Origin of the sequence: Legionella sp. 39-23 (assembly GCF_001897665.1) — a bacterium.
Lineage (GTDB): Bacteria > Pseudomonadota > Gammaproteobacteria > Legionellales > Legionellaceae > Legionella > Legionella steelei.
Genome location: NZ_MKTO01000047.1, coordinates 57,672 through 173,014, shown reverse-complemented (window position 1 = coordinate 173,014; position 115,343 = coordinate 57,672). Strand labels below are relative to the sequence as shown.

Sequence of the window (115,343 nt, the reverse complement as noted above, 5' to 3'; positions counted from 1 at the left end):
CGAAATGCTGCAACGTGTTTATGGTACTGCCTGGGCTGATAAAAAATCTTTAGCAGAGTATTTATTCCGTATTGAAGAAGCTGAAAAACGTGATCATCGTAAATTAGGTAAAAGCTTAGAGCTATTCCATTTTCAAGATATTGCACCTGGGATGGTATTTTGGCATCCCAAAGGCTGGACAATTTATCAAGAGCTTGAGCGTTACATGCGCAATCGATTGGTTGATTTTGGTTATCAAGAAATTAGAACACCACAATTGGTTGATAAAGTATTGTGGGAAAAATCAGGACACTGGGCTAATTTTAGAGATGAGATGTTTGTTACTGAAACAGAAAATCGTCACTATGCAGTGAAACCCATGAATTGCCCATGCCATGTGCAAGTATTCAATCAAGGGTTAAAAAGCTACAGAGATTTGCCATTGAGATTTTCTGAGTTTGGTAATTGTCATCGCTGTGAACCCTCTGGTGCGTTACATGGTTTGATGCGTGTTCGTAACATGGTCCAAGACGATGCACACATCTTTTGTACAGAGGATCAAATTCAGTCTGAAGTAGCGATGATGCTGGAGCTGGTGCAGTCAGTATATACTGATTTTGGTTTTAATGAGATTAAATACCGTTTGGCATTACGTCCTGAAAAGCGCGTTGGTAGCGATGAGGTATGGGATAAGGCTGAGGATGCTTTAAAACAAGCAATGAAAGATAGACATATTGAATGGGTTGATGCGCCAGGTGAGGGTGCTTTTTACGGACCCAAAATCGAATGTTCGTTAGCTGATTGCTTGGGACGGATTTGGCAATGCGGGACGATACAAGTTGATTTTTCGATGCCAGGACGTTTGGATGCTGCGTATGTTGCTGAAGATGGCAGTAAGCAAGTTCCAGTGATGCTGCATCGTGCAATTTTGGGATCTTTTGAGCGTTTTATGGGTATTTTGATAGAGCACTATGCAGGGAAACTGCCTTTATGGCTATCTCCAGTGCAAGCAATGATCCTGACAATTAGTGAAAAACAAAATGAGTATGCGAAGAAAATAACACAAATTTTGCAAAAAAGAGGTGTTCGCGCTAACTATGACTTGAGAAATGAGAAAATTGGTTTTAAAATTCGCGAACATACTTTACAAAAAGTACCTTATCTTTTAGTAATAGGAGATAAGGAAGTGGAATCAAACCAAGTTGCTGTGCGTTCTCGTGAAGGCGCTGACTTAGGTGTGATGACAATAGATACAATTTGTGATACCTTGATGCAAGAAATTGCTCGTAAAGGTTCAATTGTTAATTAACAAGCAGGGGAGATTAAACCATTAGTGCACCAACTAAGCGTGAAAGCGATCGCGCACGAATTAATGAACAGATCAATGTACCTGAGGTACGCTTAATTGATGTCGATGGTAATCAGGCAGGAATAGTCTCAACACGTGAAGCCCTGCGTGCAGCGGAAGAAGGTGGATTGGATCTCGTGGAGATATCTCCATCAGCCAAACCTCCTGTATGCCGTATCATGGATTACGGCAAGTTTCTCTTTGAATTGAGTAAAAAACAAGCTGAAGCGAAGAAAAAGCAGAAGCAAATTCAAGTCAAAGAATTGAAATTCCGTCCTACGACGGAAGATGGGGATTATCAGGTCAAGCTACGCAACCTGATCCGTTTCCTAAATCACGGTGATAAGGTCAAAATTACGCTACGTTTTCGTGGTCGTGAGATGGCTCATCAAGAGCTCGGTATGAAGATTCTTGAGCGGTTGCAGCAAGATACAGCTGAATTTGCAGTTGTTGAACAGCATGCGAAACGCGAAGGAAGACAATTACTGATGGTCTTGGCACCTAAAAAAACTAAGTAGCTGAATAAATGCGGAGTATATTGTTATGCCGAAGTTGAAGTCACATCGCGGAGCGTCTAAACGTTTCCGTAAGACAGCAAGTGGCGCGATTAAACGTCGCGGTGCTTATAGAAATCATATCCTCACTAAAAAGTCTACCAAGGCGAAGCGTCATTTGCGCGTGGAAGCTGGTACTTTGAAGCCATGCGATGCACGTTTAGCAGCACGCATGTTGCACGGTAGTTAAGGGGAGAATGAGAAATGCCAAGAGTTAAACGTGGGGTGACTGCGAAAGCACGTCACAAGAAAGTTTTAGACCAAGCAAAAGGTTATTACGGCGCCCGTAGTCGAACCTATCGCATGGCGAAACAAGCAGTAATTAAAGCTGGCCAATACGCATATCGTGACAGACGTCAGAAAAAACGTCAGTTCCGTGCATTGTGGATTACACGTATTAATGCACAAGCCCGCGAGTGCGGTTTATCATATAGCCGTTTGATTGATGGATTGAAAAAAGCAGCAATCGAATTGGATAGAAAGGTATTGGCTGATATGGCTGTTCATGACAAAGTAGCCTTTGCTGCAATTGCTGAACAAGCTAAGGCTGCATTGGCAAAATAATCTTTGTGAGTGTTTTTATTGTAGTCTGAGTGAAAGTATCGTTGTAATCCGCAGCATTGTCAGAAATTCTCGGGCTTCGTGATGCTTAATCCAGACTGCAAGTGATCAAGAACATTAAAATAAAGATGAAATTTATTTAAGGAGGCTGCGGCCTCCTTTTTACTTGTGGGTATAATTATGCAGGATATCATCACCATACAAGAGCAAGCTTCTGAAGCAATTAAGAACGCGCAAGATGTATCTGGATTAGAATCAATTCGTGTTGATTTTTTAGGTAAAAAAGGGAAGTTAACCGAAATTTTAAAAAGTCTTGCTCATCTATCTGCCGAAGAAAAACCTAAAGTAGGCCAATTAGTGAATCTGGCAAAACGTGAAATCAGCGAATTGATTGAAACGAAAATGCTTGAACTCAAAGAAAAACAATTATTAGAAAAACTCTCAGCGGAGCGTATCGATGTCACTCTTCCAGGACGTAAAAAGGAGAGTGGTTCATTGCATCCAGTAACGCAAGTGAAGCACAGGATTAACGAGTTTTTTAGCCGTATGGGCTTTGACATTATTGATGGTCCTGAAATAGAAACAGAATTTTATAATTTCGAAGCGTTAAATATTCCCGGGCATCACCCCGCACGTGCAATGCATGATACATTTTATTTTGGTGATGGCCGCTTACTGAGGACGCACACGTCACCAGTACAAATCCGCTCAATGGAGCAACGCAAACCTCCATTTCGTTTAATTGCCCCAGGACGAGTTTATCGTTGTGATTCAGATTTGACACACACACCCATGTTCCATCAAGTGGAAGGATTATTGATTGATAAACAAGCTACTTTAGCTGGTTTAAAAGGATTGCTCGAAGATCTTTTTGCGGATTTCTTTGGTCGTAAATTAGCATTACGGTTTAGGCCCTCTTATTTTCCTTTTACTGAACCCTCTGCAGAAGTTGATATTGAATGTACGCAATGCAGTGGTAAAGGCTGTCGTTCTTGTAAATTTACTGGATGGCTCGAGGTTTTAGGTTGCGGAATGGTGCATCCTAACGTGCTAAAAGCAGTGAATATCTCTCCTGATGAGTATCAGGGATGGGCATTTGGCATGGGTATGGATAGACTGGCGATGCTGTATTATGGAATCGATGACTTACGTATGATGTTTGAAAATGATCTTACCTTTTTAAGTCAATTTTAAGAACGCGCACAATTGAAGCCCAATAAAGAGACAGTAATCAATATGCCTATTGGGTACTACAAAGTTTAATCAGGTGGTAAGGACTATAAATGAAATTAAGTAAATTATGGTTACGTGAATGGGTGAATTTCTCATTAACTGAACAAGAATTAGCACATCAACTGACTATGGCGGGTCTAGAAGTGGATGCAGTGAGCCCCGTAGCAGGAGAGTTTACCCAGGTGATTGTAGCCGAAGTTCTTAGTACCAAGCCTCATCCTAATGCGGATAAGTTGACTGTGTGTGAAGTGAATGCAAATACAGACAAACCTTTACAAATCGTTTGTGGTGCTTCTAACGTTAGAGCAGGATTAAAAGTGGCATTAGCGATGGTTGGAGCGCGTTTGCCAGGTGGTTTTAATATTAAAGAATCTAAACTACGGGGTGAGCTGTCACAAGGAATGCTTTGTTCGGTGAGTGAACTGGGCATGGCAGAGCAATCTGAAGGGATTATGGAATTAGAAAGTGATGCCCCAGTAGGGATGAATTTACGTGAATATCTAATGCTTGATGATCATGTCTTCGATATTGATTTAACACCTAATCGTGCCGATTGTTTTAGTGTGTTAGGGATTGCTCGCGAAGTCGCAGTGTTGAACAAATTACCTTTATTGACACGACCTATTCCTGAGATAACCCCCAGTATTGATGATGTATTGTCAATACAACTACAGGATCCTGAGGCCTGCTCGCGTTATTGTGGGCGAGTGATTCGTAATATCAATCCTAAAGCAACAACTCCTTTATGGATGAGCGAACGCTTACGTCGTGGTGGTATTCGTTCTTTGCATCCTATTGTAGATATCATGAATTACGTGATGCTCGAACTGGGTCAACCCATGCATGCTTTTGACTTAGAAACAGTCAAAGGCGAAATTAACGTACGATTTAGCAGAGCAGATGAACAATTAGAATTGCTTGATGGGCAAAAATTAACCCTCAATGAAAAAGTATTGGTTATTGCTGACGAAGAAACACCTTTGGCAATGGCCGGCATTATGGGGGGAGAGGCAAGTGCCGTACAAGCACATACACAAAATGTATTTTTGGAAAGCGCCTACTTTAATCCTATCGTTATCGCGGGCGTTGCAAGAAAGTTCGGTTTATTCAGTGATTCGTCACAACGTTTTGAGCGTGGAGTCGATCCTGGGTTGCAGATGAAAGCGCTTGAGCGAGCTACTGCATTAATCTTAGAAATAGCAGGTGGCGAAGTTGGACCGGTTATTGAAGCGCATGATAAAAAATATCTACCCGAAATAAGAAGCTTTGCTTTTGATACCGATAAGGTTAAAAAATTAACTGGGCTAAGTATTTCACAAAACGAAATGAAAAGTTTATTAGAAGGCCTGGGCATTACAGTTGCAAAAGAACGGGCTAATTTTTTTGATGTGACTATTCCTTCGCATCGTTTTGATATTCAACAGGATGTAGATTTAGTTGAAGAAATCATTCGCCTGTATGGCTATGATAATTTGCATGCGCAACCTGCCTATACATTTGTGCAAGCAGGGAAAACGTGCGGGAATGAAGAAATAGCGACCAAGCTTGCACGATGGTTTAGCGGTAGAGGGTATCACGAGACGATTAGCTATAGCTTTGTTGACCCTGAGCTTCAGCATGAACTTTATCCACATAAAGAATTTATGCAGTTACTGAATCCCATTTCTTCTGAATTATCGCAAATGCGTGCAGGAATGTGGCCAGGCTTAATTGCATCAATGATTTATAATGTACATCGTCAACAAAATGCGGTTAAATTTTTTGAAATTGGTGTAGTCTTTGATGTGAATAAAGAGCAACTCATTGAGCGACCTTGTGTTGCAGGCTTGTTGATGGGCGAACATGGCGGAGTTAATTGGAGTGAGTCTACGCGTTGTTTTGACTTCTTTGATCTGAAAGGCGATCTGCAATCTTTGTTCGCCACACTCAAATTAAAGCAGGTCGAATTTATTGCAGCCACACATGATGCATTACATCCTGGCCAATCAGCCCAGATAAATATTAATGGAGCTCCTGCAGGATGGATAGGTATGTTACATCCACGTTTAGCGGATGCCTTGGATTTACAACATGATGTCTTGCTTTTTGAAATCAATTTAGCGGCATTAATAGGGCATGAGGCCCCACGCTACAAAACAATTTCCAAATATCCACAAATTCGCCGAGATTTGTCATTTTTGGTTGATACCGATATTAGTGTCATGCAGATTGAATCAGTTGTCCGTAGAACGATTAATGAAAATTGGCTAAAATCCTTTGATATATTTGATGTCTATACTGGTGAAGGTGTGCCTAAGGGAAAGAAAAGTCTCGCGGTTGCTATGACCTTACAGGACGAAAGTCGGACTTTGGTTGATGCCGAGATTAATTCTTTAATTAGTGCTATAATCAATACGTTAGAAAATGAATTTTCAATCATATTGAGGGAATAATCGTGAATGCACTAAGCAAAGCAATAATGGCAGAAACCTTGAGTGATGAATTAAAACTGTCCAAACCCGCATCAAAAGAAATGGTCGAGAATTTTTTTGAAGAATTGCGGCATGCACTTGAACATGGTCATCATGTAAAATTATCTGGTTTTGGTAATTTCACCTTAAGAGATAAGCCGCAACGACCAGGAAGAAATCCTAAAACAGGAGAAGAAATTCCTGTAGTAGCTAGAAGAGTGGTAACCTTTAAACCAGGTTTAAAGTTAAAAACAAAAATTGAGTCTATAGGAAAGTAAGTCATTGATGTATTACAACAAACATGTTCTTTTATGCACCAACCAAAAGGCTGCAGGCAAGCAATGCTGCGCCAATACTGGTGGTGAAGCTTTTTTTGATTATATGAAGACACGGCTTCTGGAATTAGAGATGCATGGTCCAGGTAAAGTGCGCGTCAGTAAATCAGGCTGTCTTGGACGTTGTAGTTCAGGTCCTTGTATTGTGATTTATCCTGAAGGGGTATGGTACTCTTATTCCTCTTTTTCTGATATTGACGAAATTATAGAAAAACATTTAATTGCTGGTGGTGTTGTTGAGCAGTTATTAATTGATCAAGAATGAGTGTAGGTTGGACCTAGGCCCACCTGTATCAAATTGAGCAAAGCATATCAATGAGGGAAAACGTCTAATACGGATGAGTTTAGATTATTTTCTAGACATGCTGATACAACGTAGTATCCCTCGTACGATTACCCAGGCTACAATTAGAACAAAAATCATTATGATTCTTGTATGAAATTTGTTATATTTACACGGATTTAATTAATTGCTTATAAATTTTTATCCTTTTTTACTTGTAGGATGTTTCTGTTTTGGTTAAAATCGCCCGTCCATGATAGAAGATTACCAATTTAGGCGGTTCGGAGTTCATTTAATGAAGACATTTAGTGCCAAAAGCCATGAAGTCAAACGTGACTGGTTAGTGGTTGATGCCAGCGATAAAGTTTTGGGTCGCTTAGCAACTGAGATTGCCCGTCGTTTACGTGGCAAACATAAAGCTGAGTATACCCCCCATGTTGATACAGGCGATTACATCGTTGTTACAAATGCGGAAAAGGTTATTGTGACCGGCCGTAAGTTTACTAATAAGATGTACTATCGTCACACTGGATATCCAGGTGGAATAAAATCAGATAGTTTTGAAAAATTACAGGCTAGAAATCCTGTTAGAATTATCGAACTTGCTGTTAAAGGCATGTTACCTAAAAATCCTTTAGGTAGAGAGATGTATCGTAAGCTAAAAGTATATGTTGGTAGCGAGCATCCACATACTGCACAGCAACCCAAGCAACTTGATATTGAGGAATAAGTATTATGGCTGAAATGAAGCAATACTACGGTACCGGCCGTAGAAAAAGTTCAACAGCTCGTGTGTTTTTGCGTCCAGGCAAAGGCGACATCAAAGTAAACGGTCGTACTTTACAAGAATATTTCTGTCGTGAAACCTCTTGCATGGTTGTTATGCAGCCATTAGAAACAGTTGATCTTGTTAATAAGTTTGATATTTACATCACAGTAGCTGGTGGTGGAATTTCTGGTCAAGCAGGTGCTGTACGCTTAGGTATCGCAAGAGCCTTAGTTGCTTATGATGAAAAAGGATTAGCAGAAGATGCTGAGCCAAATCCAAATTCTGTTCGCAGAAAGCTTCGTGCACGTGGTTTGTTAACTCGTGATTCACGTCGTGTTGAAAGAAAGAAAGTGGGTTTGCACAAAGCACGTCGTGCAACTCAATACTCAAAACGTTAATCGTTTTTTGGTTCAAAGGCCCCGCATTTGCGGGGTTTTTTGTTTACGTAGCCTGGATGCAGCAGGCTTTACAAATCGTAATCCCCGGGTTCTGCTTCGCTGCCCCCAGGCTACTACATACAAACAAATGCTATGGTGAATATAATTGCTGATCCTGAGCAGGAGAAAAACGATCTTGTAGATGAAGATCGTCGCCGATTTTTGTTAACTACAGGCTGTGTGCTCGGAGGTATAGGGGCTTTATGTGCTTTAACACCCTTTGTTGCTTCCTGGTTACCAAGTGCCAAAGCGCAAGCAGAAGGTGCTCCAGTGCAGGTGGATTTAAGTAAACTGGAACCAGGTGAGCAGGCCGTTGTTGAATGGCGTGGCAGGCCCGTATGGATAATCAGACGAACTCAAGAAATGCTGCAACGGTTATCCACATATTCTTCAAAATTACGTGACCCCCATTCTTTAACCCAACAGCAACCCTCCTATGCAAAAAATGAATATCGATCCATTAACCCAGAATATTTAGTACTTATAGGAATTTGTACGCATTTAGGTTGCTCTCCTAAATACAAACCTAATCTTGGTGATTTAGGCCCCGAGTGGCCAGGTGGTTTTTTCTGTCCCTGTCATGGTTCCACTTTTGATCTTTCTGGCAGAGTTTTTAAAGATGTTCCTGCGCCAATTAATCTAGAGGTTCCTCCCTATTATTTTATTGATAAGCATACTCTTGTTATTGGCGAGGATAAGGCATAAATTTTATGCCTATATAATTAGTAGCTTGGGTGCAGCGAAGCAAAACCCGGGAAAACTATGTTTACAGTCCCGGGTTCTCCTTCGCTGCACCTAGGCTACAACAAATACAATGAGTAATAAAACAAGGCTAGATTAAATGAATAGATTCCTTAATTGGATCGATGAGCGTTTTCCGCTGATGAGCACGTGGAAAAATTATTTTAGTGCTTATTATCTTCCTAAAAATTTAAATTTTTTTTACTTTTTTGGTTCTTTAGCACTTGTGGTTTTGGCCAACCAATTTATTACTGGTTTGTGGCTTACCATGTTTTATACTCCAAGTGCGGAACAGGCCTTTTCTTCTGTAGAATATATAATGCGCGATGTTAATTTTGGTTGGTTATTGCGTTACATGCATTCTACTGGCGCCTCAGCATTTTTTATTGTTATCTATTTACATATGTTTCGTGGTTTATTGTATGGCTCGTACCAAAGACCAAGGGAGTTGGTTTGGCTCTTAGGGATGTTTTTATATCTCTTGCTTTTAGCCGGTGCCTTTTTTGGTTATTTATTGCCTTGGGGGCAAATGTCCTATTGGGGGGCTGAGGTAATCACTTCCTTGTTAAGTGCAATACCTTATATCGGTAAAAGCCTCGTGGTGTGGTTAAGAGGTGATTACACGGTTGGTAACGCGACATTACAACGTTTTTTTGCTTTACATGTTATCGCTATTCCTCTGCTACTCTTTATGCTGGTGTTCTTGCATGTTGTTGCATTACATAAGGTAGGTTCTAATAATCCAGATGGGATCGACATCAAAAAACAGCGGGATGCACAAGGTGAGCCTTTAGATAAAATCCCTTTTCATCCTTATTACGTGATTAAAGATTTAGTGATGACACTTGCTTTTCTCATTCTGTTTTTTGCGGTAGTGTTTTTCACTCCCGAAATGGGCGGCTATTTTTTAGAGCATAATAATTTTACCCCGGCTAATCCTTTAGTTACGCCAGATCACATTGCACCAATGTGGTATATGTCACCATTTTATGCCATGCTACGGGCTATCCCAGATAAGTTATTGGGTGTAATGTGTATGGGATTCGCTTTATTATTTCTTTTTTTGTTACCCTGGCTTGATCGCAGCTCAGTACGTTCAATGCGTTATAAAGGAAACTACTCACGAATTATGTTGTTTCTTGGTGTCATTGCTTTTGTGTTATTGGGTTATTTAGGAACAACCTCAGTCACACCGGTGCGCTTATTTTTGGCTCGTGTCAGTACTGGATTATACTTCGCTTATTTTTTATTAATGCCTTTTTATACTCGTTTAGAAGCAACGCGTCCATTGCCTGCTCGCATAGGAGGGCGATAATGCATAAGACAGCAGGCGTTTTTTACTTGTTGGCATGTTCAGGTTTATTTGTGAATCCAGTTGTATACGCAGATCCAGTTGAGTTTAATGTACAAGACAAGGCAAGTTTGCAAAGAGGTGCTCGGCTATTTATGAATTATTGTTCTGGCTGTCACTCTTTGAAGTATTTACGTTATAATCATATGGCCAAAGGATTGGGCTTAACTCGGTTTGATGGCCAAATAAATGAAGATTTATTAAAGAATAATCTAATTTTTACTCAAGCAACAATTAATGATCCTATTCGTATTGCTTTGCCTCCAGAGGATGCAAAACAATGGTTTGGAGTTGTACCTCCGGATTTATCTTTAGTTGCTCGAGAAAAAGGTACGCGATGGCTCTATAGCTATCTCAATGGTTTTTATAAGGATGAAGCACGACCTTTTGGAACCAATAACCGACTTGTTCCTGACGTTGCTATGCCAAATATTCTAGACACATTAAATCATGAATTGCCTTCTGGGCAATTTAATATGAATTTACAAGATTTGGTTACTTTTCTTGCATATGTGGGGGAGCCAATACAACCGCTGCGTTATCGCATGGGATTCTTTGTTGTTGGCTTTTTATTTGTTTTATTCCTTGTTGCAGTGGGTTTAAAAACAGTTTATTGGCGAAAAATCGGCATAAAGTAACCCAAAAAGGCAAAAATGTGGTAAAGTGCGGGTTTTGTGTGTGAACTTTACCTTTATATAGGTTTAATGAATTAAATAGGAGTTGCTCATGGCAATTGTTGCGAAGCGCACTATAATGTCTTTATTTTCCGATACAGATGATGTTTACAGTCATCAGGTGCGGATTGTGTTGGCTGAAAAAGGGGTGAATGTAGAAATTCTTGTTGCGAGACAGTCGGATCCCAGCGCTGATCTTTTATCAGTTAATCCATATGGAACTGTTCCTACTTTAATTGATAGAGAACTTGTACTTTATGAGCCACGTATTATTATGGAATATTTAGATGAGCGTTTTCCTCATCCACCTTTATTACCAGTATACCCAGTTGCTCGTGCTGAAACTCGAAAAATGATGCACAGAATAGAACATGATTGGTATTATTTAATGAATCGTATTTTAAGGGATGATAATGTGGAGCAGGCTAGGGCAAACTTATTTGAAAGTTTAACTGCTCTTGATCCTGTATTTGCAGATAAGCCCTATTTTTTAAGTGATGAATTTTCCCTGTTGGATTGTGCATTAGCACCTTTATTGTGGCGTTTGCCTCGATTGGGGATAGAGATTACACCGGAGTTTAAAGGAATAATTGCTTACATGCAGCGCTTGTTCAAACGGGAATCGTTTCAAGCAAGCTTGACTGATGCTGAGCGGCAACTAAGAGCGGCATAAATCTATGACAATGACATCAAATAAACCTTATTTAATTCGTGCTGCCTACGATTGGATCGTGGATAACGAGTTAACACCTTATATCATGGTTAATGCTGCATATACAGGGGTGCAAGTGCCTAAAGAGCATGTGAACAATGATCGTATTGTGTTAAATATTTCTCCTGCAGCAACTCGTGGTCTTTTATTAGAAAACGATCGAATTATTTTTACTGCACGATTTTCAGGAAAGACAGAACAAATTTTTGTTCCGCCTGCAGCTGTGTTGGAAATTTACGCTAAGGAAAATGGCAGAGGCATCGCTTTTGCCATAGAAGATGAAGAAGAACCGCCACCAGCATCTTCTGGAACCTCTGGTGCAGAATCTGAGGGCGCATCAGCTTCTAAAAGTAAGCCTTCATTAAAATTAGTCAAGTAAAAGGAAGTAGCCTGGGTGAAGGCGAACCCAAAACCTGGACGTTCTGAAGTCAGGGTTTTGATTCATTGCATCCTAGACTACATAAGAAACGTGTTCGAACTAAGGCCTGAAAACAGGCCTTAATAGATTTGGAGCACAAGGTGAGCATCCCAGCAAACTCCCTTTATCGTTGTGAACAAATTAGGGCTTGTGAACAACAAGCAATATCTTTGTATCAATTAGACGAAAATGAATTAATGTCACGAGCAGGAAGCGAAGCATTTTTTCTTATAACAAAACTATACCCACAGGTTCGGCATCTTGCAGTATATTGTGGTGCAGGAAATAATGCCGGCGATGGGTATGTTGTTGCACGTTTAGCACATGAACACGGATTATTCGTCACGATTTACCAGTGCAAGGCTGTAGCCGATCTTCCTTTTGCAGCACAGCATGCAGCGTTAATGGCGATAAATGCTGGGGTTGACTGCCAAGCAGCGGATGAGCCTATAGATAGTGACGCTGAGTTAATTATTGATGCGCTTTTAGGGATTGGCTTGAAAGGGCCTGTGCATGGAGTTATTGCTTCGGCAATTCATCAGATCAATGCCAGCGGTCTGCCGGTTGTGGCTTTAGATATTCCCTCTGGCCTTAATACAGATACAGGAAAGGTTGAAAATTTTTGTGTCAAAGCCAATACGACGCTAACGTTCATAGCGCCGAAAGCGGGTATGTATACAGCAGATGGTCCCGATTATTGTGGGGCGATTCATTGCTGTTCGTTACAGCTTGATGCATGTGTTTCAAAACTAGCCCCTGCTGCACATCTTTTAAATTCAGCGACTTTACCGTTGCCGCTTGCTGAGCGTAAAAAAAATTCGCATAAGGGAAGTTATGGTCATGTGTTAATAATTGGCGGTGGGCCAGGCATGCCGGGAGCTATTAGCTTGGCTGCGAAAGCTGCAATGCGCACGGGCGCAGGTGCTGTAACTGTTGCAACTTGGCCTGAACATGCAAAGAGTGCGTTACCATTAATTCCAGAGGCTATGATAAGCGCAGTAAAAACAGCTAACGATTTAATGTCACTCTTAGCTCGCGCTACAGTCTGTGTGATTGGTCCCGGTTTAGGGGAAAGTGAATGGGCGCTTAACCTCTTTTTGACTGCTATTACGTCACAATTACCTATGGTGATTGATGCATCCGCATTAAGATTGTTATCCGAGCATGCTCAACTGGATGATAATTGGATTTTGACCCCACATCCTGGTGAGGCGGCCTGTCTGTTATCCTCTTCTACCGATTTGATTCAGAAAGATAGGTACCAAGCCGCGGCAAACATTCAACAGCAATATGGTGGGGTGGTGGTGTTGAAAGGTGCTGGTACTGTGATTCAAACTGCAGAAAAAGATACTTTTGTTTGTCCTCGGGGTAATCCTGCTATGGCAAGTGCTGGCATGGGTGATGTATTAAGCGGTATTATTGCCGGCCTCTGTGCGCAAGGGTTTTCTTTAGCTGATGCAGCACAATGCGGTGTTTGGGCGCATGCGGTTGCTGGAGACCAGGTAGCCAAAAAACTGGGGGGAACTGGCTTATTAGCCAGTGATTTATTTGATGTTTTACCTCATATATTGAATTACTCTGAATGATGATAAACAGTGAATCGGATACAGTAAGCATATTAGATTTGCCTGATGAAACGGCAAGTGAGCGTTTCGCCGCTCAATTGGCAGCTTGTCTTTGTCCCTCGCTAATTATGACCTTTAGTGGGGAGTTGGGGGCAGGTAAAACCACCATTATTCGTGCTATGTTGCGACATCTGGGAGTCGAATCGGCGATTAAAAGCCCTACTTTTTCACTAGTAGAAAGCTATACATGCAAGCATTTAACTGTTCATCATTTTGATCTTTATCGAATACATCATGAAGACGAGCTGGAATATTTGGGATTCAGAGATTATTTTACGCCAGAGAGTATATGTTGTATTGAATGGGCTGAAAATGCCGGAAAAACATTGCCTAATGTAGATATTCGTTTTAAGTTAAGTATTAAAGGGGCTGGACGTGAAATGCAAATAATGGCATTGAGCACAGTGGGTAAAAGAATTTTGGCTCGCCTGGTAGGTGAAAGATGATATTTCGCTCATGGTGTTTTATTGTAATGTGTCTTTGCTCCATTGCAACATTTAGTGCGCAACTTAAATCTGTGGCACTAAAACAACAAGGGAATCAAACCTCTCTTTTTCTAACAATCAATGGGCCGTTCACCCATAAAGTGTTTTTTTTAAGTAATCCTGAGCGTGTTGTAGTGGATTTAAAGGAAACGCAATTGGCTGTGAATTTAAACCAGCTGGGTCTAATCAATGGGTTGGTAAGACAAGTTCGTAGTGGACATTCTGATCCACGAACCTTAAGATTAGTGTTCGACCTCAATCAAAAAGTACAGCTCAGATCATCTCCTTGGAAACCTAATGGCGCTTTTGGGGGCGTGCGGGTTGATTTAGTACATAGTGGTCGTCCTGTGAGTCCAATTGTGGCACATATTCCCTCAAAAATTGCTCCTGCAGTGCCTCAAAAATTCCCTATCAAGATAAAGACGGCACAACAGACAAAATTGCCTGCGCCAATTGAACCGAAACAGCCAGCTCATCCGATTTTAGCCAATCAACAGCCGATTAAGGTAAGTGGTAGGCCTTCTAATTTGCGTGATGTGATTGTTGTTTTAGATGCAGGTCATGGAGGCAAAGATCCTGGCGCTCGCGGCCCTCATCACAGCCGGGAAAAAGACGTTGTATTGGCGATTACATTAAAGTTAAAACAATTAATTGATAAGCAGCCAGGAATGCGTGCAGTATTAACGCGTTCGGGAGATTATTATGTCGGTTTGCGACAACGCTTGGATATTGCCAGAAAATATAATGGTGATATTTTTGTAGCCATTCATGCGGATGCATTTAATAACCCTCATTCAAATGGGGCCTCTGTATTTGCTTTATCACAACGAGGTGCAACGAGTGAAGCGGCTCGCTGGCTTGCAGAAAAAGAAAACTATTCTGAATTGGGTGGTGTGAATTTAGGTGATTTAGACGACCAGAATGGTGTAGTACGTTCGGTTCTTATTGATTTATCACAAACTGCTACGATTAACTCTGGGTTGCAAATGGGGGGACGGGTTTTAAATCAACTGGGCAACTTTACTAATTTACATAATAATAAAGTGGAACAAGCCGGATTTATGGTGTTGAAGTCTGCTGACATCCCTTCAATTTTGGTGGAAACAGGATTTATTTCAAATCCCGTAGAAGAACGTAATTTAACAAACCCTCGTTATCAAGCACGTTTGAGTCAGGCAATTTTTCAAGGTATTAAAGGTTATTTCTGGGAAAATCCTCCGCATGGATCGCGCCTTGAAGCCATGACAACGAACAATGTGCATTTAGTACGTGCAGGCGAAACTTTACCTGCTATCGCTGCTCGTTATCGTGTCTCGGTTGCTGCCCTCCAATCCACAAATCATTTACGTGGTATTACTCGACTTAAGCCAGGGCAGAAATTGGTGATTCCTCCAGCATGGGCATAAGAATTCAGCAATTACCGCCACTTATAGCAAATCAAATTGCTGCGGGTGAAGTAATAGAGCGACCGGCATCAGTAGTAAAAGAATTATTGGAAAATTCTTTGGATGCAGGGGCTGATGCGATTACTATTGAAATAGGTTACGGTGGTCTGAATCAAATCAAAATCAGTGATAATGGCATAGGAATCGTTGCTGAGGATTTACCTTTAGCTATTGCTGCACATGCGACCAGTAAAATCAACTCACTCGATGACTTATATGCGATTGATAGCATGGGCTTTCGCGGTGAGGCCTTGGCCAGCATTGCCTCGGTTGCAAAAGTTACAATTAGTTCTAAACCGGAATATCAAGAAACGGCGGCAATGTTACGCGTACAGGGCACAGAACGCTCTTTTTCTCCTTGTGCTCGTGGTGTAGGAACTACAGTCGATGTGGTTGATTTATTTTTTAATGCACCGGTTCGAAAACGATTTTTAAAAAGTGAAAAACTGGAGTTTTTAGCAATAGAAACTGTAGTGAAGCGTTTTGCTTTAAGTGCGCCGGGAATTGCGCTCACATTAAAACATAATGGAAAACAGATTTTATCTTTGCCTGCCGCCACCAATGAACGAACTCGCCTAACACGTATAACTCGTATTTTAGGAGGTCCTTTTGTTAAAGAAGCAATTTATCTTGATGTAGAACATGGGGCAATGAAACTTTGTGGCTGGATAAGCGGCCCTAATTTTCAGCGTAGCCAGAATGATCGTTTGTGGGTTTACATTAATCAGCGCATGGTAAAAGACAAGTTGATTAATCAAGCGCTAAAGCAAGCTTATGATGGTTTGTTACATCCTGGACGGTTTCCTGCATGTGTGCTGTACTTTACAATGAACCACGCAGAGGTAGATGTGAATGTGCATCCTACCAAGCATGAGGTACGCTTTCAGCAACCGCGCTTGGTATTTGATTTTTTTACCTCACAACTGCTTGCAGCATTGATGTCACAAAATGTACCTCAAGAAGAAGTATCATATGCGTTATACACACAGCCGAGTCAGGAGCAAAGGCCAGAGATTTATGAACCCTATCCCAAATTGACGGGTTTAAGCAGAAGTATTTATCATTCGAAAACTGAATTATCTTGGGTTGTTTTAAATAGTAGATATATTTTAACAGTAATACAGCAGCAACCGTATGTTGTTGATGTCGTGGCGTTACATCAATATAGGTTGCAACAGCAAATTTCCCAGTTGAATTTTCCTTTAGCAAGCAGGCCTTTGTTGGTGCCGATTCGTTATGTCCTACCAGCAAAACTTCAGAGCAGCGCGGTGGAGTGGGAACTGTGTCTCAAACAGTTAGGCATGAGTCTTGAGTGGGCGGGAGAACATGAGGTGTTTATCCGTAGTATTCCTCTTTGTATGCCTTATTTGGATTTGCGTTTGTTTTTAGATTCTATTGTTGAATGCGATGTCATGCATCAAAGTACATTGTTGGAATTAATGAATCGCACACAAGAATTTGATCCCAGACTTTTAAGTTTCGAGGAAAAAATGGAATTAAATGAGTTGCTGTTGGCTATTTATAAAGAGGGAAATCAGCAGCCAGGATTATTTAAAGAATTAACACATGAAGATTGTAGAAAATTAGTAGATGTTTGAAGGGATTCTTTCTTAACTTAAGTTAAATCCCTTTTCCTTGCAAGGGAGGTGCCCGTAGGGCGGATGAGGGTGTGATTACGGTGTTTGATTGAGATGATGAATGGTTAAATTAGTTTTTTGTTTGATGGGACCTACTGCTTCAGGGAAAACGGCTTTGGCGTGTGAGTTAGTAACACATTATCCTTTTGAAGTGATTAGTGTTGATTCCGCAATGATTTATCGAGATATGAATATTGGAACTGCTAAACCAACTCCTCAAGAACTACACGTTGCGCCACATCATTTAATTGATATCAAAGATCCAATTGAGTCTTATTCTGCTGCTCAATTTTGTACTGACGCTTTATCCTTATGTGACGCGATCATTAAGAAAGGCAAAATTCCTCTACTCGTGGGAGGGACGATGATGTATTTTAATGCATTACAAAAAGGCCTATCTACATTACCAGAAGCCGATCCTGTTGTGCGCCAGCAATTAGAGGATGAGGCTGCTTTAGCTGGATGGCCTGCACTTCATCAAAAATTAAGACAGATTGATCCTGAAGCTGCTGCACGTATTCATGCTCATGATACACAACGAATTCAACGTGCATTAGAGGTATATTATGTGACGGGTAAAACATTGTCTTCTTTCCTTGCGCAGCACAATGAGAAACCGGATTATCATTTTGTGAATTTTATTCTTTTTCCTGAGCAAAGAGCATGGTTGCACGAACGTATTGCACAACGTTTTGATCATATGCTCGCGGAAGGCTTTCTTGAGGAAGTAAAACAGTTACAGCAAAAATGGAGTTTAACCATGAATTTGCCTGCAATGCGTTGTGTAGGGTATAGACAAGCACTTGAATATTTGCAGGATGATTTTGATTATTCTCTAATGCGTGATAAAGGGATTGCTGCTACCCGGCAACTGGCGAAACGTCAGTTAACCTGGCTTAGGAGTTGGGGGGAGGCTTTTTATTATGATCCACAAAATGAGGCTTTTCGCGATGAGATTATAGCGAAAATTGGGGAAATATTAGATAATCCTACCAAATAAGTTTAAAGGAACATCATGAAAGACGCTAAAAAAGAACCAGCGAGTACGAAAAAAAATTATGTAGTACATCGTAATGAATTACCTTTGAGTTGCCCGACAAAGGATATGGTGTTATGGAATGCCCATCCTAAGGTTTATTTACCTATTGAAAAAACTGGTGTGGAAGTTTGTCCTTATTGTGGTTCGAGGTTTGTTTTGCAGAATGATTAAATCCATTTGTATTGTACGTTTATCTGCATTAGGTGATGTTTTAATGGCGGTTCCGCTCATTAGAACCTTACAAGCCAGTCTTCCCCAAGCCAAATTGACTTGGATCATTTCCAAGCCTGCTTTTGATTTGGTGGAAGGGATGGACGGTGTTGAGTTTATTCTAATTGACAAACCGAACACGGTTGTAGACTATTGGCGCTTTAAAAAGCAAATGAAAGGGCGTACCTTTGATGTTTTATTAGCGCCACAAGCCAGTCTCAGGACCAACTTCCTCTATCCTTTGATCAAAGCAAAACGCAAAATAGGGTATGATGAACATCGAGCAAACGATGCACATGGTTTATTTGTTAATGAGCGCATTACCCCAGGCTTGGAGCATACTTTAGATGGTTTTTTGAAATTTGCTCAGGCTTTAGGAATAAAGGAACGTGTTATTCGCTGGGATTTACCTATTTCTTCTGCGGATTATGAGTGGGCAGAACAGCATTTACCAAAACAGGGCCCAATTTTGGTAATTAATCCCGCAGCAAGCAAGCCCGAACGGAGTTGGCCTGTTGCGCGTTATATCGAAGTATTGCAACGAGCGCAGGAACAATGGAATGTGCAAGTGCTTATTACTGGGGGGCCGATTGATTTTGATAAACATTTGGCAGAACAAATAACCCAAGTTATCCCTGCCGTCAATCTCGTTGGCAAAACCAAACCCAAACAATTATTGGCACTTATCAGTAAAGCGACGGTTGTTCTTTGTCCTGATACAGGTCCTTCGCATATGTCTACTGCGGTAAACACTCCGGTTATTGCCTTGCATGCGGTGACTAACCCGCTTATTTCAGGTCCTTATCTTTTTCAGCATTTAGTTGTAAATCGTTATCCCGAAGCGGCAGAAAAAATTCTAGGTAGTAAGCGCATTGAAGATGTCTGGGGCCAGCATGTACATGGTGAAGAGCCCATGCAATTAATTTCTGTTGATGAGGTGATGGAGAAGCTCTCGATCGTTTTAGAAGGATATCAATCACTAGATTGAACGGCCTAAGCTACTTTGTTGTTGTATCTCCTCAGATGATGGTTCAAATGACACAACACGTTGATGGAATTTCATTACCGTAGAGCGATGTGCAATACTGATTACAGTTGTGTGGGGTAGTTTTTCTTTTAAAAGGCGATAGAGATGGGCCTCACTTTCCTCATCCAGTGACGCAGTGGCTTCGTCTAAAAAGAGCCAATCGGGCTTCTTTAATAAGGCTCTAGCAAAAGAAATTCGTTGTTGCTGGCCAAGAGATAATCTTGTTGACCAGGCATCTTCTTGATCTAACTCTGCAATAAATTGCTCCATTTTCCCACCAACAGCACACAATACTGCTTTATATTGATCATCAACATAGGTGCTAACTGGGTCGGGGTAGGCAAGTATGGCTTTTAATGTGTCATGAGGAATTAATGGTTTTTGAGGTAAGAAATAAGTTTTTTGATGTTGGGGAATACTAATTTCACCAGTTCCATAGCCCCAAGTTCTGCGAGCTGCTTTGAAAAAGGTGCTCTTACCAAAACCTGAAGGTGCTTTGATTAAGGTATTTTCTCCGGGTTTAAATTCCAAATTTAAATTACGCATCATGTGGCCAGGCTTTGAAGCACGTGGATATGCAAGTGTTAAATTTTTTACCGCTAAAGTCGTTGTTTGCGATTCATGAATATGAATATTTTTGGGGTTTATTTCACGTCGTTCATTATCCAGCTCTTCTTCGAGTTGGGCAATTCGCTCAATACTCGATTGATACTTCTGCAATTCAGTATAGGAGTCAACAAACCAATTAAAGGCTTTATTGACCTCATTAAACGACATGCCGATTTGGGCTATCTGTCCAAAATCGATTAATCCTGAGAAATAAGCAGGAGCTGCGAAAAGATAGGGTAATATATCAGCAAGGTAGCTGTTGCACATTTGAAAGGCAGATACCTTTAAATTGACCCACATTTTCTGGAATGCATTTTGTGATACTTGCTCTATATCATTCTCTAGTATTTTTTGGTGGTAATGTTCTCCACCTTCAAGAGCAATATTTTCAGATTCGTTATGAATAAATTCCAAATCTTTCCTAAGCTTTGCTTCCAAAAGATCTTCTTTTTGATTAATCGCGGTTAATGATTTGCCTAACATATGGGTAATCACACTGTTGATTAATGCAACACCTAACGAAGCCCACACAAGATACCCGGGAATAACGAGATTAGCCCCGAAAACTACTATGGTAAGCGTGCCGCCAATAACCCAAAGCGTGCCAATAAAGATCGCTAAGCTTAATGTGGATCTAAAAAATTCAGTGCTTAACGACAGAGTATGATCAACAAAGCCTTTAATGTTTTTTTGAATGCGTTGTTCCGGGTTGTCAATATGTGGTGCAACACGGGCTAAGTCCAGATAGTTTTTTTTCCCAAAGAGGTATTTATTAATGTATTTTGATGTTAACCATGACCGCCATTTGATGGATAAGGTATCAGTTAAATAATCCATTAAGCTACTCATGCCAATAATGACGGCACTGGTTAGGGCGATGGCGCCACTATAAAACAGAAACCCCGTTAATTCTTTTGCTGTAAGTGCTGCCCAAAATCCTAAAAACCCCCAAGGCAGAAAGGCCGTTATCGCAACAATGGCGATAATGCTTAAAAAAATCCCTCCAAGTAAGAGCCATGCAGTTAATTTCTGATCGGAATTAATAAAATAATCACTAAATAATTGAAATGCTTTTTTTCTAGAGGAAAGGTCCATTTATTTTTATTCCATTTTTATTCATGTGAGTGCGGGAATGATCCGTTTGTTTCCCATATTCACATTAATTTAACTCAAATTGTCGATCCTTGAAACAGAGATGACGTTAATTTATCGAGAAAAAAATTATTTTTTGGACATCCCATATTTTTATAAATTTACTTGTGGCCAGGGTGACATGAAGTGAAACCTGTTGCGGCTTTTTGAGTTTTTATTGAGGTTGCTTCTAAGTTGATCTTATTGTTTCCAATAAGAAACAGAATATTAGGCTCGAATCAAATCATAGAGTAATGTTCTGACAATCCTTCTTCTGGGTGGCGCAGTTTTGGGGTGGCACTCGTTTTAGGAAATCTATCAAGAAAAAAACCAAAGTGTTCTGTCTCTCGATCAACGTCAGGTGTTGTAGGCGGTTCATGTGTGCTAGATTGCTGTTGATGCACATTTAAATTCACCTCATCAGTTGGTGAAGTTGTAAATCGTTCGGACAATAATGAGGTCGTTAGCAATGTCGTAAAGGCACTGAATAAGCCCATTGCGGACAAGGAGCAAATACTGCTAAAGGCTGCGGCAGCCCCTGCTGTAAAAGTGATGACGGGTAATGCGAGACCGCCTGTCGCAATTGTTGCAATCAACACGCTGCAAATGAGTAAGGCGCTTGCTCCCAATAATAAGCCGATGGATAGATTCGATGCCAAAAGAGCTTTAGGCCAGGGGGTACTCTTCTCAAGGGCAGTATCAATAGAAAGCTGTACTCGATAAGAATTAAATAAAACAAAAAGAGTCGTTGACAGCATTATCGCCATAGGAATTAGCGGTGAAACTGGGATACCGGCGATGCAGAAGCTGATAATAAAAGCTAAGAAAGCGATGGTGCTATAGGTTAAAATCAACTTGTTTTGTGTGGCGTCTTGATGTGCAAAACGATTTAATTTGTTGTGTTGAAATAAATAATCTAATGAGCCGTTTAAACAAATATCAGTAAAAAATGCTGATTTATCACTAGAATTCATAGCACAACTGACTCCCCCCTTTTCAGAAACAACGCGACAGCAAGGAGCATCATTTAAACCATCGCCTACGAACCAGACTCCTTTAGGATTGATCCCCGAAGTAGCCATGAGTGTTGTTAGAAAACTTTCTTTATTTCGTGGTGTTTGTTCCGTGTGGATATCTTCCTCTGCAAAAATAGAACCGATTTGATGATTAAATCCTTTAGCTGATGCACGATTATCGCCAGTGATCATGATAATTTTCTTCCCTTCTTCCTTTAAGCGGGATAGGGCCTTTACAATACCTTTTCTTGCCTCATGCTTAATATAGATAACTCCTTGGTAAATACCGTTTTCTGCAACATAAACAGCGGAGAAGCCTTGTTCAATTTTTGCTTGATCGATTTGCGGGAGAATTACTTTGTTGCTTCTTAAATATTCAGCGCTACCTATTTGAATCAATTTTCCTTGTATCATCGCAGCTAACCCACGGCTCTGCGGATCTATGTTGCAATCCTTGATCTCATCAAAACGAATATGAGGGTTTCTGCGCGTTTCATAGTGCTTCATGATTGCTTTAGCCAGGGGGTGCTCGCCACCGTAAATTTTTTCTAATAAATAAATTCTTTGCCATAATGGTGAACTGATATTAATATCAGATGATTCTACTTTAGAGTTCCCTGTAGTCAGAGTCCCTGTTTTATCGAAGACAATGGTGTGTATTTCATCATCCTGTCCGCCCATTAGTGTCTCATCGCGTAATTGAATTCCTTTTTTATTCCGATGGTGGATGCTGATTAAGCTGGGTAGCTGGTGGGCAATGGCAATAGTACAAGGACATACTGAAAATAGGATGCCAATTATATTTTGCATGATCAAAGAAAAGGTTGCGATCCCGAAGGCAATTGGAGCAATGATAGCCGCTGCGATGCCAATAACAACTAAGGCTGTGTAGAGGTATGCAAATGGAGGTATTGACTCAGAGGTAGGAGTCGATGTTTTTCGCGCACGGTTTGCACGAAATAGCAGACTATTGACAGTACTATTGTATGAGTTTTTGGTAGCATAAACTGATACCAATTGACCACGGTTAATTGCTCCTGCAGGAATATGCTGCCAAAGTTGTTTGCTTTGCTGCGACTCCCCTGTGAGAAGTGACGCATCGATAATGGTATTACCCTCAACTAAAATGCAATCAACGGGAAAACATTCTCCAGGTTTAACCTTAATCAGCATACCTTCTCTCAGTAAACCTTTCTTTACCCCACGTATTTCTCTATTTTTTAAATCTTTAATTAACAATAAAGTACTATCCTCTGCATCGCTTGCTAAAGAACGACTTTCAGAAAGAGGCTGGACTTTGTTTTTGAGGTAAATAGTCATATTGTTGATTAAAACCTCTGACTCGCCCTGTGATAAATGATAGCAATCGTATTGTTCAGACATTTGTGGGAATATAGTTTTCATCCCCTTTAATTGCATTTTTTTTGACTTGTCTAAAACAAGACGTTTAATTTCATCCATGCTGTTGATACAAGTTATCAGCATAATTGGCATGATAAAATTCATAAAGGCCATGGAAAAACTACTGGCTAACGGCATAGTAATTGTATGAAAAAGTGTGTGTGCTAGAGATAAAAACCAACCCAGACTAATCGTGGTAGCCATGTTGGTCAGGGAGCCGGTGCGCAAGTTACGGAAAAAATTAATCAAATATTCACGAGCTGTAAAAGCGGTAGCGAGAAAAGAGATTGAAGTCAAACCCACAGTCAACAAAATTGAGGGCGGAAATATGAGCGCTAACGTGGTAACTAAACCCATTGCAATGAGATTAATTAATATATTTATCCAATTGGTTTTAGAGTGTTTATGCTCTTGCTCTTCCTCAGGGTTGTCTATGAACTCGAAGGGTATGTCCTCTTTAATCTTAGCTAAAAGAGTTGCATGAAAATTTTTCGCGGGAATAAAATCACTCGTTTCACTTTCAATGGAGATATTTAGGCGATGAATACCAAGTCCATTTGGTTCCGCATCTATGATGGGGTGTGCATCTGCAGGAAGAAGTTTGTCTTTAATACAATCATCAATACATGAACTCAGTAAGTTTTGGATTGCATTGCCGCAACCATCAAAACACATGATGCCAGAAACGAGAAGGGACTCTTGAAAAAGGATGTTTTTCATACCAAGCAACGGATGGAAAAATGATGGCTAATTTTAAAATACCAAGTATTAAATTTCTACATTAAGGGCGGGTTTATTTAATGATATTACGAAGTATTGATGTAATCGTTTACTTATTAACCATTTGTTCTTTGCCTTGTTTGTTCTTTCTGGATAATAGTGCTCAGTTTGTCACAGTGTATTCATTTAGTCTTTTGTAAGCGTATCTTGTTTCGCTTTGTAAATGACGTATATAAAATGATATCGGCGTGTAAAAGTCTGAGTAACATGCATATGCAAATTACCCAGACTAAAACGAATACAGAATGAATAGGGTTATTATTGTGATGTAGTGAGATCAGCATTTGGTGCGCCACTACGAACGCTTTGTAATAACAAGATGCTATTGGTCATTAATAGACGTTCATGGATTTGTCGATCTAAGTACAGTTGATAATTAATCTCTGCAAGTAAGATGGCAATTTCTTTTTCTACAGTAGCTGGTGCTGCAGTGTTAAGTTGAGTAATCCACTGAGTGTTTTCTTGTTGACCACCAGTACCACCAGCTCCTCCGGTACTCGGAGTATTGGTAGCACCTGCAGCAGTAGCACCATTAGGAAATAATCGCCAAGTTGCCATATTATATTCACTTAGGGCTTGGCTCATTGGTGTTAGATTTTGCCCCCCCGTTCCTGTTGTTCCTGCGCCCTGCGCTGGAGTTTGAGGCATTCTTTTAGACATAATATAGTATAGGTTACTTACTCCTACTGAGTTTTGGGCAGCATAGGTACGCAAGCTTGTCAGGTATTTGGTAATTAATTGTGTCGCCTGAATTTGTTTCGTACCGACAGAACCGTCAGTGTTAGGCGTAGTCGCCAAAGAAAGTTGGTCGAAATCATACCATTTGGGCAATTTTATAGGCACAAGGCTGCCTGAAACATAACGAATAAAATTATTGGCAAGTTGCTGTTGATTTTGTGCGTTTAATCCGCCGTTTGTACTGCCAGCATTATCAAGACTATCAGTTGAATACATTAATGGCCCAGTTAGTGCGTTGCTATTAAGCTGATTTAAAAATTGTGAAATGTAACTGCCGGTAAAAAATGTTGTTGCAGTGGGTATGGAGGTTCCTATTACATTTTGGGAGACTAATCCTCCATATAGATACTTACAATTTGTTGTAAAGATAGTTGGATTTTGTTGATTTCCATTTTCCATACAGTAAGTGGCATCAGGTGTTCCTAAAATATTGAGTATGGCTTGGCTTACTGGCTCTTGTTGAAACGCTCCTTGGCCAGCTCCCCCAGTAGCTCCTGATGATTGATTTTGTTGCACTGATTGATCGAACAATGGGTTCGCAGTAACTGTTGACAAGGTGCTAGAAGACCCCGAGCCATTAAAGCCATTAAACGTATTATTAACTTGGTTATTAGCTATTTGAGCTATAGGAATATTATTAAGGTTACTCGGTACTAATTCAGAGAAAGGAGTTGCTGCATTTCCAGTAGATCCACTCGAATTCGCAGTACTACCACTTGTATAAGTGTTTACCGGGATCGAACCTAAATAAGTATAAAACGCATAGGTTTGAGCCAGTTGTGCTACAGGTGTGTTGATCAATGTGTAGTTTAGCACAAAGTTCTGGGGTTTTTGGGGAGGGTTAGTTACATCAAAACCCAAGTAATTACCAAAATTTTGGAAATACTTGACCATTTGTTGCATATTAGTAGACATTTGTTGCTGTTGACTATATAACATAGTTGCATTATCTGCTCCAGCAGGAAAAACAGTAAAACAAAGCAGATTAAGCAATACAAATTTAGACGACGATAATTTCATTTATTCTTCCCCTTCAAGTGCACGTAAAACAAGTTTTAGACGGTACTGACAAAAAACTCGCGACAACAATCTTAAACGTTCAAATACAATGTTTCTTTTGAGAAAAACCCCCGCTGGATCATGGCTTCCTGTACTTGTTTCTTCTGCATGGATTAAAACACGAGAAGCACTACCTGGATGGACTGTATCAATTGCCTGCAGCAGACGCAGTCCGCGACCTGATTTAATATTTCCTACGATGCGAATAAATTTCTCCTCTTCGGCCAGGAGCCCCATATCTATTTTTTCTATGTCGTCAAGTTCTCTACCTAACTGCTCCATAGCCTGCTCAAACTCTGGATTTCCATCAAGGGTCCAATCTTCCACACTTTCCATAAAAGTGATCACTCTATAGATCATTGGATCAATATATTCAAACCAGTATTGTGCGGATGCTTCATGACTAAGATCTGGCATTTTTTACTCTTTCTTTACTTATAATTAGCGGATGGACGAAACCATTACTTACTACTATAGTATATTATGAAAGGTAAAAGAAAGAAGTAAAATATATGAAAAAGCAGTCAAGAATAATTAAACTAATTTCAACGATCCTTAATGTTCGTAGATGGTTCGATTGGGAGCGAATGAGGGCATTTACCTTATATTTAGGAAATGGCTGTAAACGCTTGTTTGTGCCACAGAAAAAAACGGATGGTGAATCATTTAAAGAAGCGGTGAAGTTACTTAATCTGAGCGATGAAAATATACTTACGAAACAAAAATCATTGCTTCGTTTAAGCATTATCATGGTCATCGCTGCTGTTTTGATTTTTGGGTATGCTGGTTATCAGCTTTTTTACGGTTCAATCAAAGCGTTTCTTATTAGTCTTATTGTCACTATGATTGCGCTTGTTTTAGCCTTCCGTTACCACTTTTGGTACTTCCAGATGAAAGAGCGCAAGCTTGGTTGTACCTTTAATGAATGGTATAGGCAGGGGTTGTTGGGAGAGAAGAAATGAATAAGTTGTTGGTTACTCTACTCCTGCTTTTATGTCCTGGTTTAGTTTTAGCCGATAGTTCTGGATCGTTGAGTTTTGCACCTCCTGCTAGTGATTTCTCTGTAGTCTTTCTTAGTAATTTATTTGGTGTTGTTGATGGTGTTTTAAGTGGCACCGGCAGCCAAATTATGGGTAGTATGTTTGCGGTATTTAATGCCGCGGTTTTGGCATTAGGCGGTATCATTATTATGTATACCCTTTTGGTCGCTACCATGAACACTGCTCACGAAGGGCAGATGCTGGGACAAAAATGGTCTTCCATTTGGATTCCAATTCGCTCCACTGTAGGTTTGGCTTTATTGATCCCTAAGGCCTCTGGTTATTGCTTAATGCAAATTTTTGTTATGTGGGTGGTTGTGCAAGGGGTTGGTGCAGCAGATAAAGTGTGGAATGCTGCTTTAAGTTATTTAAACCGTGGCGGCGTTATTATTCAGGCCCAACAGATAAATCCAGCCTCTCAACTTACAAATACCTCTGGCTCTACCACTGGGGTTGGCAGCATTGCAACCGGGGTGGTAAATATACTTTCTGGTCAAGTGTGCATGCTGGGCTTGCAGACGCAATTGACCGCTCAAAGACAATATCTTCTTAATGCAGCATCGCAACAAAAAGGATCGTGCTATACAGCCAAAGATTCTAAGGACCCCATGTATAAATTTTGTAATACTGCGGTTCCTGACTTTTTAGGTTCGGTCAATGCAGTTGCTGTGCAAAATAATGCGCCAAGTAACCCGTCTTGGAGTGTTGACATGCCCAATTTTGATTCCACTAGCGATTATGCATTTTTAAATGGGATTTGCGGCACCATTACGTGGAACAACATTAGTAATGGAGACTCTAATTTTGCTGATTTACTGGATAAAAGTAAGAGTCCTAAACTGGATCAAAACGGAAATGTTGTGAAAGATAAAAATGGTAACATCGTTTATAACTATTATACTGCAGGAAATAACGTAACCGTTGGCAATAACACGTTAACTCCTTCAGAGATTGCCGCAACGCAGATGTCGCGAGCTATTGCAGTCCAACAAATGTATTCGGATTTGGCTCCCGTGGCTCGCTCTATAATCTCTAATGATCCAGCAATCCCCTTTACTCAAAAACCTAATCCTAGCGCTTTTACTGCGAATGCGACGCAGCAATTTGGTGTGCCATATCAACAAAATGGAACGATTTGTCCAGATAATTCTCATAATTGCGTTATTTGGGGACCTACGCAAGGCTCTGCAGCGGGTGGAGTTTTGTTTACTGGTGTCGAGTTAATCAATGCGATTAATGATTATAACGGTATTATGATGCCCACAGTAAATCTAAGCCGCCTGATTAGTTCCTCAGCAACTGGTGAAAAAGTCACTGACTTTATCAATAAGGCTGAGACGCAGGGATGGATTATGGCTGGAGCCTATTTCTTTAACTTGGTAGCAATCCAGGGAACATCTGGAACCATAGATAATGCAGGTCAAGTCGATTCAAACACCGGCTTGGGAGGAAGTAAATTTAGTCCTGATGCAATAACGAGTGCGTTTGAAGTCAGCAATGATAATAAAATTAAATGCGTTCCAGGAAAGATTGAGGGTAAGGATTCTGCTAATTTAACTAATTTATGTAAGTGGTTTAACCAAGATAATGGTCCAGTAAAAGCGGTACAAGCTTTAATTACTCCCGACACTCAAACTAAAAAACCGTCATGGTCATCCAAAATGAATGCGGTGGGTGGCACCGACTCATCGACAGTATATGGTTTTATTAACAATGCACTGATGATGCAAACTCCTGGGCAACCTGGAGTACAACCAATGACCTTTGCGAACACCATTAATTTCAGTGTCAGTACATCGCTGTATCGATTACAGCGCCAAAATTTTTCTTGCGGCGAAGTAAAACCGTTCTTCTCAATTTGTTTAGGACAAATACTTGGAAATATATTTTACAATATTATCTTAGTTACCGTATATAACCTGTTTCTTGATATCTTTGGCGAGATTATCAATAGCGTGGTTTTAGCATTTTTGATGATCCCCTTACAAGGGATGGCAGCAATCTTTCAACAGGGACTGGCGATTATCTCGCAGCCTGGGGTAAACCCAGTTGTTGCATTAGCAAATATGGGAAATGAGTACATCAATTTCGCTGGTAACTTATGGATGCTCTTATTGAATTTGGCAATATCCAGTGCGTTAATTCCCGTATTTGGGGTCTTTATTTTCGCGATGATGTCTTTAGCGATGCCACTGGTGATCGCTTGGGTAGGTGTCATGGTCAGCGTAGGCTTTACCACAGCGTATTACATCCCGATATTGCCTTATATGATTTTCACCTTTGGGGCTTTGGGCTGGATAATCTCAGTTATTGAAGCGATGGTTGCTGCACCGATTGTTGCATTAGGGGTGACACATCCTGAGGGACATGACGCCTTTGGTAAAGGTGAAGCGGCGATCATGATCTTGGTTAATGTGTTCCTAAGACCTTCCATGATGATTATTGGCTACATTGCGGCCATCGCGTTATCTTATGTGGGGGTATGGGTTCTCAATGCCGGGTATGATCAGGCTATCGCATTTATCCAACAGGAAAATACTAATGCCGCTCACCTCGCTAGGGGGATCTGGTCGCAAGGTGGTGCGGACTCGCCTTCTGGTACAGGCGGATATACTGATTGGGCCGGAATCTATGCCTTCTTCTTCTCAATATTAACTTATACCACTATGTACTTAGTGATAATCCAAAAATCATTTACATTGATATCCTATTTACCCGATAAAATCTTACGATGGATTGGTGGTTCTCCTGAAAGTTTGGGTCAAGAAACTGCGCAATGGGGTGAGGAAGTAAAAGGTAAGACTCAGGAAGCTGGTAAGGAAACCCAAACCGCACAAGGACAAATTGATAAGACATTGGGCGGATACGGTACGAAAGCTGTTGGTGCGGTTAAAGGTTTTATGGGCAAAGGTGGTGGCGGTGGAGATGTTTCTGCTCAAGGTAATTCGACTCCGAGTAGCGATAAAGATGATGGTGGTGGTAAAAAAAAGGGTAAGAGTGGTGGTGATCTAGGAGGGGCAGGGAAGTAACAACTAATAAAAATGGAGGTCATTTTTCTGCTGAATGTAGGAGGTTTCACGAACCATTCTTACTAGGTGGCGGCATACTGTGATTCGATATGCCTATTTTTTTAAACCAAAGTGCTTCTCATTATGACAGACTTATCTGCGCCTAAAAGTACTACGATGAGCCAGACAGATATGGCTCAAGATAAACTTAAAGGCTTACAAAAAGCAAAAATCGATGAAGACCGCTTCATTCAAGAATTATTTCTGTTTTTTCAAAAGATGCTCGCTTCAATTCTCAAAGGTTTAGTGGATCCCAAAGCGGAATTAACTGATCTTGCTAAAGATTGTGGCTATCAAGACCTGCCTACGGCGTTAAATTCTGCAAAAAACTCGAGCGGACAGTCACCATTAACTCAAGCCCTGCAAGGGCAAGATTTCTCTCTGGCGCAAACGTTACTTAATTCAGGCGCAAAATATGATGTTCAATCCATGGATGAATATGATCTTGCAATTCATAGCCAGCGTGGACAGCAGGCGCTTCAACAAAAGACCATCACTCCTCCTGAGGACTATGCTGCATCACGCCCAGATAAATTGCATGTAGTTAAAGAATTTGGGCTTGTACTGGGTATAGTAATGCAAAGTGTCGATAACACATCCTCTCAACGTGCGCATGTGGGCCCCACTTATCAATTGATGACTGATGCTGTAAAGGGATATAACCAGGAGTGTACGAAACAACCGGCTAAAAAAGATTTCGCGCAAATTGCAGATGCGTTCGACTTTGCAAATAAAAAAGCAGATTTTCAATTCAGTACTCCTGAAGGGAGTCCTGAAGCAGGGCGTGCGCTTTCTGAGCGAGTACAAACAGGAAAGGTCACCTCGGTACCTATTAATTGTAAGGGACATGCTATGGGTTTATCTTTTGTGCCAGTTGAAGGAAACCCTGACAAAGTTTATTTAGTATTCACCAATCGAGGTGAGGGAGCAAAGGGAAAGTATGGGACGCAAATTTACGAGGTAGACAAAAAGGATGTTAACGCGGATTTTATAAACGGTGTGATGAGCGGCCACGATAAGGGGCTATCACATGGACAAGTGATGGATAAAATTCATCAGGTTACTAAAGACCAACCTCCAATATCTACTATCGAGCAACGTGCACAGAAAGTTGATAATTGTACTATAGCAAATACACGTTCTAATATTCATGGTGTTCTTCTATGCCAAGAGGCCAATCGCAGAGGTGGCTTTGCGAATATGACTCAAGAGGTGAGAGATGACGTCAAAGGACGCTATAAAGAATTTACGAGTGATATGAAAGATAAGTGCGTCCAAAAATTGGAAAAATTGATAAAAGCCGATCCAGGAAATATAGATCTAAAAGGTCTGGCTAAAGGGGTTATGGACAAACCCAATCATAAGCATTCGGATATATTGCAAGCAGCGGTTTCTGATCATCAAGAACCAGTTGCCATGCGCTCGATGTAAGATGACAATTTGATTAAGCTATCACTGCTCTATGAACAAGTGCTTATCGTTCTGAAGAAAGCAATATCTTGGCGTTTTGTTAGGCGCTCGACTTAGCATCAGTCTATTATTAAGTTAGAGGTTTCGGGATGACGTATTGTTGTTCTGAGGGGTATTGCTCTTCAGTGTTGCCGCTTGCACCTTTCAATGATAAGGGACTCGGTGGGTGTTATATTAAAAGCTAGGTCTAGTTTACTAAAGATTCTCTGTTTGTTGATAATCTTTAGCGCCAGCAATAATTAATTTGTATACCCGCTCACTGATAATGCCTTGTTCAAATTTCATTTTTGCATCCCAGGTCATCAGCTGACCTTTTTGGCGTACTAATTTACGAGTAGCAGAGGTTACGTCATTAGGATCGCTTTCAAGTAAAATATCTCGGACTTCTTCATCAAATACGAGATACTCTCTTAATGCAACCCTTTTGTCGTCTACGGTAGGCACAAGTTTTTGCCAAATACATAATCTTATTGTTTCCAAAATATCAATAGTTCGTCCTAAACGCTCTTCACCAGAGAATGAAGTGACAAGACGACGCATGGTTTCGGCCACGCCGGAAGTATGTAACGTTGTATATACTGGGTGTCCAGTAAGTGCTGCCTCTAAAGCCGCGCTGATTGTTTCTGCATCTCGACACTCACCCACCATAATTAAACGTGGTTTACGCCGTAAAGCGTTTCTTACTCCATCTGCAAAGCTTGGTAAGTGACGTGGAATTTCTGATTGGCTCACGACGGCAGAGATGGTTTCAATTTCATCATAGACAAATTCGATTGGAGATTCATAGGTTAACACTTTACGGTTTGAATCCTCTGTTTCGATTAAGTCTCGAATGATGGACGCTAATAATGTTGATTTACCTGAACCAGTTGCCCCGGTGATAAATACAATTCCTTCTTGTGGGGCAACAGCTTCCAGCACGTTATCGGGTAGATTCATCGTCGCCAGTCTGGGGGGGGTGGTAGGAATCGTTCTTAAAGTAATCTGGATTGCATCATGACCTTCGACAAGACAAGCAGTACCATTGACACGGTAACGGTATCTGACTCCACGATTAGGACGAAACTCATAGTGCGTATCAATATCCTTACCTGAAAGGAGCTGGGTTGTGGCATTAGGGCCATATATCGCATTAATTAAATCACCGAGCTCTGTATTAGATAAACGACGATTTGTGATGCGTAAAAGCTTTCCATAAACCTCAGCGTAAATGGGTTCGCCGGTTTGAATTGTAATATCAGAAGCGTTTAAACGCTCAGTATGTTCCAACATTTTATCCATAAATAAAGGAGTAAAACGTGTTGGCTCATCAGGCATTAAATAAGTTTTATTATTCATACTTATTATCAGTGAATACTATTGTTGTCGTTAACCGGGGCAATTGTAGGCTGCCAGGATTTATCTGTTATTATAATTTTAGAACGATTTGCTAATTTTTCCATGTTTTTGAACTGTTCTAGCGCATTTTCATCTTTGGAAACTGCTGCTCGCCATTGGTCGCTGTTCACATTCAAGGCTGGCAATGCCGTAATTCTCAGAACTCTATCGTCAATATGAATTTCAGACGCATCACCGGTGATTCCCAAGTCTGTATGAGAGACATAAGGGGGGGTGACCATATTCATTGCTAATAATTTTCTGTAAAGGATCATTCCACTAAAATCTTCTTTGATACGGGCTATGTTTTCCTCAAGAATGGTATTAGCTTGATCAATACCGTTTTTCCAGCCTCTTGCTACGTACAGGCACCATATCTTCTTCTCTACCTTATTCTTAGGCAACAGAGTATAGTGAGGGTATTCTGGTTTTACATAATCTAGCCATAAATATTGCCGCCAAGTTGGTGGCGTGGTAACAAAATGAGCTTGCTTTGCTACTCTATAAGTACGATCAGAAATACGGATGGTTTGCGCATCGGCAAGATTAAGGGTATTTCTGCCTTCTAAGAGTACTGGGGGCAAAATGTTATGTTCTAGAATCAAAGAATTAAAATCATAAATGGCATCGAGTCGGCGCGTTTGTTTGATAAGTTGCTCATCAATAGCTTTGGCACGATTTGCCAGACCTGCTTGAGCGCCAAGACTTAAAGCAGTTTCTCGTAGTGCTGTTTGGCGTATTCTACCGTTTTGTTTTTTATTTCTTTCCTTTTGGGTTACATTGGCCATAGCCTGTAGCCCTGCTAATGAGTTCGTATCGCCCATATATTTTGATGAGTGACATGCAATTAATAAAGCAGACAATACAACTATTAAACTATGAATAAATTTTGGCATAGCGCAATTCAACAACTTGACTGTTAGGGTATACGTGAATACTGGCTTTCAACCCAGCTTGGTAATCAATATCACGCAGGAGTTCAGCTAAACTTTCATCTTTAGTATTAAGACTAATTAAAATTGGAATTGAAGGGGCTTTTCCTAAAACACGAAGCCTGAAATGTGCGGACTTGGCAATGCGGGCAGTTAACTCTTCAATAGGACCAGACCAGTCTACACTTGCTCTGGCTTGTAAGTTATACGCATTAGGTATGGTCAGTGTGTTGTCTACAGGCGGCGGTTGAATGACTTTTTGGACTCGTGCCATTTCATGCATGGAATCGCTTACAGATACTGCTGCTTCTGCTAGTTTAATTGTAGCATCATCACTAGGATTGTTCATTGGTGGTTTTTTAAAGAGCACAGCACCATGTTTACAACCTACAAGCAGGATTGAGGCAAGAAACAGCGTGACAAGCTTGTTGTTCATTCAATGTTCTTTAATGTCTGGAATTATTCGTTTGATTGAAACAGGAGCTAGGCTGCTTGTCAAGCCTATAAATAAGGAATTGTATGAATTTAAATGAAAATAAGCTCAGAAAAATTTTGACTTTAATTGTTTTGTAGCCTGGTTGTAGGTATGCGAACCAGAGGGTATCGCATGCAGCTTTAGCGCTCAAATTAGTTTCTCAAATAATGCATATACAACTTGTCCTGCTTGTTTGAGTTTTATTTGTCTCCATATTTTTTCATCCAAATGCAGCATAGAAGGGGACTCCACATAAACAAGGCCTCCACGCTTGAGAATATTGCTTTGTGCTATATGAGCAATACATTGGGGGAGATAGGTTTGCGCAAAAGGAGGGTCCAAGAAAATAATATCAAACTCTTCTTGAACACGCTGCAGATACTGTACCGCATCGGTCTGTAGTAGTTTAAGTTTTGGACTGTTAAATGCAGCGATTATCTTCTGTAAGCTGGCATGTGCTTTGGGTGATTGTTCAAGAAAAACAACGCGCGCAGCCCCTCGGGAGAATGCCTCCAGACCTAAAGCACCACTCCCTGAAAAAGCGTCTAGGCAGTGGGCTTCTCTGATGTCATGCATCAGCCAATTAAATAAAGTCTCGCGTACACGATCCGGGGTAGGGCGTAGGCCTTCTACATCTGGAAAATGTAGTTTTTTCCCTCGATACATCCCACCAATAATGCGAATGACTTGTTTCACGATTTACCCACAGTGACGAGTAACAATTTATCGGGATTGACTTGTTGTTGGAATGCTTGTTTTACTTGTTCACTGGTTATTGCATTAATGCGAGCAGTATAGGTATCAAGGAAATCTTCCGGCAAATGATAAAAAGTCATTCGCAATAAGAGCGTTGCAATACTGCGATTACCGGATAACGAAAGTGGAAAACTACCAATAAGGTATTGCTTCGCAGCATTCATCTCTGCATCAGTAGGACCTTTATCAATGTAGGTTCGCAAAACATTCTGAATCACATTCAAGGCTTCTTTAGTTTGTTTATTTTTAGTTGATAAGCTAATAAGGAAAGGGCCATTTCCTGACATAGGAGCAAACTGACTTTCTATCCCATACGTTAAGCCACGTTTTTCCCTGACTTCGACTGCAAGTCGGGAAACTAAAGCTCCTCCTCCTAAAATATAATTTCCTACTAGGAGAGGAAAATAGTTGGGATTATGGTGATCAATACCGATCTGACCAAGGCGTATCATCGTTTGTGATGATGGAAATGGAATGTTTATTGTTTTTGCTTGGGGCAGTTGGGGGGCTTTAGGGATAGCAGGGGCTGCTTGTCCTTCTGGAAGTTCTTGAGTCAATTGATCGGCAAGTTGGTGTGCCGTCTTGCTATTCATTGCTCCGACCATAACTAAAATGGCATTTTTTGCAACGTAATAACGTTTATTAAATTCAATCACTTGGCTTTTATTTAGTGCATTGACCGTCGCAGCTGTCCCACGAACTGGATGTGCATAGGGATGCTGTTGATATAAAGCCTGGAAAAAATTGAGCTGTGCTACGTCATCGGGAGCATCTTGAGACTGTTCGATTGCCATAAGCTGTTGTTTTTTTTCTCTGGAAAATGCGGGGTCAGGAAAGTCGGGATGATTAATAATTTGAGTAAAGGTATAACCTGCTTTGGACAGAGCTTCTTGGGTAACTAAGGTTCTAAGACTAAATACCACCATATCTCTGTTGATTTCGACTTTATATTGAGCGCCTACATCAGCTAGAGATTCAGCTACGGCTGTTGCATTTTGGCCAGCATTTCCCTGATTCATCATGCTGCTGGTTAAGGCACTGAGCCCATATTGGTTTTCGTCATAGGCGGATCCTGCTGCAAAAGCGATGCTTATATCCAGCATAGGCACTTCCATCGCCGGATAAAAAACAACTTGCACGCCATTTTTAGTTAACCATTTTTCGGTTTTAAATGTACTTGCAGCTACTGAATGTGACAGTCCAATTGTTATTGCCAAAATACATGCGCTAAAAATTCTCATGGTGCCACCTTTTGTGTTTGAGGTTCTAATATTGCAGTAGTCATATTCTTTTCTTGAAAATAACGTTGGGCGGTTTGTTGAATTTGCTGTGGCGTAATCGCATTGATTGCTTGCGTATACTCCTCGCTTTTTTTCCAACCAATCCCGATTGTTTCTAAAAGACCTAATTCCGAGGCTTGCCCGTAAATGGAATCTTTTTCAAAAGTTTTTTGTGCAATGATTTGATTTTTTATGCGTTGTAATTCAGTTTCACTAACCAGATTTTTTTTCAAATCATCTAATTCAGTAAGAAGTCCGCTTTGTAAATCGCCAATCGTATGATTTTGGTTGGGAGAACCATATACGATAAACTGCGTTTGATATCTTGTGTAGGGGTTATAATAGCTATTTGCATCATTAGCAATGTGTTTGATGCGAACTAAATTTTTAGAAAAACGCGCGCTTTCACCTGCGTTTAAAATTCCCGTGATAATTTCTAAAGCGTAAGGTTCATATACTTTTTTTGCAGTATTTACACTCGGAACTGAGTAGCCCATCATGAGTAGAGGTAATTTTGCTGCAGTTGTTTGAATATGAACAATTTTCAGGCCTAACTCAGGTGGCTCTTTTTTTAATTTTCTTTCAGGAATAGGTTGTTTTGGCAACGCCCCAAAATACTGTTCTGCTAAAGTGCGAACTTGTTCTGGGTTAACGTCTCCCACAACAACTAAAGTCGCATTATTCGGCGCATAATATTTTTTATACCACGCTCTTAGATCCTCAACATTCATCTGTCTCAAATCACTCATCCAGCCAATCACTGGATGATGATAAGGAGCACTTAAGTGCGCAGTAGCTAAAAAGCGTTCAAAGGCTAGTGCTTGTGGATTGTCATCTGTGCGCAGGCGCCGCTCTTCCTGGATTACTTTAATTTCTTTAGCAAATTCATTAGTATCAAGAAGCAAATGATTCATACGATCTGCTTCTAGCTCAAAACTGGTAGCGAGTTTTGATGCATCTGTTTTTTCAAAAAAAGCGGTATAATCATTACTAGTGAATGCATTAGCTTGAGCACCAATTTCGGCTATGGTTTTGGAAAAAACACCTAAAGGAAATTTTTCAGTGCCTTTAAACATCATATGTTCCATTGCATGGGATAAGCCTGTAATCCCACCAGGCTCATCAGCGGAACCTACGTTATACCAAATCATTGATACTGCGATAGGAGCACGGTGATCTTCTTTCACTAATATTTTTAATCCATTATTCAAGATAAACTCTTGAACTTGGCTAAAGGTCTGGCAAGATAGTACCATGAGTAAAGTAAACAGTATTTTGCGCACAACTTAACCTCAAAGTAAAAAAGATGATAGAATTTCATATTTTTCAGGATTTGTATACTATATGATTAAATGGTTTAAGCGAAGTCATGATTCCACCTCTGCAGAGCCCGATAATTCACAAAGTGCTGCTGACTCGTTGCCTCAAGTTTCTGTGGAAGTAACGGAACCGGAACAAGAGCTTGTAAAAGAGGGGATTTTTGCACGGTTCAGAAAGGGATTAAGTAAAACACGTCACCAGCTAGGTGATGGAATTGGGCGATTGTTGTTAGGTAAAAAGGAAATCAGCCAAGATTTGTTGGATGAGCTAGAAACGCTTTTAATCAGTGCTGATTTGGGTATGGAGACTACTCAAACTGTATTAAATCAATTGGCTGAACGCTTGGCTCGTAAGCAGTTATCAGATGGCAATGCTGTTTATGATGCGTTGAAATCTCATTTACAATCCATTCTAGGTGAAAGCAACCAAACGCTAACTTTAGAAACTGCTGACCATTCGCCATTTGTTATCTTAATGGTGGGCGTGAACGGTGCTGGGAAAACGACGACTATAGGGAAATTAGCGAAACAATTTCAGCGCCAAGGTAAAAAAGTCATGTTAGCGGCGGGAGATACTTTTAGAGCTGCTGCAGTGGAGCAATTGCATGTTTGGGGGGAGCGAAATGATATCCCCGTGATTGCCCAGCATACAGGCGCAGATAGTGCCTCAGTGATTTTTGATGCGTTGCAAGCAGCAAAAGCGCGTAAAGTAGATATCTTAATTGCTGATACTGCTGGTCGGTTGCATACGCAAGGTAATCTCATGGACGAATTAAAGAAAGTAAAACGGGTATTACAGAAGCTTTGTCCCGAGGCTCCTCATGAAACAATGTTGGTATTGGATGCAAGCATAGGGCAAAATGCTCTAGTTCAAGCGCGGCAATTTAATGAAGCAGTTGGGTTGACTGGGATTACCATGACTAAATTGGATGGAACAGCTAAAGGTGGAATTTTGTTTGCTATTGCGAATGAACTAGGAATACCCTTTCGTTATATAGGGATTGGTGAAGGGATTGAGGATTTAAGACCCTTTGATGCAGCGCAATTTGTTGGTGCACTATTCAATGATCACATTTGACCAAGTAACTAAACGTTATCCAGGTGGTTTTGAAGCATTAAGTCAAGTGAATTTTTCCTTGCAGAAGGGAGAAATGGTTTTTCTTACTGGACATTCAGGAGCAGGGAAAAGCACCTTACTGAAATTGATTGCTCTTTTAGAATGGCCTACTTCGGGCCAACTCACAGTAAATGGTTTACGTTTGAATCAAGTAAAAAAACGTGATGTTGCTGCGCATCGCAGCCAACTGGGTATTACTTTTCAATCACCTTACTTACTTAATGATCGTACCATATTTGATAATGTTGCCCTACCTTTACAAATTCAGGGTATGGCACATCCCATGATTGCCAAAAGAGTGCACGCAGCCTTGGATATGGTGGGTTTACTAAGCAAGGAAAAAATGCTTCCCGCCCATTTATCAGGAGGTGAGCAGCAACGGGTGGGCATTGCACGTGCAGTTGTGCATAAGCCTTCATTATTATTGGCAGATGAGCCAACAGGAAATCTTGACCCCAAACTTTCTACAGAAATCATGGCTATTTTTGAACAGTTTAATCAAGTAGGCGTAAGTATCTTAATCGCCACACATGATTTGGCATTGATTGCCGGAATGAAACACCGTATTGTCATGTTAAAAGGAGGCCGAATGTGTTAAAGCGAGCACAAGCAATCCTCTCTTATCACCTGCAGGCGGCAATACAAAGTTTAAATTCATTATGCCGCAAACCTTTGGCAACGATGATGACTTCTATAGTGATCGCGATCGCCTTAGCATTGCCGGCTCTTTTTTGGGTATTTTCTGATAATGTAGCCAAATTAACTGCAAACTGGCAGCGCGGCGGACATATATCTCTTTATTTAAAACCTGGTTTATCTGAAGCGGAGCAGCAGCTTGTTCTTCAAAAAGTGCGCGCAACAGATGGTGTCGCTCAAGTAACCTTAAAATCATCCGCTGATGGTTTGTCGGAGTTAACTCAGCAAGAGGGCATGCAGGATATTATGCGCTATCTTCCTGAGAATCCTTTGCCTGCGCTAATAGATGTTGTACCGGCGTTGATTATAGATTCACCTGCAAAACTGGATATGTTAGCGCGGCAATTACAATCTGTATCGCATGTTGAAAATGCAAAAGTCGATATGGAGTGGATAAGTCGCTTGCATGCTTTGTTAGGGTTTGCTGCTAAGTTTGCAGATGCATTATTGGCTTTATTAGCAATGGCTGTAATTATGATTGTAGGTACTACCTTGCGTTTGGCACTACATAGCCGACAAGAAGAAATTCAAGTCTTAAAATTAATTGGAGCAAAAGATCCTTTTATTCTCAGACCATTTTTGTATTCAGGAGTGTGGTACGGTGCGTTAGGGGCTATTTTTGCTATTTTTATGGTTAATATTTTTATTTTCAGCCTGGGAGCGGCTGTAAACCAGCTAGCAGTTGCCTACCAAATGCACTATCCGTTAACCGGATTGTCAATGCGGCAGATCTTGCTACTTGTTTTATTTGCAATTATACTAGGATGGATGGGAGCGCGTTTATCTGTAAAACGTCAATTAGCCTCCATAGAACCTCAATTATGAGTTTTGTCTTATTTTCACCTAATTTGTACAGAGAAATTTTAGAGGAAGAAGCATGAGTCAATATTTGCAACTTGCCGAAATGAATTTACCTGTGGGCAGTCTTGATTCGTACATTCACAGGGTCAATCAAATTCCTATGTTAACTTTAGAGGAAGAGATTGCCTATGCCGAACGTTTTCATTCTGAAGGGGATCTTGAGGCCGCACGCCATTTGGTTCTTGCACATTTGCGTTATGTTGTTCGCGTAGCCCGTGGTTACTTAGGCTATGGTTTGCCTCTGAATGATTTAATTCAGGAAGGGAATATTGGCTTGATGAAGGCAGTAAAACGTTTCGACCCTAAGATGGGCGTACGCCTTGTCTCTTTTGCAGTGCACTGGATAAAAGCAGAAATTCATGAATTTGTTTTACGCAATTGGCGTATTGTTAAAATTGCGACAACCAAAGCACAACGCAAGTTATTTTTTAATCTTCGCCAAATGAAAAATCGTTTGGGCTGGATGAGTCGCGAAGAAGTGAGCGCTGTAGCACAAGATCTGGGTGTAACCTGTGAAGATGTGTTGCTCATGGAACAACGTTTAAATGCGATGGATACACCTTACGATGCTCCTGATGCTGATGAGCATGATGAATTCTATACGGCACCTGAGCGGTATTTGTTTAATGCGAATGATGATCCTTCAGTCATGTTGGAAAAAGAAAGTGCGGGGGAACAAGGCCGTGAGAAGTTAATGCTTGCTCTAGAGCAATTAGATGAGCGTAGCCAGGATATTTTACAACAACGCTGGTTAGCTGAAGAAAAACTGACATTACATGATTTGGCTAAAAAATATGGCGTATCTGCTGAGCGAGTCCGACAGCTTGAAAAAAATGCAATGAAAAAATTGCGACAATATATAGAAAGTGTTTAAAATCATGTGGTGTTGGCCCAACACCACAGAGTCATTCCAGAAAATCACAAACCAACCGTTCTACTCGTTCATCCAATAAGACGCTCACATGATTTGCATCAGGAAGCAGACACAGTTTGGAGTCAGGGTATTTTTTACAGAATTCTATCGATTCTTTAGTACTTATCGTTTCATCAAGCTCCCCATGGATGCATAAAAAAGGGATATGGGGGTATTGAGAGATGAAATTGTGTAAGCGCACCAGCGTAATGTCAAAGCGTGCTTGCTGCTTCATTACCTGGCGTAGATGCAGATATCCATGTCCACTTAATTTAAATTTTTTGGCAATTTGGTTAACGGGGCTACGCATTTGAGTTGGTGATGCAATTAAAATCGCCCGTTCGGGCTTATGCTTTAGCTGCCATTCGGGAAGTTGGCCAGCGACATTCAAGGTATTGAGTAACATAGAGCCGCCAAAAGAATGCCCGATAACTGCATAGAAAGGACCATATTGATTGATTGTATTCTTTAAAATCGCAACCGCATCAGTCCATGGTAGTTGAAGTCCTTTGGCTTCGCCATGTGCTGGAAAATCAAGAGCATATACTTCATAGCCTTGTTGATGTAGCGTATGGATTAAGCGTGCCATATAAGCTGCGCGAGATATCCATCCATGGGTAATCAGTATTTTTTTCCCTTTTGCATTTTTTTGTGCCGCAAAACGATGCAATACATGATGGCGTGGAAATTCATTATGTATTACCTCGGTACGTCTTCCCTCCACAAACTCACAAGCCAATTTTGCAAAATCTCTATATTGTTTTTCCACCGGGAAAAAAATAGGTGTAATAAAAGCCTGATAACACAACTGTGCATGTAAAATATCGCGTACATGAAGTAATGATGAAGTTATCATGATTATATTCCCTTCAGAGTTTACTTTAAGTTTAGTCCAAAAAAGAATAAATTATCTTTGTTTTTTCTATGCATTGTCCACGATGAGTTCATACCAAGCAAGATACACAGAAGATGATGTTTTTTCTCAAAAAAATAAATCAAGAGAATCTGTAATCAGCAGATATAAAATAATCTGCCTAAATAATAATTAATGTATTTCATAACTTTATCTCTTGGGCTCAATTTAATAAACTAGGGCACATTAAGCGTTTAATTTTGGTTTATTTTAGGGAGCTTGGAATGCACACTTCAAATTATATTTATCATGATCATGGGTTGGAATGTCATGGTTTTGCAGCTTATGATAAGGCTTTTTCTGGTCCTCGCCCTACGGTATTGGTCGCTCATGACTGGTCCGGTCGTAATGAGTTTGCATGTGAGAAAGCCAAATTACTCGCTCAGATGGGGTATGTTGGCTTTGCGATAGATTTGTATGGTCATGGTCAACTTGGTTCCACTACTGAGGAAAAACAAGCACTCATGAATCCATTAGTTTCTGAGCAAAATTTATTACGTCGTCGTATTCAAGCGGGATTAACCGCTGCATGTTCTATGCCTGAAGTGGATAGTAAGCGAGTTGCAATTATTGGATTTTGTTTTGGTGGCTTGTGTGCTCTTGAGTTAGCACGTTCTGGTGCTGATCTTAAGGGAGTGGTAAGTTTTCATGGTTTGTTGCATAAACCTGGTAGTCTAAAGTCTGAACCTATTAAAGCCAAAATTTTAGCTCTGCATGGCTACGACGATCCTATGGTTCCGCCTGAAACAGTGCACGCATTTTGTAAAGAGATGACTGATGCCAATGTGGATTGGCAAATGCATATGTATGGGCATGTACAACATGCTTTTTCGAATCCGCTGGCGCATGATATGCAATTGGGCACCATTTATAATGAGGTTGCTGCACACCGTTCTTGGCAAGCCATGACCCATTTTCTGCAGGAAATTTTTAGGTAATGAGTTGTTCTTCTTAGTCGAGAGAGGACTAGATTAGGGTCTGTAAACAGGCCCTAGTAGCATTGAAAATAAATATTGAAAAAAATTATTTCAATAGGCTCGATTGTAATTCGACAAACAATTATAATCCCCAAAATTATAGTCTTACTTCTGTGTTTTTTTCCATAAGCCTTTTACTATTGATGCTAAATATAATATATTGAGAATAAACGCTCTTGCTCGCTTTTTTTGTTAAAAATAAGCAATTAAATCAATTAAACTGTGGAAAAATAGCGCAATTAGTAGGAGTCAACCAATTTGAGTTTTTCACCCGGTTATAACACTATGCAATTGCATCATTTTTTTGAAAAAACAGTTGATAATTACTCAAGCAACATCGCATTGATTTGTGATAACGCTTTTATTTCTTATCAAGAATTAGAACATCGCGCAAATCAATTAGCTCATTTCCTTTCCGAGAACAAAATATCCAAAGGAAGTATTGTTGGTATTCTATTAGAACGCTCTGTAGAATGCTATGTTGCAATACTCGCTACTTTGAAAACAGGTGCTGCTTATGTACCTATTGAAGTGGATTATCCTGATGAGCGTATTAACCACATTTTTTCTGATTTGCCTTTCAATGCAGTTTTAACGTCTTCCGTGCAAGCCCAAAAAAATCTGACATGGCCTACTACTTATAGAGTTGATGCGCTTGCTGACGAAATTTCTAAACGCCCTGCACAAAGGTTGATTCAAGATGATTTGAATCCCGATGATTTGTGTTACATCATCTACACTTCAGGTTCAACAGGAAAACCTAAGGGAGTGGAAATTACTCATCGTAGCATTTGTCACTATGTAGACGTTGCGAGCACACTTTACGATATAACCAGTAATGATAGAGTATATCAAGGATTTTCTTTAGCATTTGATGCTTCTTTAGAAGAGTTTTGGATGGCTTTTGCTAATGGTGCTGCTCTTATTGCGTGTACGACAAAAGAAATCCGTTCAGGCTTAGGTTTAATTTCTTTTTTACAACAACACCGTGTTAGTGTTTTTTCAACAGTGCCTACTCTATTGTCTACGTTAGAGGGACAATTGCCTGATTTGCGTCTTTTAATTTTGGGCGGAGAAACCTGCCCGGCTACGTTAGTTGCACGTTGGAGTAGAGACGGTCTAAGGATTGTCAACACGTATGGTCCTACTGAAGCAACGATTATCGCGACTTATGCAGAATGTCATTCCGACAAAGAAATCACTATTGGACAACCTTTACCAGGTTATGAAGTACTGATTGTGGATGAACAATTGCGAGAAGTAGCGGATGGTGAGGAAGGTGAGTTGTGTATTGCAGGGATTGCTTTGGCGCGTGGTTACGTCAATCGTCCCGAGAGTACGGCGGAAAAATTTGTTCTCAATCCAGCAAACAACAATCAACGTTTATATCGCACCGGTGATTTGGTTTCCAAAGCGCCTAATGGGAACCTGCGTTTTGCAGGGCGCGTGGATGATCAAATAAAATTACGTGGATTTCGTATTGAACTAAACGAAATTGAAACCGTGATTATGCAATATGCTGGAATTAAGCAAGCGGTAGTTTCTTTACAAGAATTGGAACAACCTACCCTCGTTGCTTATGTGCTCCTTGATAACAATCATGTGCTGGATGCAAATGAACTTAAAATCTTTTTAAGAGCGCGCCTACCTGATTATATGCTCCCTGCATTAATTGAAGTTTTAGACAGTTTTCCTGTGTTAGCGAGCGGCAAAGTAAACCGAAAAGAGTTGCCCAAACCGGCACAGCAAAAAATAGACAGTATTTATAAAGCACCTGAGTCTGAACTTGCTCGAGAAATTGCTCATGTCTGGGAAAAGGTGTTTGATTGTATCAATATTTCTGTAACTGCAGACTTTTTTTATGATTTAGGCGGGCACTCGTTACATGCGGCTAAAGTGATTTCTAACTTACGCAAAATACCTGCGTTAAAGAATATCTCAATTCTTGATTTGTATAAAAATCCAACAATTGGCCAGTTAGAGCAGAAATTTAATGACCCTAATGCCAATCCACAAGTAAGCGAAGAACAAGCGGCCAAGAAAAAATATAGAGCACCGCAGTGGAAGTATTATTTGTGTGGTGTTGGTCAATTTTTTGGATGCTTGTTGCAATATGCAGTAGGTACCTTACAACTATTGGCCGTTATTTTGTGTTATAGCTGGGTGAGCTCTGAGTATTCAATTATTTCCAGAGAGTCACAGCTTGCATTTTTAGCCTTGTTTTTATCTATGCCCATCATTTCGTTATTTATTACGATCTGTTTGAAGTGGATATTACTTGGGCGAGTGAAACCAGGTGAATACCCGCTTTGGGGGTGGTTTTATTTTCGCTGGTGGCTAGTACAAAGGCTGCTTAAGAATTTGTTTTTAGGTAAATTTTTGGTTGGTTCCCCATTAGCAGCTATATATTATCGATTATTAGGAGCCAAAATAGGGAAGAACTGCCATTTGGGCTCTATGCAGGTTTCTGCTCATGATTTGTTAGCTATAGGAGATAATACTTCTATAGGGGCCGACTGTAGACTTAACGGCTATATAGTTGAAGATGGCTGGTTAAAAATAGGTACTATCAACATAGGCAATAATTGTTTTGTAGGCTCACGTGCGGTTGTGGGTTTAAATACACAGATCGAAGATAATGGGATTTTGGATGACATGTCCATGCTTCACGATCAAGGTTTAATTCCTCAAGGGGCTTATTTTTCTGGTTCTCCTGCATTGCCTGGTATGGCTCCGGTTGACCACATAACCCGGAAAAAGATTGCGGTAGAAGAGTCTACTATGTTGGAAAATACTCTTTTCGGTATTTTGCATTATTTAGGCGTCGTTTTTGTGATGGTAGTGTATTACCTATGCTTAATTCCTTCCATCTCTTTGATCAGTTATTACTACGATCAAAGCCATTATTTTACTACGATGTTTTTTGCAATACCTTTAGGGGCAATACTCTTCTTAGTACTATACTATTTATGCATAGTGATCTGTAAAAAGATCATTATGGATAAGATAAAACCTGGCGAATATCCCTTAAAGAGCTTTTATTATTTCCGCCACTGGATCATGGTGAAATTATTGGATGGTGATGAAATTTCAGTAATGGCGGACACCTTGTATTTACCTATGTTCTTACGCTTACTTGGTGCAAAGCTAGGCAAAGGGGTCGAGATGGGAGAAACCCCCCATATTATTCCTGACCTAGTAACTATTGAAGAAGGTGGATTTACCGCCAGTTCCGTCGCTTTAGCTTGGCCTAGCGTTTGCAATGGTTTTATTTCTTTTGCTCCAGTAACTGTTGGACGAAGAGCTTTCGTAGGTAATGTAAGTTTATTGTCTTCAGGTAAGTCGATGGGAGAAGGTGCCTTATTAGGATGTTTATCTGTGACGCCACCAGGAGACAAAGCAAAGGAGCCTCATTCTGCTTGGTTGGGTTCGCCGGCAGTCTTTCTGCCAAAGCGAGAGTTATTTGTTGGTTTTTCTGATAAGGATACGTTTTATCCCTCTAAAAAACTCTATCGTATGCGTCTAGCAATTGAGTTTATACGAATTATTTTACCGTCAACATTCTCATTGATTGCGTTATTCAATATGCTTTATGTTTTAGATTATATGTTAAGCGAATACTCTTGGCTTACTACAGCTCTGGTTTTACCTCCAGCTGAAATGTTCTTTACAGTCTGCCTTGTTGGTGTATTGGTCGCGCTTAAATGGCTTATGCTCGGTAAATTAAAACCTTTAACCAAGGCTATTTGGGATCCTTTTATTTGGAAAAATGATGTTATTGAGTATTCATATAACTATTATACGAACCCGCATTTAACGAACAAAGTTTTAGGAACTCCTTTTGCACTTTGGATACATCGTTGTTTAGGAACTAAAGCCGGTAAAAGGATTTTCACAGACAGTGCTGAGTTTTCAGAGTTTGATTTAATTACGATAGGCAATGATGTGTGCATTAACGCGGAGACAATCATTCAAACTCACCTTTATGAAGATAGAATATTTAAAGTCTCTAATGTGACTATTGGTTCGGGTTGTAATGTAGGGGTTGGTTCAATTGTTCTCTACAATACGCTAATGGAAGAAAACTCTTCTCTCGGAAGCCTTTCTTTATTGATGAAAGGTGAGCGTTTACCTGAAAATACCCATTGGTCGGGAATTCCCGCTCAATCGACTGCTCTTGGAACCCAACATCAGCAAGTTGCTCGACAACCTGCGGTTACGGAAGGCGTTTCAGGCGAAGCAATTCCCGAGTTGTTGTAACCTGATTGCAGGCAACCAGGATTTCAAGAAATGCATTTATTGGATCCTGGCTGCAAACAGCCAGAATACGTTGCATTAAGATAAGTTCAATTTTCAGCTAATCCCTTACCCTAATAAGTAATTATCAATAAGTCTTATGTTGCCAATTCGTATTGCCGCAAAACGGCGATTTAGGTACTCTTCAACATATTCTACAACAATCTCTCTTGCTGTTAATTGGTTGATGATTTGCGCACATGTTAGTTCTTTTTGTTGAAATAAGGCGGCAAACTCTTCAGCTAACGCTTTTTGCGCGCCATCAAGGCGGTTGTTGCGTGAGCTGTAAGCCAAGCCACTTGATTCACGAATGGTTGGGCAGGCCTTAATTTCGATGTCCATAAACAAGGCCTTAACCATGCCTTGAATTAAGAGGTATTGCTGATAATCCTTTTCCCCAAAATAAGCTCGATGCGGTTTGACCAAGTTGAGCAATTTCATTACTACAGTTAATACTCCATTAAAGTGTCCTGGTCTATGCGTCCCCTCCATCAGTTGGCAAAGTTGCTTTTCCTGAATCTGGTAATTGTATTTATCAGCATACATTGATTGTTCATTAGGAAGGATGCAAAAATCAACGCCAGAATCTTCCATAATCTTAAGATCGGCTTCTAAAGTGCGAGGATAATTATTAAAGTCGTCAGCTTGATTAAATTGCGTTGGATTGACAAATAAGCTTGAAACAGTATGGTTGTTTTCTTTGCTGCTGGTTAAAAACAATGACGCATGTCCTGCGTGTAAATTACCCATTGTTGGTGCAAAGCCAAGTGTTAATTGGGGAGATAAAGTTTTACGAAAGCTTATCCATTCGTCAAGATTGTGGAAAATTTGCATGGTAACTCCTATGAAATTATGGACGCATTCACACAATAGAGTCGTCATCGGCATTGTAGCCTGGGTGAAGGCGTCTGCTGTAACCCGAGAAGTCAGGACTAAACCCGGGTTACGCTACAATTAAGACACTTTTATGTGAATAGTTACAATTTCTAATTAAAATGAATGCTCGGCTGTTGGGAAGCTCAGTTGTTGAACTTGTTGCACATAAGTATTTAACGCATTCAGCAGAATGTCTTTACCTTGAATGTAGCGTTTAACAAACTTTGGATTAAAATCAGTTTGTAAACCTAACATGTCATGCCAAACAAGTACTTGACCATCAGTATTAGAGCCTGCTCCAATTCCAATAGTAGGTATATCCAAAGACTGGGTGATTGCTTGTGCCAATTGTTGGGGGACACATTCGATGACAAGAGCAAAACAACCCGCCGCCTCTAAATCAAGTGCTTGCTGTATTAGTTTTTCTGCTTGTTCTTGATTTTTCCCTTGGACTTTATAGCCACCTAATTGATGAATGGATTGCGGTGTTAAACCAATATGACCAATAACGGGAACTCCTGCATTGACTAAATAAGAAATAGTGTGACACGTATCGGTATCACCTCCTTCAATTTTCACTGCATGTGCACCTGCCTGCAAAAGACTTTTTACATGTTCTACAGTTTGGGGTAATGAGGTCTTATGACCTAAAAAAGGGAGGTCACTGATTAAAAATTGCTGTTTTATCCCACGTGCTACGGCCTGTGTATGAAGTATCATCATCTCCATAGTTGCCGTAACTGTTGTTTCATGGCCGTGGACAGCCATAGCTACAGAATCACCCACCAGAACACAATCAATGTTCGATTCAGCTACAATGCAGGCAGATGGATAATCGTAGCAGGTAATCATGGAAATTTTTTGTTGTTCTTCTTTTTTACGTTTGAAATCATGGATTTTCATATTGCCTTACCCCTTAATAAAATGAAGCAAGCATTATGAACAGCGAGAAACACTACTCTAGGTACCTGTCGCATGGATCAAGTCCTCCAAAAAAAGTTAAAAAAGTCACTGCCAACGTGGGTCAATGCATTTGACCTTATTCTAAAGCTTCTGATGAGATGAATTGCTTCGTTGATGCGGTGCTCGAATCTTCATGTACTTATGTACACTTCAGCTCTCTGCTTCGCGGCTTCTTGCACTTCACTCTCCTCAGCGAGTTAGGAAGGAGGTCGTTATGTGCAGCCATTATACTGGCTCACACGGGTTATCATATTTCAAATTCAGATAATTGAGAAGTAGTAGCTTTTTTGGATGGGGGTTTAAGTAAAAACAAAAGAGGGAACGCACATAATACCAACCACATCATGAAGCGAAAATCTTGTAAGTAAGCCAGTAACACAGCTTGCTTGTTCACTGTTGCATCAAGAATAGCGAGCCCCTGTGTTGATTGTAGATTAAAAACTCCTGATTCATTTGCATGATTTAAGCTGATGTTAAATGGAGTAATAAAATGGGAAAACGCTGAATGATTTGCTTGTGTATTTTGCGCTAACTTGGTCATGACAATGGAAATACCAATACTGCTCCCGATATTTCTGAGTAGGCTAAATAAAGAAGTACCGTCGTTACGATACTGTGATGGCAGCGTGGCAAAGGAGAGTGTAGATAAGGGAACAAAAATGAAGCCCAAACCTAGTCCTTGAATGATTCCTGAGGAAATGATGTCGCTGCTGCTGATGTCCGTATTGAATAAGGTCATTAGCCATAAGGAGTAATCAGTTAAAATTAATCCCAAACCAATTTGATAGCGTGCATCAATTTTTCCAGATAATCGGCCCACAATCATCATCGCGGTCATAGTGCCTACTCCTCTAGGAGCTAAGAGTAGTCCAACGTCAATGACTGGATAATTCATTAAACCTTGCATGTATGGCGGGAGTAGCGCCATCGTTGCCAGCAAAATAATCCCAATAATAAAAATAAATGTAAGCCCGACACTAAAATTACGATCTTTAAACATGATTGGATCGATAAAAGGGGTCTTAGAAGTGAGGATATGAACAATAAACAAATACAAGCAGATAAGCGCAACGAATCCTTCAATGATGATTTCATTGCTATTAAGCCAATCCAGTGACTCTCCACGGTCAAGAAAAAGCTGTAATGACCCTATTGCGATACTTAAAAATGCAAATCCCATTAAGTCAAAATGTTTTTCGGTTTTTAATTTATTTTCCTGAAGAAACATGGTTAAACCGATCCAGGCAAGTATTCCAAAGGGTAGGTTAATATAAAAAACCCAACGCCAGTTGTAATATTCAGTAAGCCATCCACCAAGAGACGGACCAAGAATTGGGCCAACCATGACTCCCATACCCCAAATCGCCATAGCCGAGCCTTGCTTTTCTGGCGGGTTAGAGTCTAAAAGTATGGATTGGGATATGGGAACCAGACTGGCACCACAAATGCCTTGGAGCAGGCGAAATAATACAATTTCCGACAAATTTTGAGCAGCGCCACAAAGCATGGAAGCAATAGTAAAGCCAATTACTGACCAAATAAAAATTCGTTTTCTTCCAAAGCGGTCTCCCAAAAAGCCAGTTAAAGGGGTGAATATGGCTGCTGCAACAATGTACGAGGTAAGAACCCAAGAAATTTGCTCTTGAGTTGCTCCCATCCCACCTTGCATATGAGGTAAGGCCACATTAGCAATGGTTGTATCCAATGATTGCATTACGGTTGCAAGCATGACGGATAATGTAATAAATACTCTTTGTGACCCTGGGGGCGCTTGATATGTTTCTGCCATAGAACTCATCAGTTTATCGATAAAATGTAGCTTGGGTGTAGCGCAGCGTAACTCGGGTTTCTACATGTAAATGAGTTTTATAATCCCGGGTTACGCTGCGCTACACCCAGGCTACAAAGGTTCTAACCTTGCCCTACTTTAGGAAGAGGAGCGTTTTTAAACGAATATCTTTTATGTCCTGTATCAATTTCCACCCAGGAGCTGAGTCCAGAACGAAGTGGCGGACTGTTAGGATCTGCCTCCAATTGGATGCGTACTGCAATACGCTGAGCAATTTTAACCCAGTTTCCTGTCGCATTTTGAGCTGGGATAATTGAAAACTCTGAACCGGTTGCTGGGCTTAAACTTTGGACCGTACCTTTCCATTTTTTGCCAGGATAAATATCAATGGTCGTAATGACTTTTTGCCCTGGATACACATAGGTTAACTCTTTTTCAGTAAAGTTTGCTTCAATCCAAGGATGTTCATTAGCGACTAAAGTCATACTGATGGAACCTTTAGTGACGAATTGTCCTAGTTTGGGAGGCGTGCTAATGGTTCCAGAGACTGGGGCTTTAATTTCAGTACGCTGCAAATCCAGTTTGGCTTGCTCGTATTCTGCCTTTGCTATTAAATAAGATGGATGGTTCTCTACAGGCTCATCAATACTACCCGCAAGAGATGCTGCCAGGCCCTGCAGATTATGCTCTGAAGTAACTATCTGTTGCGCCGCAAGTTCGGCGCCTTCATTCGCCTCATCTAAACTAGATAAGGAGGCGAAATGTTTTGCTGCGAGATCCGTCTGGCGCTTTTTAGTGCGTAGAGAAAAATTATATTTAGTACGAGCGAGATCCAATTCAGCCTGTTTTTCAAGATAATTGGCTTTCATCGCCAAAATATCAATGCGGACTTGGGCTAACTTAGATTCGGCCTTGGTCAACGCGACTTTAAACGGTTCTGGATCAATGCGATAAAGGAGCTGATCTTTGTTTACATTTTGGTTTTCGATGACAAAGACTTCTTGAACTGCCCCTGATACTTGCGGACTTAAAGGAACCATATCCGCTTTGACGTAGGCATTATCTGTTGCAACATAACGGCCCCCAAGCAGATAAAGAATACTTCCGGTGAATACAAACACCGCTGGAATTACAATTAAAAAAACAAAACGTTTAGAAAAGGGGAGGTATTTTGTTATTGGCATTGTTTCTTTTTGCTCTTTATGCATTTTGTTCATCTATAATTCGAGTTATCATTCATGCTTCAAGCAGTGTCCGCTTCTGTGAAACACTTAGTCGCGAAGACTGAAATAGCTGCGTGAAATGTGTACTTATAATAACAGGTTTTTTATGCAAATCACTGAAAAATTAGCGAGCCCTGGTGAACATGCTTTATTTTTGCAGGGGACCGTTGGGAAATTAGAAGCTGTTTTAACTGTTCCAGAAGAAAATCATTCTGCTTTTATCGCTTTTCTGGGGCATCCTCATTCACTGCAAGGCGGTACAATGAGTAATAAAGTTGTTACCACCTTGGCGCGTACCTTTAGAGAATTAGGTATTCCTTCATTGCGCTTTAATTTTCGAGGAGTAGGTCAGTCTGAAGGAGAATATGATGCAGGACTTGGTGAAAGTGAGGATATGCTGGTTTTAGTTCGTGAATGGCAAAAGGAACAGCCGGAGAAGAAACTTATTTTTGCTGGCTTTTCTTTCGGTTCTTATGTGGCTTATCGGGCCGCATCGCAAGTCGACTCAAAATTGTTAATTACAGTGGCTCCTGCAGTACATCATTATAATTATCATGAGTTTAACCCGGCACCTTATCCCTGGCTTGTGCTACAAGGAGATGCCGACGAGGTTGTTCCTTCCAATATGGTTTTTGAGTTTGCTACTCAGGCTAATCCCGAGATCCCGGTGATTCGTTTTGTCGATACGGGCCATTTTTTTCATGGCAAACTAATCGAACTGAAAGCAAAACTCACGGAGTATATTCATTCTCAGGTTGTTTTATGACGAATGTGCTTACCCAATATGAGGCTGCAATTCATCGTGGCGAAATTGATGATGATATGTTGCAACGAGAGATATTGGCGCGGATGCAATATTTAGCTGATGAAGTAAAAAAGTCGAATTCATCTTGGTTTTATCCATTCATGAAAACCCGAGTTAAGGGTGTGTATCTTTATGGTCCTGTTGGGGTGGGAAAAACCTATTTAATTGATTTATTTTATGATTGTCTTGAGGAAAAAAAGAAAGCACGCTTTCATTTTCATCATTTTATGCAACAAATTGATTCTCAGTTAAGACGATTACAAGGACAAAAAAATCCACTTCGCAAAATCGCCAAAGAGTTGGCAAAAACAACACGACTACTTTGTTTTGATGAATTTATGGTTCATGACGTTGCCTATGCCATGATTTTAGCGGAACTGCTACAAGCTTTGATTGCGCATGGGGTTATTTTAGTTATTTCTTCGAATATACCTCCGGATGATTTGTATCGAAATGGGGTTCATAGAAAACGATTCTTACCAGCTATTGCTGCCATTAAAGAAAATTGCGAAGTATTGCATTTAAATGAGCAACGAGATTATCGCGTTGGGCGAGCTCCTTTACTCGATGCTTATTTATTTCCTTTAAATGAGCAAACGTCGTTGATCATGGAGAAACAATTTGCGCTTTTAGCCAGCGAATTTAGAGAAAATGGTTTTATCACAATACAAAATCGTGATATTCCCTATCTTAAGTGTGCCGAAAAGTCGATTTGGTTTGCTTTTGATATTTTGTGTAATTTACCTCGTAGCCAATTGGATTATTTAGAGCTTGCAGATAAATTCGACACAATTTTTTTAAGCAACATACCGTCTTTAACGGTAAATCATACGTTGCAAGCCATTATGTTCATTCACTTTATCGATGTGATGTATGACCGTGGTATCAATATTATTATTTCTGCAGAAGTTGCGCTAGACGAGTTGTATGTTGAAGGGGAAATGAAAGAAACCTACATGCGCACATTAAGTCGTTTACAGGAAATGCAGTCAGTAGATTATTTGGCACGCCATCCGAAAAGAGAACTTAAAGAGTTACTTGCTGATAATTCTTGATTATGGCAAGTACCGTAACCTGAGCCAGCAGAATCCGGGAACGCAGCAGTTTATCAATCTCGTAACCCCGGGTTTCGCTGCGCTGCACCCAGGCTACAGGTTTTTTCTGACAGGAAAAATGTATAATTTTTTTCTTAATTGAGAATGATTCTCGATTTCATTTGTGCTAAGATCAAATTTATTTCACTATTTGCTGTTAGGACATGATTAAAATTACAGAGTTAGTACCTGGTGATAGAGTACGGTTAACCGATTTTGGTACAACTGATATGCAATATAGACGCAGGCTTTTGTCTTTGGGCGTGACCTGCGGTACGGAACTTTTAGTGGTCCGCATTGCACCTTTAGGATGTCCTATACAAATTGAAGTCAGAGGAACTGCTTTAACCCTGCGTAAGGAAGAAGCGAGTCAATTGATTTTGGAGCGTATATGACTCAAGTGCTGTTAGTAGGAAACCCTAATTGTGGCAAAACCACCTTATTTAATGCATTAACCGGTGACAATCAGCGAATAGGAAATTGGCCCGGCGTTACGGTTGAGAAGAAAACCGGAGAATTCTTTGTAGGGCAACAGCGAATTGAAGTGACTGATTTGCCGGGGGTTTATTCTTTAGTAGCCAATGCCAATGGCATCAGTCAGGATGAGCACATTGCTGCTCATTCAGTTGTAACTATGGAGGCAGACTGTATTGTTAATGTGATCGACGCCTGTCATCTGGAACGTCACTTATATTTAACGACGCAAATTTTGGAGCTAGGCAAACCCGTAGTGCTGGCTCTAAATATGATGGATATTGCTCAGCAGCGTGGGATCTCTATAGATATTAATCTGTTGTCCCAACAATTGGGTTGTCCTGTTATTCCCATTCAAGCCCATAAAAAGATTGGTCTCTCGCACTTAATGCAGGCATTAACTCACCTGCCTCAAGAGCATACCCTCTGGGCACTGCCTGTGCCCAAAACGGTGCAACACACCTTAATGGCTTTGGAAGATACGTTAAGTCAAGCAGGATATAGCCAACCCCTCGCTTATTATTATGCACGCAGGCTGGCAGAGGGAGATGAGTTGTTATTAGATAAGGCACTTACCAAAGATATAACTTTACTGAGCGAAGCAGAGCCTAATCTCGATGTCTTATTAGCTGATGCCCGATATCAGAAAATACATGACATGGTAACAACCGTACAGAAAAAGCGAAGCGATGCCAGCGAGGATTTTACTGCAAAGCTTGATAAGATTATGTTGCATCGCTTTTTTGCTCTCCCTATATTTTTTGCCATGATGTATTTGATGTTTTTATTCGCGATCAACATAGGTGGCGCGTTTCAGGATTTTTTCGATATCAGCACGGATACGATATTCGTTCAAGGGACCGCTTGGTTATTGCAGCAGATTCATGCGCCCAATTGGTTGATTGCTTTATTGGCAAACGGAGTTGGTAAAGGCATAAATACTACGTTAACCTTTATCCCAGTGATTGCGGCGATGTTCTTCTTTTTGTCCTTATTGGAGACATCAGGATACATGGCCAGAGCAGCTTTTGTCGTCGATAAAGCAATGCGTATGATGGGGTTGCCCGGAAAGTCTTTTGTGCCAATGATTGTTGGTTTTGGTTGTAATGTTCCGGCAATTATGGCGGCACGAACTCTGGATTCAGAGCGTGACCGCTTACTTACGGTAATGATGAGTCCTTTTATGTCCTGTAGTGCTCGTTTGGCGATTTATGCCGTATTTGTCGCTGCTTTTTTCCCATCGGGTGGACAAAACGTAGTGTTTTCATTATACCTCGTAGGGATTTTGATGGCTGTATTAACAGGATTCCTTTTGCGCAAATCCGCTTTAAAAGGACATGCGTCCCCATTAATTTTGGAACTGCCTGCTTATCATAAGCCAACATTCAAGCGCTTATTTAAAGAAACTTTGATGCGACTGCGTTTTTTTGTGGTGCGGGCAGGAAAATTAATTGTGCCTATTTGTGTTATTTTAGGTGGTTTGAATGCCATTACTTTGGGTGGTGGGATTAACTCAGGTGAAGCCAGTACTCAATCATTGCTTTCTTTAATGGGACAATGGATTACCCCTTTATTTGCACCCATGGGAATTCATCAAGACAATTGGCCAGCAACAGTGGGCTTGTTAACGGGGATGTTGGCTAAAGAGGTAGTGGTGGGTTCGTTAAATTCACTTTATGCTCAGGTAGGGCATGTGGGAGAAATCGCTGCCGTTCATTTTGATTTTTGGGCAGGAATCAAAGCCGCTTTTTGGTCTGTGCCGCAGAATTTGGCGCAATTGGGCTCTGCTTTAGCAAATCCTGTATTGGCTAGTGCTGCGGATAGTCCAGTATCTCAATCTGTATATGGCATTATGGCACAACGTTTTGACGGTAAAATAGGTGCCTATGCTTATCTGTTGTTTGTACTTCTTTATATCCCATGTGTGTCGACAATGGCAGTAATTCGACAAGAAGCCAATAGAAAGTATATGTGGATTTCGGTGGCTTGGTCTTTTGCTGTTGCTTATGGTATAGCCGTTTTGTTTTATCAATCTGCTAAGTGGATTCAGAGTTCAGAACAAGGTGCTCTTGAAATCATTGTGTTCTTATTGGTTCTGTTTTTTGTAATTGGATTACGCCAATACAGCAAACGAAATATGCGGAGGAATAATGCTGTTGCAAATACGTGATTACATTTGCCGTCAAGGAGTCGTGAGTACTCAGCAATTGACTCGAGAGTTTCATTTGGATCTCCCTGCACTACAACCTATGCTTGATTTATGGATTGGCAAGGGAGTAATCCGAAAATGCCAGGAAAAAGCAAACTGCCAAAGTACATGCTTTAAGTGTCGTACTAACGCCCCTGAATATTATCAATACCTAGGTCTATTGAGCTAAATCAGATCCTTATGCGCATGTAGTCACATTTTTTTCGGATTTTTTACCGAAGCGCATTTAACTTTCGTGCTCATTCATTAAATTTGGGCTAATATAGACGTATAGGCTTGATTTATATGTGGTATGCAAATGGCTGATGAACCAGATTTCCCTACTACTGACGAAAATGCAGAATATCTAGAAAGTTTTGATGAGAACGCTGAGAACAGTATTGATTTGCGTAAACTGCAAATGCAAGAGGATTTAAATGATCCTATAACCTTAGTTGAGCGGGTTTATCAAATTTGGTGGCGTTGGGCTGATTTTCAACTTTATATTGTGTCTCCATATGTAGATCTTATTTCACCTCCAATCGTTATCAAGCCAGAACTAATTCAAGGAACAAATGAGTACGAATTCGTATATCCTATTCTTGATTCAGGATCAAAATTGTCGACTTCCAAAAGTGAAGAGATGTTGTCTGCTGGGATGTCCATGTATAAGCTCTATATGACCATAGAAAAAATGATTTATATCTTGGTTGAGCGTTTAAAAGACGGGGGTACTGATAAAGAAACTGAAGTGCAAGTATCTTTTGGTGGACATTTACTTCCTCAAAGAAAAGCCTTTGAATCGATTATCAATTTACCCTATAACGTTGTAGTAACTAACTTTGATCCGGGCGCATGGGGTGAACGCTATTTACAAATTGTTAAACAGAACGCAGACAAATACGGGTATCCGCTTGAAGCGCCACGTGACACTTATAAGCAACCAAGAGGCTCTTCTATGCGGCCTACTAAATAAAAGCCCTATTGAAATGAGGGCTTTCAGTTCAGAATATTAAGCAATCAAAGTTCAGCTTTTAGAGAAGGAGATTCTTCAGGCTTATCACTGTGTGCTTTAATGTAATCAACATACCCGCGTAATTCTTTATTATCACCCACAACTTTTTGTAATAATTGAACACTATCGAGTACGGCTTGATTTCTTGAGGTGTCATCATGTTCTTGTGCGGCTGCACGTTTTACTTGTGACAGGATATTTTTCACCGCTTTTACTTGAGTACTGAATAAACTACTTCCTACAAATGAATGCGCCACATAATCTTGAAGTAGGGCTTGTGTCAGTACTAAAGGATCTTTTTCTAAATTACTCTGATGTATGAGTTCACAAGATAGATAACTGGCAATTTCATGATGCCCTTCTTTTTTTGCTTCTTTCAATGCGCGTTTAATGCCATTCACATTGGGCATATTCTCTTGAGACAAATCACAAAGCTGCTTCGCCACATCAAGTTGTCCCGCTTTTACTGCCATAAAGAGTAACTCACCTGCCATTCTCCAATCAGGCTCTCGATGGCTTAATAGGGGTTTAACGTTATCCCATTGCCCGTTGGCTCCTGCCACGCGTAATAAATACCCTATGGATGCCTGAGAAGGTTGCATCTTATGTTTTTGAATATACGCAAAGACAGCAGCCCAATCGCTCTCTTTTACCTTCCCATTGGGAATTAAATTTGTCAGTTCCTCATCTAGTTGATTCTGTCGATATTCAGCATATTTTGCCAATGCAGTTGCTGCAATCTTAGGGTTGGGTTGAGGAACATTTTTTGGTAGGTTGCATAGTAAGGTAAGAATTTCTCCTTGTTTATTGATTTGTTCAATAGTTAAGTGCCCAGATTTTGTTGCATCTAATATATTTTTTATTGCTTGCTCAATGACTTTTGGTTGAATTCTCTGAATTCGCTTTATATCATTATCATTTACAATATTGTGTACGGTTTTAACAAGCCCTTTGGAGACGCAATAGATAAGTCGTGCATTTGGATCGTCAGATATTGCCATAAGTGATGCCTAAACGTAATAAATGTATGTTAATTATACAACCAAAATCACATTGATTCATTTTTTATCTTCAATTTACTAAATATTTTTTCGCGTAAAAAGATTTTTTAAAAAATAGCAGCAGTGAACGAATTTATTTGGATTAGATAGCGGTAAGTTAAGAATCCGTATCGACTTAATCTTGCGTGATAAAAACAGAGTGCTATACTTCGCATTTGTGCTTTATTTAATTAACTTTTCTCATTAAGGAAGAAACTCACAGTGAACAAAAAAAGACCCGTTAATCTGGATTTGGGTAGTTTAAAATATCCCCCTATGGCGATATCGTCTATTTTACATAGGATTTCAGGGGTGGTTTTATTTTTACTGTTACCCATAATGCTTTATATCTTTGGCCAATCAGTGCAATCAGAAGAGGCCTTTACCCAAGTGAAAAGTTTGTTGTCGCATCCTGCTTATAAGATGATAATGTGGGCATTTGGTGCAGCAATGATTTATCACTTACTTGCAGGGATTAGGCATCTTGTGATGGATATGGGGTTTGGTGAGCATCTTGATGCCGGTCGGCGTTCCGCTGTTTTAGTCATTATTCTTGCCATTATTTTGTCAATTTTTCTAGGAATCTGGATATGGTAAATAATGTCACCAGCTTAACAGGTAATGGGCTAAAAGATTGGTTGATTCAACGAGTCACCGCAGTTTATTTTGCTGTTTATTCTTTTTTTATTATTGGATTCTTGTTAACGCATCCGGAACTAGGTTTTGCACAATGGCATGCCCTTTTTTCTAATGTATTAGTTCGGATCGCGTCACTGATTGCATTGTTTGCTCTTTCATTGCATGCATGGATAGGTATTTGGACAGTGACTACAGATTATATGAAGTGTACTGCTCTGCGTTTATCAGTACAAATGTTAGTCGTTTTATGGCTCCTTAGTCAATTTGTCTGGGGCTTAATGATCCTTTGGGGGCAGTAGCATGGCAATTGCACGTAACACATTTGATGCAGTAATTATTGGTGCAGGCGGAGCGGGAATGCGTGCTGCACTGCAGATGGCAAATTCTGGTTTAAAAGTCGCACTCTTATCCAAAGTATTTCCAACGCGTTCACATACAGTATCAGCTCAAGGCGGGATTACTTGTGCATTGGGAAATGCTCATGAAGATGATTGGCGTTGGCATATGTATGATACAGTGAAAGGTGCTGATTACATTGGTGATCAGGACTCAATTGAGTATCTCTGTAAAACAGGTCCAGAAGCGGTATATGAACTCGAACACATGGGTTTACCTTTTTCGCGTATGGATAATGGAAGAATCTATCAACGTCAGTTTGGTGGCCAATCAAAAAATTTTGGTGGTGAGCAAGCAGCGCGTACTTGTGCTGCAGCAGATAGAACAGGACATGCCTTGCTGCATACACTGTATCAACAAAATTTAAAAGCAAAAACGCACGTATTTAGCGAATGGTATGCTCTTGATCTCGTTAAAGATGCTCATGGTCACATATCCGGTGTTACTGCGATGTGTATTGAAACTGGTGAAGTAGTATTTTTCCAATCCAGGGTATGTATTTTGGCAACTGGGGGCGCAGGCCGTATTTACCAATCTACAACCAATGCCTTTATTAATACTGGTGATGGTTTTGGGATGGCACTCAGAGCAGGCATTCCATTACAAGACATGGAAATGTGGCAGTTTCATCCTACCGGTATTGCTGGAGCAGGCGTTTTAGTGACTGAGGGTTGTCGCGGTGAGGGTGGTTATTTAATTAATAAAGACGGTGAACGCTTTATGGAGCGTTATGCACCGCGAGTTAAGGATCTCGCTTCTCGTGATGTGGTTGCGCGTTCCATGGCTCTTGAGATACGTGCAGGTAAAGGTTTTGATCCTAAAGGAGTTGATTACGTTAAGTTAAAACTGGATCATCTGGGAGCCGATCTCATTATGTCGCGTTTGCCAGGAATTCGTGAATTATCTATGAAATTTGCTGGAGTTGACCCAATTGTTGAGCCGATTCCAGTAGTTCCTACATGCCACTACAGTATGGGTGGAATACCAACAAATATGTATGGTCAAGTGCTTACGAAAACTAATGGTGCGGAACATATCGTAGAAGGCTTATATGCGGTAGGAGAATGTGCTTGTGTTTCTGTACATGGTGCGAACCGTTTGGGTGGTAATTCGTTACTGGACTTGGTTGTTTTTGGTCGTGCGGCGGGAATACATGTTGAAGAGTTATGGCAGTCAAATCAATTACCGGAAATGACTTATATCAGTGATGATGATATTGCTTCATCTTTGCAACGATATAATCGATGGAATAATTCAACAGATGGCGAAAGCCCTGCGGTGATTCATGATGAAATGCAACGTGTGATGCAAGAAGATTTTGGTGTATTCCGCACCGGTGAAGTGATGGCCTCTGGCTTAAAACGTTTACAGGCTTTACGTGAGCGCTTGGCCCATGCCAAATTAGAAGATAAAAGCAATGTATTTAATACAGAACGAGTCAGCGCGTTAGAGCTGGATAATTTAATGGCAACTGCATACGCTACAGCGCAGTCCGCGATTGTGCGTACTGAGAGTCGTGGCGCTCATAGCCGTGAAGATTATCCAAAACGCGATGATGAAAACTGGATTAAACACACGCTATATTTTGAGGAAGGTGAGAAGATTGATTTTCGTCCAGTTAATGCATCACCTAAGCATGTCGAGCCTTTTGCGCCGAAAGAACGCGTTTACTAACGAGGATAGATTACATGGCAGATAGTAGAAAATTGACCCTATCAATATATCGCTATAATCCTGAGGTGGATGCTAAGCCTTATATGAAAGATTATGAGTTGGAGATCCCAGCTAAAAGTGATCCTATGTTGCTCACATTACTTGAGCGTTTGAAAGCAGAGCAGGATCCCTCCATAACCTATAGACGTTCATGCCGCGAGGGGGTATGTGGTTCAGATGGTATGAATATTAATGGGACTAATGCCTTGGCGTGCATTACGCATGTGTCCCAGCTGAACACAGACAAAATAGTTGTTCGTCCTTTGCCCGCGTTTCCAGTCATTCGTGATTTGGTTGTTGATATGTCTCAATTTTATCAACAGTACGAGCGTATAGAGCCTTATTTACAAAATAATGACGTGGCACCAGCTCAAGAGCGTTTACAATCTCCGGAAGAGCGTGCGCAGCTTGATGGCTTGTATGAGTGTATTTTATGTGCGTGTTGTACCAGCTCATGTCCTTCATACTGGTGGAATCCAGAAAAATATGTCGGCCCAGCTGGATTATTACAGGCACGACGATTTTTAGCAGACAGTCGTGATACTGCAACAGCGCACCGCCTGGATAAATTACAAGATCCGTTTAGTGTGTTCCGTTGCCGAAGCATTATGAATTGTACGAGCGTTTGTCCGAAAGGTCTCAATCCAATGAAAGCAATTGCTGATATTCGCTTGCAGATGCTGACACAAGAAACCTAATGGTACTTTTGAGGTACTTGGTAAGAGCCGTTAAAATGGGCAATTCATTTTCATAAAATGAGAATTACCTTGAAAATGAGCTCGAAACCAGAATAAGGATGGATCCCCGCTTTTGCGGGGATAGCTGTTTTATCCACGGGGATGAGTGGAATAGCCAATTTAAGTAGTAACTCAGGTCCTCTATGTTAATGTTTGGGTGAATGTTTGGATTTGAGCGCAGGTTGTGAGAAAATTTTTCTAAGCAAGTGCCACATACACCAAAATGTAAGCATTGATTAGGAAAACTTTCCCGCAAGATGCGTCAAATACAATCGCTACCTGATAGGGGCTGAGTACTTACCAATTTAATGGTGGTAGTGATTAATACCCTTTGGAGAGAAAGAAAATGAGCAGTTCCGATCTGCAAAAAGAATGGGCTTCTTCCTATTTATCTGGTGGAAGTATGGCATATGTTGATAGCCTGTATGAAGATTATCTTGCTGATCCTAGTTCGGTTTCATCCGATTGGCGAGCAGTATTTAGTGCTTTACCCAAGGTTAATGGTGCTGAAAAGGAACGTTCACACAGAGAAATTCGCGATTATTTTTTGCAGAATGCAGATAAAAAAGCAATACCGGTTGTCCAATCTTCAGATAGCCAACAATTTAGAATTGCAGATTTAATTAACGCATACCGTTCATTAGGACATCATGCGGCGAAACTTGATCCTCTTGAAATGGCGGAGCGTACTCCAGTACCCGCATTGGAATTGGATTATCATCACTTATCTGATGTAGATAGAAAGCGTAAGTTTTTTGCAGGTACAACATTTAATGGCCCAGAAATGACTCTGGATGATATATACCAAGCCTTGCGCCAAACGTACTGTGGCAGTATTGGTATTGAGTACATGCACATCTCTAATACGGAAGAAGTCGAATGGCTACAAGAACGAATGGAGTCTGTTCGTGGTCGCCTTAATCTAGATGCAACAAAAAAGCTCAACCTTTTAAAGGACTTAATTGCTGCAGACGGTTTAGAACGCTATTTAGGTACCCGTTATGTGGGGCAAAAACGTTTCTCTCTTGAAGGGGGCGATTCTTTAATTCCCATGATGAAAGAAATCATTGCCTGTTCTGGACGAGATAATGTTAAGGAAGTGGTCATCGGTATGGCTCATAGAGGCCGCTTAAATGTGCTGGTTAATGTATTAGGTAAAGAGCCTAATCAGCTGTTCCAAGAGTTCGAAGGAAAAATAAAATACGAACGTACTGGTGATGTGAAATATCATTTAGGGTTTTCTTCAGATATAAAAACAGGTTCGGGTTCAGTAGTTCATTTGGCTTTGGCCTTTAATCCCTCACACTTAGAAATTATTGGGCCAGTGGTAGAAGGCTCTGTACGCTCACGTTTAGGTCGACGTAATGATCTCATTAAAAAGGAAAAAGTTGTTCCTGTGGTGATTCATGGAGATGCTGCTTTTGCGGGACAAGGCGTTGTCATGGAAACGTTTAACTTTTCTCAGGCACGCGGTTATTCTACTGGCGGTACAGTTCACATTGTGGTTAACAACCAAATAGGTTTCACTACCAGCAATCCTTTGGATGCACGTTCTACTTTATATTGTACCGATGTTGCGAAAATGGTACAGGCACCTGTTATTCACGTGAATGGTGATGATCCTGAAGCAGTTGTATTTGCGACTAACCTGGCTTTTGACTTCAGAATGAAATTTAAGCGAGATGTAGTCATTGATCTTGTTTGCTATCGACGCCATGGTCACAATGAGGCAGATGAGCCTGCAGTAACTCAACCGTCCATGTATCGAAAAATTAAATCCATGCGTCCATTACGCGAAATTTATGCCGATCAGCTGATCCAAGAAGGCATACTAAGCAGTCAGGATTCTGAAAAACTAGTTGATGCTTATCGTGATTCTTTGGATCAGGGTAAAGCAGTCGTTGATTTAGTTCATGGGGATTATGAAGGCAAATATGCTGTGGATTGGACTCCTTATGTCAATGCAAAATGGACCGATAAGGTAGATACCACAATTTCTAAAGAGAATTTAAAAAATTTAGCCAAACAATTAAATGCATTACCTAAGGGCTTTGCATTACACCCAGTAGTTCAGCGTTTATTAAGTGAACGCGATAAAATGACTGCTGGTGAATTACCGATGAACTGGGGCTACGCTGAAACGATGGCATATGCTAGTTTAGTTCAAGAAGGTTATGGCGTACGTTTATCAGGTCAGGACTCTGGAAGAGGAACTTTTGCTCATCGTCATGCGGTATTACATGATGTCGAAACGGGCGAATCATTTGTTCCTATCGAGCAAATAACTAATGAACTGAACCGACCTTTTTCGGTAATCGATTCAGTGCTTTCAGAAGAAGCAGTGTTAGCTTTTGAATATGGCTTTTCTGCCTCTGCGCCAAATTTCCTAGTACTTTGGGAGGCGCAATTTGGTGATTTTGCCAATGGTGCGCAAGTGGTTATCGATCAATTCATTAGTTCTGGCGAGCAAAAATGGGGCCGCTTATGTGGTCTAGTCATGTTATTGCCCCATGGATATGAAGGTCAAGGGCCTGAGCATTCATCTGCGCGTCTGGAACGTTACATGCAACTTTGTGCTCAGCATAATATGCAAGTATGTACACCAACTACACCAGCTCAAATATTCCATTTGTTAAGAAGACAAGTCATTCGTAATTTCAGAAAGCCATTAATTGTCATGACCCCTAAGAGTCTGTTACGCCATAAGTTAGCGGTTTCTCCTTTAGAGGATTTATTTAAAGGTAAATTCCATACTATTATTCCGGAAATTGATGTTCTGGATGCAAAAAAAGTGACAAAAGTAGTGCTGTGTTGTGGAAAAGTTTATTATGACTTGCTGCAAATGCGTCGTGATAAAGAGTTAAATCACGTTGCTATAGTCCGAATTGAGCAATTATATCCGTTTCCCAAAAAAGCACTTTCTGCGGAACTCGATAAATATCCTCAAGCCAAGAAGGTGATTTGGTGCCAAGAAGAGCCACAAAACCAGGGTGTATGGTTTTCTTCTCAGCATAATATAGTAGACTGTTTGCTTCCTGAACAAACTTTACACTATGCAGGAAGAGAGTTTGCTGCGGCACCTGCGGTAGGAAGTCCGGCGTTGCATGCCCAGCAGCAACAAGCTTTAGTAGAGCAAGCTTTATTGGACTGAATTTAAGTTTATCGTAGTCTGAGCTATGGATTTGTCTTGACCTCAGATTACAGTGTGTTAACGAATTTAATAAAATAAGAAGGTATAACCATGTCTATTGAAGTCAAAGTACCTGTTTTGCCTGAATCAGTTGCTGATGCAACTGTCGCTGCATGGCATAAAAAAGTAGGTGATAAAGTTACCCGTGATGAAAATTTACTGGATCTAGAAACAGATAAGGTCGTATTAGAAGTCCCTGCTCCGGCTGATGGGATACTGGCCGAAATCATGTTTAAAGAAGGTGATACAGTAAATTCTGGCCAGTTATTAGCAAAAATAAAAGAAGGTTCTGGCTCTGAAGCTAAAGAAGAAAAGAAAACGGAAACTGCGAAGGAGCGTGATGAAGCAGAAGGTGATAAAGTAAGTGCTAAGGAAGATAAATCAACTAGCCCTGTTGTACGTCGCATGATGGCAGAACACGACTTGCAGCCAGGACAAATCCAAGGTAGTGGCAAGGATGGTCGTATCACCAAAGAAGATGTCCTCTCTTATATAGAATCTAGTAGAGAAAAAACATCTAAATCGGCAGAAAGCAAAAAAGAACCAACACAAAGTGCACCTATGGGGTTACGTGAAGAACGCCGAGTGCCGATGACTCGTTTAAGAGCTAAAATTGCTGAACGTTTATTGGAAGCACAGCATAATGCAGCCATGTTGACGACTTTTAACGAAGTCAATTTGAAAGCGGTAATGGATATGCGTGCTCAATACAAAGATACTTTTGAGAAAAAGCATGGCGTTAAACTTGGGTTTATGTCCTTTTTCACCAAAGCAGTTGTTGAGTCATTGAAGCGTTTTCCTGCAGTCAATGCTTCTATTGATGGTCAGGATGTAGTTTATCATGGCTTTTATGATATCGGGATTGCGGTATCCACTGAACGAGGCTTGGTTGTCCCAGTTATCCGTGATGCAGATCAAATGAGCATGGCTAATATCGAGTTGGCGATTAATGATGCAGCAACAAAAGCGAGACAAGGCAAATTAGCAATGGAAGATATGCAAGGAGGTACCTTTACCATTACTAACGGAGGGGTATTTGGTTCATTATTGGCTACGCCAATTATTAATCCACCCCAAACCGGGATTTTGGGAATGCACAAAATTGAAGATAGACCTGTAGTAGAAAAGGGACAAATCGTGATTCGTCCTATGATGTATGTTGCTTTGTCTTATGACCATCGGTTGATTGATGGTAAAGATTCGGTACAGTTTTTAGTGAGTGTTAAAGAATTATTGGAAGATCCTGCTCGTCTTTTACTTAATGTTTAATGAAATGTAACAGCGAGATTCGTATTGACACATAAATGTACTCTGGGTGAAGACAATGTTGGATCCCAGCAGTTTTAATTCATCGATAGTGAGTCTGGGAGCGTTTTTATACTTGCCCAGGTTACTATGCATCAATTGACACTTATGAGCTTTGACGGGTTTTGCTTTTTTTTAGAAAGGTAATTGCAATGAATTTACATGAATACCAGGCTAAACAATTATTTGCTAGCTACAATTTACCCGTTCCTAAGGGCGAGGTAGCTTATAGTGTTGAAGACGCAGTACAAGTCGCTTCACAGCTATCTACTGATCGTTGGGTTGTTAAGGCACAAGTTCACGCGGGCGGTAGAGGAAAGGCTGGTGGTGTGAAATTAGTAGCGAACAAAGATGAACTTGCTGCAGCGGTAAAAGCATTATTAGGTACTCGTCTCGTGACCTATCAAACAGATGCTCATGGTCAGCCAGTTAATGCGGTGCTCATTGAGGAAACATGTGATATTGGTAGAGAATTATATCTTGGCGCTGTTGTTGATCGCGCAACTCGACGAGTAGTGTTTATGGCGTCGACTGAAGGTGGTGTTGAAATAGAAAAAGTAGCAGAAGAGACCCCTGAGAAGATTTTCAAGGTTATTGTCGATCCATTAGTTGGTGTCATGCCATTCCAATGCCGTGAAGTAGGTTTTAAATTGGGCCTACAAGATGAGCAAATTAAGCAATTTACTCATTTGATGATGGGATTGGGTAAAATGTTTGTTGAGTGTGATTTGAGTTTGTTAGAAATCAACCCATTAGTTGTAACAAAGCCAGGACAATTAATTTGTTTGGACGGGAAGATTAACATTGATGGTAACGCATTATATCGTCAACCTAAATTAAAAAGTATGCGCGATACAACTCAAGAAGATGAACGAGAAAATCGTGCCAGTGACTGGGAATTAAATTATATTCCTTTAGATGGCTCCATTGGTTGTATGGTAAATGGTGCAGGTTTGGCTATGGCGACTATGGACGTGATTAAGCTTCACGGTGGCGAGCCAGCTAACTTCCTAGATGTAGGTGGTGGTGCGACTAAAGAACGAGTCAGTGAAGCATTGAAAATTATTGTCTCTGATGAAAAAGTTAAAGGTATTTTAGTCAACATTTTTGGTGGTATCGTTCGTTGCGACCTCATTGCCGATGGTATTCTTGCTGCAGTGAAAGAAGTGGATGTAAAAATTCCTGTGGTAGTACGTCTTGAAGGTAATAATGCGCAACTCGGCGCTGATATTTTAAATAAAAGTGATTTGAATGTGATTGCTGCAACCAGTTTAACTGATGCTGCGAAGAAGATTGTGGCAGCTGTTGCCTAATCATAAAAAACTCAGTTGAATTTACGAGCTATAAAGTACATTAACAGTGCTTACTAAGATTCAACGGTGTTTTTTAGGTTAATTACTAAAAATTTCGAGGTTAACAATGAGTGTATTGGTCAATAAACATACTAAAGTACTGTGCCAGGGTTTTACAGGAAAACAAGGCACCTATCATTCAGAGCAAGCGATAGCTTATGGCACACGTATGGTTGGTGGGGTCACACCAGGAAAAGGTGGGCAGAAGCATCTAGGTTTACCGGTATTTAATACCATGCGTGAAGCTGTTGAAGAAACTAAAGCAGAAGCCAGCGTGATTTATGTACCAGCTCCTTTTTGCAAGGATTCTATTTTGGAAGCTGCTGAGGCAGGAATTCAATTAATTGTTTGTATCACAGAAGGTGTTCCCGTATTAGACATGCTACAAGTAAAAGTCTATTTGGAAAACAATACTCAAGCACGTTTAATTGGCCCCAACTGCCCAGGGATTATTACTCCAGGCGAATGTAAAATTGGAATTATGCCGGGCTCAATTCATTTGCCTGGTAAAGTAGGTATTGTTTCACGTTCTGGGACTCTAACTTATGAAGCAGTAAAGCAAACAACAGATAAAGGCTTTGGTCAAAGTACTTGTATTGGTATTGGTGGCGATCCAATTCCTGGAACTAGTTTTATTGATGCATTAGCTTTATTCGAGCAAGACTCTCAGACACAAGCCATTATCATGGTGGGTGAAATCGGAGGCTCTGCAGAGGAAGAGGCTGCTGAATACATCAAATCACATGTAAGTAAACCCGTAGTTTCTTATATTGCAGGTGTTACTGCACCGGCTGGAAAACGTATGGGACATGCTGGAGCGATTATTTCTGGTGGTAAAGGAACTGCGGCTGAAAAATACAAAGCGCTAGAAGCTGCTGGTGTAAAAACAGTTCGTTCACCAGCGGATTTAGGTGATGCAATTGCCGAAGTAACAGGCTGGTAGTTGATGCAGATACACCTGGATTAAGGCAAAAGCCTTAATCCAGGTGTATCACTTACCCACTATAACTCTGGATTTACATGATTTCGCTATTCAGAGCTCACTTTATGGTATTTCATGACAAATTTTCGAAGTATTGCTGATATAAGACGTGAATATGGTGATCTGAATTTAAGTGAAAAATCACTTCCAGAAGATCCGCTTGTCCAATTTAAGCTTTGGTTTGAAGACGTTTTAAAAAATGAAAAAAATGATCCAACCGCTATGGTTCTGTCTACTGTAGATGATCGTGGGTACCCCGACTCCAGAGTAGTTTTGTTAAAGGGACTGGATGCAGGAAAATTTGTCTTTTATACAAATTATCAAAGTACAAAATCAAAACATATCCAAAATAATCCTCATGTAGCACTTAATTTTTATTGGCCGCAAATGGCAAGACAAGTCCGTATTCGAGGTCAAATCAAGCAAGTTGATGCAGAACAATCCGATCTTTATTTTTCCTCAAGGCCAATCAAAAGCCAATTCAGCGCGATTGTTTCGCCACAGAGTCATGAAATTGAGGGAAGAGAATTATTAGAGAATTCCCTTAATGATTTAATTCAAAAACATGGACAAGAGCCTGTAGTCCGCCCTATTTATTGGGGTGGGTATATGGTTATTCCTGATGAAATCGAGTTTTGGCAAGGGCGAGATAATCGTCTACATGATAGAATTCGTTATTATCAACACGATGGGCAATGGAAGCATCATCGTTTGGCTCCATAGTAGATAGTGCACCAGAGGTGGTGGTTTAATTTTGACAACTACTATCTCGCTCTGTATATATTTTTTACTGCGCATAAAATCTGTAATAGAATCTGAACGCTACTTAGCAAAATTAAGTAGAAACGGTACTGGCGGCAAAATTTGCCGGCAAGAAGTTAAGTTCTGCCACAAGTATCTATTTTTTCCTTCTTTTTGTTCTTACTCTATTTTTTGTGCTTTTTAAAGAGACAAAAAAAACTTGGCATAGTAATTGCAACATTAATATTAGAAATAACAACTATACTCATTTTCAAAGTTATTTTTTCTAGGTTTAAAAAAAATTTGTCAAGAATTAGTAAATGTTTTTATTTGGTAAATAAGCGTTAACATAAAGTCGTAAAATTAACTTAAATGTAGAAATTATTAACAGTATAAATTTTGCAAAATACTGTATAAATAGAGGGTATAATCATGAACGACATAACAGCCTTACTACCACATATTAAATTACGTTTTAACATTGAACATCCAACCTATGAAGACAGCTATGCATTTGGTTATGAATGTGCACGTGCCGATGTTGCTGAAGAGGACAATCCTTTCCATAAAGGAACTCAACAAGCAGAGCATTGGCTAGAAGGTTGGTGGGACGCAATTGAAGGTGAACAGCCTTTATTTGAATTAAATGCTGTCGAAGCTGAAGAACTGTCTGTCAGCGAAGAGGGTGCAGCAAATGATCAAGAGTATCACCATCATAAGCATAGTTTTTTATCACTGGTTATCGAAATTAGTGGCGCTATAGCAGCCTCAGCAATCGTTGGATATCAATTATTTGAATTGGTGGCATAGATTCTGAGTTAGCGGATCCTTAAAGAGGACGTAGCTTCATCATGTTGTCGTTTCATGCTGCTTAACCTCTGCTATATCCTCCTCCCATAAGGGAGAAGGATATATACTAATCCTTGAAAAACTTTAGTACTAAAGATCGCATTCGTGCAATTTCCGAAGGATTAAATTCTTTATATATTTCACTGCCTATATTAAGGCATACAGTTACGTTCTCACCAAGTCCCTTAAGTAAATCGACACCCGATAATTTAAGAAGTTTTATCTCGCTTGCTATGTCAGCAGCCCAAGTATCAAGATAGCTTATCTCAGAAAAAACTGGGAGGAAAAGGTGTTCATGTTCTTGTAAAAACAAGACATTAGGCTGATCATCTTCTGAGTTTTTTTCAATAGGCACAATAAAGTTCGCTTTGATAAACTCAATATAGGCTTTATTCACCTCTTTGTTATTTCCAGAGGAGTTAAGCGCTTCTTTTATTGCAAGGTCGAGAGCATTCATTTTAAGCCTTAGTAATATTTAGATCAAATTGTCAGCATTTTTGCCTCGGAAGGCTTTCTACACATAACACATTTTTTTTACGTAAATGCGGGTAAATTATGCCAGTAAATTATAACCATTTTCTGTACCTATGAAAATGAAATCAAACTATGTGTTGAAATAAATGACAACACAAGTATAATGTAGGTTTTGTTTTGCAGAATTATTGCTCATTTTTTGGATAAGTATATTAGGGTTTGATTCTATTTCATACCGTTAACGATGTACTAGTGAACTCGGAATGCAAATAGAATATTAACAAGCTCTATCCTGGAGATTTGTTTTTTGATGTGTCTACCTGTTAGTACCCCTTCAATGGAACAAAGCCAATTAGGATTTTTATTAGCGTAGAGAGTTTATGAACAAAATACATGAGTCTAGAGTAGAAGTTTATAACCAAAAAAACTATTTAGGGTTTGCTTGGTTAGTATGGGGATTGGCTGCTGCGTTCTATTTTTCTGATTATATGGCTCGTGTTGCACCCGGAGTAATGCATCGCTACTTGCAAATTGATTTTGGAATTAACGAAGCAGGCTTTGGTATCTTAACCGCTTCATTCTATGTCCCTTATATTTTAATGCAAATCCCTGTGGGACTCACAGTAGACCGCATAAGCATCCGTTGGCTACTTACAGTGATGTCATTAGTTACTGCATTTGGTTGTTGTGTTTTTGGTCTTGCAGATAGTTTGCTAATGGGCTCAATAGGTAGAATGCTCATAGGTTTTAGTGCGGCTTTTGCTTTTGTTTGTTCACTGCGATTAGCTACATCTTGGTTCCCTCCAACAATGCTGGGTTTACTGGCTGGTTTAACGCAAGCTTTAGGTATGCTTGGTGCGGCAGCAGGGGAAGCGCCAGTTTCATTCCTGGTGACTAATGTGGGATGGCGCCACAGTATGTTGATCATTGCCTTCTTATTTATTGCACTTGCAGCTTTATTATATCAATTTGTGCAAGATAAACCGGGAGAGCATCGAAGTGAAATACGTTCTGTAAATCAGCTCAGCATACTCCAGAGTTTAAAAATTATATTATCGTGCAGACAAACCTGGCTTAATGCTTTATATGCTGGATTTTTATTTGGACCAACAGCAGTGATTGGTGAAGCAATCGGCCCTGCATACTTACAATTTGGTCGGGGACTAGGTGCTCATGCTGCTGCTTTTGCTACAGGATTAATCTTTATTGGTTGGGGGATCAGTGGTCCTTTGTCCGGTTGGCTTTCTGATAAAATGGGTCGCCGTAAACCTTTAATGATTATTTCAGCAGTTTTTGGCATAATTTTCACAACTTTATTTGTATTTACCCCTACATTAGGTCAAAACTCAGCATATTTACTGTTCTTCCTTTTCGGTTTAACGAACACTGGTGTTGCTATTGCCTATGCGGTGTCCACTGAGATACATGATAGAAATGTGATTGGAACGTCTATCGCATTTACTAATATGATATCGATTTTTGTTGGAGCGCTAATGCAGCCCTTGGTTGGTCGATTAGTCGATATGGTTTCTGGTGCTCGTGCCTATAATGTTGAAACATTACTACTTTCTGATTTTCAAGCGGGCTTAAAGCTATTGCCAGTTTGTTCCGTTATTGCACTCATTTTAGCGTTTACTGTTAAAGAAACATATTGTAAACCAGTTAAGCAGGCTTAAGGCTTTGGGCGTTTTAGGTCTGTTTCTAATTCGACACTCTTGGCCAAAATGACATGGTTTTATATGCTCCGATACCCACATAGTTCGTGTATGCTGCGGTTCGGTGCTCTAAAATGAAAACCCCATTTTAACTCAATCGAACGGCCCTCATTGATATAAAAATAGTTATCACTGTTTTTTTATAAGCTTATCGCACTCCAATGTTATTTGCTGTTATACTTTCAGCTGCAGTTTTGCTGCGTGCGAATTAATAACATGGAGAACAGAATGAAAAAATTTACAGGATTGGTAATTATCCTGGCCGTTCTAATTTTAGGCGGATATTATGGTATGGGGGTTCTTACTGAAAGAACAATCAGAAAAAATATAGAAGTTATTGATCAATCTAATGGATTATATGCTGAAATCGAGCAATACCATAAAGGATTATTTAGCTCTGATGCCCAAATTAAATGGCGCTTACATATTCCAGAACGTGTAGTAAAAGATGCAAATGGACAACCGCAAACTCTTCCTGCTCAAGACTTTAATATGGAGATGCCTCTAACTGTGCATCATGGTCCTGTTATTTTTGCTAACAACCGTTTACGTTTTGGGTTGGGGTATGCTGAATCAGTTTTCCCATTTCCAGAACAATATAATGAGCAATTTGATGCTCAATTCACTAAAGAATCCGTTAAGCCCCAGTTGGATTTAAGTATTTTCGTTAATTACCTGAACGAAAGCACTGTGGATTTCAAAGTTCCTAACTTTAAGCTTATTGCAAAAGATGGTTCTGGTAGCTTCGAATGGTTAGGTATGGACTCAAGCACAACGATGTCTTCTGGTATGGGCAAAGTAGAAGGCAAAATTAAGCTAGATGGCTTAAATGCTACTAAAGATGATACCAAGATTACCTTAAGTAAGGTATCAAGTGACTATGATTTGCATGAAACACCTGCTGGCCTGTATCTGGGCGATGCAAACTTCACACTCCCTTCTTTCTATGTTTTAGTTAAGGATCAAAAACTGTTTGAAATTAACGATCTGGTAATTAAGTCAGATAGTGACATCGAACAGCACCTGTTTAATACCCATTTTAACGTAGCTATAAAATCCATGTTAGCAAATGGGCAAAATTATGGCCCAGGTGAGCTGGAGGTTGCTTTAAGAAATCTTGATGCAGATGTGTTGGCGAAAATTAATCAGCAAACAACTGCAATGCAAAATGGTAATGATATGCAACGCCAACAAGCAATGCTTGCCTTGCTTCCTGAGCTGCCTAAATTGTTTAACAAAGGTGCGGAGTTTGAAATCTCTAAACTGAGCTTCAAAATTCCCCAAGGACAGATTGAAGGAAACCTTTTTGTAACATTGCCTAAGGGCGAAAATGCTAATCCATTTGAAATGATGCAAAAGATCCAGGGTAAAGCGAAGCTACAAGTTCCTGCAGAAGCAGTGAAAGAAATCATGAAGCAATCAGTGATTCAACAAATTGCTAAAAAACCTGAGTTGCAACAAACTTTGACACAACAACTGCAAGCAAACCAGACTGCTGCTCAAACAACTCAACCAGCTCCAACTGTTGAACAATTAGCTGAAATGCAAACAAATAAACAAATCAATGCATTACAGCAAAGTGGACTGATTACTGTTCAAGGCACAGATTTTGTTATTGAAGCAAGTTTGGACCAAGGTAAATTCACCATTAATGGCAAACCATACGACCCTTCAATGATGAAATTTTAGACTGCAACAGAAGTAATTATCCAAGGAGTAGATTGCAAAAAACAACCTACTCCTTATAAGAACTTCTTGCTCTAAGAGTGAACATTATATCTTGATTATTAATACAGTTTTTTGTGTTCTACCCTTGTTTCAACGGACTTGTTTCGGTAATATACTGTTTTTAAAAGGAGGAGCTAATAATAATGACAACAATCAGTAACGAGGTAGTGGATAACACCGCTTCTCTGGCCGAAAGCGTAACTCTTTCAGTGCAAAAATATTTTTCAGAGCTTAAGGGAACTGATCCTGTTGACTTATACCAATTTGTACTTGAAGAAATTGAAACACCATTGTTTCGTGCAGTGATGGAACATTGCAAGTACAATCAGTCACGTGCAGCAATTATGCTGGGGATTAGTCGTGGTACTTTGAGAACTAAGTTACGTCGATATTTCGATGATAAATATGTTGGTACTAGAGACTAACAGAAATTTTAGTTAAAAAGAAAAGAGGAGCTATAAAGCTCCTTTTTTTTTACCTTGTTTTATGGGTTTTTAATCCACAGTATGCATCGTGAGCGTGTCATGAAAAAGAAAGAGTTCGGCCTGCACTTCATTTCACCAGCCTACAATCCACACATACTATAAGGTTTTGAATAGGTCTCGAGAGAGACATTTTGGTGAGCAGCAGAGTTTGAGTATGGGTTAAACAAAAAAAAATGCTCCTAAAGTGGAGCATTTTCAAGAACGGTCAGTATTCAATACAGAGTGATTGCGTCACTCAGCAAACATAGAGCTTACAGACTCTTCAATATTCACGCGTTTGATGGCCTGTGCAAGCATGTCTGATAAACTGACAACTCGAATTTTTTCACATTTACGTGCTTCATCGGATAAAGGAATTGTATCGGTGACTACGATTTCATCAAGGACTGAATTTTTAATATTATTGACTGCAGGGCCAGATAGAACGGGGTGCGTTATATATGCTCTAACACTATGCGCCCCATTTTTCTTAAGCTCATGTGCTGCAGAGCAAAGGGTTCCTGCGGTATCAACAATATCATCAACAATAATGCAGTCTTTATTCTTTGGTTCGCCAATAATATGCATTACTTCAGATTTATTAGGGCCGCTACGACGTTTATCTATGATACATAACTCTGCATGGTCAAGACGTTTTGCTACAGCCCTTGCTCTAACAACGCCGCCTACATCAGGAGATACAACCATAATGCTTTTTAGATTCTGCTCTTTTATATCATCAAGCAAAATCGGCGTTGCATAAACGTTGTCTACAGGCATATAGAAAAAGCCTTGGATCTGATCTGCATGAAGATCCACAGTAAGAACTCGGCAAATCCCCACAGAAGCCATCATATCAGCAACGACTTTCGCAGTAATCGGCACACGAGCAGAGCGCACACGACGATCTTGGCGGGCGTAACCAAAATAAGGAACTACCGCAGTGATGCGAGCAGCGGAAGATCTTCTTAGTGCATCAGCTAGGGTCAGAAGCTCCATTAGGTTATTACTTGCTGGAGCACAGGTTGATTGAATGATAAAAACGTCTCTACCGCGGACATTTTCAAGAATTTCAATCATTGTTTCTCCATCACTAAAAGTACCAACAGTGGCTTGACCAATAGGTATTTGTAAATGAGAAGAAATTTGTCGAGCTAATTCCGGATTTGCATTTCCGGCAAAAATCATCATTGTGGACATGTGTAAAAAGCCTTTAGATTTAGGTTTAATCATTAACTTAAACACATAGCAGAAGACAGCCAAAAAGATATTATTATTATTTGAGCATTACGAGAACGCATCCTTCCAGGTTATCTTCTGCTGTCTGTTTACTTGAATCAACAAGAATGTGGCAGGGGTGCTAGGATTCGAACCTAGGTATGCAGGGATCAAAACCCTGTGCCTTACCGCTTGGCGACACCCCTAAAATTTGCAGATTCTTACAATCATCCATTATAAAAAAATTGCGTTCATCCCTGCAAATGTGTTGCGTATTTTGCAGTGCTTTTGGGTACATGTCAACTTTGAAAGCAATAATTTTTTTTATTTTTAAGTAGAGACAGTAGTTGACATTACAAAGAGAATATCATATGGCTTAGGGTTTTAGCCTATAAAAAGCAAAAGTTAGAAAAAATTCTAACTTTGCTTTTATCTGGAGCTGTATTGGTGCTGGATTTAAACTGTCCAATTCTGGATAACGACTTTGACCATGACGCCATTACCTTCAAGACGGATCATACTTGGCAGATCAATGCCTTTGGCAGAAGTATATTTAGCGAAATTAATGGTGTAGCCACTTTGCTTCAATAAGACTAGATGATTGTAATCATCGCGTTTCTCTGACTGAACCGAGCCTGGAGCCGGAAGTCCTCTCACCCAATAGTAAAGATTATTTACAGGAAGTCTGATTCCAGTTTGTTCCACTAATAATTGATCGGCATTATGAGAGGTAATTTTTTTAGGACCATCTTGGAATGTAATGGCACCACCTTGTTTCTCAATAAGTACAGCTCCCGAACCTAAAGGTCCCATTAGCCGGATTTGATAGGCACCTGGGCCGCTTTGTTTCCAGTTCATGGCAGCTGACCATCCTTTATTTTTATTTTTTGCAGCCATAGAACCACGAATTTCCCAGGAAGAAACAGTTGCTGTTTTTGCTTTACGCTGCTCAACAGGCATCACTTTGTTTTCGGGCAATTCTGCTGCAGGTCGAGGAGGAGCACAGGCGGTTAACAAGAAAAAAGGAATTATTATTAAGTGTTTCATATGGTTCATTTATCACCTCAAGTCCATTTTTGTAGTTTTTCAGTTAACAATACGCTAGACTGTCCACATATGCAATCAGTCTTAATCAATATGAAATTAAAGGCAATTTATCCCGGTACTTTTGATCCCGTCACTAACGGTCATGTTGATATTATCCGACGTGCAGCTAAGATTTTTCCGGAAATTATTGTTGCAGTAGCAAGTAATAAGGCAAAACGTCCTTTTTTACCGTTAGAGGCAAGAATTCAACTCGTAGAAGAAGCAATTGCTGATTTATCAGGTGTTCGCGTGCTTGGGTTTGATAACCTTTTAATCGATTTTGTATTAGAACAAAATGCGGGGATTATTTTACGTGGTCTGCGTGCAGTGTCTGATTTCGAATATGAGTTTCAATTGGCTGGAATGAATCGAAAATTATCGAAGCAAATAGAAACAATATTTTTAACCCCTTCAGAAAACTTTATGTATATTTCTTCTACTTTAGTACGTGAAATTGCAGTTCTGAATGGAGATATTTCTCAGTTCGTTCCTTCTTGTGTCGTTAGAGAACTTCAAAAAAGACAAAGTGAACATGAATCTTAGAAAGCTCTTTCAAGGGTTTTGCCTGATTACCAGTAGCATCAATTTCTTATATTTTCCTACGCATGCTGTTGCCGGACAAAATAACACTCTTCCGCCTGGTTATGCTATAGCCAGTGCAAATCCATTAGCAACCAGTGCCGGACTTGAAGTTTTAGCCAACGGGGGCAATGCGTTCGATGCTGCAGTTGCGGTATCAGCTGTATTGGCTGTAGTTGAACCATACCACAGTGGGCTGGGTGGTGGAGGATTTTGGTTACTGCATCACGAAAGTCAGCATAAAAATATTTTTATTGATGGAAGAGAGGTTGCACCACAGGCTGCAAAGAAAGACATGTATTTGGCGCCTGATGGACATGTAATACCCGGATTATCCCTAAATGGCGGGCTTGCTGCTGCAATTCCTGGTGAGCCAGCAGCGTTAGTGTACATTGCAAAAAATTATGGGCGCTTGCCATTGGCAAAAACGCTAGCCCCTGCCATTAAGTTAGCACAAGAAGGTTTTTTGGTTGATAAACAATTAAATGCATTTTTGCAGAACGAAGAGCGATTAGAACAAATCAAAAAATATCCTTCTACCGCGAAAATTTTTTTGAAAAATGGCCGCCCTTATCGTATTGGGGAACGTTTAATTCAAGCTGACTTGGCTCATACTTTACAGTTAATCGCTGAACAAGGAGAACAAGGTTTTTATGCTGGAGAGGTTGCAGAGCGTCTGGTTCAGGGAGTCAATGCTGCGGGAGGGATTTGGTCGCTTACGGATTTAACTAAATATCAGATCAAAGTTCGTGAGCCATTGATTGGCGCGTTTCATAACATGTTAATCATAACGTCACCGCCACCTTCAGCAGGAGGCATTGCGTTATTGACTATGTTCAATATATTGTCTCACTATCCTCTGTCTTCATTCTCAAAAGTACAATGGGTACACTACCTGGTAGAGTCTATGCGTTTGGCGTATTGGCAGCGTGAGCGCTTCCTGGGAGATCCTGATTTTGTGACGATTCCTGTTGAGAAGTTACTTGCTGCAGAGAATGGGAGGCAGCTCAGTACATTAATTTCACCCAATAAAGCACTGCCTAGTATGGTGCTACAAGGACAAGCCAAACAACACCCAGCCAAGCAAACTGATATTTCAAATACGACGCATATCTCTATTATTGATGCTGAAGGTAATCGTGTTGCCGCGACTATGTCCATAAACTATATTTTTGGCTCCAGTGTTGTCGCCGAGGGTACTGGTGTTTTACTCAACGATGAAATGGATGATTTTTCTACCAAAGTTGGCGTGGAAAATGTTTTTGGCCTGGTTGGTGGCGATAAAAATGCAATTGCTCCTGGAAAAAGACCATTATCCAGCATGACCCCTACATTCCTTGAATTACCCAATCGTGTGGCCATTTTGGGCACACCTGGAGGAAGTCGTATCCCTACTATGGTTTTAATTGCCTCGTTAGTGTTTCACGATGCATATGGTGCGATTAGTATGGTTTCCGCGATGCGCTTCCATCATCAGTATTTACCTGATGTGCTGCAATTTGAACCAGACACGTTTCCTCCGGCAATTCAAGAAGCACTAAAAGCCATGGGGTATCATCTCATACAATTAGAGCGATACTATGGCGATATGCAAGCGATTACCTGGGATAAACAAACAAATATCCTTACTGCGGCCTCCGATCCGAGGGCTATAGGATTAGCTGCGTCTATTGTGAATGCTCCAAGTGGGTATGGACACGGGGCTAGATTCTAGTCGAAAAGCCATATTTGGCGCATCTTGAGTGAAAATCTGACTTTTCTTCAATATTTTTTATTGATGATTAAGGGGCTGGGAGCTAGGATTGGTTTTGATTCGATTTGCATTGCTTACTACGACCTGCGGGGCGTAGTAATAACGGATAATAAAAAGAAGTTCTAATTCGGGTTACAACCATACTAATGAGATGGATTTTCACCGACTAGTTCTTTGATTTCTTCATAAGTTTGTTGAATCAATAATTCCTTATTATCAACAGTGAATTGTGATGCATCGATTGGTTGGCCTATATGTATCTCTGCTTTTTGTTTCAGATGCAGATTAAAGGTTCTTGCGGGTAAGATATTGTTGGCACCACGGATTCCTATAGGAATAATTGTTGCCTTAGATTGAATTGCTGTGATAAATCCCCCTTTCTTAAAAGGGCCCAGCTTTCCATCTTTAGAGCGAGTTCCTTCGGGAGCGATCCACATGATGATCCCGCTTTCCATTAATTGCTGAGCATACGCTAAGTCTTTGATGGCTTGGTATTTATTTTTCCTATCAATAAACGGAAATTCAGCTGCTGCCATCGCTTTACCCATTAAAGGAATTTTTGCCAGTTCTTTTTTAGACAACATGCGAATGGAATGGTTTGGAAATGCTTTGAAGGCAAGAGGAATATCGTATGCGCTTGAATGATTGCACATAAGAATCGTGGCTTTTCCTGATTCCGGTCGGACATTATGGGGATTTATCACTTTATATTCTACTTTTACTGCATTAAGTAGTTGATCAATCCAGCGATGTAGCGCTTTATCCGTCCATGAACGGTTTATCGTACTAAAAAAATATTTAAAGAGACAAAGTATGCTCGTTACAGCTGTATAAAACATTAAAGTAGCAAGAACCCATGCAGTTCGTATTCGATTTATCTTCATTAGCATTAAGGTTAAGTAAATTAGCGCTAAATATAGCGCAAGTTCATTCGATTGCCCAGATAGTTTTTAAAGAGCTTGGTTCAAAGTAAGAAAATGTCGGCTCAATTTTGGTGGTTTAGACAGAAAATGATACACAGGATTTAATAAAATCCCATGCTTCGCCCTAAAGAACTAAAGAATGAATCATCTGGAGGGACTGTATGAATATCAAAACCATTGGACATAATTTTATCTTCACCCCAACGTTCAGTCATGTAGTAACGATAATGAGTTCCATGTAAGAAGCCAATCGCGTTTATTTTTTCTCGAACCTCATGCCTTTTTTCATCGTCAACCAGCTCCAAATAACGTACGCTATAATAAAGATTTTCTGGCATGAGCTCTTTTGCTTTTTTAAAGTAGGGGATTGATTCTTGCTTTTTCTCCTCAAAATAAACCAGGGTATCTGCCAATAAATAATACATTTTCGCTAGAGTTTGACGTAGTTCTTTTGATCTTGTTTCATTAGTAGCAATAAATGCTCTAAGCTCCTTTTTTAAATCCTCTATTTCGCTTAAATGCTCTTTCACAAAAGCTGTTCGAGCAGCTAAATAATCGTTATAGTCAATCGGCACACCAAGCCGTGCAATAAGGCAATCAATTTTTCGTACTAACAATTTATTATAAACGTCCATTAGCGCAGTATTGCTGCTTAGGAATAGATATTCACCGAGCCGATGTTGTGCTTTACTCAATTGGGTGCGATCGGCATCTTTTGCAGGGTGTGTTAACACATCAACGGCTAGAAGCGTAGACGCATAATTTATCGTTGCATCCATAACAAGTGAATCATGAGGTCTAATTCGAACTATTTTTTTTGCTAGTTCTATTTGTTCTTCGGCTAATTGTGTTACTTCGCTCGTTGGGTTTAATAATGCTTCCGCTATCTTAGGAGCGTTTGCACGAAATTGGTCAAAGTAATGTTCTCGTAAACGCTCAAGCGTGTTTTTATTATAATTGAGGTCTGGATTTTTCATATAGATCGCATCAGCATCTTGAAAACGATTGCTGTCTATTGCAAGGTCAAACTGATAGAGCCACCATTCTTCCCTGATTAAGATGTCTTGCATGGAATCGTCTTGTTCGAGGATTTGAGGATGCAGCCTCACTGCTTGGGCTAAAAACTCAATTGTTTGATTGCCGAAGAGTTTTTTCGTTATACTCCACTTGCTTTTTTCCCTTTTGGCATCCTCTAAATAAGCATGGGCTACTTGAGTGCGTAATGCAGGATAGGGGGTTAAGTAGCTAGCTTGCTCTTCATAACTAAAATTCTGTTTGATGTAATCAACTGCTTTTAGTTGCTCTTCTGCTTTTGTTGATGAGAATAATGCAGCAATAAGTTCTACAGCGATTTTTAATGCTTCAGGGGCAGATTGTTCCTGTTCAAAATAGAATTCGATAAAGGACTCTTTGAATCTTTTTTTGATCTCAGGAGACCACTCCAATGCCTCTTGGTATCGCTCCTGGCCAACCAGATATTCTGCATAAGCTTCGGCGAAAGGGCTGGATGGATAACAATTGGTTTTGCTGACTGATTGTCTGTTGTAGGCGATTTGGGCAATTGCTTTTTTAATAATTTGGCTATCTTGAGGATCGATTGATGGCGCTAAATGAGCCAGATATTCTTGTATAAAAGTTTGCCCAAAGGGGTACCCACTACGAATAAAACTATTGAACTCTGGGAAGGCATCTGAGTGAGTTATAGAATAACTCATTAATAATCGCTGTAGGTTGCTAGAGGTTTGATTCGTTCTGGGTTGGTTGACGAGCGTTACAAAGCGTGAGGAAATTGGGAATGCATCAATGCTTTTTGGCAATGCAGGGGCTTTAAAACCTTTGACATACCCTGCATAGGCAATTTTACCCAAAGTCATTTCAACTCTACTAGGATGGCAATGATCCTCAAAGCCTAACCAACCTTTAAATGATTCAAAAAGAGTGCGGAACCAACTGACTTGAAAGACGTCAATGCCATCGGTGTATAATCTTTGCCTGGGAGATGATGCAATTTCTTGCCAAAATGTTTGATATTCATCTTCATCAAAATCATAAAGTAGAAAATCAGGGCGATGAACTATCCCTCTTTCTTGATATTCTTCGATAAAATGTCGAGCTAATCTTAGACGCAACATAAAAAAATCCCAGCAAAATTAGTCCGTTGTATGGTAATTGAAAATCAAGTCTTGGGCAATTGAGTTATATAATGAACAAGTTAAAAGAGTACTTTAAAGATTAATTTTGACATGTGGGACAGAAAAAAGAATTACGTCCGCCAATCATGATGGACTCAATAGGATGTTGGCAACACATACAGGGTTGGTTTTTTCGGCCATAGACTTTGAGTGATATACTGAAATACCCCGGCTTGCCATCAAAAGAATAAAAGTCTCGTAGTGTTGTCCCACCTGAAATGATCGCTTGTTTCAATACTTCCTTAATATGTGTAGTGAGACTATAACACATCGCTTCGGAAAGCATTTTTGCCGGGGTGTTAGGATGTATATTTGCTAAAAATAGACTTTCTGAGGCATAAATATTACCGACGCCGACCACAACATCGTTATCCATAATCAATGATTTGATGGGTTTACTTTTATGTTGAATTCTTTGAAATAAATAAAGACCATCAAAGTCGTCAGAAAGAGGTTCGGGACCTAAATGTGCGAGTAGTTGATGTTGGTATGGATTTTCATCGATATAAAGAAATAAACCAAAACGCCTGGGATCACAAAAACGAAGCATAAGACCATTGGCAAGCATTAACATAATGTGATCATGTTTTTCGGGTTTGCTTTCAGCTGATACAATGCGTAAGTGTCCTGACATACCGAGATGAATTAAAAGATAACCCTTTGATAAATGAAGCAAAATATACTTGGCTCTCCGGGAAATGGTGATTATTTTTTTACCGACACAAAGGGTGTCTAAATTATTAGGCACCGGTATACGCAGTTTGGGATTACGGACAATAACCCCTTGGATTGTTTGTCCTTCAAGATGGGGTTTAATTCCTTCCTTTGTCGTTTCAACCTCAGGTAATTCAGGCATTATTTTTGGTCGTCATGCTCAATGATGCGTCCTTCATTTTTTTTAATCACTTCCTTTTTAGTCGAGCTGTTTGGGAATAGGTATTGTTTTATAGTGGCAACTAGCCAGAGGATACCCCCTATAATGAGCCCCCAAACTAAAACGTAAGAGAACATAAATAACAGACCTAAAAATAGGGCGATGGCACAACCTGCTATGATAAATGGTACCAAGGTTTCAAAGATTTTACCCAGAGGAAATTTATCGCTCATAACATGATTCCATAGTTTATTCTTTATTAATTATCGGCTACATAATGAAATGTTGCAACGTAAAGAGTAAAATTGTGATATCCTTATATGAGGTAAGGGTTATTTTTGAATTCTTACGCAACTAAAGGATGAGTTTTTTCTTAATTTGCATTTGAAGTGGAGCTATTATGCTTTTTGGTTATTTAAACCTGTCTTTTTGGGGATATGTGATTGCAACGTTGATTTTAACACAGATTACTATCGCGGCAGTAACGCTATATCTTCATCGAAATCAAACCCATCGTGCATTGACACTGCACCCTATTGTCAGTCATTTTTTCCGTTTGTGGTTGTGGTTAACTACGGGAATGGTTACCGCTGATTGGGTTGCTATTCACCGCAAACATCATGCATCGGCAGACGTTGAGGGCGACCCACATAGCCCAGTTGTTTTCGGCATTAAAAAAGTATTTTGGGAAGGTGCTGAACTCTATAAAGTAGCGCGTAAAGATAAAGAAATGGTTGCCAAATATTCCCATGGTACTCCTAAGGACTGGCTAGAGCGAAAGATTTATTCACCCCATTCCGCTAAGGGAATTTTGCTCATGCTATTCGTCGACTTATTTTTATTTGGTATTCCTGGGATTACCATTTGGGCAATTCAAATGATGTGGATACCGTTTCATGCTGCTGGAGTAGTTAATGGAATTGGCCATCATTGGGGATATAGAAATTTTGAGTGTCCAGATGCTGCAAGAAATATTTTCCCTTGGGGTTTTTGGATAGGTGGCGAAGAGTTACATAACAATCATCATACTTTTGCTTCTTCAGCGAAGTTTTCTATTAAGTGGTGGGAGTTTGATATCGGTTGGATGTACATTCGTATTCTTTCCTTTTTAGGCCTTGCCAAAGTAAAAAAATTACCACCAAAACTGGCTATGGACGCGGGTAAGTTGCACGTCGATTTGGATACAGTAAGAGCGGTCATAGGCAATCGCTTCCAGGTGATGTCTAATTACTATAAAAGTGTGATTCGCCCTATACTCAAACAAGAGAAAAATACCAGTCTTGAAAATAAGGCAGAAAAGAAGCTTTTTGCACGTGCTGGCAGTTTATTGCGCCGTGAGAATTGCTTGTTGAATGCGGCAGCAAAACTTCGTTTATCAAATTTGCTGGAAGCCCGTGAACAATTACGTGTTGTTTATGCATACAAGCAATCACTTCAAAATATCTGGTTAAAAACTGCATCGACTCAAAAAGAGTTAATCGAAGCATTACAGCAATGGTGCCGACAAGCAGAAGAGTCAGGTCTTGAAGTATTGAGACAATTTGCGCAACAGTTAAAAGGATACGTTCCTGTATATAGGTAATTCTTTGATAATTTTGCGTATTCACGCACTTCTCATTTCACGGAGAGGAAATGAGGAGAACCGCAATTAATTTTCAGAATATTATGTCATTCCCGCATAGACGGGGATGACAATTTTATATAGATATGAACTTAATGGTGACGATATTTGACTTTTAATTTCGATTTTCTATAGTAGTATTTTATTATCGCAATAACAGGGAGTTGGTTATGATGAAAGGTGTAGCAATAGTTACTGGAGGAACTGGTGGTATCGGCACAACCATTTGTCAACGTTTAGCTGCCGATTTTCAAGTTGTCGCGTGTTATTTCAAACATGGAAAACATGACGAAGCAAAGCAATGGCAGGAAGAGCAAAAAAAGCTAGGGTATGATATCGATATCGTTTATGGAGATATCGCACAATTTGTAGATTGTGAAAAAATAATGGCCTTAATCATGGAGCGCTATGGCCGTGTTGATGTTCTCGTTAATAATGCTGGCATTACCCAGGATTGTAGCTTACGTAAAATGACTCCTGAGCAATGGCATCATGTGGTCGATGCTAATTTGACTAGCGTATTTAATATGACCCGCAATGTAATTCCGGTGATGATCGATAAAGGTTATGGCCGTGTCATAAGTATTTCTTCAATTAATGGTCGCAAAGGTCAGTTTGGACAATGTAACTATGCTTCTACCAAGTCTGCGTTGTATGGTTTTAGCAAAAGTCTGGCATTAGAAGTCGCCAATAAAGGTATAACCGTCAATACAATTTCTCCGGGCTATATAGAAACCCCCATGCTCGCTTCTTTAAAAGAAGAAGTACTGAAGTCTATTATTTCAAGTATTCCTGTCGGTCGTTTGGGACATGCAAAAGAAGTTGCTGATGCAGTTGCTTTTTTAGCTTCTCCAGATAGTGGATTTATTACTGGTGCGAATTTGGATGTTAATGGCGGACAATACATGTAAATGCATGCCCAGGCCTTATGTTGAGAATCTGGGCATTGTCGTTGATCAAAACTTCTAACTTATAGAGAATTTTATGCAACATAATAATATCGTTTTGATAACTGGTGGTACTGGGGATATAGGCACGGCAATTGCGAAAGAGTTGAACTCTTCATACAAACATATTTTTTCTCTTGATTTAGTTTCTGAAGAGGATGGCAAGGCATGGCAAAAAGCTCTTATAGAACAAGGATATAAGAATATCTATTTCCGCCATATGGATGTAACTGATTATGAGCAATGCGGTGAAGTTATTTCCTCCATTATTGAAGAGTTTGGCAATATTGATGTGTTAATTAATAACGCCGGTATCACTCGTGATGCGGTATTTACAAAAATGACTAAAAAACAATGGGATGAAGTATTAACTGTGAATCTTGATGGTATGTTTAATACAACCCGCCATGTAGTTGAAAACATGAGAGAACACGAATCGGGGCGAATTGTTAATGTTTCTTCTGTGAACGCTCAAAAAGGACAATTTTCGCAAGCAAATTATGCTGCATCAAAAGCAGGCGTCTATGGTTTTACCAAAAGTCTGGCTCAGGAATTAATGAATAAGAATATCACTGTAAATAGTCTTTCGCCTGGTTATGTTGATACTCGATTAATGAAAGGCATTAGACCTGATATTTTGGATGCGATTATTGCCCAAATTCCTGCAAAACGTTTGGCTCAAACCCAAGAAATTGCCTGGGCCGTGGAGTTTTTGATCAGCGAGAAGAGTCGATATATTACTGGAGCTAATCTAAGTATTAACGGTGGCCTCCACATGTATTAAAACCATTTGATCTATATATAAAATCCCTCCCCATAAGTAAGAGAGTAGTAAGGTTGAGGGTTTATCGGCCACGATCAATGCCCTCATTGATTCTCCTGGCGTCTTCTCCTTGGCCCATTATCCCGAGAGTGACGAGGGATTTCTGCGCTGGAGTATCGTTTAGTGTTACGATAGAGACCCTCGTTGCGCTCGGGATGAACAGCACAGGAGAAGGGATGTTCCCTTAATTTAATGACAGTAAAGAAATAGGGTGCGCTTTTTTACAATTTTAAAATCACCCCAATATTAAGAGAAAAAATATGACTCGATTAATAAAAAAATACAAAAATCGCCGGCTTTATGATACTGAGACCAGTCAATATATAACGCTTGAAGAGTTACAGCGTTATGTTGTAGATGGTACGCAATTCAAAGTAGAGGATTCCCTAACTGGGAATGACTTAACTAATTCCATCTTGCTACAAATTATTGTGGAAATGGAGGCTGGTCAGACTCAATTTTTGTCTTCCGATATTTTGCGGCAAATCATTTCTCTGGCAAATCATCCCATGCATGCTTCATTAAAACAAATGATGGAGCAAATGTTCCAAGTTATGGAAAAACCACTACAAAATAATCCTTATTTGCAGGCAACTGAAAATTGGAACCAACAAATGCAAAAGATGATGCAACAATGGCAGAGTTTATTTAAAAGTTAACAACATCATTTTAAATTGATGATTCATGACCTAGAGATTTAAAGATTATTTTTTATGGTGCATTGCAAAAAAATATTGGTTAACCCATTGACAAATTTGCCATCTATATACTAATATTAAATTGTGCAATGCAACATAGTGGAGAATATCATGACTCAACAAAATTTTGAAAGATGGACTGAAATGGCTAAAAAGCTTCAAGAACCTTTTCAAGCCATGGCTGAATTGAATGTAAAAACCTTACAAGGTTTACATTATATCAAACCTGAAGAGCTTTCTGGTATTAAAAAGCCTGAAGAGTTATTAGAAAAGCAAGTTAATCTTGCTGTTGAAAATGGCCATAAGGCTTTAGATTACATGCAAAAATCTTTTCAAATTATTGAGAAGGCCATGTTAGGTTTTGTTCAAGAAGCTAAAAAAGCTACTGACGTAAAGCATTAATTCAATACCTTATTTGAAAGCAGTTGAAGCAATTACGCTTGAACTGCTTTTTTATTTTATCGTAATTCTATGAGTTTATTGGCGAAGTTCCATCTTATTTTTCCCTACTCAAAAATTGATTTTCTCACCATATCAATTGAATAGCGTATTTAATTCTATGTGTCGGTTACACTTATTGAAGTTTTTCCAAGGGTTCTCTATTTTTCCCAAACGCTGAAATATATTGTTTAAATGATAAGATTGTGGATTTAACGAAGGGTCATTTAATTCGTCCCACGTAAGTGGAGTTGCTATAGGAGCTCCTTTTTTAGCACGTAAAGAATAGGGGGCAATTGCCGTCATGGCATAATCATTGCGCAGAAAATCAATGAATACTTTATTTCCTCGTTGGTCTTTTCTTTGTTCTAAAGTGGTGATTTGATGGGTTTGTTGATGCAACTTTTCAGCTATTTTTCTTGAAATTTCTTTAATTTGGACAAACTTACAATCCGCTTTAATTGGCAGATGAATATGTAGACCACGAGATCCAGATGTTTTAACAAAGGTCGTGATTGCAAATTCATCTAACATCTTTTTTAAGGCAAAAGCTGTTGTACGAATTTTTTCAAAATCATTATCTTGAGGATCCAAATCGAAAATCAGTTGATCGGGTTTTTCAATGGAAGACATTGTTGACAGTGGGGTATGCAATTCAAGAACATTTTGTCCTGCCAGATAAACCAAAGCTTTTTTAGAGCGAATGCCTGCCATCTTCATTTCAGAATTATTTTGTAGCATTGGCACAGTCAATTCTTCAATGAAATCTGGAAAATATGCCGGTCGATGCTTGTTATAAAAACCACTCTCATTAATTCCATTAGGATATCGTTTAAACGATATCGGTCTATTTTGTACAAAAGGGAGAAGATGCTCTGCAATTTTATAAAAATATTCAACGACGTCTTTTTTTGAAATCTGATCATCTGGATAAAGCAATTTATCTGCATGAGATATATCAACACCGGCGATTTTCATAGCGACTTACTCCAAGATGTTTCCTATATAAATTTATTAATCAATTGATTAAATTTCAATAAAATAAAATTCCATGCAAGATCGTTCTGAGAGTGGATAGAAAAGGCTTTTTTAGTTCTTTACAAGAGGATACAATGCTCTAAGGTTAGAAATAGTTAGAAAAAGATTCAGAAAAATTCTGGAAAAACTTCAGAAAAAATTATTGAAATAGGGGTCATTGGGTGATCATTTTTCGTTATTTAGCTAAAGAAGTGTTCCTCACTCTCATTGCGCTCACCTCCATACTGGTATTAATTTTTCTGAGTAATCAGCTTATTCAATACCTCAATCGAGCTGCTTCTGGAAATATCCCGGGTGTCATTATTATGAAGCTAATGATGCTTGAATTGCCCACGTTACTGAGTTTACTTGTTCCATTAGGTTTTTATACAGCCATGTTGCTTGCATATGGCCGTTTGTATGCTGAAAGTGAGATGACCGTATTGCGTGCTTGTGGTTATGGTCCCAATCAATTATTAAAACACAGCTTTATCATGGCGACTGTTGTCGCCATTATTGTCGCGGTGATCATGATTTGGGGGAGCCCTTTAATTTATATTGAACGCGCTAAATTGTTGCGAACCACAGGGATAAAAACTTTAGTGCAAACAATTATGCCTGGACGTTTTCATGCGATTAATGAAGGGCAAGAAGTGTTTTATGTTCAATCCATGAGCCGTGATCATACCAAGGCGGAACAGGTATTTTTAGCAAAACGGAGTACCGTCAATGAGCAAATTCGTTGGGATGTATTATGGGCGGATCAAGCTTTTGCTGAAACTGATGCGAAAACAGGAGAAGACTACATCATTTTGCAAAATGGTAAAGAATACCAGGGAGTTCCTGGGCATGCGGATTATCAAGTTGCAGAGTTTGGCCAATATAAAGCACGATTACCGCATCCTGTCATAAAGATATCGGAAGATTTACGCACAATGAGTACTGCCAGTTTATTACCCCTTATTAATGACGACCCCGCCAAAGCTGCTGAATTACAATGGCGTTTATCGGTACCTCTTATGGTATTTACTTTGACTTTAATCGCGGTTCCTTTGAGTCGTATTAACCCACGCTCAGGAAAATATGCTAAGTTATTACCCGCAATTATTATTTACATTTTATACGCTAATTTATTGTTTATTGCGCGTGATGCAGTGGTTTCTGGAAAAATCCCACAATGGATCGGTTTATGGTGGGTACATCTTGTAGTGGTGGCTTTTGGATTATTTTTAATCAAACGTAATCAGGCGAAATTGGCATGAAGATATTAGATCGCTATATTGCGAAAACTGTTCTCGGCTCTATTGGTCTTGTCACGCTCATGCTAGTAGGATTACAAGTTTTTATTTTATTTGTCGATCAACTTAATGATTTAGGTCGGGTGGATTATGGAATTGGCCAGGCAGCCTTTTTTGTCTTATTACAAATGCCCTATCAAGTCTATTTATTTTTCCCTATGGCAAGCCTTCTTGGCTGCTTGATTGGTCTTGGGATTTTGGCTAACCATAGTGAGTTGGTGGTTATGCGTTCTTCAGGAATGTCTATAGGACAGATCACGTGGGCGGTTTTAAAAGCATCTATGGTGCTCATTGTGTTAGTTACTGCCTTAGGAGAAACGATAATTCCATACTTATCACATTATGCTAATGACTATAAGACGGCGGCAGTCAGTGGCGGACAAACATTAAGAACTTCAAAGGGATCTTGGTTGCGTTATGGCCATGATTTTATTTCGGTGGGAACCATACTCCCTAACAATATTTTAAGTAATATTTATCAATTTCGCTTTGATGAGCATCATCATTTAAAAATGTCTCGTTTTATTAGCGAAGCGCGCTATACCTCAACAGGTTGGGTTGCGTATAAAGTGCAGCAAACAGATTTTGCAGCGGATAAAACCAAAGTCCAAACTTTTGATACTCTTCCCTGGGATGTTTCTGTAAAACCCAAAATTTTGACAATTAGCAGTATTGAACCAGATGAAATGACTTTACGAGAATTAAATCGTTACATACGGGAACAAAAACGTAATCATCAAAATGTGCATACTTATCAGTTTGCTTTTTTACAACGAATTATCCAACCGTTTACCACCATAGTCATGATGATTCTCTCCATCCCCTTTATTTTTGGTCCTTTGCGTTCAACGACTATGGGAGCGAAGCTATTGGTTGGCGCTGCAGTGGGATTTAGTTTTCATATTTTTAGCCGTTTTTTTGGTCCGCTTAGCACTGTTTTTCAATTACCGCCTGAATTAGCTGCTTTAGGGCCCACCGTTATTTTTGCTTTATTGGGTGTGTATTTAATGAGAAGGGTTAGATAAATGGGGCGGTTTTGAGGTGCTTATTTACGATTTTGCTCCTTTTTTCTTTGTGCTAAAATATTGATCAATAAATATTAACGTTCTAATCCCATGAAAATCCAGTGTAAGTTTTGCCGCCAGCACATGGAGCCTACTGTGTGTTGGGAAAAAAGATTCGTCACTACAGATCAAGCAGTTTATTATTGCAGTTTATGCAAAAAAGAATTGTTTGTTTTAGGTGGTTTCCTTGATAAACCATTTTGGCAGCGCCCGGTATATTTATGGTTTTGTAGTTCGTTTATCATTGAACTGATTGATTATTGGGAAAAAGTGAAAAATCTTTTGCATGAGATGCATCTCGGTAAATTTTTATACCTTATCTTATCTTTAATCTTAACAATCATAGTTTATTTCTTTTTGAAATGAAGAGGTTATCGACTCACATTGTGTGATTGTAGCCTGGGTGCTGCGTAGCGGAACCCGGGATTTATATTTAAACCCCCCGAGTTCCGCCCAGGCTACAGAGCTATAAAACTACACCACTTGTCCCGCGGCCCATCCTGATGACCATGCCCATTGAAAATTATAACCACCTAACCAACCAGTGACGTCCAAGGCCTCACCAATGAAATAAAGCCCTGGGATATCTTGAGTTTCCATTGTTTTTGAGGAAATTGCATGGCAATCCACGCCACCAATAGTTACCTCGGCAGTACGATAGCCTTCTGTACCATTAGGCTTTATCTGCCAAGAATTGAGTTGTTTCGCTACAGATTCCAAATCACGATTAGAGAGTTCAGCAAGTTTCTTGTCAGCAAGCCCTGGCGCAACGAAGAGTTCAATGACTCGTTTCGGTAAGTGTATAGACAAAATTGAGTTTAATTGTTTTTGTGGTTTTTCTGAGCGTGCAGTTTTTAAATAATCTAGAAGATGGATTTCAGGCAATAAATCAATACAAATACTTTCTCCTGCGTGCCAATAAGAAGACAATTGCAAAATTGCGGGACCACTCAAACCTCGATGAGTAAATAAAGTATTTTCCCGAAATTCAATACGTGCATTTTTAACTAAACTGTCGACACCAATCCCAGATAATAAGGCTATTTTTTCCTTTTCCAAAACATCCAGAGTCAGTGGCACGAGTCCGGCACGAGTCGGCCACACTTTGATACCAAATTGTTCGGCAACCTTATAAGCAAAAGGGCTAGCTCCCATAGTGGGTATGGACAATCCACCACTGGCAATAACCAGTGATTGACAATGAACAATTCCTTGGGTGGTTTGTATTTTAAAACTTTGTGATTTTTGAATGTTCTCTATGCCGGTATTCAATTGGATTGTCACTGCCGTTGCAGCACATTCTTTAAGTAACATATCGACAATATCTTTTGATTTATTATCGCAAAATAATTGGCCTAAGGTTTTTTCATGAAAGGGAATTTTATGTTTTTTTACAAGTTCAATAAAATCCCATTGGGTATAGCGAGTTAGAGCGGATTTGAAAAAATGGGGATTATGGGAATGGTATTTTTCAGGTTCAATGTAATAATTAGTAAAATTACAACGGCCACCGCCCGACATTAAGATCTTCTTACCAACTTTATTGGCATGATCAAGCACCAAGACTTTGCGGCGGCGTTTGCCCGCCTCGATGGCGCACATTAAACCTGCGGCACCTGCACCTATAATAACGACATCAACTTCTTCCATAATCGGAGTGACTTGTAATAAATAAACGGGTGCAAGGGTACCATGCATCAAGAGTAATTCAAAGGGTGAACCTTGATCGGATTGAGATTTTTTTATACGATGATTCATTCACCCTTTCGTAAATGGATTTTATGGTTTTTTTGAGGCATCTTTTAGCAATCGTATTAGGTAGTACCCTATTACCCTTACGCATCCTGGGAAACAATGCTTTTTATTTAATGGCTGCAGTTCTTTTGGGAGGAGTGCTTGTAATCGATTTTTCGCTTAGTTTGGCGGATGCCTTTAAAAATAAAGGTATGTCGAGTGTGATGAATTTTCTACTCTCTACATTCATTGTTTTTCCATTAGTGGCTTCAATAATCGCCAGTGCTCTTGCTGTTGTCACTGCTTATCTAACCTACAATACAGTCATCAATATGCTTGAGTCATTCTGGCTTGGTTTTAAAAATGGCCTATTTTATGGTATGGATGGTTTTTGGAGTGCGTTAGCATCGCAATCTCTTTTCGATCCAATTGCATATCTAAGTGCTTTGCAGACGGGAGTAAACCCAGATGAGTTAATTGATGATGTCGATTTTGATGGGTTTCAACGAATTAGAGGTGAATTGCAAGATGTTGTTGTAGTACGCGAGGACTTGGAAGTCCCTGACTTGCAGGATAAAAATCCAAAGGCTGCTACTCAATTATTGAGTGATATTGAATATAAAAAAATCGATGAATTAATAAACAAACTTAGCCTTTCTAAAGAACCTTTACAGCCAGAGATAAAAAGACAATTAGATGCTTTAAAAACTTTGTATACCCAATATAAAGATTTGTCACAGAAATTGGAGGATGTACGTAGCGCTTTAATTGGGGGGGATAAGTCTAAAATTAAAGATGAAATGATTGCTTATAATGAGGTAGATACACCTATTTTGCTGGTTAAACAATATAACGATGCAGGGGTATGGCGTAACGTTCCTGCTGCCAGTTATGTGACAGATAAAGAAAGTTTATTACGTTGGTTAAAGCTCAACCCTAAACATACTTTACTTAAAGACCCTCTGAAAAAACCTGACGCTTACAACAAAATGGCAACCCAATATATTTGGTATGAGCTTACCAAAGATGATTGTTCTTCCCAAGAGTTAGACGAGGCTGCGGCTGAGATGCGTATTTTGGTCAACACGTTATTTCCTTTATTATCAGGGCAGCAAAAATTAAATTTAGGATTAGGGTCTTCACCACAAGCATTTTTTGCTCTAGCACCTGATGATAATCCTCACCTGCCTCAGGATGAGAGCCATTCAATCATTCCCTTGGTTAACATGGGAAATGTCTAATACAAAATGGTACATTCTTATTTCTAAGGTCCGATGCCTACTCTTTTTCTTCTTATTTTAAAACTAAGAGATCAATTTAAGCTTATACTGTACATATACAAAATGATTCCTTTAAGGACCAAGATCATGAATGAACTTGATATTTTACGATTATTTTATGATGAGATGAAAAATCGTGGGACTACTCGAGATCAAGTATTTTTAAGTATGGAGGAGGAGGCGGCGACGATGCTTTCTCAAAAATTACAACAGCCTGTATCCGTGGAGGACGTACAAAAGTTAACGGATATATGCATTGCCAATGAATGGCTAGAACGGACAACAGCTGATCCGCATTATAAATATTTATCGTTAACGGAGGCGGGGTTACAAATTATTTTAGCAAATCGATACAGTTAATTGCTCTTAAGGGTATAAACTTTAAGCAAAAGTAGGTAAAATACGTCAATTTTATTCTTTTTTGTTGTCAATATGCCAAAACGAACCGATATTAAATCCATCCTTATCCTCGGAGCAGGTCCTATTGTGATAGGACAAGCTTGTGAATTTGATTACTCTGGTACCCAGGCGGTGCGGGCTCTAAGAGAAGAAGGGTATAGGGTTATCTTAGTCAATTCCAATCCCGCAACCATCATGACCGATCCCGAACTTGCTGATGCAACTTATGTTGAGCCTGTTTCCTGGAAAGAAGTGGCGCGTATCATTGAAATTGAGCGTCCAGATGCTCTTTTACCGACTATGGGCGGACAAACCGCGCTGAATTGTGCTCTGGATCTTGTGCGCGAAGGGGTCTTAGCTAAATATAATGTTGAAATGATTGGGGCAACACGCGAGGCAATTGATCGTGCTGAAGATAGAGAAAAATTTCGGCAATTGATGATTAAAATTGGTTTGGATATGCCACGTTCAGCAATTGCTCATAGTATGGAAGAGGCAATCCAGGTGCAAGCGCGATTAGGTTACCCCGCGATTATTCGTCCTTCATTCACTATGGGGGGCAGCGGTGGCGGTATTGCGTATAACCGCGAAGAATTTGAAGAAATTTGTATGCGCGGTTTGGAATTGTCTCCAACGCATGAATTATTGATTGATGAATCAGTGTTGGGTTGGAAAGAGTATGAAATGGAGGTCGTACGCGATAAAAATGATAATTGCATTATTGTCTGCACCATCGAGAACTTTGACCCTATGGGGGTGCACACTGGCGATTCGATTACTGTGGCTCCTGCACAAACACTTACCGACAAAGAATATCAACGCATGCGTGATGCAGCGATTAAAGTGTTACGAGCGGTGGGAGTTGATACTGGAGGTTCAAACGTACAATTTGCAGTGAATCCAGAAGATGGGCGCATGCTTGTTGTGGAAATGAACCCAAGGGTGTCACGAAGTTCCGCTTTGGCGTCCAAGGCAACTGGTTTCCCTATTGCGAAGATCGCTGCAAAATTGGCTGTAGGTTACACACTTGATGAGTTAAAAAATGAAATTACCGGTGGTAAAACGCCGGCTTCATTTGAACCAAGTATTGATTATGTGGTCACCAAAGTTCCTCGATTTAATTTCGATAAATTCCCACAAACTTCCGATACGCTGACTACGCAAATGAAGTCAGTGGGGGAAGTGATGGCTATCGGCTCTAATTTTCAGGAATCATTACAAAAAGCAATTCGTGGTTTAGAAATAGGTCGTTGTGGTTTGCACCCTTTATTTCAAAAGGGTGATTTAGCGCGTTTAAGAGGACATTTACGCGAACCGACTCCAGATAGACTTTGGTACATTGCCGATGCGTTTAGAAACAATATGTCGCTTGAAGAAATTCATCAGGAAAGCCGTATCGATCCTTGGTTTTTGGCTCAAATCGAAGAATTGATCGCTCTGGAACGTTCTATAGCCGGTAAGAAATTGTCCGATGTGGATGCTGTGACCTTCCGTCTGCTGAAACGACGTGGTTTTGCTGATGCCTATTTGGCTAAAATTTTGTTGTGTACTGAAGAACAAGTACGTACTCGTCGTAAGGAGCTAGACATTGTTCCTGTTTATAAACGCATTGATTCGTGTGCTGGTGAATTCCCTAGTGATACGGCGTATATGTATTCTTGTTATGAGACCCGATGCGAAGCACGGCCAGATAAAGATAAGAAAAAGATCATGATCCTCGGCGGAGGGCCCAATCGTATTGGTCAGGGTATCGAGTTTGATTATTGCTGTGTGCATGCTGCTATGGCTCTTAGAGATGCTGGCTGTCAGACCATCATGGTTAATTGTAACCCCGAAACCGTATCTACGGATTTTGATACCTCCGATCGCCTGTACTTTGAGCCGGTGACGTTAGAGGATGTATTGGGTATTGTTGATGTAGAAAAACCAGATGGAGTCATTGTTCATTACGGTGGCCAAACCCCTTTAAAATTAGCACGTGCTTTAGAAGCAAACGGAGTTAAAATCATTGGTACGTCTCCTGATGCCATCGACAGAGCCGAAGATAGAGATCGGTTTCAAAAATTAGTCACTGAGTTGAAATTACATCAGCCCGAAAACGGTACAGTACGTAGTGAGGCAGAGGCGATTGCTTTAGCAAATAAGATTGGTTACCCATTAGTAGTTAGACCCTCCTATGTGCTTGGAGGACGAGCAATGGAAGTGGTTTATCAAGAAGATGATTTACGTCATTATCTCTCCCACGCAGTTGCTGTATCTAATGATTCACCCGTATTGTTGGATAGATTTTTAAATGATGCCATTGAAGTAGATATTGATGCGGTTTGCGATGGAAAGGAAGTACTGATAGGTGCAGTAATGGAACACATAGAGCAGGCTGGTATACATTCGGGCGATTCTGCGTGTACCTTACCCCCATTTAGTCTCAGTGTTGTGGTACAACAAGATTTAATGGAGCAAATGCGCCAAATGGCATTGAAGTTAGGCGTAGTTGGTTTGATTAATGCACAATTTGCGATTCAAGCAGATGACATTTATGTTCTAGAAGTCAATCCAAGAGCATCAAGGACAGTTCCTTTTGTTTCTAAAGCAACAGGGTTGCCTTTGGCGAAAATTGCTGCTCTTTGTAAGCTGGGTGTGAGTTTAAAAGAACAAGGCTTAAGCCAAAATCATCATATGCCATCGTTTTATTCAATTAAACTTCCAGTCTTTCCTTTTATCAAGTTCTCTGGTGTAGACTCTATTCTCGGCCCTGAAATGAAATCAACAGGTGAAGTAATGGGTATTGCCAGACGTTTTGGGCAAGCTTATGCTAAAGCCCAATTAGGAGCTGGTTGTAATATAGCCAAGCGACGACGTGCATTTGTTTCCGTTCGCGATGCAGATAAAACACGAGTAGGTGAAATTGCGAAGCGATTGATTGAATTGGGTTTTGAAATCATCGCAACGCGCGGTACTGCTTTGGCTTTGCAGGCAGCTGGTGTTGATTGTCGCAGAGTATTTAAGGTGAACGAAGGCAGACCACACGTTTTGGATTTTATAAAAAATAACGAAATAGATTTTATTGTAAATACAACCGAGGGCAAGCAAGCAATTGCTGATTCTTTTGCAATCAGACGCAATGCATTACAGCACAAGGTTAGCTATACTACGACTTTGTCAGGTGCCGAGGCTGCTTGTTTGGCTATGAAATATGAAGATAGAGAGACCGTAACTCGGCTGCAGGATTTACATTAATAAAAATTGTAGCCTGGATGAAGGAGTAAGCAGAGCCTTGAGCGATTGAAGAAAGGAAAACCTGAGTTCCTCTCTGCTGTATCTAGGTTACAATAGCCTTTAACTTAATACGTTAAGCTCTTTTCTTGTTGTTTTGGAGAAAAGGTAGGGCCTGTTTACAATCGCTAGTTTGAGTCAAAATGGCCTGATCTTCAGCATACACAAAGTATGTGAGCATCGGAGCGCAGAAAATCAGGGCAGTTTGACCAAGATAGTAGAAGTGTAAACAGGCTCTAGAATTACCAGGGAATTTTTTTTGAGGTTGATATGAGTAAACACCCCATGACAGTAGAAGGTGCAGCAGCACTAAATGAAGAATTACAACGTTTAAAGTTTGTTGATAGACCCCGCATTGTTGAAGCGATTGCTACAGCACGGGCTCATGGTGATTTGAAAGAAAATGCTGAATATCATGCTGCTCGCGAACAGCAAAGTTTTAATGAGGGACGTATTCAGGAGTTAGAGGCCAAATTATCTCACGCACAAATTATTGATATCAGTAAATTGCCCAACAATGGCAAGGTCGTTTTTGGTGCAACAGTTACTGTCAGCCATGTAACAACGGATGCTCAGGTAACGTACAAAATCGTTGGTGAAGATGAAGCTGACATTAAACAGAATAAAATCTCTTACAGTTCGCCTATGGGGCGTGCCTTAATTGGTAAAGAGTTGGATGACTCAGTCACTGTCAACACACCAGGTGGCCTGGTAGAGTACGAAATAATTGAGGTGCAGTACGTATAATTACTTTTCCGTGAACGTGCCCACAGGAACGTTCACGGAAATGAATGTACTTCACCAATCAATGATATATTTCTATACTTAAAACGTGACAAAAAGGTCTATAATTAAAGAGAGCATTTTTGAACTAATGCTTTTGAGTGCTTCGCCGTAAAAATTTATCTTAATCTTTGTCTTACTATTACAGGACGTAATAATGGGCTTTATTTCTGAATGGTTTCAAACCACTACAATTCCTGCTGATGTAATAACAGGTCATTATGATTTAAAATTAGTGATCTTATCCTATGTTATCGCCGTGTTTGCTTCTTATGTTGCTTTGAATCTTGTGGGGAGACTGCGCGCTACAAAAAATAAGCATGCACGCATCTATTGGCTTGCTGGTGGTGCTTTTGCAATGGGGGCAGGAATATGGTCAATGCATTTCATTGGTATGCTCGCTTTTATCATGCCTATGCCCATGGAATATGATTTCAGTTGGACTGCGGCCTCACTAATGACCGCCATACTTGCGTCCGCTTTAGCTTTATTTATTTTACAGAAAAAAGATTACTCTATTGTCCATCTTGCTTTGGGTGGTTTGATCGTAGGGCTTGCTATCTCCAGTATGCATTATATGGGGATGGAGGCAATGAAAGTTCATGTAACGATTCATTATTTACCGAGTTTATTCTTTCTTTCTATTCTCATTGGAATTGCTGCGGCAGAAACTGCCCTTTGGTTAGCATTACAAAGTAATTATGGTTCAAGTAAAAGGCAATTTAATCTAAAAATCATTAGCTCTTTATTAATGGGACTGGCAATTTGCGGTATGCATTATACCGGAATGTCTGCTGCAGTATTTACTCCCCATTTAACTCACGAGATGACAAGCATCAATGCGGCAGTACAACCCAGTTATTTAGCTTTTTTTATTGCGGGAATTAGTGGATTGATTTTTGCGATCGCATTAACTGCATCGGGTTATTACAAGAAAATGGTTACGGCAATTTCTAATGAGAAAGAATTCCTTAATGCAATGCTTGATAACTTAGAGGATGGCATTATCGCATGTAATGCCGATGGGCGAATTACTGTATTGAATCATACGATTCAAAAATACATTAACTCAGATAAGGCAAATAAAAACATAAATAACATATTGGATTACATTTGCCTTTATACAATGAATAATAGTCCAATTAATCCCGATGATTTCCCGCTTAAACGTGCCTTAAATGGCGAACGTGTACGCGGTGTTGAATTCATGATGCATATTAAAACAAATGGGATCCGTAATGTAATCATTGATGGGCAAAAAATTATTAACTCAGAGGGGAAAAACCTAGGTGCAGTTATTGTAATCCATGATATTACGGATTTGAAACAGACTGAAAAATTAAAAAATGAATTTGTTTCTATAGTCAGCCATGAATTACGTACGCCGCTTACGTCCATACGTGGCTCTTTAGGACTCTTAGTCAGTGGTGTCATGGGCAAATTCTCTGAAAAGGTAATGAACTTGCTAAAAATAGCAAATAATAACTGTGAACGTTTGCTGCTGCTAATTAATGATATTTTGGATATTGAAAAAATTGAAGCCGGAAAAATGGATTTTGAGTTAAAAGTAACAAACTTAAATAAAATAGTACAAGAGTCAGTTGACGTTAATAAAATGTATGCAGATAAGTTCGGAGTAATAATTGAATTTATACCCCCCGAACAAAAATATTTAGTCACTGTTGATCCAGACCGGTTAATGCAGGTTTTAGCAAATCTGGTTTCGAATGCCTGTAAGTTTTCTGATAAAAATGAGAAGGTTTCTCTGAAGATCCAACGAATTGAGTCCTCGGTGCGTGTATCCATTACCAATAAGGGTGAGGGAATATCGCCAGAATTTCAACCGAGAATTTTTCAAAAATTTTCTCAAGGAGATGCCTCAACTACCCGTGGTAAGGGAGGGACTGGCTTGGGATTAAACATTAGTAAAATGATTATCGAGAAAATGGGGGGTGTATTAAACTTTGAGAGTCAACCTAACGAGCTCACAACATTTTATTTTGACTTACCCCTAGCAGAGCAATTACTGATTAGCCAAGAAAAAAATCAAATAGTCGTCCAGGAGTTTAGAAAGAGATTACTTATTTGTGATGACGATAGTGATCAATCAAATTACATCAAATTACTTTTGGAGTCAGCAGGTTTTATTGTTGAGGTAGCGAACACTGCTGAAGCAGCACGAAAATTGTTAGCAAGCCAAGAGTATCATGCACTCTTATTGGATCTCATATTACCAGATCAAGATGGAATTTCATTTATTAGAGAACTACGTGCCGATAAAAAAACAAAGAGTTTGCCTATTATCGTGCTTTCTGTTATTGCGGAAACGGGAAGGGAATTATCAAACGGGGATGCTGTTTCAATCGTCGATTGGTTGGATAAACCAATCGATTTTAATAAGTTACTTTTTACAATCAGCAAAATACAAAAAAATAATTCTGAGAGTAAACCACACATATTACATGTTGAAGATAATAAAGATACGCAAAAAATTTTAGAGATGCTTCTAGAAAAACATGCGCGAGTTTCAACCGCGAATAATTTGCATGAAGCAAAAAAAATGCTCGAAAAAGAAAAATATAATCTGGTTATCTTAGATTTATTGCTGCCCGATGGAAATGGCGCAGACATTCTACCATTGATATCAAAATATCATGCGCCGGTACTTGTATTTTCTGATACTCAATTGAATGAAGATTATTCAAAGTATGTGAGCCAGGCATTGCTTAAGTCGAGTTCTTCAAATGACATTTTATTAAACACAATTAAAAACCTTCTTTAACGGTTTAATTTAAAGGAGATAGGGATGACTGATAAAGAATTAAAAAAGATTTTATATGCTGAAGATGAAGCAGATATAAGAGCGATTGCGCAAATTGCTTTGGAAGATATTGGTGGGTTTACAGTAAGGTATTGTGCTAATGGGAAAAAAATTCTCGAAGCCGCTGAAGTATACATTCCTGACTTGCTTTTATTGGATGTAATGATGCCTGAATTGGATGGGCCTACGACCTTACGAGAATTACGCAAGAATCCAAATTTTATAAAAATACCTGCTATTTTTATGACTGCGAAGATACAAGCTAATGAGATAGCAGATTACAAAGCAATCGGAGCAATTGATGTAATTAAAAAACCTTTTGACCCTTTAACCCTGGCGACGTCAATAAAGAATGCATGGTTGAACTATAATGGATGAGAAAATACAGGAAAAATTACACGATCTTTTTGTTCTCTATAGCAAGAATCTTCCGGAGAAAATTCATAGTATAGAGGTACAATGGCATGCGCAACTCAAACAATGGGATATGGCGGGTTTTCAAAACTTTCATCGCGATGTCCATAGTTTGTGTGGCTCAGCGGGAACCTATGGTTATACTGAATTGGGTAAGACAGCACGTCAGATGGAAATATTATTAAAGGAAATTCTAGCGAGTGGGGAACTAACACATGACGATCAAGAAAAAATTCATGTCTTTTTTGGTCAACTCAAAAGCGTATTGGCTCATGAGGCGCCTAAAAAACCGTTAGCTTTTGCAGATGAATCGATACATACAGACAATAAATTAGTGTATGTATTGGAGCAGGAAACCGAGTTAGTTAATGAACTTAGTGACAATCTGAACCAAGCAGGTTATCACGCACAACCTCTAAAAGACATCACGTCATTATTGACTTCAGTTCGAGAAAAACAACCCATTGCAATCATTATTGATACCAATTATTTGGAAAAACCGGCATTGGAACAGCTGGTTGCGATACAAGACAATCAAAAAACACCAACACAGTTATTTTGTATCGTGCCTAATGCAGACTTATTGCCGCGACTTACCGCAATTCGTGCGGGTTGTGTGGCGTATTTCCAAAAGCCCCTTGATGTATCTTATCTGGTACAGGAATTAAATATAAATTGTAGTTCGGCTCTGAACGAAGCATACCGCATTCTCATTCTCGATGATTCTAAATCATTAGCTGAATATTATTCTTTGATTTTAAAGCAAGCGGATATGATTACGCGAGCCATCACCAATCCATTAAATTTATTAAAAGAGCTTGAAACCTTTCAGCCTGATTTACTGCTAATGGATGTGTACATGCCAGAATGCTCTGGTTTGGAGCTTGCAACGCTATTGCGTAAGGATAGAAGATACACAAAAATGCCTATTATTTTCCTCTCCACAGAGGATGATAAAAATAAAAAACTAGCCGCCATTAGTTTGGGGGGCGACGACTTTCTAACCAAACCTATTTCTCCTCATGATTTAGTTTCAGCAGTTCGTTCGCGCTCCAATCGAGCGAGTATTTTAAATTACTACATGACAACAGATAGTCTGACCGGTTTATTAAACCACTCAAGTATTTTGAATCGTTTAAACATTGAAGTTGCGCGGGCAAAACAACAGAATTTATCTTTATCCTTTATCATGATCGATATTGACCATTTTAAATCGATTAATGATACCTATGGCCATCCATTCGGTGATCTTGTCATTAAAAAGCTAGCCTCTCTATTTATGGTGAGCTTGCGTAATCGAGATATTATCGGACGATATGGAGGGGAGGAGTTTGCGCTGATATTGCCGGGCGCTGATCTTGAAAGCAGTCAAAAAATTTGCAATGACTTGCGCCTTCAATTTTCTAGAAATTATTTTACTGTGAATGAGCAAAAAGTACATGTAACGATTAGTGTCGGTATTTCTTATTTTAATGGTAGCAATGATATTAACAGTATTCTAATTCAGGCGGATAAGGCTTTATATAAGGCCAAGGAAAATGGCCGCAATCAAGTAGTTGTCTTTGATGAAACGGTTATTTTGAGTTAGTTTGCGATTGTATTTTTTTGGAGCTAAGAGGCAAAATAACTGAATAAATGTGCGCTGGGCTTAACAGCCCAGCTTACACTACACAGGTTAAGGTTGAAATACGTCTTGTTGGATTCCGCCGACAACCCATTGAGGGCTATTAGAGAATTGACGAAAATGCCAAATTTCATCAAGCTGACTTATAGGCTCATCATTTTCTTTAATAGAGCCAGTAAATCGAACGCTCGCAATTAGAGAATTAGATTGTCTTGAAACATCTAGTAATTCGGCCTCTAAAGTGATGACGTCTGTTTTATTGGGTGCATCACCCCGCTCATCCAGTTGCATTTTGATTTCTGCAAATACTTCAGGTGCGGTGAATTCGCCCAAATCCTGAAGATTTTTTTGATCGTACGCCGCTTGCAAGCGATTAAATGTCACCTTGGCTTCACGCAAAAAGGTTTCTGGTACAAAGCCTGCAGGATATTCGGCAACGTCATTATCGGCATTACCAGAAGCACCCATGGAGCTGCTATTGAATGACTGGTTAAAGTTACTAAAAGGACTTTGGTTAAATGAGCGGTTTTGCCCTTGTCCTGATTGAAAACCAGGTTGCATTCTTTTGCGGAAAAAACCGACAATAAAGAAAATGGCCGCTCCTAAAATTAACCATGTTAGGATCCCGGTACCAAGACCATGTCCCATAAATAAACTGGTAAGCAAGCCGCCAATTAATAAACCACTGAGTATTCCACCCCATCTGCTTGGATTTTTTGTGCTTTGCCCCATAACACTGGATTTCTGTACTTTATTCGGGGACAGAGCACTTTGTGAGCGCTGTATACCAAAACTTCTGCCTGCACCAAAACGTTTGGCAGAGGCTTCGTTAATAAACAGTCCAAAACTTAATAATGTAATAAGCAAATAGGAAATAAACGTACGCATAGCATTGACCTTTCTTATTCAGTAGAGATTAAGAGTATATATGAATTCAAATAAATCTGCCTCTTTGTTGCTAAAATTTTAGCTATAATTAAAAAATTGGACGCTTTTAAAATGCAGGCTCATGAAAATAGGATAGCCTAAAATCCAAGGTAGCTAATTCCTACTTTATCTAAATCATAGGGAGTTGATTATGTTTGAGCATCAAAAAGATGGGGGTGAACGTTTCGTTGCTTCTGCGCACGCGCTGCAAAAAAAAATTACGAAGTCAGAAGTTTCAATTCAACTCCAGGCCTTAGTGAGTCGTATTGACGAGGAAATAATACATTGCAAGCAGCAAAAGGAAAAATATCCAAGGATGCAACTATATGCAGATAAAGTATCGGTTTTACATGCTACCAAGAGTTATCTTTGTGGCAATATCGGGTTTGATCTTTTAGAAGAATATATGAGAGTATACCCTAAGTGGGATAAAAGTCTTGAAAAATCCAATGCAAAAACACTGATTCATGAAGCAATTGCTTTTAAAAGCGTTCCGCAATAATCCGCTTCGATGCGATTAGAAATAAATGGTTAACGAGTGCGTTTTGAAGGTATTTGCTCATGCTTGAACCTTTGGTCAAGATTCAAGCATACCTCCTGTAAAGCTAGACTATAGAGTCACGCAATGTAAAGCCATTCAATATTCCTGGAGTGAAGGGATTTACTTGATTATTTGTTTTTAATAAGTAACGTCCTGAATTACTGTTAATTTCAAAGAGAATTTGCAAGTTGGAGCTGTCTTGCTCATCAACCAGAACATTTACTTTTTCTAGCAGTTTAAATAAGGCCCAGGCTCCTTGTTCTGCAAGCTCATAATGATTGCCTTCAATGGAATCCAGTGCAAGTTTTGCATTAGGTAGTGGCCAGGTAAACCGGGTTAGAGAATCACTTCCTTGATTGTCTGTTAATTTGATACTGCCAATTTGAAGTTCTAGATTAGCGACTACGGGGTCAAGGCTGATTTTTTGTAAACTAAAATCAATTTTGCTTTCTTCACCATGATCAGGGAAGAACATATTGGTAATAATATTGGCTCGTATGAGTGCATCTAATGTTTCTGTCGCGATGGGTAATACCGAATCATTGACTGCTTTAGGTTTCCATTCTGCACTGGATACATCTAAAAAGGGTTTCACAAAATTTTCAGTAAATGTGTTCAATGCACCATGAGTAGAAAAGAAATGATTAAAATCATTAATTGCTATTTCTTCTGGTTGTGATGTGTCAAAAGGATAGCGTTTGGCAATAGTGGTTTGGAATTCTCTATAAACAGTTTGTTGCCATTGTTGGTTGATATATTGACGGCTGTCTTTGATTAAAATGCTCCAGGTGTCGCTTGCTAATTGTTTTGTCCAGGTACTTAATGGCTCAGGTAATTGTCGTGCTTGGTTGTAAAGCAAACTGACTGGATCGGACGCACTATCACTGGCAAAGCGTGTTCTAATAATATTAAACGCAGTTTTACCACCATCATTTATCATAGATAAAGTTGAAATAAAGCGTTCTAAATCAACGATTTTTAGATCAAGTTCTTTAGTACTGGAATGACTCATTAAGTTTAAATCAGTAAACTGATTGGCTATAGAATGATTAAAGGGGGATGCGTTATTGGATAGATCTGCTTTAGTTTCTTGTTGAATTAAGCTGATTATTTTACTCAGCGCATGAGATTGCTCAACGTTTTTAACTATTTGTCGTCCTGCTTGATAATCCTGGTAATGTAACGGTTGCGATTTACGCATGAATGTTTGCCACCAGGTAACATAATCAAAGCAATACGCTTGAGTTATCATTTCCTGTAACTGAACTGAATCATTGCGTGCAAGTATCCAGTTTTCCTGTTGTAGGCTATGGCTAATATCAGGAATCCTTTGCATCACGTCATTAAAGCCTGCGCGGGTAAAGTAAACGGGCAGCTCGCTGGTTGCCAATACAAAACCATTAACCTCAATTTTTTGTTTTGCCGTCGGGAAAAACTCTTTGGCGATGGAGTAATAGAGATAACTGCTGGGTAATGCATTTAAATAGTTTCTGGCATCACTAATTATCTGTTGCTTCACAATGATATTTTTAGGAGGTTTACTTAACAGAAGTTTAAGCAGTGCTAATTGTTTCTTTAAAGCAGGTTCCGGTTGATTTTTCCATTGTGCGGCAAACCAATCTTGTACTTGCATTGCTGAAAAGTGTTCTGGCTGGCTAAGCATCAAGTAAATTTTCAACGCGTTATAGCGCACAATAGGTGTATTCCCTGGATTATTGATTACCTCTTCTAATTCATAAGTTAATGAAGGTAAAAACTCACCATGCAGGCGATTTTGGGCATTGTGGTGCAAGTTAGATTTTAATTGGTGTACTGTGGGCAGTGATAAGGAGTTGCTCGGAATGTTATTCATTGTTTTGGCGGCATTAGATAAATGATAAAGCGCCTGCTTTTCTTTATTTTTTTGACTCTTGAGGATATCGTAAGCCAGTAACTCTTTACTTGCTGCATCCAGGAGATGCGCTGTTTTGTAATGGTTGTAGCTTAAGAGGAGTAAACTGATACCGGCAATACTTGCAGTCGCGGCAATAATGGGTTTTTGCGAAAATCGTCTAGTCTGCGGGACCTGGCTGCAGTGTTCCTGAATAGTTCTTAATGCGCCTTCAACAAAATAAGCCCTGAAATTTGTAGCTTGAGGGAAGGTATCTTGCACGATTAAGGCGTATTCATGTTGAATTTTTTTATTTAGGCGATCAATGCTCACGCCGCCTTGCTCTGCACTGCTAAAATAAACGGAATGTAAATTAAAGAGCTTAGGAGAGATCCCTTGGATTAATGCTTGAATAGGGGCTCGTAAACTCGCCACCTGCAATGGAAACTCCCGAATTAAACTGCGTCTCATGGTTGAGCGAGCAGGGTGCATTTTATTAATTACTTGCTGACCAATTTGTTCTATAAGTTGGTTGAATTGTAATGAATAGGCTTCTATTTTTTTCTTTAGCTCATTTCTACAATCGAGTGAAAACCCTAGAGGTTTCGATAAATCCGTTGCATGGTCTGCTTGATAAAATTCGGTGAAGCCTGCGAGGGTATCCATTTTGGTAAATATTAATGCAAGATTGACGGAGTAACCTAGATTGGCTCCAAATCGTTCTAACAATTGCAGATGTGCTTTTTTATGTTCTGCAAATTGTCCTGAATCGGCAATAAGTAATTCGTTTACATCAATGCATAAAACAAGGCCAGTAATTTTTAGATGGGCGTTGCAGCGGTTTAATTGCTTCAGCGTAGCTTGTAATAAGGTTTTGCTGTTGGTCAGCCAGCTTTCGCCAAGCTCAATGATGATGCCTTTCTGGTTGAAATAAATTTTTGCATGTTGCTCGCTGAAAACGGGTATTTCTTCCATATTGCTTTGTTTTAATATGGCCGATTTACCTTGGGCGTTTCTACCGGTAATTACTACAAAAGACAGTGGATTGCTTTGTGGTTTTAATTGTGAAAGTATTTTTTTTATAGCATCACATAATGCGCGTAACGAGTTGTCCATTAGCTATCCAGAAGAGCAAGTTGGGTATGTCCAAATAAAACGGTTTTTGCTTTATTCTCCAATAAATATTGGCTAGTAAAAAAAGCAAGTGCTACTACAGCAACCGCAGAAATCAGCGTTATTATGACGGCTTTATAATTTTTTTTAACTATTTGGGGTATCGGGTTTTCATTAAATAAGCGGCGTGGTTGATTAAACCGATTTTGTTGGATTATTTGATAAAGGTCCTCAATGTAATTATCTAAAGCCTGTCGTCCATCAGCCTTGAGATGATAATGGCCTTCAAAACCTACAATCAGGAAAAAATAAACCAACTCAATAAGGTCTAGGTATTGATTTGGCCGCTCCTTAATGTAATTAAGGATTTCAAAAAAACGATGTTGCGGTTGCGCATCATCATTCGTTAGTGGGGTAAATGCTTTAAATTCAGCGCTAATTTGATAGACGCGCATGTAGTTTTTACCAATTATTTCGTCTATGGTTGCTGACATTAAATAATAGGCAATCGCAGCAAAGTCCGCAGGATATTTCGATGCATCCATTTTGCTTTGAAAAGCAAGTAATTCATGCTCAATGTTGTCTCTGATATTCTCAATAGCAGGGAGTGACGGACTAAGACAAAGCCGCTCTAATAGCGATAATAGAGGGCCTGCTGCAGCAACCAAGGCATTATTAGAAAATGGAGCAATGAATAATTTTGAGCGATAGTAACCTTGCGGGGCAAGCATGGATCCCGAATTTACAAGGTGACTGCTGACCAGTGAGGCTGGATAATGCGCAACTGTCATGGTCGTGCTCCTAATGGGTCTTGATTCAAGCATGAAATCGTAGTGCAAACACTCTAATGTAAAAAGAAGATGATACGTTATATAACGCGCAGAGTTCAAGTGATCACGCTCGATGATATGGGAATCTCTTACATGGATAATGAGCTGAATAAATAAAATGTAGGTTGGGCCTTGGCCCAACAAAAGACTATAGTATATTTGCATTTAAGGAAATGTTGGGCCAAGGCCCAACCTACAGCAAATTCAGCCCTGTTCATGCCGAACCTAGGCCACACTTTAAGACTGAGTCTGAATAATTTATTTGCATCATTCCTTAACAATAAGGTACTATTCGTGTTTGCCAGATATAGAACTAATTTGGTACTATATTTATAATATAGATAAAAAAGTAATTAAGCCGGTTTTTTGTCTCTAATTAAGACTTATTTAGTACTAGATTATTCGATTTTGAGGTGTTATGCTGCGCATCAGCAAGTTGGCCGATTATGGAACAGTTGTGATGGTTTATCTCGCCAGACACGCGCAAGAATTATGTAATGCTCGTGATATTGCATTACATACTCATCTGACTGTACCTACGGTAAGTAAAATTTTAAAACGTTTGACGAGCGCAGGTTTGTTAACTTCGGTGCGTGGAGTGACTGGAGGATATCGATTGCGACGACCTGCAACTGAGATTTCAGTGTCGCAAATAATTTTTGCATTGGAAGAACATCGTGGTTTCACAGAGTGTCGTTTACAACCTAATGAGTGTTCGTTACAAGATGTTTGTACGATTCAGGGTAATTGGCGATTGATTAGCCAAGCAATTGAAACGGCTTTGGATAGTGTCAGTTTAGCGACTCTGGCTAAACCAACGTTACAAGCACATGATGTGGAGCGAGTTCGACAATTGGCAAGTGGAGTTAATCGTGGCTAAAAGCAGTGAGCAAATTAATTCTCTGCTCGATAGAGAATATCAACATGGGTTTACAACGGACATTGAAGTAGATACTTTTGAGCCCGGGCTGGATGAAGAGGTAATTCGCCGTTTATCCGCAGTGAAGGGTGAACCAGAGTTTTTACTTGAGTGGCGTTTAAAAGCTTATAGGCATTGGTTAACCATGTCTCCTCCCCAATGGTCCAGTGTGCATTATCCACCAGTGGATTATCAGGCACTTTCTTATTATTCAGCGCCTAAAATGAAAAAAGATGCACCCAAAAGTCTGGATGAAGTGGACCCCGAATTACTAAGAACATATGAGAAATTGGGCATTCCTTTAAGGGAACAAGAAATGCTGGCAGGTGTTGCCGTAGATGCTGTGTTTGATAGCGTTTCTGTCGCTACGACATTTAAAGCCAAACTCGCTGAAAAAGGCGTCATTTTTTGTCCTATTTCTGAGGCAGTACATAAATACCCTGAATTGGTCATGCAATATTTGGGTTCAGTAGTACCTTATCGTGATAATTTTTATGCAGCTTTGAATTCTGCTGTTTTTAGTGATGGCTCTTTTGTTTACATACCCAAAGGGGTACGTTGTCCTATGGAGCTATCTACTTATTTCCGTATTAATGCGGCGTCTACAGGGCAATTCGAACGTACCTTGATTGTTGCGGATGTGGACAGTTACGTTTCTTATCTTGAAGGGTGTACCGCACCTATGCGCGATGAAAATCAATTGCATGCCGCAGTGGTCGAGCTGGTTGCTTTGGATGGGGCGCAAATTAAATATTCCACAGTCCAAAATTGGTATCCTGGTGATAAGGAAGGAAAAGGGGGTATTTATAATTTTGTGACTAAGCGTGGGGCGTGCCGTGGTAAACGGTCTAAAATCTCCTGGACGCAAATTGAAACAGGTTCGGCGATTACTTGGAAATATCCTAGTGTGATTTTACAAGGGGATGATTCCGTGGGCGAATTTTACTCTGTTGCTTTAACCAATAACTATCAACAAGCTGATACAGGCACGAAAATGGTTCATATTGGTAAAAACACGCGTTCAACCATTATTTCCAAAGGAATCAGTGCGGGACGTGCACATAATGCTTATCGTGGTTTGGTGCGTATTGCACCAACAGCGACAAATGCGCGTAATTACACTCAATGTGATTCTATGCTTATGGGTTCTGAATGTTCTGCACATACTTTTCCGTATATAGAGGTCAAAAACCCTACAGCACAAGTAGAACATGAGGCAACGACTTCAAAGATCAGCGAAGAGCAATTGTTTTATTGCCAGCAACGAGGAATTGATACAGAGGATGCTGTGTCGATGATTGTAAATGGTTTTTGTAAACAGGTATTAAAAGAATTACCTATGGAGTTTGCGGTGGAAGCAACTAAATTGCTAGGTCTGAGTTTAGAAGGGGCAGTAGGCTAATATGTTAGAAATTAAAGACTTAAATGTTGAAGTAAATGAGCAAGCCATTTTAAAAGGCATTAATCTTCAAGTAAATGCGGGTGAAGTTCATGCCATTATGGGGCCTAATGGTTCGGGAAAAAGTACTCTGTCTAAAGTATTAGCTGGTCATCCTTCTTATCGCATGACTGGTGGAGAAATCAGCTATCTAGGCAAAGACTTATCACCCTTAGCGCCTGAAGAGCGAGCGCGTGCGGGTGTCTTTTTATCGTTTCAATATCCTGTAGAAATACCAGGTGTTACCAACGTTAACTTTCTCAAGGCGTCTGTTAATGCAGTACGTAAAGGCCAGGGGAAAAATACATTAGATGCGATTGAGTTTCTGAGTTTCATTCGCGAGAAATGTCAGTTACTGGAAATGGATGAAAGCTTTTTATACCGCAGTATTAACGAAGGGTTTTCTGGCGGTGAGAAAAAGCGTAATGAAATTTTACAGATGGCTGCACTGGAACCAAAGCTTGCTATCCTTGATGAAACTGATTCAGGCTTGGATATTGATGCATTACGTATTATTTCTCAGGGTGTTAATGCGATGCGTTCCCCAGAACGTTCTATTATTTTAGTAACGCATTATCAGCGGTTGCTTGATTACATTGAGCCAGATTTTATTCATGTGTTGGTCAATGGCCGTATTATTATGTCCGGCGATAAATCATTAGCACTTGAATTAGAGAAAAAAGGGTATAGCTGGCTTGAGGAAACGGTGTAGTGATGAGCGAGATTGTGGATTTTTACCAACAACGGGCAAAAGCCAGTGTTTCTAGCTTGCCTTGGCTTGCCCAGTTGCAAACTAAAGCATTAATGGATCTGAGTCGGCATGGTTTTCCAACACGGCATGATGAAAATTGGAAATATACCAGTGTTGATGCTTTATTAAATCAACCCTTTATGCGTGCTGATGTTGTAGAGCGCTCTCAAGATTCTGTGACTGCGGCATTTGATGAGAAAGCATACTTTGATTTGCCAATAAAGCAGAATTTATTGATCCAAAACGGATGTATATCCGGTGAGGAGCAGCTGGCTAAAGCACTACCTAAGGGCGTATTAGTCCTTCCTTTATCCATAGCGTTAGCTCAGTATCCTGAGTTGTTGAAACCCTATTTAGGTACTATTTTAAAACAAGAGCATGGTTTTCATTATTTAAATACAGCGATGATTCACAGCGGCGTGTTGGTTTATATTCCCGCAGGAGTCGTTATTGAAGAGCCTATCGCGCTAACCCATATACAAGACCGCATGAATCAAGCGGTTTATTTGCGCCATTTGATTATTGCCGAAGCAAACAGCCAAGCGACAATCATTGAAGATTATCAAGGTTTGGCTGATTGTTGCTATTTGACTAATAAAATCACTGAGGTGGTGGTTGGTACCGGAGCAAAATTAACACATTGTACGATTCAAAGAGAGAGTAAGTCCGCTTTTCACTTTGGTCATTTATCTGTACAACAACTAGCTGGCAGTGAGTTTGCTAATCATTCTCTAAGCCTTGGTGGGCAATGGGTGCGTTCCGATATTAGTTTGTATTTGCAAGAAGAAAAAGCACACTCCATGATGAATGGGATTTATGCTCCTGCTGATGGACAACATGTTGACCATCATACAACGGTACAGCATCTAGTACCTTATTGCAGCAGCGAGCAGGATTATAAAGGTATCCTCACCGGTCGTTCGCGTGCAGTATTTAATGGTAAGGTGATTGTTGCGAAAGATGCACAACATACGGATGCCAAACAACAAAATAAAAACCTGTTGCTTTCAGCAAATGCAGAAATAGATACCAAGCCGCAGCTAGAGATTTTTGCTGATGATGTATTGTGTTCGCATGGGGCGACAGTTGGACAATTGGATGAGGACGCATTATTTTATTTAGCAACCCGTGGAATAGATAGACTTGAGGCATCACACTATTTAATCCATGCTTTTGCTAGTGATAATTTGCGACTTATTCCCCATAGGCAATTGGCAGATTACATGGGGCATTTATTAACACAACAGTTGGGATAAGCTAATGGACGCTTTGGATATTCAAGCAATTCGTAAAGAGTTCCCTGTACTCAATCAGAAAATAAACGATTTTGATTTAATTTATTTTGATAATGCTGCAACGGCGCAAAAGCCTAAAGCAGTGATTGAGGCGATGTCTCGTTATTATGAGCATGATAATTCGAATGTCCATCGTGGTGTGCATACCTTAAGTGTCAGAGCAACAGAGCATTTTGAAGCGGCTCGTTCTAAAGTAAAACGCTTTATTAATGCCAATGCACCACAGGAGTGTATTTTTGTTCGCGGCACCACAGAGGCAATTAATTTGGTCGCGCAAAGTTTGGTCGCACCACGTATTTTACCTGATGAAGAAATTTTAATTACCCATATGGAACATCATTCCAATATTGTTCCTTGGCAGATGGTGTGCAAAAAAACAGGAGCTAAACTGCAGGTTGCACCTATTTCTCTTGATGGTGAAGTTTTATTAGAAGAGTTTGCCAAAAAATTAAATAAAAATACAAAATTTGTTGCAATTTCGCATGTTTCTAATGCCTTAGGGACGATTAATCCTGTAAAAGAAATGATTAAGATGGCTCATGAGTATGGTGCCGAAGTATTACTTGATGGCGCACAAGCTGCTCCTCACCTGCCTATAGATGTACAAGATTTAGGGTGTGATTTTTATGCATTTTCAGGGCATAAATTATATGGCCCTACAGGTATCGGGGTTTTATGGGGTAAAGAGGCGCTTTTGAATGCCATGTCTCCTTATCAGGGAGGGGGCGAGATGATTAACTACGTGACCTTTGATGCAACAGAATATGCACCCCTTCCGCATAAATTTGAGGCAGGTACGCCGGATATTGCGGGTGTGATTGGTTTAGGTGCTGCTATAGATTATTTAGAGTCTTTAGATTTGGACGCGATTGCTGCTTATGAGACTGAGTTATTAGAGTATGCAACTGTCGGGGTACGCGCTGCAGGCTTTAATATTATTGGGACTGCACAACACAAAGTACCGGTTGTTTCTTTTGTGCATGGAACAATCCATGCTCATGACGTAGGAACTATTTTAGATAGTGAAGGAATTGCAGTGCGTAGTGGCCATCATTGTGCTATGCCATTGATGGATTTTTATAACGTTGCTGCTACGTCACGAATTTCCTTGTCGTTTTATAACACCAAAGAGGAAATTGATCGGTGCATCAAAGCGTTGCATCGGGTTAAAGAGGTATTTGCATGAGTGCAGAACTGCGTGAGCTTTATCAGGAAATCATTATCGATCATAATCGCAATCCACGTCATCATTATGAAATGAAAGATGCAACGGTTCAAGCGAATGGTTTTAATCCTTTATGCGGTGATAAATTAACTGTTTATGCCAAAATCGAAAAAGATTTGATCACTGAGTTAAGCTTTTTAGGATGTGGTTGTGCCATATCTCAAGCTTCGGCTTCTCTGATGACGGACTCTATAAAAGGCAAAACGATAGAGGAAGCACATGAAATGTTCCATCGCTTTCATCATATGTTGACGCAAAACGAAGAAAGCCAGTTGCTCTATATGGA

Annotated in this window: 101 protein-coding genes and 1 tRNA gene (2 of these 102 cut by a window edge); 73 read left to right on the top strand and 29 right to left on the bottom strand. The window is 39.9% G+C overall.

Annotation, left to right across the window (positions count from 1 at the left end; genetic code table 11):
- The 22 genes from thrS to BGO44_RS18020 all read left to right on the top strand — a co-directional run.
- Window positions 1-1,288: the 3' portion of a threonine--tRNA ligase gene (gene thrS, locus BGO44_RS18125; RefSeq protein ID WP_273199318.1), read on the top strand. It extends 632 nt beyond the left edge of the window; the window shows 1,288 of its 1,920 coding nt (coding positions 633-1,920); the start codon falls outside the window, past its left edge; it ends in the stop codon at window positions 1,286-1,288.
- Between the two features lie 20 nt (window positions 1,289-1,308).
- Complete coding sequence (gene infC, locus BGO44_RS18120; protein ID WP_058510617.1) at window positions 1,309-1,845, top strand: translation initiation factor IF-3; 537 nt, start codon at window positions 1,309-1,311, stop codon at window positions 1,843-1,845.
- Window positions 1,846-1,870: 25 nt separating this feature from the next.
- Window positions 1,871-2,071: a 50S ribosomal protein L35 gene (gene rpmI / locus BGO44_RS18115; RefSeq protein WP_082650800.1), complete on the top strand. Its 201-nt coding sequence runs from the start codon at window positions 1,871-1,873 to the stop codon at window positions 2,069-2,071.
- 14 nt (window positions 2,072-2,085) lie between these two features.
- Window positions 2,086-2,445: a 50S ribosomal protein L20 gene (gene rplT, locus BGO44_RS18110; protein WP_058510616.1), complete on the top strand. Its 360-nt coding sequence runs from the start codon at window positions 2,086-2,088 to the stop codon at window positions 2,443-2,445.
- 177 nt (window positions 2,446-2,622) lie between these two features.
- Complete coding sequence (gene pheS / locus BGO44_RS18105; protein WP_058510615.1) at window positions 2,623-3,636, top strand: phenylalanine--tRNA ligase subunit alpha; 1,014 nt, start codon at window positions 2,623-2,625, stop codon at window positions 3,634-3,636.
- Window positions 3,637-3,725: 89 nt separating this feature from the next.
- Entirely contained in the window at window positions 3,726-6,107 is a 2,382-nt protein-coding gene (pheT, locus tag BGO44_RS18100) for a phenylalanine--tRNA ligase subunit beta (protein ID WP_273199316.1), read from the top strand.
- A gap of 2 nt (window positions 6,108-6,109) precedes the next feature.
- Window positions 6,110-6,403, top strand: coding sequence for an integration host factor subunit alpha (locus BGO44_RS18095; RefSeq protein WP_028380711.1), 294 nt, complete (start codon window positions 6,110-6,112; stop codon window positions 6,401-6,403).
- Window positions 6,404-6,410: 7 nt separating this feature from the next.
- On the top strand, window positions 6,411-6,725 hold the full coding sequence (locus tag BGO44_RS18090) for a (2Fe-2S) ferredoxin domain-containing protein (RefSeq protein WP_273199314.1): 315 nt from the start codon (window positions 6,411-6,413) through the stop codon (window positions 6,723-6,725).
- A gap of 313 nt (window positions 6,726-7,038) precedes the next feature.
- Window positions 7,039-7,473 carry a 50S ribosomal protein L13 gene (gene rplM, locus BGO44_RS18085; protein WP_058510612.1) on the top strand — a complete coding sequence of 145 codons (435 nt, stop codon included), beginning with the start codon at window positions 7,039-7,041 and terminating at the stop codon, window positions 7,471-7,473.
- 5 nt (window positions 7,474-7,478) lie between these two features.
- On the top strand, window positions 7,479-7,910 hold the full coding sequence (gene rpsI, locus BGO44_RS18080) for a 30S ribosomal protein S9 (protein ID WP_058510611.1): 432 nt from the start codon (window positions 7,479-7,481) through the stop codon (window positions 7,908-7,910).
- Between the two features lie 132 nt (window positions 7,911-8,042).
- A complete protein-coding gene (petA, locus tag BGO44_RS18075) occupies window positions 8,043-8,654 on the top strand; it encodes a ubiquinol-cytochrome c reductase iron-sulfur subunit (RefSeq protein ID WP_273199313.1) in 612 nt (203 codons plus the stop codon).
- A 136-nt stretch (window positions 8,655-8,790) separates the two neighbouring features.
- Entirely contained in the window at window positions 8,791-10,005 is a 1,215-nt protein-coding gene (locus BGO44_RS18070) for a cytochrome b (RefSeq protein WP_058510609.1), read from the top strand.
- On the top strand, window positions 10,002-10,679 hold the full coding sequence (locus tag BGO44_RS18065; RefSeq protein ID WP_416338565.1) for a cytochrome c1: 678 nt from the start codon (window positions 10,002-10,004) through the stop codon (window positions 10,677-10,679). The genes BGO44_RS18070 and BGO44_RS18065 overlap by 4 nt, the downstream gene beginning before the upstream one ends.
- An 88-nt stretch (window positions 10,680-10,767) precedes the next feature.
- Complete coding sequence (gene sspA, locus BGO44_RS18060; protein ID WP_058510607.1) at window positions 10,768-11,388, top strand: stringent starvation protein SspA; 621 nt, start codon at window positions 10,768-10,770, stop codon at window positions 11,386-11,388.
- A gap of 4 nt (window positions 11,389-11,392) precedes the next feature.
- Window positions 11,393-11,806 (top strand): ClpXP protease specificity-enhancing factor, encoded by a 414-nt coding sequence (locus BGO44_RS18055; RefSeq protein ID WP_058510606.1) that lies wholly within the window; start codon window positions 11,393-11,395, stop codon window positions 11,804-11,806.
- A 146-nt stretch (window positions 11,807-11,952) separates the two neighbouring features.
- On the top strand, window positions 11,953-13,431 hold the full coding sequence (locus BGO44_RS18050; protein ID WP_416338566.1) for an NAD(P)H-hydrate dehydratase: 1,479 nt from the start codon (window positions 11,953-11,955) through the stop codon (window positions 13,429-13,431).
- Entirely contained in the window at window positions 13,428-13,916 is a 489-nt protein-coding gene (tsaE, locus tag BGO44_RS18045; protein WP_416338563.1) for a tRNA (adenosine(37)-N6)-threonylcarbamoyltransferase complex ATPase subunit type 1 TsaE, read from the top strand. The genes BGO44_RS18050 and tsaE overlap by 4 nt, the downstream gene beginning before the upstream one ends.
- Complete coding sequence (locus BGO44_RS18040; protein ID WP_058510605.1) at window positions 13,913-15,361, top strand: N-acetylmuramoyl-L-alanine amidase; 1,449 nt, start codon at window positions 13,913-13,915, stop codon at window positions 15,359-15,361. The genes tsaE and BGO44_RS18040 overlap by 4 nt, the downstream gene beginning before the upstream one ends.
- Complete coding sequence (gene mutL, locus BGO44_RS18035; RefSeq protein ID WP_273199308.1) at window positions 15,352-16,998, top strand: DNA mismatch repair endonuclease MutL; 1,647 nt, start codon at window positions 15,352-15,354, stop codon at window positions 16,996-16,998. The genes BGO44_RS18040 and mutL overlap by 10 nt, the downstream gene beginning before the upstream one ends.
- Window positions 16,999-17,098: 100 nt before the next feature.
- Window positions 17,099-18,037: a tRNA (adenosine(37)-N6)-dimethylallyltransferase MiaA gene (gene miaA, locus BGO44_RS18030; RefSeq protein WP_058510603.1), complete on the top strand. Its 939-nt coding sequence runs from the start codon at window positions 17,099-17,101 to the stop codon at window positions 18,035-18,037.
- A gap of 15 nt (window positions 18,038-18,052) precedes the next feature.
- Entirely contained in the window at window positions 18,053-18,247 is a 195-nt protein-coding gene (locus tag BGO44_RS18025) for a zinc-finger domain-containing protein (RefSeq protein ID WP_058510602.1), read from the top strand.
- Window positions 18,240-19,274 (top strand): glycosyltransferase family 9 protein, encoded by a 1,035-nt coding sequence (locus BGO44_RS18020; protein WP_058510601.1) that lies wholly within the window; start codon window positions 18,240-18,242, stop codon window positions 19,272-19,274. The genes BGO44_RS18025 and BGO44_RS18020 overlap by 8 nt, the downstream gene beginning before the upstream one ends.
- On the opposite strand, the gene BGO44_RS18015 is transcribed toward BGO44_RS18020, so the two are convergent.
- The 4 genes from BGO44_RS18015 to icmW all read right to left on the bottom strand — a co-directional run bounded on the left by BGO44_RS18015 (window position 19,266) and on the right by icmW (window position 26,464).
- Window positions 19,266-21,017, bottom strand: a complete 1,752-nt coding sequence (locus BGO44_RS18015; protein ID WP_058510600.1) for an ABC transporter ATP-binding protein/permease — start codon at window positions 21,015-21,017, stop codon at window positions 19,266-19,268. The two genes, BGO44_RS18020 and BGO44_RS18015, sit on opposite strands and share 9 nt — an antisense overlap.
- Before the next feature lie 275 nt (window positions 21,018-21,292).
- The gene (locus BGO44_RS18010) at window positions 21,293-24,190 is read right to left on the bottom strand and encodes an HAD-IC family P-type ATPase (protein ID WP_286823462.1); all 2,898 of its coding nucleotides are present in this window, start codon (window positions 24,188-24,190) and stop codon (window positions 21,293-21,295) included.
- A 318-nt stretch (window positions 24,191-24,508) separates the two neighbouring features.
- On the bottom strand, window positions 24,509-26,008 hold the full coding sequence (gene icmX / locus BGO44_RS18005; protein WP_058510598.1) for a type IVB secretion system protein IcmX: 1,500 nt from the start codon (window positions 26,006-26,008) through the stop codon (window positions 24,509-24,511).
- Complete coding sequence (icmW, locus tag BGO44_RS18000; protein WP_058510597.1) at window positions 26,009-26,464, bottom strand: type IVB secretion system protein IcmW; 456 nt, start codon at window positions 26,462-26,464, stop codon at window positions 26,009-26,011.
- 95 nt (window positions 26,465-26,559) lie between these two features.
- Here icmW and icmV point away from each other — a divergent pair, with 95 nt between their 5' ends.
- From icmV to ankD, 3 genes are all read left to right on the top strand, one after another.
- The gene (gene icmV, locus BGO44_RS17995) at window positions 26,560-27,009 is read left to right on the top strand and encodes a type IVB secretion system protein IcmV (protein ID WP_273199305.1); all 450 of its coding nucleotides are present in this window, start codon (window positions 26,560-26,562) and stop codon (window positions 27,007-27,009) included.
- Complete coding sequence (gene dotA / locus BGO44_RS17990; RefSeq protein ID WP_273199304.1) at window positions 27,006-30,116, top strand: type IVB secretion system protein DotA; 3,111 nt, start codon at window positions 27,006-27,008, stop codon at window positions 30,114-30,116. The genes icmV and dotA overlap by 4 nt, the downstream gene beginning before the upstream one ends.
- Window positions 30,117-30,239: 123 nt before the next feature.
- A complete protein-coding gene (gene ankD, locus BGO44_RS17985) occupies window positions 30,240-31,586 on the top strand; it encodes a Dot/Icm T4SS effector AnkD/LegA15 (RefSeq protein WP_273199303.1) in 1,347 nt (448 codons plus the stop codon).
- Between the two features lie 234 nt (window positions 31,587-31,820).
- Here the strand turns inward: ankD and dotB are convergent, their stop codons facing one another.
- From dotB to BGO44_RS17955, 6 genes are all read right to left on the bottom strand, one after another.
- Entirely contained in the window at window positions 31,821-32,963 is a 1,143-nt protein-coding gene (gene dotB, locus BGO44_RS17980) for a Dot/Icm type IV secretion system ATPase DotB (RefSeq protein WP_058510593.1), read from the bottom strand.
- A gap of 8 nt (window positions 32,964-32,971) precedes the next feature.
- The gene (locus BGO44_RS17975; RefSeq protein WP_058510592.1) at window positions 32,972-33,898 is read right to left on the bottom strand and encodes a type IV secretion system DotC family protein; all 927 of its coding nucleotides are present in this window, start codon (window positions 33,896-33,898) and stop codon (window positions 32,972-32,974) included.
- Window positions 33,879-34,370 (bottom strand): type IVB secretion system lipoprotein DotD, encoded by a 492-nt coding sequence (gene dotD / locus BGO44_RS17970; protein WP_058510591.1) that lies wholly within the window; start codon window positions 34,368-34,370, stop codon window positions 33,879-33,881. The genes BGO44_RS17975 and dotD overlap by 20 nt, the downstream gene beginning before the upstream one ends.
- Window positions 34,371-34,556: 186 nt before the next feature.
- Complete coding sequence (rsmD, locus tag BGO44_RS17965; RefSeq protein ID WP_273199301.1) at window positions 34,557-35,105, bottom strand: 16S rRNA (guanine(966)-N(2))-methyltransferase RsmD; 549 nt, start codon at window positions 35,103-35,105, stop codon at window positions 34,557-34,559.
- Window positions 35,102-36,406, bottom strand: a complete 1,305-nt coding sequence (locus BGO44_RS17960) for a M16 family metallopeptidase (RefSeq protein WP_273199300.1) — start codon at window positions 36,404-36,406, stop codon at window positions 35,102-35,104. Before BGO44_RS17960 ends, rsmD begins: the two co-directional genes overlap by 4 nt.
- Window positions 36,403-37,728 carry a M16 family metallopeptidase gene (locus BGO44_RS17955; RefSeq protein ID WP_273199299.1) on the bottom strand — a complete coding sequence of 442 codons (1,326 nt, stop codon included), beginning with the start codon at window positions 37,726-37,728 and terminating at the stop codon, window positions 36,403-36,405. Before BGO44_RS17955 ends, BGO44_RS17960 begins: the two co-directional genes overlap by 4 nt.
- 61 nt (window positions 37,729-37,789) lie before the next feature.
- Between BGO44_RS17955 and ftsY the strand changes: the two genes are divergently transcribed.
- The 4 genes from ftsY to rpoH are packed head-to-tail and all read left to right on the top strand — an operon-like array spanning window position 37,790 to window position 41,312.
- Window positions 37,790-38,842 (top strand): signal recognition particle-docking protein FtsY, encoded by a 1,053-nt coding sequence (gene ftsY / locus BGO44_RS17950; RefSeq protein WP_273199298.1) that lies wholly within the window; start codon window positions 37,790-37,792, stop codon window positions 38,840-38,842.
- On the top strand, window positions 38,829-39,479 hold the full coding sequence (ftsE, locus tag BGO44_RS17945; RefSeq protein ID WP_058510586.1) for a cell division ATP-binding protein FtsE: 651 nt from the start codon (window positions 38,829-38,831) through the stop codon (window positions 39,477-39,479). Before ftsY ends, ftsE begins: the two co-directional genes overlap by 14 nt.
- Window positions 39,473-40,402 carry a permease-like cell division protein FtsX gene (gene ftsX / locus BGO44_RS17940; protein WP_058510585.1) on the top strand — a complete coding sequence of 310 codons (930 nt, stop codon included), beginning with the start codon at window positions 39,473-39,475 and terminating at the stop codon, window positions 40,400-40,402. Before ftsE ends, ftsX begins: the two co-directional genes overlap by 7 nt.
- Before the next feature lie 52 nt (window positions 40,403-40,454).
- Entirely contained in the window at window positions 40,455-41,312 is an 858-nt protein-coding gene (rpoH, locus tag BGO44_RS17935; protein ID WP_273199297.1) for an RNA polymerase sigma factor RpoH, read from the top strand.
- A 31-nt stretch (window positions 41,313-41,343) separates the two neighbouring features.
- Here the strand turns inward: rpoH and BGO44_RS17930 are convergent, their stop codons facing one another.
- Window positions 41,344-42,207, bottom strand: coding sequence for an alpha/beta hydrolase (locus BGO44_RS17930; protein WP_058510583.1), 864 nt, complete (start codon window positions 42,205-42,207; stop codon window positions 41,344-41,346).
- Between the two features lie 281 nt (window positions 42,208-42,488).
- Here BGO44_RS17930 and BGO44_RS17925 point away from each other — a divergent pair, with 281 nt between their 5' ends.
- Complete coding sequence (locus BGO44_RS17925) at window positions 42,489-43,202, top strand: dienelactone hydrolase family protein (protein WP_058510582.1); 714 nt, start codon at window positions 42,489-42,491, stop codon at window positions 43,200-43,202.
- A 297-nt stretch (window positions 43,203-43,499) separates the two neighbouring features.
- Entirely contained in the window at window positions 43,500-47,501 is a 4,002-nt protein-coding gene (locus tag BGO44_RS17920) for a Pls/PosA family non-ribosomal peptide synthetase (RefSeq protein ID WP_273199296.1), read from the top strand.
- A 105-nt stretch (window positions 47,502-47,606) separates the two neighbouring features.
- Here BGO44_RS17920 and panC read toward each other — a convergent pair whose 3' ends face one another.
- The 4 genes from panC to BGO44_RS17900 form a co-directional block, all read right to left on the bottom strand.
- Complete coding sequence (panC, locus tag BGO44_RS17915; RefSeq protein WP_273199295.1) at window positions 47,607-48,371, bottom strand: pantoate--beta-alanine ligase; 765 nt, start codon at window positions 48,369-48,371, stop codon at window positions 47,607-47,609.
- 156 nt (window positions 48,372-48,527) lie between these two features.
- On the bottom strand, window positions 48,528-49,316 hold the full coding sequence (panB, locus tag BGO44_RS17910; RefSeq protein ID WP_058510580.1) for a 3-methyl-2-oxobutanoate hydroxymethyltransferase: 789 nt from the start codon (window positions 49,314-49,316) through the stop codon (window positions 48,528-48,530).
- 307 nt (window positions 49,317-49,623) lie between these two features.
- Window positions 49,624-51,165 (bottom strand): DHA2 family efflux MFS transporter permease subunit, encoded by a 1,542-nt coding sequence (locus tag BGO44_RS17905; protein ID WP_273199294.1) that lies wholly within the window; start codon window positions 51,163-51,165, stop codon window positions 49,624-49,626.
- 122 nt (window positions 51,166-51,287) lie between these two features.
- The gene (locus BGO44_RS17900; protein WP_237760451.1) at window positions 51,288-52,373 is read right to left on the bottom strand and encodes an HlyD family secretion protein; all 1,086 of its coding nucleotides are present in this window, start codon (window positions 52,371-52,373) and stop codon (window positions 51,288-51,290) included.
- Window positions 52,374-52,494: 121 nt separating this feature from the next.
- On the opposite strand from BGO44_RS17900, the gene BGO44_RS17895 reads away from it, so the two are divergent.
- The 6 genes from BGO44_RS17895 (at window position 52,495) to BGO44_RS17870 (ending at window position 57,925) form a co-directional block, all read left to right on the top strand.
- Window positions 52,495-53,154 carry an alpha/beta hydrolase gene (locus tag BGO44_RS17895; RefSeq protein ID WP_273199293.1) on the top strand — a complete coding sequence of 220 codons (660 nt, stop codon included), beginning with the start codon at window positions 52,495-52,497 and terminating at the stop codon, window positions 53,152-53,154.
- Window positions 53,151-54,248, top strand: coding sequence for a cell division protein ZapE (gene zapE, locus BGO44_RS17890; protein WP_273199292.1), 1,098 nt, complete (start codon window positions 53,151-53,153; stop codon window positions 54,246-54,248). Before BGO44_RS17895 ends, zapE begins: the two co-directional genes overlap by 4 nt.
- Window positions 54,249-54,451: 203 nt before the next feature.
- Window positions 54,452-54,682, top strand: a complete 231-nt coding sequence (locus tag BGO44_RS17885) for a FeoA family protein (protein WP_058510575.1) — start codon at window positions 54,452-54,454, stop codon at window positions 54,680-54,682.
- Window positions 54,679-56,931 carry a Fe(2+) transporter permease subunit FeoB gene (feoB, locus tag BGO44_RS17880; protein WP_273199290.1) on the top strand — a complete coding sequence of 751 codons (2,253 nt, stop codon included), beginning with the start codon at window positions 54,679-54,681 and terminating at the stop codon, window positions 56,929-56,931. The genes BGO44_RS17885 and feoB overlap by 4 nt, the downstream gene beginning before the upstream one ends.
- Complete coding sequence (locus tag BGO44_RS17875; protein WP_273199288.1) at window positions 56,912-57,139, top strand: FeoC-like transcriptional regulator; 228 nt, start codon at window positions 56,912-56,914, stop codon at window positions 57,137-57,139. The genes feoB and BGO44_RS17875 overlap by 20 nt, the downstream gene beginning before the upstream one ends.
- Before the next feature lie 129 nt (window positions 57,140-57,268).
- A complete protein-coding gene (locus BGO44_RS17870) occupies window positions 57,269-57,925 on the top strand; it encodes a hypothetical protein (protein ID WP_058511692.1) in 657 nt (218 codons plus the stop codon).
- A gap of 44 nt (window positions 57,926-57,969) precedes the next feature.
- On the opposite strand, the gene BGO44_RS17865 is transcribed toward BGO44_RS17870, so the two are convergent.
- Window positions 57,970-58,965, bottom strand: a complete 996-nt coding sequence (locus BGO44_RS17865) for an ankyrin repeat domain-containing protein (protein WP_058510573.1) — start codon at window positions 58,963-58,965, stop codon at window positions 57,970-57,972.
- 261 nt (window positions 58,966-59,226) lie between these two features.
- On the opposite strand from BGO44_RS17865, the gene sdhC reads away from it, so the two are divergent.
- The 10 genes from sdhC (at window position 59,227) to BGO44_RS17815 (ending at window position 70,869) form a co-directional block, all read left to right on the top strand.
- Window positions 59,227-59,601: a succinate dehydrogenase, cytochrome b556 subunit gene (sdhC, locus tag BGO44_RS17860; protein WP_058510572.1), complete on the top strand. Its 375-nt coding sequence runs from the start codon at window positions 59,227-59,229 to the stop codon at window positions 59,599-59,601.
- Window positions 59,595-59,942: a succinate dehydrogenase, hydrophobic membrane anchor protein gene (gene sdhD, locus BGO44_RS17855; RefSeq protein WP_058510571.1), complete on the top strand. Its 348-nt coding sequence runs from the start codon at window positions 59,595-59,597 to the stop codon at window positions 59,940-59,942. The genes sdhC and sdhD overlap by 7 nt, the downstream gene beginning before the upstream one ends.
- A 1-nt stretch (window position 59,943) precedes the next feature.
- Window positions 59,944-61,713 (top strand): succinate dehydrogenase flavoprotein subunit, encoded by a 1,770-nt coding sequence (sdhA, locus tag BGO44_RS17850; protein WP_273199285.1) that lies wholly within the window; start codon window positions 59,944-59,946, stop codon window positions 61,711-61,713.
- A 14-nt stretch (window positions 61,714-61,727) separates the two neighbouring features.
- Window positions 61,728-62,450 carry a succinate dehydrogenase iron-sulfur subunit gene (locus BGO44_RS17845; RefSeq protein ID WP_058510569.1) on the top strand — a complete coding sequence of 241 codons (723 nt, stop codon included), beginning with the start codon at window positions 61,728-61,730 and terminating at the stop codon, window positions 62,448-62,450.
- A 385-nt stretch (window positions 62,451-62,835) separates the two neighbouring features.
- Window positions 62,836-65,640: a 2-oxoglutarate dehydrogenase E1 component gene (locus BGO44_RS17840; protein ID WP_273199283.1), complete on the top strand. Its 2,805-nt coding sequence runs from the start codon at window positions 62,836-62,838 to the stop codon at window positions 65,638-65,640.
- A gap of 90 nt (window positions 65,641-65,730) precedes the next feature.
- Window positions 65,731-66,948 carry a 2-oxoglutarate dehydrogenase complex dihydrolipoyllysine-residue succinyltransferase gene (gene odhB, locus BGO44_RS17835; RefSeq protein ID WP_273199280.1) on the top strand — a complete coding sequence of 406 codons (1,218 nt, stop codon included), beginning with the start codon at window positions 65,731-65,733 and terminating at the stop codon, window positions 66,946-66,948.
- A 188-nt stretch (window positions 66,949-67,136) separates the two neighbouring features.
- Window positions 67,137-68,297, top strand: a complete 1,161-nt coding sequence (gene sucC, locus BGO44_RS17830) for an ADP-forming succinate--CoA ligase subunit beta (protein ID WP_058510566.1) — start codon at window positions 67,137-67,139, stop codon at window positions 68,295-68,297.
- A 106-nt stretch (window positions 68,298-68,403) separates the two neighbouring features.
- Entirely contained in the window at window positions 68,404-69,279 is an 876-nt protein-coding gene (gene sucD, locus BGO44_RS17825; protein WP_058510565.1) for a succinate--CoA ligase subunit alpha, read from the top strand.
- A 114-nt stretch (window positions 69,280-69,393) separates the two neighbouring features.
- Window positions 69,394-70,041, top strand: coding sequence for a pyridoxamine 5'-phosphate oxidase (pdxH, locus tag BGO44_RS17820; protein ID WP_058510564.1), 648 nt, complete (start codon window positions 69,394-69,396; stop codon window positions 70,039-70,041).
- 450 nt (window positions 70,042-70,491) lie between these two features.
- Complete coding sequence (locus BGO44_RS17815) at window positions 70,492-70,869, top strand: hypothetical protein (protein WP_058510563.1); 378 nt, start codon at window positions 70,492-70,494, stop codon at window positions 70,867-70,869.
- Window positions 70,870-70,975: 106 nt separating this feature from the next.
- Here the strand turns inward: BGO44_RS17815 and BGO44_RS17810 are convergent, their stop codons facing one another.
- On the bottom strand, window positions 70,976-71,365 hold the full coding sequence (locus tag BGO44_RS17810) for an SseB family protein (RefSeq protein ID WP_273199275.1): 390 nt from the start codon (window positions 71,363-71,365) through the stop codon (window positions 70,976-70,978).
- A 397-nt stretch (window positions 71,366-71,762) separates the two neighbouring features.
- Here BGO44_RS17810 and BGO44_RS17805 point away from each other — a divergent pair, with 397 nt between their 5' ends.
- From BGO44_RS17805 to BGO44_RS17795, 3 genes are all read left to right on the top strand, one after another.
- Window positions 71,763-73,058, top strand: a complete 1,296-nt coding sequence (locus BGO44_RS17805) for an MFS transporter (RefSeq protein ID WP_058510561.1) — start codon at window positions 71,763-71,765, stop codon at window positions 73,056-73,058.
- Between the two features lie 267 nt (window positions 73,059-73,325).
- The gene (locus BGO44_RS17800; protein WP_058510560.1) at window positions 73,326-74,786 is read left to right on the top strand and encodes a YdgA family protein; all 1,461 of its coding nucleotides are present in this window, start codon (window positions 73,326-73,328) and stop codon (window positions 74,784-74,786) included.
- 182 nt (window positions 74,787-74,968) lie between these two features.
- Window positions 74,969-75,250 carry a helix-turn-helix domain-containing protein gene (locus BGO44_RS17795; RefSeq protein ID WP_003633193.1) on the top strand — a complete coding sequence of 94 codons (282 nt, stop codon included), beginning with the start codon at window positions 74,969-74,971 and terminating at the stop codon, window positions 75,248-75,250.
- 291 nt (window positions 75,251-75,541) lie between these two features.
- Here the strand turns inward: BGO44_RS17795 and BGO44_RS17790 are convergent, their stop codons facing one another.
- The 3 genes from BGO44_RS17790 to lolB form a co-directional block, all read right to left on the bottom strand.
- Window positions 75,542-76,489 (bottom strand): ribose-phosphate pyrophosphokinase, encoded by a 948-nt coding sequence (locus tag BGO44_RS17790; protein WP_058511691.1) that lies wholly within the window; start codon window positions 76,487-76,489, stop codon window positions 75,542-75,544.
- Window positions 76,490-76,638: 149 nt separating this feature from the next.
- Window positions 76,639-76,713 (bottom strand) — tRNA-Gln (locus BGO44_RS17785).
- A 250-nt stretch (window positions 76,714-76,963) separates the two neighbouring features.
- A complete protein-coding gene (gene lolB / locus BGO44_RS17780) occupies window positions 76,964-77,563 on the bottom strand; it encodes a lipoprotein insertase outer membrane protein LolB (RefSeq protein WP_058510559.1) in 600 nt (199 codons plus the stop codon).
- A 60-nt stretch (window positions 77,564-77,623) separates the two neighbouring features.
- On the opposite strand from lolB, the gene coaD reads away from it, so the two are divergent.
- Window positions 77,624-78,136, top strand: coding sequence for a pantetheine-phosphate adenylyltransferase (gene coaD / locus BGO44_RS17775; RefSeq protein WP_058510558.1), 513 nt, complete (start codon window positions 77,624-77,626; stop codon window positions 78,134-78,136).
- Window positions 78,126-79,886: a gamma-glutamyltransferase gene (gene ggt, locus BGO44_RS17770; RefSeq protein WP_058510557.1), complete on the top strand. Its 1,761-nt coding sequence runs from the start codon at window positions 78,126-78,128 to the stop codon at window positions 79,884-79,886. Before coaD ends, ggt begins: the two co-directional genes overlap by 11 nt.
- 182 nt (window positions 79,887-80,068) lie before the next feature.
- Here the strand turns inward: ggt and BGO44_RS17765 are convergent, their stop codons facing one another.
- The 4 genes from BGO44_RS17765 to BGO44_RS17750 all read right to left on the bottom strand — a co-directional run bounded on the left by BGO44_RS17765 (window position 80,069) and on the right by BGO44_RS17750 (window position 84,147).
- On the bottom strand, window positions 80,069-80,809 hold the full coding sequence (locus BGO44_RS17765; protein ID WP_058510556.1) for a lysophospholipid acyltransferase family protein: 741 nt from the start codon (window positions 80,807-80,809) through the stop codon (window positions 80,069-80,071).
- Window positions 80,810-80,949: 140 nt separating this feature from the next.
- A complete protein-coding gene (locus BGO44_RS17760; protein ID WP_273199247.1) occupies window positions 80,950-82,980 on the bottom strand; it encodes a hypothetical protein in 2,031 nt (676 codons plus the stop codon).
- A gap of 100 nt (window positions 82,981-83,080) precedes the next feature.
- Complete coding sequence (mutM, locus tag BGO44_RS17755; RefSeq protein WP_273199245.1) at window positions 83,081-83,896, bottom strand: bifunctional DNA-formamidopyrimidine glycosylase/DNA-(apurinic or apyrimidinic site) lyase; 816 nt, start codon at window positions 83,894-83,896, stop codon at window positions 83,081-83,083.
- Window positions 83,896-84,147 carry a hypothetical protein gene (locus BGO44_RS17750; RefSeq protein ID WP_058510553.1) on the bottom strand — a complete coding sequence of 84 codons (252 nt, stop codon included), beginning with the start codon at window positions 84,145-84,147 and terminating at the stop codon, window positions 83,896-83,898. Before BGO44_RS17750 ends, mutM begins: the two co-directional genes overlap by 1 nt.
- A 167-nt stretch (window positions 84,148-84,314) precedes the next feature.
- Between BGO44_RS17750 and BGO44_RS17745 the strand changes: the two genes are divergently transcribed.
- The 5 genes from BGO44_RS17745 to BGO44_RS17725 all read left to right on the top strand — a co-directional run bounded on the left by BGO44_RS17745 (window position 84,315) and on the right by BGO44_RS17725 (window position 88,405).
- On the top strand, window positions 84,315-85,496 hold the full coding sequence (locus tag BGO44_RS17745) for a DesA family fatty acid desaturase (RefSeq protein WP_273199243.1): 1,182 nt from the start codon (window positions 84,315-84,317) through the stop codon (window positions 85,494-85,496).
- A gap of 209 nt (window positions 85,497-85,705) precedes the next feature.
- Window positions 85,706-86,446 carry an acetoacetyl-CoA reductase gene (gene phbB, locus BGO44_RS17740; RefSeq protein WP_058510551.1) on the top strand — a complete coding sequence of 247 codons (741 nt, stop codon included), beginning with the start codon at window positions 85,706-85,708 and terminating at the stop codon, window positions 86,444-86,446.
- Window positions 86,447-86,519: 73 nt separating this feature from the next.
- Entirely contained in the window at window positions 86,520-87,266 is a 747-nt protein-coding gene (phbB, locus tag BGO44_RS17735; protein ID WP_058510550.1) for an acetoacetyl-CoA reductase, read from the top strand.
- A gap of 299 nt (window positions 87,267-87,565) precedes the next feature.
- Window positions 87,566-87,964: a polyhydroxyalkanoate synthesis regulator DNA-binding domain-containing protein gene (locus BGO44_RS17730; RefSeq protein ID WP_058510549.1), complete on the top strand. Its 399-nt coding sequence runs from the start codon at window positions 87,566-87,568 to the stop codon at window positions 87,962-87,964.
- 150 nt (window positions 87,965-88,114) lie between these two features.
- The gene (locus tag BGO44_RS17725) at window positions 88,115-88,405 is read left to right on the top strand and encodes a phasin family protein (protein WP_058510548.1); all 291 of its coding nucleotides are present in this window, start codon (window positions 88,115-88,117) and stop codon (window positions 88,403-88,405) included.
- 132 nt (window positions 88,406-88,537) lie between these two features.
- Here the strand turns inward: BGO44_RS17725 and ligD are convergent, their stop codons facing one another.
- Window positions 88,538-89,419, bottom strand: coding sequence for a non-homologous end-joining DNA ligase (gene ligD, locus BGO44_RS17720; RefSeq protein ID WP_273199238.1), 882 nt, complete (start codon window positions 89,417-89,419; stop codon window positions 88,538-88,540).
- A 221-nt stretch (window positions 89,420-89,640) separates the two neighbouring features.
- On the opposite strand from ligD, the gene lptF reads away from it, so the two are divergent.
- Both lptF and lptG read left to right on the top strand, forming a co-directional pair.
- On the top strand, window positions 89,641-90,720 hold the full coding sequence (gene lptF, locus BGO44_RS17715) for an LPS export ABC transporter permease LptF (protein WP_058510546.1): 1,080 nt from the start codon (window positions 89,641-89,643) through the stop codon (window positions 90,718-90,720).
- Window positions 90,711-91,781 carry an LPS export ABC transporter permease LptG gene (gene lptG, locus BGO44_RS17710; RefSeq protein ID WP_273199343.1) on the top strand — a complete coding sequence of 357 codons (1,071 nt, stop codon included), beginning with the start codon at window positions 90,711-90,713 and terminating at the stop codon, window positions 91,779-91,781. The genes lptF and lptG overlap by 10 nt, the downstream gene beginning before the upstream one ends.
- Before the next feature lie 513 nt (window positions 91,782-92,294).
- Here the strand turns inward: lptG and BGO44_RS17705 are convergent.
- Window positions 92,295-93,470, bottom strand: coding sequence for a BaiN/RdsA family NAD(P)/FAD-dependent oxidoreductase (locus BGO44_RS17705; protein WP_058511690.1), 1,176 nt, complete (start codon window positions 93,468-93,470; stop codon window positions 92,295-92,297).
- A gap of 131 nt (window positions 93,471-93,601) precedes the next feature.
- Between BGO44_RS17705 and BGO44_RS17700 the strand changes: the two genes are divergently transcribed.
- The 7 genes from BGO44_RS17700 (at window position 93,602) to BGO44_RS17670 (ending at window position 104,112) form a co-directional block, all read left to right on the top strand.
- A complete protein-coding gene (locus BGO44_RS17700) occupies window positions 93,602-94,795 on the top strand; it encodes a coiled coil protein (RefSeq protein WP_273199235.1) in 1,194 nt (397 codons plus the stop codon).
- 126 nt (window positions 94,796-94,921) lie between these two features.
- Window positions 94,922-95,194 (top strand): hypothetical protein, encoded by a 273-nt coding sequence (locus tag BGO44_RS17695; protein ID WP_058510542.1) that lies wholly within the window; start codon window positions 94,922-94,924, stop codon window positions 95,192-95,194.
- A 72-nt stretch (window positions 95,195-95,266) separates the two neighbouring features.
- Window positions 95,267-98,470: a carbamoyl-phosphate synthase large subunit gene (gene carB, locus BGO44_RS17690; protein WP_273199233.1), complete on the top strand. Its 3,204-nt coding sequence runs from the start codon at window positions 95,267-95,269 to the stop codon at window positions 98,468-98,470.
- Window positions 98,471-98,776: 306 nt separating this feature from the next.
- Window positions 98,777-99,253, top strand: a complete 477-nt coding sequence (gene greA, locus BGO44_RS17685) for a transcription elongation factor GreA (RefSeq protein WP_058510540.1) — start codon at window positions 98,777-98,779, stop codon at window positions 99,251-99,253.
- Between the two features lie 193 nt (window positions 99,254-99,446).
- Window positions 99,447-102,071 (top strand): MHYT domain-containing protein, encoded by a 2,625-nt coding sequence (locus tag BGO44_RS17680; protein ID WP_273199229.1) that lies wholly within the window; start codon window positions 99,447-99,449, stop codon window positions 102,069-102,071.
- A 24-nt stretch (window positions 102,072-102,095) separates the two neighbouring features.
- The gene (locus BGO44_RS17675) at window positions 102,096-102,488 is read left to right on the top strand and encodes a response regulator (RefSeq protein WP_273199227.1); all 393 of its coding nucleotides are present in this window, start codon (window positions 102,096-102,098) and stop codon (window positions 102,486-102,488) included.
- Window positions 102,481-104,112: a diguanylate cyclase gene (locus BGO44_RS17670; protein WP_273199224.1), complete on the top strand. Its 1,632-nt coding sequence runs from the start codon at window positions 102,481-102,483 to the stop codon at window positions 104,110-104,112. Before BGO44_RS17675 ends, BGO44_RS17670 begins: the two co-directional genes overlap by 8 nt.
- A gap of 87 nt (window positions 104,113-104,199) precedes the next feature.
- On the opposite strand, the gene BGO44_RS17665 is transcribed toward BGO44_RS17670, so the two are convergent.
- Window positions 104,200-105,036: a Tim44 domain-containing protein gene (locus BGO44_RS17665; RefSeq protein WP_273199222.1), complete on the bottom strand. Its 837-nt coding sequence runs from the start codon at window positions 105,034-105,036 to the stop codon at window positions 104,200-104,202.
- Between the two features lie 190 nt (window positions 105,037-105,226).
- On the opposite strand from BGO44_RS17665, the gene BGO44_RS17660 reads away from it, so the two are divergent.
- Window positions 105,227-105,577 (top strand): hypothetical protein, encoded by a 351-nt coding sequence (locus BGO44_RS17660; protein ID WP_273199221.1) that lies wholly within the window; start codon window positions 105,227-105,229, stop codon window positions 105,575-105,577.
- A gap of 103 nt (window positions 105,578-105,680) precedes the next feature.
- On the opposite strand, the gene icmF is transcribed toward BGO44_RS17660, so the two are convergent.
- Complete coding sequence (gene icmF, locus BGO44_RS17655; RefSeq protein ID WP_273199219.1) at window positions 105,681-108,602, bottom strand: type IVB secretion system protein IcmF; 2,922 nt, start codon at window positions 108,600-108,602, stop codon at window positions 105,681-105,683.
- Complete coding sequence (gene icmH, locus BGO44_RS17650; RefSeq protein ID WP_058510533.1) at window positions 108,602-109,390, bottom strand: type IVB secretion system protein IcmH/DotU; 789 nt, start codon at window positions 109,388-109,390, stop codon at window positions 108,602-108,604. The genes icmF and icmH overlap by 1 nt, the downstream gene beginning before the upstream one ends.
- Before the next feature lie 457 nt (window positions 109,391-109,847).
- Here icmH and BGO44_RS17645 point away from each other — a divergent pair, with 457 nt between their 5' ends.
- The 6 genes in view from BGO44_RS17645 to sufU are tightly spaced (at most 4 nt apart) and all read left to right on the top strand, a layout consistent with a single transcriptional unit that may run on beyond the window.
- Entirely contained in the window at window positions 109,848-110,309 is a 462-nt protein-coding gene (locus BGO44_RS17645; protein WP_058510532.1) for an SUF system Fe-S cluster assembly regulator, read from the top strand.
- Window positions 110,302-111,750, top strand: a complete 1,449-nt coding sequence (gene sufB / locus BGO44_RS17640; protein ID WP_058510531.1) for a Fe-S cluster assembly protein SufB — start codon at window positions 110,302-110,304, stop codon at window positions 111,748-111,750. The genes BGO44_RS17645 and sufB overlap by 8 nt, the downstream gene beginning before the upstream one ends.
- A 1-nt stretch (window position 111,751) precedes the next feature.
- Window positions 111,752-112,498 carry a Fe-S cluster assembly ATPase SufC gene (gene sufC / locus BGO44_RS17635; RefSeq protein ID WP_058510530.1) on the top strand — a complete coding sequence of 249 codons (747 nt, stop codon included), beginning with the start codon at window positions 111,752-111,754 and terminating at the stop codon, window positions 112,496-112,498.
- Between the two features lie 2 nt (window positions 112,499-112,500).
- Window positions 112,501-113,793, top strand: a complete 1,293-nt coding sequence (gene sufD, locus BGO44_RS17630) for a Fe-S cluster assembly protein SufD (protein ID WP_273199217.1) — start codon at window positions 112,501-112,503, stop codon at window positions 113,791-113,793.
- 4 nt (window positions 113,794-113,797) lie between these two features.
- Window positions 113,798-115,018, top strand: coding sequence for an aminotransferase class V-fold PLP-dependent enzyme (locus tag BGO44_RS17625; RefSeq protein ID WP_058510528.1), 1,221 nt, complete (start codon window positions 113,798-113,800; stop codon window positions 115,016-115,018).
- Window positions 115,015-115,343: the 5' portion of a Fe-S cluster assembly sulfur transfer protein SufU gene (gene sufU / locus BGO44_RS17620; protein ID WP_273199215.1), read on the top strand. It continues 121 nt past the right edge of the window; only the first 329 of its 450 coding nucleotides appear in the window; the start codon lies at window positions 115,015-115,017; the stop codon falls past the right edge of the window. The genes BGO44_RS17625 and sufU overlap by 4 nt, the downstream gene beginning before the upstream one ends.

Excerpts from the sequence above, each read along its gene's own strand:
- rpmI (WP_082650800.1), top strand. The coding sequence starts at position 1,871 with ATGCCGAAGTTGAAGTCACATCGCGGAGCGTCTAAACGTTTCCGTAAG.
- rplT (WP_058510616.1), top strand. The coding sequence starts at position 2,086 with ATGCCAAGAGTTAAACGTGGGGTGACTGCGAAAGCACGTCACAAGAAA.
- pheS (WP_058510615.1), top strand. The coding sequence starts at position 2,623 with ATGCAGGATATCATCACCATACAAGAGCAAGCTTCTGAAGCAATTAAG.
- pheT (WP_273199316.1), top strand. The coding sequence starts at position 3,726 with ATGAAATTAAGTAAATTATGGTTACGTGAATGGGTGAATTTCTCATTA.
- BGO44_RS18090 (WP_273199314.1), top strand. The coding sequence starts at position 6,411 with ATGTATTACAACAAACATGTTCTTTTATGCACCAACCAAAAGGCTGCA.
- rplM (WP_058510612.1), top strand. The coding sequence starts at position 7,039 with ATGAAGACATTTAGTGCCAAAAGCCATGAAGTCAAACGTGACTGGTTA.
- rpsI (WP_058510611.1), top strand. The coding sequence starts at position 7,479 with ATGGCTGAAATGAAGCAATACTACGGTACCGGCCGTAGAAAAAGTTCA.
- petA (WP_273199313.1), top strand. The coding sequence starts at position 8,043 with ATGGTGAATATAATTGCTGATCCTGAGCAGGAGAAAAACGATCTTGTA.
- BGO44_RS18070 (WP_058510609.1), top strand. The coding sequence starts at position 8,791 with ATGAATAGATTCCTTAATTGGATCGATGAGCGTTTTCCGCTGATGAGC.
- sspA (WP_058510607.1), top strand. The coding sequence starts at position 10,768 with ATGGCAATTGTTGCGAAGCGCACTATAATGTCTTTATTTTCCGATACA.
- BGO44_RS18055 (WP_058510606.1), top strand. The coding sequence starts at position 11,393 with ATGACAATGACATCAAATAAACCTTATTTAATTCGTGCTGCCTACGAT.
- tsaE (WP_416338563.1), top strand. The coding sequence starts at position 13,428 with ATGATGATAAACAGTGAATCGGATACAGTAAGCATATTAGATTTGCCT.
- BGO44_RS18040 (WP_058510605.1), top strand. The coding sequence starts at position 13,913 with ATGATATTTCGCTCATGGTGTTTTATTGTAATGTGTCTTTGCTCCATT.
- mutL (WP_273199308.1), top strand. The coding sequence starts at position 15,352 with ATGGGCATAAGAATTCAGCAATTACCGCCACTTATAGCAAATCAAATT.
- miaA (WP_058510603.1), top strand. The coding sequence starts at position 17,099 with ATGGTTAAATTAGTTTTTTGTTTGATGGGACCTACTGCTTCAGGGAAA.
- BGO44_RS18025 (WP_058510602.1), top strand. The coding sequence starts at position 18,053 with ATGAAAGACGCTAAAAAAGAACCAGCGAGTACGAAAAAAAATTATGTA.
- BGO44_RS18020 (WP_058510601.1), top strand. The coding sequence starts at position 18,240 with ATGATTAAATCCATTTGTATTGTACGTTTATCTGCATTAGGTGATGTT.
- BGO44_RS18015 (WP_058510600.1), bottom strand. The coding sequence starts at position 21,017 with ATGGACCTTTCCTCTAGAAAAAAAGCATTTCAATTATTTAGTGATTAT.
- BGO44_RS18010 (WP_286823462.1), bottom strand. The coding sequence starts at position 24,190 with ATGAAAAACATCCTTTTTCAAGAGTCCCTTCTCGTTTCTGGCATCATG.
- icmX (WP_058510598.1), bottom strand. The coding sequence starts at position 26,008 with ATGAAATTATCGTCGTCTAAATTTGTATTGCTTAATCTGCTTTGTTTT.
- icmW (WP_058510597.1), bottom strand. The coding sequence starts at position 26,464 with ATGCCAGATCTTAGTCATGAAGCATCCGCACAATACTGGTTTGAATAT.
- icmV (WP_273199305.1), top strand. The coding sequence starts at position 26,560 with ATGAAAAAGCAGTCAAGAATAATTAAACTAATTTCAACGATCCTTAAT.
- dotA (WP_273199304.1), top strand. The coding sequence starts at position 27,006 with ATGAATAAGTTGTTGGTTACTCTACTCCTGCTTTTATGTCCTGGTTTA.
- ankD (WP_273199303.1), top strand. The coding sequence starts at position 30,240 with ATGACAGACTTATCTGCGCCTAAAAGTACTACGATGAGCCAGACAGAT.
- dotB (WP_058510593.1), bottom strand. The coding sequence starts at position 32,963 with ATGAATAATAAAACTTATTTAATGCCTGATGAGCCAACACGTTTTACT.
- BGO44_RS17975 (WP_058510592.1), bottom strand. The coding sequence starts at position 33,898 with ATGCCAAAATTTATTCATAGTTTAATAGTTGTATTGTCTGCTTTATTA.
- dotD (WP_058510591.1), bottom strand. The coding sequence starts at position 34,370 with ATGAACAACAAGCTTGTCACGCTGTTTCTTGCCTCAATCCTGCTTGTA.
- BGO44_RS17960 (WP_273199300.1), bottom strand. The coding sequence starts at position 36,406 with ATGAGAATTTTTAGCGCATGTATTTTGGCAATAACAATTGGACTGTCA.
- ftsY (WP_273199298.1), top strand. The coding sequence starts at position 37,790 with ATGATTAAATGGTTTAAGCGAAGTCATGATTCCACCTCTGCAGAGCCC.
- ftsE (WP_058510586.1), top strand. The coding sequence starts at position 38,829 with ATGATCACATTTGACCAAGTAACTAAACGTTATCCAGGTGGTTTTGAA.
- rpoH (WP_273199297.1), top strand. The coding sequence starts at position 40,455 with ATGAGTCAATATTTGCAACTTGCCGAAATGAATTTACCTGTGGGCAGT.
- BGO44_RS17930 (WP_058510583.1), bottom strand. The coding sequence starts at position 42,207 with ATGATAACTTCATCATTACTTCATGTACGCGATATTTTACATGCACAG.
- BGO44_RS17925 (WP_058510582.1), top strand. The coding sequence starts at position 42,489 with ATGCACACTTCAAATTATATTTATCATGATCATGGGTTGGAATGTCAT.
- panC (WP_273199295.1), bottom strand. The coding sequence starts at position 48,371 with ATGCAAATTTTCCACAATCTTGACGAATGGATAAGCTTTCGTAAAACT.
- panB (WP_058510580.1), bottom strand. The coding sequence starts at position 49,316 with ATGAAAATCCATGATTTCAAACGTAAAAAAGAAGAACAACAAAAAATT.
- BGO44_RS17905 (WP_273199294.1), bottom strand. The coding sequence starts at position 51,165 with ATGGCAGAAACATATCAAGCGCCCCCAGGGTCACAAAGAGTATTTATT.
- BGO44_RS17900 (WP_237760451.1), bottom strand. The coding sequence starts at position 52,373 with ATGCATAAAGAGCAAAAAGAAACAATGCCAATAACAAAATACCTCCCC.
- BGO44_RS17895 (WP_273199293.1), top strand. The coding sequence starts at position 52,495 with ATGCAAATCACTGAAAAATTAGCGAGCCCTGGTGAACATGCTTTATTT.
- zapE (WP_273199292.1), top strand. The coding sequence starts at position 53,151 with ATGACGAATGTGCTTACCCAATATGAGGCTGCAATTCATCGTGGCGAA.
- BGO44_RS17885 (WP_058510575.1), top strand. The coding sequence starts at position 54,452 with ATGATTAAAATTACAGAGTTAGTACCTGGTGATAGAGTACGGTTAACC.
- feoB (WP_273199290.1), top strand. The coding sequence starts at position 54,679 with ATGACTCAAGTGCTGTTAGTAGGAAACCCTAATTGTGGCAAAACCACC.
- BGO44_RS17875 (WP_273199288.1), top strand. The coding sequence starts at position 56,912 with ATGCTGTTGCAAATACGTGATTACATTTGCCGTCAAGGAGTCGTGAGT.
- BGO44_RS17870 (WP_058511692.1), top strand. The coding sequence starts at position 57,269 with ATGGCTGATGAACCAGATTTCCCTACTACTGACGAAAATGCAGAATAT.
- BGO44_RS17865 (WP_058510573.1), bottom strand. The coding sequence starts at position 58,965 with ATGGCAATATCTGACGATCCAAATGCACGACTTATCTATTGCGTCTCC.
- sdhD (WP_058510571.1), top strand. The coding sequence starts at position 59,595 with ATGGTAAATAATGTCACCAGCTTAACAGGTAATGGGCTAAAAGATTGG.
- sdhA (WP_273199285.1), top strand. The coding sequence starts at position 59,944 with ATGGCAATTGCACGTAACACATTTGATGCAGTAATTATTGGTGCAGGC.
- BGO44_RS17845 (WP_058510569.1), top strand. The coding sequence starts at position 61,728 with ATGGCAGATAGTAGAAAATTGACCCTATCAATATATCGCTATAATCCT.
- BGO44_RS17840 (WP_273199283.1), top strand. The coding sequence starts at position 62,836 with ATGAGCAGTTCCGATCTGCAAAAAGAATGGGCTTCTTCCTATTTATCT.
- odhB (WP_273199280.1), top strand. The coding sequence starts at position 65,731 with ATGTCTATTGAAGTCAAAGTACCTGTTTTGCCTGAATCAGTTGCTGAT.
- sucC (WP_058510566.1), top strand. The coding sequence starts at position 67,137 with ATGAATTTACATGAATACCAGGCTAAACAATTATTTGCTAGCTACAAT.
- sucD (WP_058510565.1), top strand. The coding sequence starts at position 68,404 with ATGAGTGTATTGGTCAATAAACATACTAAAGTACTGTGCCAGGGTTTT.
- pdxH (WP_058510564.1), top strand. The coding sequence starts at position 69,394 with ATGACAAATTTTCGAAGTATTGCTGATATAAGACGTGAATATGGTGAT.
- BGO44_RS17815 (WP_058510563.1), top strand. The coding sequence starts at position 70,492 with ATGAACGACATAACAGCCTTACTACCACATATTAAATTACGTTTTAAC.
- BGO44_RS17810 (WP_273199275.1), bottom strand. The coding sequence starts at position 71,365 with ATGAATGCTCTCGACCTTGCAATAAAAGAAGCGCTTAACTCCTCTGGA.
- BGO44_RS17805 (WP_058510561.1), top strand. The coding sequence starts at position 71,763 with ATGAACAAAATACATGAGTCTAGAGTAGAAGTTTATAACCAAAAAAAC.
- BGO44_RS17800 (WP_058510560.1), top strand. The coding sequence starts at position 73,326 with ATGAAAAAATTTACAGGATTGGTAATTATCCTGGCCGTTCTAATTTTA.
- BGO44_RS17795 (WP_003633193.1), top strand. The coding sequence starts at position 74,969 with ATGACAACAATCAGTAACGAGGTAGTGGATAACACCGCTTCTCTGGCC.
- BGO44_RS17790 (WP_058511691.1), bottom strand. The coding sequence starts at position 76,489 with ATGTCCACAATGATGATTTTTGCCGGAAATGCAAATCCGGAATTAGCT.
- lolB (WP_058510559.1), bottom strand. The coding sequence starts at position 77,563 with ATGAACCATATGAAACACTTAATAATAATTCCTTTTTTCTTGTTAACC.
- coaD (WP_058510558.1), top strand. The coding sequence starts at position 77,624 with ATGCAATCAGTCTTAATCAATATGAAATTAAAGGCAATTTATCCCGGT.
- ggt (WP_058510557.1), top strand. The coding sequence starts at position 78,126 with ATGAATCTTAGAAAGCTCTTTCAAGGGTTTTGCCTGATTACCAGTAGC.
- BGO44_RS17765 (WP_058510556.1), bottom strand. The coding sequence starts at position 80,809 with ATGAAGATAAATCGAATACGAACTGCATGGGTTCTTGCTACTTTAATG.
- BGO44_RS17760 (WP_273199247.1), bottom strand. The coding sequence starts at position 82,980 with ATGTTGCGTCTAAGATTAGCTCGACATTTTATCGAAGAATATCAAGAA.
- mutM (WP_273199245.1), bottom strand. The coding sequence starts at position 83,896 with ATGCCTGAATTACCTGAGGTTGAAACGACAAAGGAAGGAATTAAACCC.
- BGO44_RS17750 (WP_058510553.1), bottom strand. The coding sequence starts at position 84,147 with ATGAGCGATAAATTTCCTCTGGGTAAAATCTTTGAAACCTTGGTACCA.
- BGO44_RS17745 (WP_273199243.1), top strand. The coding sequence starts at position 84,315 with ATGCTTTTTGGTTATTTAAACCTGTCTTTTTGGGGATATGTGATTGCA.
- phbB (WP_058510551.1), top strand. The coding sequence starts at position 85,706 with ATGATGAAAGGTGTAGCAATAGTTACTGGAGGAACTGGTGGTATCGGC.
- phbB (WP_058510550.1), top strand. The coding sequence starts at position 86,520 with ATGCAACATAATAATATCGTTTTGATAACTGGTGGTACTGGGGATATA.
- BGO44_RS17730 (WP_058510549.1), top strand. The coding sequence starts at position 87,566 with ATGACTCGATTAATAAAAAAATACAAAAATCGCCGGCTTTATGATACT.
- BGO44_RS17725 (WP_058510548.1), top strand. The coding sequence starts at position 88,115 with ATGACTCAACAAAATTTTGAAAGATGGACTGAAATGGCTAAAAAGCTT.
- ligD (WP_273199238.1), bottom strand. The coding sequence starts at position 89,419 with ATGAAAATCGCCGGTGTTGATATATCTCATGCAGATAAATTGCTTTAT.
- BGO44_RS17705 (WP_058511690.1), bottom strand. The coding sequence starts at position 93,470 with ATGGAAGAAGTTGATGTCGTTATTATAGGTGCAGGTGCCGCAGGTTTA.
- BGO44_RS17700 (WP_273199235.1), top strand. The coding sequence starts at position 93,602 with ATGGTTTTTTTGAGGCATCTTTTAGCAATCGTATTAGGTAGTACCCTA.
- BGO44_RS17695 (WP_058510542.1), top strand. The coding sequence starts at position 94,922 with ATGAATGAACTTGATATTTTACGATTATTTTATGATGAGATGAAAAAT.
- carB (WP_273199233.1), top strand. The coding sequence starts at position 95,267 with ATGCCAAAACGAACCGATATTAAATCCATCCTTATCCTCGGAGCAGGT.
- greA (WP_058510540.1), top strand. The coding sequence starts at position 98,777 with ATGAGTAAACACCCCATGACAGTAGAAGGTGCAGCAGCACTAAATGAA.
- BGO44_RS17680 (WP_273199229.1), top strand. The coding sequence starts at position 99,447 with ATGGGCTTTATTTCTGAATGGTTTCAAACCACTACAATTCCTGCTGAT.
- BGO44_RS17675 (WP_273199227.1), top strand. The coding sequence starts at position 102,096 with ATGACTGATAAAGAATTAAAAAAGATTTTATATGCTGAAGATGAAGCA.
- BGO44_RS17670 (WP_273199224.1), top strand. The coding sequence starts at position 102,481 with ATGGATGAGAAAATACAGGAAAAATTACACGATCTTTTTGTTCTCTAT.
- BGO44_RS17665 (WP_273199222.1), bottom strand. The coding sequence starts at position 105,036 with ATGCGTACGTTTATTTCCTATTTGCTTATTACATTATTAAGTTTTGGA.
- BGO44_RS17660 (WP_273199221.1), top strand. The coding sequence starts at position 105,227 with ATGTTTGAGCATCAAAAAGATGGGGGTGAACGTTTCGTTGCTTCTGCG.
- icmF (WP_273199219.1), bottom strand. The coding sequence starts at position 108,602 with ATGGACAACTCGTTACGCGCATTATGTGATGCTATAAAAAAAATACTT.
- icmH (WP_058510533.1), bottom strand. The coding sequence starts at position 109,390 with ATGACAGTTGCGCATTATCCAGCCTCACTGGTCAGCAGTCACCTTGTA.
- BGO44_RS17645 (WP_058510532.1), top strand. The coding sequence starts at position 109,848 with ATGCTGCGCATCAGCAAGTTGGCCGATTATGGAACAGTTGTGATGGTT.
- sufC (WP_058510530.1), top strand. The coding sequence starts at position 111,752 with ATGTTAGAAATTAAAGACTTAAATGTTGAAGTAAATGAGCAAGCCATT.
- sufD (WP_273199217.1), top strand. The coding sequence starts at position 112,501 with ATGAGCGAGATTGTGGATTTTTACCAACAACGGGCAAAAGCCAGTGTT.
- BGO44_RS17625 (WP_058510528.1), top strand. The coding sequence starts at position 113,798 with ATGGACGCTTTGGATATTCAAGCAATTCGTAAAGAGTTCCCTGTACTC.